Source organism: Streptomyces shaanxiensis (assembly GCF_039537145.1).
GTDB lineage: Bacteria > Actinomycetota > Actinomycetes > Streptomycetales > Streptomycetaceae > Streptomyces > Streptomyces shaanxiensis.
Map to the genome: position 1 here is coordinate 137631 of NZ_BAAAZY010000019.1, position 115343 is coordinate 252973.

Annotated in this window: 111 protein-coding genes, 5 tRNA genes and 1 pseudogene (1 of these 117 only partly in view); 40 read left to right on the forward strand and 77 right to left on the reverse strand. The window is 70.4% G+C overall.

All coding sequences use genetic code 11. The features are described from left to right. Positions 1-119 precede the first annotated feature (119 nt). Complete coding sequence (locus tag ABD932_RS31105) at positions 120-365, reverse strand: DUF4190 domain-containing protein (RefSeq protein ID WP_345017744.1); 246 nt, start codon at positions 363-365, stop codon at positions 120-122. 205 nt (positions 366-570) lie between these two features. Here ABD932_RS31105 and ABD932_RS31110 point away from each other — a divergent pair, with 205 nt between their 5' ends. The 3 genes from ABD932_RS31110 to ABD932_RS31120 all read left to right on the forward strand — a co-directional run bounded on the left by ABD932_RS31110 (position 571) and on the right by ABD932_RS31120 (position 3060). Further along, positions 571-756, forward strand: coding sequence for a hypothetical protein (locus ABD932_RS31110; RefSeq protein WP_345017746.1), 186 nt, complete (start codon positions 571-573; stop codon positions 754-756). A 431-nt stretch (positions 757-1187) separates the two neighbouring features. Continuing rightward, a complete protein-coding gene (locus ABD932_RS31115; RefSeq protein ID WP_345018084.1) occupies positions 1188-2312 on the forward strand; it encodes an adenosine deaminase in 1125 nt (374 codons plus the stop codon). Positions 2313-2376: 64 nt separating this feature from the next. Next, entirely contained in the window at positions 2377-3060 is a 684-nt protein-coding gene (locus tag ABD932_RS31120; protein WP_345017748.1) for a glycerophosphodiester phosphodiesterase, read from the forward strand. Positions 3061-3072: 12 nt separating this feature from the next. Here the strand turns inward: ABD932_RS31120 and ABD932_RS31125 are convergent, their stop codons facing one another. After that, the gene (locus ABD932_RS31125) at positions 3073-3675 is read right to left on the reverse strand and encodes an NADPH-dependent F420 reductase (protein ID WP_345017750.1); all 603 of its coding nucleotides are present in this window, start codon (positions 3673-3675) and stop codon (positions 3073-3075) included. Positions 3676-3715: 40 nt separating this feature from the next. Between ABD932_RS31125 and ABD932_RS31130 the strand changes: the two genes are divergently transcribed. Continuing rightward, positions 3716-4075 carry a winged helix-turn-helix transcriptional regulator gene (locus tag ABD932_RS31130; protein ID WP_345017752.1) on the forward strand — a complete coding sequence of 120 codons (360 nt, stop codon included), beginning with the start codon at positions 3716-3718 and terminating at the stop codon, positions 4073-4075. On the opposite strand, the gene ABD932_RS31135 is transcribed toward ABD932_RS31130, so the two are convergent. Continuing rightward, the gene (locus tag ABD932_RS31135) at positions 4048-5730 is read right to left on the reverse strand and encodes a sigma-70 family RNA polymerase sigma factor (RefSeq protein WP_345017754.1); all 1683 of its coding nucleotides are present in this window, start codon (positions 5728-5730) and stop codon (positions 4048-4050) included. The genes ABD932_RS31130 and ABD932_RS31135 overlap by 28 nt on opposite strands. Before the next feature lie 402 nt (positions 5731-6132). Here ABD932_RS31135 and ABD932_RS31140 point away from each other — a divergent pair, with 402 nt between their 5' ends. Then, complete coding sequence (locus ABD932_RS31140) at positions 6133-7296, forward strand: serine hydrolase domain-containing protein (protein ID WP_345017756.1); 1164 nt, start codon at positions 6133-6135, stop codon at positions 7294-7296. Here the strand turns inward: ABD932_RS31140 and ABD932_RS31145 are convergent. Next, the gene (locus ABD932_RS31145; RefSeq protein WP_345017758.1) at positions 7286-7822 is read right to left on the reverse strand and encodes a hypothetical protein; all 537 of its coding nucleotides are present in this window, start codon (positions 7820-7822) and stop codon (positions 7286-7288) included. The genes ABD932_RS31140 and ABD932_RS31145 overlap by 11 nt on opposite strands. 139 nt (positions 7823-7961) lie before the next feature. Between ABD932_RS31145 and ABD932_RS31150 the strand changes: the two genes are divergently transcribed. Continuing rightward, complete coding sequence (locus tag ABD932_RS31150; protein ID WP_345017760.1) at positions 7962-9314, forward strand: diacylglycerol/lipid kinase family protein; 1353 nt, start codon at positions 7962-7964, stop codon at positions 9312-9314. Positions 9315-9402: 88 nt separating this feature from the next. Further along, positions 9403-9867, forward strand: coding sequence for a hypothetical protein (locus ABD932_RS31155; protein WP_345017762.1), 465 nt, complete (start codon positions 9403-9405; stop codon positions 9865-9867). 15 nt (positions 9868-9882) lie between these two features. On the opposite strand, the gene ABD932_RS44080 is transcribed toward ABD932_RS31155, so the two are convergent. Together ABD932_RS44080 and ABD932_RS31165 are read right to left on the reverse strand one after the other, a co-directional pair. Then, positions 9883-10152: a hypothetical protein gene (locus ABD932_RS44080; protein WP_425587539.1), complete on the reverse strand. Its 270-nt coding sequence runs from the start codon at positions 10150-10152 to the stop codon at positions 9883-9885. Positions 10153-10178: 26 nt separating this feature from the next. Beyond that, positions 10179-10952, reverse strand: coding sequence for a maleylpyruvate isomerase family mycothiol-dependent enzyme (locus ABD932_RS31165; protein WP_345017764.1), 774 nt, complete (start codon positions 10950-10952; stop codon positions 10179-10181). Between the two features lie 188 nt (positions 10953-11140). Between ABD932_RS31165 and ABD932_RS44085 the strand changes: the two are divergent. The 5 genes and pseudogenes from ABD932_RS44085 to ABD932_RS31190 form a co-directional block, all read left to right on the forward strand. Next, positions 11141-11529, forward strand: a pseudogene (locus tag ABD932_RS44085) (transposase); the annotation flags it as partial. Between the two features lie 134 nt (positions 11530-11663). Further along, positions 11664-12392: a WXG100-like domain-containing protein gene (locus ABD932_RS31175; protein ID WP_345017766.1), complete on the forward strand. Its 729-nt coding sequence runs from the start codon at positions 11664-11666 to the stop codon at positions 12390-12392. Then, positions 12389-13198: a hypothetical protein gene (locus tag ABD932_RS31180; protein ID WP_345017768.1), complete on the forward strand. Its 810-nt coding sequence runs from the start codon at positions 12389-12391 to the stop codon at positions 13196-13198. Before ABD932_RS31175 ends, ABD932_RS31180 begins: the two co-directional genes overlap by 4 nt. Next, positions 13191-13745, forward strand: coding sequence for a hypothetical protein (locus ABD932_RS31185; protein WP_345017770.1), 555 nt, complete (start codon positions 13191-13193; stop codon positions 13743-13745). The genes ABD932_RS31180 and ABD932_RS31185 overlap by 8 nt, the downstream gene beginning before the upstream one ends. Before the next feature lie 31 nt (positions 13746-13776). After that, on the forward strand, positions 13777-14307 hold the full coding sequence (locus ABD932_RS31190; RefSeq protein ID WP_345017772.1) for an SUKH-4 family immunity protein: 531 nt from the start codon (positions 13777-13779) through the stop codon (positions 14305-14307). A 62-nt stretch (positions 14308-14369) separates the two neighbouring features. On the opposite strand, the gene ABD932_RS31195 is transcribed toward ABD932_RS31190, so the two are convergent. After that, entirely contained in the window at positions 14370-15560 is a 1191-nt protein-coding gene (locus ABD932_RS31195; RefSeq protein ID WP_345017774.1) for a polyamine ABC transporter substrate-binding protein, read from the reverse strand. 220 nt (positions 15561-15780) lie between these two features. Continuing rightward, positions 15781-17220 carry a gamma-aminobutyraldehyde dehydrogenase gene (locus ABD932_RS31200; protein ID WP_345017776.1) on the reverse strand — a complete coding sequence of 480 codons (1440 nt, stop codon included), beginning with the start codon at positions 17218-17220 and terminating at the stop codon, positions 15781-15783. A 181-nt stretch (positions 17221-17401) separates the two neighbouring features. On the opposite strand from ABD932_RS31200, the gene ABD932_RS31205 reads away from it, so the two are divergent. The 7 genes from ABD932_RS31205 (at position 17402) to ABD932_RS31235 (ending at position 24214) form a co-directional block, all read left to right on the forward strand. Next, a complete protein-coding gene (locus ABD932_RS31205; protein WP_345017778.1) occupies positions 17402-17917 on the forward strand; it encodes an Lrp/AsnC family transcriptional regulator in 516 nt (171 codons plus the stop codon). 19 nt (positions 17918-17936) lie between these two features. Next, the gene (locus tag ABD932_RS31210; RefSeq protein WP_345017780.1) at positions 17937-19310 is read left to right on the forward strand and encodes an aspartate aminotransferase family protein; all 1374 of its coding nucleotides are present in this window, start codon (positions 17937-17939) and stop codon (positions 19308-19310) included. A 232-nt stretch (positions 19311-19542) separates the two neighbouring features. Continuing rightward, positions 19543-20283: an ABC transporter ATP-binding protein gene (locus ABD932_RS31215; RefSeq protein ID WP_345017782.1), complete on the forward strand. Its 741-nt coding sequence runs from the start codon at positions 19543-19545 to the stop codon at positions 20281-20283. Beyond that, positions 20265-21671, forward strand: coding sequence for a hypothetical protein (locus ABD932_RS31220; RefSeq protein WP_345017784.1), 1407 nt, complete (start codon positions 20265-20267; stop codon positions 21669-21671). Before ABD932_RS31215 ends, ABD932_RS31220 begins: the two co-directional genes overlap by 19 nt. Positions 21672-21789: 118 nt before the next feature. Further along, positions 21790-22209, forward strand: coding sequence for a VOC family protein (locus tag ABD932_RS31225; protein WP_345017786.1), 420 nt, complete (start codon positions 21790-21792; stop codon positions 22207-22209). Between the two features lie 37 nt (positions 22210-22246). Further along, positions 22247-23368 (forward strand): LOG family protein, encoded by a 1122-nt coding sequence (locus ABD932_RS31230; RefSeq protein WP_345017788.1) that lies wholly within the window; start codon positions 22247-22249, stop codon positions 23366-23368. A 180-nt stretch (positions 23369-23548) separates the two neighbouring features. Then, complete coding sequence (locus tag ABD932_RS31235; protein WP_425587544.1) at positions 23549-24214, forward strand: LAETG motif-containing sortase-dependent surface protein; 666 nt, start codon at positions 23549-23551, stop codon at positions 24212-24214. 67 nt (positions 24215-24281) lie between these two features. On the opposite strand, the gene ABD932_RS31240 is transcribed toward ABD932_RS31235, so the two are convergent. From ABD932_RS31240 to rpsB, 11 genes are all read right to left on the reverse strand, one after another. Further along, positions 24282-25079: a maleylpyruvate isomerase family mycothiol-dependent enzyme gene (locus ABD932_RS31240; RefSeq protein ID WP_345017792.1), complete on the reverse strand. Its 798-nt coding sequence runs from the start codon at positions 25077-25079 to the stop codon at positions 24282-24284. 25 nt (positions 25080-25104) lie between these two features. Beyond that, complete coding sequence (locus ABD932_RS31245) at positions 25105-26154, reverse strand: ABC transporter ATP-binding protein (RefSeq protein ID WP_345017794.1); 1050 nt, start codon at positions 26152-26154, stop codon at positions 25105-25107. Further along, positions 26155-27837 carry an ABC transporter permease gene (locus tag ABD932_RS31250; protein WP_345017796.1) on the reverse strand — a complete coding sequence of 561 codons (1683 nt, stop codon included), beginning with the start codon at positions 27835-27837 and terminating at the stop codon, positions 26155-26157. Beyond that, positions 27813-28919, reverse strand: a complete 1107-nt coding sequence (locus ABD932_RS31255; protein ID WP_345017797.1) for a thiamine ABC transporter substrate-binding protein — start codon at positions 28917-28919, stop codon at positions 27813-27815. Before ABD932_RS31255 ends, ABD932_RS31250 begins: the two co-directional genes overlap by 25 nt. Before the next feature lie 221 nt (positions 28920-29140). Next, positions 29141-30247 carry a dual-specificity RNA methyltransferase RlmN gene (gene rlmN / locus ABD932_RS31260; RefSeq protein WP_345017799.1) on the reverse strand — a complete coding sequence of 369 codons (1107 nt, stop codon included), beginning with the start codon at positions 30245-30247 and terminating at the stop codon, positions 29141-29143. A 60-nt stretch (positions 30248-30307) separates the two neighbouring features. After that, on the reverse strand, positions 30308-30757 hold the full coding sequence (locus ABD932_RS31265; RefSeq protein ID WP_345017801.1) for an SRPBCC family protein: 450 nt from the start codon (positions 30755-30757) through the stop codon (positions 30308-30310). Between the two features lie 133 nt (positions 30758-30890). Then, positions 30891-32078, reverse strand: coding sequence for a phosphatidate cytidylyltransferase (locus tag ABD932_RS31270; protein ID WP_345017803.1), 1188 nt, complete (start codon positions 32076-32078; stop codon positions 30891-30893). After that, positions 32078-32635: a ribosome recycling factor gene (gene frr / locus ABD932_RS31275; protein ID WP_126395378.1), complete on the reverse strand. Its 558-nt coding sequence runs from the start codon at positions 32633-32635 to the stop codon at positions 32078-32080. The genes ABD932_RS31270 and frr overlap by 1 nt, the downstream gene beginning before the upstream one ends. Before the next feature lie 170 nt (positions 32636-32805). Then, positions 32806-33564, reverse strand: a complete 759-nt coding sequence (gene pyrH, locus ABD932_RS31280) for a UMP kinase (RefSeq protein ID WP_345017806.1) — start codon at positions 33562-33564, stop codon at positions 32806-32808. A gap of 195 nt (positions 33565-33759) precedes the next feature. Then, complete coding sequence (gene tsf, locus ABD932_RS31285) at positions 33760-34596, reverse strand: translation elongation factor Ts (protein ID WP_126395376.1); 837 nt, start codon at positions 34594-34596, stop codon at positions 33760-33762. A gap of 178 nt (positions 34597-34774) precedes the next feature. Beyond that, complete coding sequence (gene rpsB, locus ABD932_RS31290) at positions 34775-35668, reverse strand: 30S ribosomal protein S2 (protein WP_126395375.1); 894 nt, start codon at positions 35666-35668, stop codon at positions 34775-34777. 305 nt (positions 35669-35973) lie between these two features. Between rpsB and ABD932_RS31295 the strand changes: the two genes are divergently transcribed. Further along, complete coding sequence (locus ABD932_RS31295; protein ID WP_345017810.1) at positions 35974-36558, forward strand: murein hydrolase activator EnvC family protein; 585 nt, start codon at positions 35974-35976, stop codon at positions 36556-36558. A 42-nt stretch (positions 36559-36600) separates the two neighbouring features. On the opposite strand, the gene ABD932_RS31300 is transcribed toward ABD932_RS31295, so the two are convergent. The 18 genes from ABD932_RS31300 to proS all read right to left on the reverse strand — a co-directional run bounded on the left by ABD932_RS31300 (position 36601) and on the right by proS (position 51508). Beyond that, on the reverse strand, positions 36601-37158 hold the full coding sequence (locus tag ABD932_RS31300) for a TetR/AcrR family transcriptional regulator (protein ID WP_345018087.1): 558 nt from the start codon (positions 37156-37158) through the stop codon (positions 36601-36603). 95 nt (positions 37159-37253) lie between these two features. Next, positions 37254-38096 carry an RNA polymerase sigma factor WhiG gene (gene whiG, locus ABD932_RS31305; RefSeq protein ID WP_003997555.1) on the reverse strand — a complete coding sequence of 281 codons (843 nt, stop codon included), beginning with the start codon at positions 38094-38096 and terminating at the stop codon, positions 37254-37256. Between the two features lie 293 nt (positions 38097-38389). Then, the gene (dprA, locus tag ABD932_RS31310; protein ID WP_345017813.1) at positions 38390-39550 is read right to left on the reverse strand and encodes a DNA-processing protein DprA; all 1161 of its coding nucleotides are present in this window, start codon (positions 39548-39550) and stop codon (positions 38390-38392) included. Continuing rightward, positions 39547-41172 carry a YifB family Mg chelatase-like AAA ATPase gene (locus ABD932_RS31315; protein ID WP_345017815.1) on the reverse strand — a complete coding sequence of 542 codons (1626 nt, stop codon included), beginning with the start codon at positions 41170-41172 and terminating at the stop codon, positions 39547-39549. Before ABD932_RS31315 ends, dprA begins: the two co-directional genes overlap by 4 nt. 1 nt (position 41173) lies before the next feature. Further along, the gene (locus tag ABD932_RS31320) at positions 41174-41557 is read right to left on the reverse strand and encodes a YraN family protein (protein WP_345017817.1); all 384 of its coding nucleotides are present in this window, start codon (positions 41555-41557) and stop codon (positions 41174-41176) included. A gap of 122 nt (positions 41558-41679) precedes the next feature. After that, positions 41680-41988, reverse strand: a complete 309-nt coding sequence (locus ABD932_RS31325; RefSeq protein ID WP_003965949.1) for a DUF2469 domain-containing protein — start codon at positions 41986-41988, stop codon at positions 41680-41682. Positions 41989-42044: 56 nt separating this feature from the next. Then, entirely contained in the window at positions 42045-42611 is a 567-nt protein-coding gene (locus tag ABD932_RS31330) for an NUDIX hydrolase (RefSeq protein ID WP_425587540.1), read from the reverse strand. Beyond that, positions 42601-43377 carry a signal peptidase I gene (gene lepB / locus ABD932_RS31335; RefSeq protein WP_345017821.1) on the reverse strand — a complete coding sequence of 259 codons (777 nt, stop codon included), beginning with the start codon at positions 43375-43377 and terminating at the stop codon, positions 42601-42603. The genes ABD932_RS31330 and lepB (ABD932_RS31335) overlap by 11 nt, the downstream gene beginning before the upstream one ends. Positions 43378-43510: 133 nt before the next feature. Further along, complete coding sequence (gene lepB, locus ABD932_RS31340; protein WP_345017823.1) at positions 43511-44482, reverse strand: signal peptidase I; 972 nt, start codon at positions 44480-44482, stop codon at positions 43511-43513. Beyond that, positions 44370-45461 (reverse strand): signal peptidase I, encoded by a 1092-nt coding sequence (lepB, locus tag ABD932_RS31345; RefSeq protein WP_345017825.1) that lies wholly within the window; start codon positions 45459-45461, stop codon positions 44370-44372. Before lepB (ABD932_RS31345) ends, lepB (ABD932_RS31340) begins: the two co-directional genes overlap by 113 nt. After that, positions 45454-46173: a signal peptidase I gene (gene lepB, locus ABD932_RS31350; RefSeq protein ID WP_345017827.1), complete on the reverse strand. Its 720-nt coding sequence runs from the start codon at positions 46171-46173 to the stop codon at positions 45454-45456. Before lepB (ABD932_RS31350) ends, lepB (ABD932_RS31345) begins: the two co-directional genes overlap by 8 nt. A 60-nt stretch (positions 46174-46233) precedes the next feature. Further along, on the reverse strand, positions 46234-46584 hold the full coding sequence (gene rplS / locus ABD932_RS31355; RefSeq protein ID WP_018531094.1) for a 50S ribosomal protein L19: 351 nt from the start codon (positions 46582-46584) through the stop codon (positions 46234-46236). Between the two features lie 134 nt (positions 46585-46718). Continuing rightward, positions 46719-47552: a tRNA (guanosine(37)-N1)-methyltransferase TrmD gene (gene trmD / locus ABD932_RS31360; RefSeq protein ID WP_345017829.1), complete on the reverse strand. Its 834-nt coding sequence runs from the start codon at positions 47550-47552 to the stop codon at positions 46719-46721. Beyond that, positions 47549-48094 carry a ribosome maturation factor RimM gene (gene rimM, locus ABD932_RS31365; RefSeq protein ID WP_345017831.1) on the reverse strand — a complete coding sequence of 182 codons (546 nt, stop codon included), beginning with the start codon at positions 48092-48094 and terminating at the stop codon, positions 47549-47551. Before rimM ends, trmD begins: the two co-directional genes overlap by 4 nt. 84 nt (positions 48095-48178) lie before the next feature. Then, entirely contained in the window at positions 48179-48418 is a 240-nt protein-coding gene (locus ABD932_RS31370) for an RNA-binding protein (protein ID WP_003973401.1), read from the reverse strand. Positions 48419-48420: 2 nt separating this feature from the next. After that, entirely contained in the window at positions 48421-48840 is a 420-nt protein-coding gene (gene rpsP / locus ABD932_RS31375; RefSeq protein WP_030048919.1) for a 30S ribosomal protein S16, read from the reverse strand. Between the two features lie 394 nt (positions 48841-49234). Then, positions 49235-49831, reverse strand: coding sequence for a hypothetical protein (locus tag ABD932_RS31380; protein ID WP_126395363.1), 597 nt, complete (start codon positions 49829-49831; stop codon positions 49235-49237). 261 nt (positions 49832-50092) lie between these two features. Further along, positions 50093-51508 carry a proline--tRNA ligase gene (proS, locus tag ABD932_RS31385; RefSeq protein ID WP_345017835.1) on the reverse strand — a complete coding sequence of 472 codons (1416 nt, stop codon included), beginning with the start codon at positions 51506-51508 and terminating at the stop codon, positions 50093-50095. A gap of 198 nt (positions 51509-51706) precedes the next feature. Here proS and ABD932_RS31390 point away from each other — a divergent pair, with 198 nt between their 5' ends. Then, on the forward strand, positions 51707-52573 hold the full coding sequence (locus ABD932_RS31390; RefSeq protein ID WP_345017836.1) for an SAM-dependent methyltransferase: 867 nt from the start codon (positions 51707-51709) through the stop codon (positions 52571-52573). A 9-nt stretch (positions 52574-52582) separates the two neighbouring features. Here the strand turns inward: ABD932_RS31390 and ftsH are convergent, their stop codons facing one another. The 6 genes from ftsH to nsdA all read right to left on the reverse strand — a co-directional run bounded on the left by ftsH (position 52583) and on the right by nsdA (position 62256). Then, positions 52583-54520, reverse strand: coding sequence for an ATP-dependent zinc metalloprotease FtsH (gene ftsH / locus ABD932_RS31395; RefSeq protein ID WP_345017837.1), 1938 nt, complete (start codon positions 54518-54520; stop codon positions 52583-52585). Positions 54521-54628: 108 nt separating this feature from the next. Further along, complete coding sequence (gene ffh, locus ABD932_RS31400) at positions 54629-56182, reverse strand: signal recognition particle protein (protein WP_250090336.1); 1554 nt, start codon at positions 56180-56182, stop codon at positions 54629-54631. Between the two features lie 84 nt (positions 56183-56266). Next, the gene (locus tag ABD932_RS31405; RefSeq protein ID WP_345017839.1) at positions 56267-58714 is read right to left on the reverse strand and encodes a [protein-PII] uridylyltransferase; all 2448 of its coding nucleotides are present in this window, start codon (positions 58712-58714) and stop codon (positions 56267-56269) included. 24 nt (positions 58715-58738) lie between these two features. Then, positions 58739-59077: a P-II family nitrogen regulator gene (locus tag ABD932_RS31410; protein WP_003997576.1), complete on the reverse strand. Its 339-nt coding sequence runs from the start codon at positions 59075-59077 to the stop codon at positions 58739-58741. Further along, positions 59074-60426: an ammonium transporter gene (locus tag ABD932_RS31415; RefSeq protein ID WP_345017841.1), complete on the reverse strand. Its 1353-nt coding sequence runs from the start codon at positions 60424-60426 to the stop codon at positions 59074-59076. The genes ABD932_RS31410 and ABD932_RS31415 overlap by 4 nt, the downstream gene beginning before the upstream one ends. Before the next feature lie 336 nt (positions 60427-60762). After that, entirely contained in the window at positions 60763-62256 is a 1494-nt protein-coding gene (gene nsdA, locus ABD932_RS31420) for a transcriptional repressor NsdA (protein WP_345017843.1), read from the reverse strand. 458 nt (positions 62257-62714) lie between these two features. On the opposite strand from nsdA, the gene ABD932_RS31425 reads away from it, so the two are divergent. After that, positions 62715-63371: a bifunctional DNA primase/polymerase gene (locus ABD932_RS31425; RefSeq protein WP_345017846.1), complete on the forward strand. Its 657-nt coding sequence runs from the start codon at positions 62715-62717 to the stop codon at positions 63369-63371. Positions 63372-63459: 88 nt separating this feature from the next. On the opposite strand, the gene ftsY is transcribed toward ABD932_RS31425, so the two are convergent. Further along, entirely contained in the window at positions 63460-64671 is a 1212-nt protein-coding gene (gene ftsY / locus ABD932_RS31430) for a signal recognition particle-docking protein FtsY (RefSeq protein ID WP_126395354.1), read from the reverse strand. 105 nt (positions 64672-64776) lie between these two features. Here ftsY and ABD932_RS31435 point away from each other — a divergent pair, with 105 nt between their 5' ends. Further along, a complete protein-coding gene (locus ABD932_RS31435) occupies positions 64777-65748 on the forward strand; it encodes an LLM class flavin-dependent oxidoreductase (RefSeq protein WP_345017849.1) in 972 nt (323 codons plus the stop codon). A 52-nt stretch (positions 65749-65800) separates the two neighbouring features. Further along, positions 65801-66178, forward strand: a complete 378-nt coding sequence (locus ABD932_RS31440) for a hypothetical protein (protein ID WP_345017851.1) — start codon at positions 65801-65803, stop codon at positions 66176-66178. 129 nt (positions 66179-66307) lie between these two features. On the opposite strand, the gene ABD932_RS31445 is transcribed toward ABD932_RS31440, so the two are convergent. From ABD932_RS31445 to ABD932_RS31460, 4 genes are all read right to left on the reverse strand, one after another. Further along, entirely contained in the window at positions 66308-67723 is a 1416-nt protein-coding gene (locus ABD932_RS31445; protein WP_345017853.1) for a sugar porter family MFS transporter, read from the reverse strand. Positions 67724-67943: 220 nt separating this feature from the next. Beyond that, positions 67944-71567, reverse strand: coding sequence for a chromosome segregation protein SMC (gene smc / locus ABD932_RS31450; RefSeq protein WP_345017855.1), 3624 nt, complete (start codon positions 71565-71567; stop codon positions 67944-67946). A gap of 262 nt (positions 71568-71829) precedes the next feature. Next, positions 71830-72033 (reverse strand): hypothetical protein, encoded by a 204-nt coding sequence (locus ABD932_RS31455; protein ID WP_007493378.1) that lies wholly within the window; start codon positions 72031-72033, stop codon positions 71830-71832. 383 nt (positions 72034-72416) lie between these two features. Further along, positions 72417-72698 carry an acylphosphatase gene (locus ABD932_RS31460; protein ID WP_126395349.1) on the reverse strand — a complete coding sequence of 94 codons (282 nt, stop codon included), beginning with the start codon at positions 72696-72698 and terminating at the stop codon, positions 72417-72419. 152 nt (positions 72699-72850) lie between these two features. On the opposite strand from ABD932_RS31460, the gene ABD932_RS31465 reads away from it, so the two are divergent. Further along, complete coding sequence (locus tag ABD932_RS31465) at positions 72851-73993, forward strand: CAP domain-containing protein (RefSeq protein WP_345017858.1); 1143 nt, start codon at positions 72851-72853, stop codon at positions 73991-73993. Positions 73994-74084: 91 nt separating this feature from the next. On the opposite strand, the gene ABD932_RS31470 is transcribed toward ABD932_RS31465, so the two are convergent. After that, positions 74085-74675, reverse strand: a complete 591-nt coding sequence (locus tag ABD932_RS31470; protein WP_345017860.1) for a flavodoxin family protein — start codon at positions 74673-74675, stop codon at positions 74085-74087. A gap of 107 nt (positions 74676-74782) precedes the next feature. Between ABD932_RS31470 and ABD932_RS31475 the strand changes: the two genes are divergently transcribed. Next, positions 74783-75184, forward strand: a complete 402-nt coding sequence (locus ABD932_RS31475; RefSeq protein WP_345017862.1) for a winged helix-turn-helix transcriptional regulator — start codon at positions 74783-74785, stop codon at positions 75182-75184. Here the strand turns inward: ABD932_RS31475 and mutM are convergent. The 8 genes from mutM to ABD932_RS31515 form a co-directional block, all read right to left on the reverse strand. Continuing rightward, positions 75157-76017: a bifunctional DNA-formamidopyrimidine glycosylase/DNA-(apurinic or apyrimidinic site) lyase gene (gene mutM, locus ABD932_RS31480; RefSeq protein WP_345017864.1), complete on the reverse strand. Its 861-nt coding sequence runs from the start codon at positions 76015-76017 to the stop codon at positions 75157-75159. The two genes, ABD932_RS31475 and mutM, sit on opposite strands and share 28 nt — an antisense overlap. Positions 76018-76099: 82 nt before the next feature. Beyond that, complete coding sequence (rnc, locus tag ABD932_RS31485; protein ID WP_345017866.1) at positions 76100-76900, reverse strand: ribonuclease III; 801 nt, start codon at positions 76898-76900, stop codon at positions 76100-76102. 19 nt (positions 76901-76919) lie between these two features. After that, entirely contained in the window at positions 76920-77093 is a 174-nt protein-coding gene (gene rpmF / locus ABD932_RS31490; protein ID WP_003951102.1) for a 50S ribosomal protein L32, read from the reverse strand. A 2-nt stretch (positions 77094-77095) separates the two neighbouring features. Beyond that, on the reverse strand, positions 77096-77737 hold the full coding sequence (locus ABD932_RS31495; RefSeq protein WP_345017868.1) for a YceD family protein: 642 nt from the start codon (positions 77735-77737) through the stop codon (positions 77096-77098). A 138-nt stretch (positions 77738-77875) separates the two neighbouring features. Then, a complete protein-coding gene (locus ABD932_RS31500) occupies positions 77876-78943 on the reverse strand; it encodes a F0F1 ATP synthase subunit B (RefSeq protein ID WP_345017870.1) in 1068 nt (355 codons plus the stop codon). A gap of 57 nt (positions 78944-79000) precedes the next feature. Then, positions 79001-79480, reverse strand: a complete 480-nt coding sequence (gene coaD, locus ABD932_RS31505; RefSeq protein WP_228472682.1) for a pantetheine-phosphate adenylyltransferase — start codon at positions 79478-79480, stop codon at positions 79001-79003. Between the two features lie 26 nt (positions 79481-79506). Continuing rightward, positions 79507-80094, reverse strand: a complete 588-nt coding sequence (gene rsmD, locus ABD932_RS31510; RefSeq protein WP_345017874.1) for a 16S rRNA (guanine(966)-N(2))-methyltransferase RsmD — start codon at positions 80092-80094, stop codon at positions 79507-79509. Between the two features lie 107 nt (positions 80095-80201). After that, positions 80202-83285 (reverse strand): helicase-related protein, encoded by a 3084-nt coding sequence (locus ABD932_RS31515; protein WP_345017876.1) that lies wholly within the window; start codon positions 83283-83285, stop codon positions 80202-80204. Between the two features lie 190 nt (positions 83286-83475). Between ABD932_RS31515 and ABD932_RS31520 the strand changes: the two genes are divergently transcribed. Together ABD932_RS31520 and ABD932_RS31525 are read left to right on the forward strand one after the other, a co-directional pair. Next, positions 83476-85314: an HSP90 family protein gene (locus tag ABD932_RS31520; protein ID WP_345017878.1), complete on the forward strand. Its 1839-nt coding sequence runs from the start codon at positions 83476-83478 to the stop codon at positions 85312-85314. A gap of 5 nt (positions 85315-85319) precedes the next feature. Continuing rightward, entirely contained in the window at positions 85320-88298 is a 2979-nt protein-coding gene (locus tag ABD932_RS31525) for a tetratricopeptide repeat protein (RefSeq protein WP_345018091.1), read from the forward strand. A 19-nt stretch (positions 88299-88317) separates the two neighbouring features. Here the strand turns inward: ABD932_RS31525 and ABD932_RS31530 are convergent, their stop codons facing one another. Then, complete coding sequence (locus ABD932_RS31530; protein ID WP_345017880.1) at positions 88318-90060, reverse strand: DAK2 domain-containing protein; 1743 nt, start codon at positions 90058-90060, stop codon at positions 88318-88320. A gap of 256 nt (positions 90061-90316) precedes the next feature. Here ABD932_RS31530 and rpmB point away from each other — a divergent pair, with 256 nt between their 5' ends. Continuing rightward, entirely contained in the window at positions 90317-90502 is a 186-nt protein-coding gene (gene rpmB, locus ABD932_RS31535; RefSeq protein ID WP_003993230.1) for a 50S ribosomal protein L28, read from the forward strand. Between the two features lie 129 nt (positions 90503-90631). On the opposite strand, the gene thiD is transcribed toward rpmB, so the two are convergent. Continuing rightward, positions 90632-91423, reverse strand: a complete 792-nt coding sequence (gene thiD, locus ABD932_RS31540) for a bifunctional hydroxymethylpyrimidine kinase/phosphomethylpyrimidine kinase (protein WP_345017883.1) — start codon at positions 91421-91423, stop codon at positions 90632-90634. Next, positions 91420-92388, reverse strand: a complete 969-nt coding sequence (locus ABD932_RS31545) for a thiamine-phosphate kinase (RefSeq protein ID WP_093910064.1) — start codon at positions 92386-92388, stop codon at positions 91420-91422. Before ABD932_RS31545 ends, thiD begins: the two co-directional genes overlap by 4 nt. Before the next feature lie 206 nt (positions 92389-92594). Here ABD932_RS31545 and ABD932_RS31550 point away from each other — a divergent pair, with 206 nt between their 5' ends. After that, a complete protein-coding gene (locus ABD932_RS31550) occupies positions 92595-92828 on the forward strand; it encodes an Lrp/AsnC family transcriptional regulator (protein ID WP_345017887.1) in 234 nt (77 codons plus the stop codon). Between the two features lie 20 nt (positions 92829-92848). After that, the gene (locus ABD932_RS31555) at positions 92849-93373 is read left to right on the forward strand and encodes a DUF3515 domain-containing protein (RefSeq protein ID WP_345017889.1); all 525 of its coding nucleotides are present in this window, start codon (positions 92849-92851) and stop codon (positions 93371-93373) included. 12 nt (positions 93374-93385) lie between these two features. Here the strand turns inward: ABD932_RS31555 and ABD932_RS31560 are convergent, their stop codons facing one another. The 3 genes from ABD932_RS31560 to ABD932_RS31570 form a co-directional block, all read right to left on the reverse strand. Beyond that, on the reverse strand, positions 93386-94543 hold the full coding sequence (locus ABD932_RS31560; RefSeq protein WP_345017891.1) for a D-alanine--D-alanine ligase family protein: 1158 nt from the start codon (positions 94541-94543) through the stop codon (positions 93386-93388). A gap of 183 nt (positions 94544-94726) precedes the next feature. Continuing rightward, positions 94727-95737: an NAD(P)H-dependent glycerol-3-phosphate dehydrogenase gene (locus tag ABD932_RS31565; protein ID WP_345017893.1), complete on the reverse strand. Its 1011-nt coding sequence runs from the start codon at positions 95735-95737 to the stop codon at positions 94727-94729. Next, the gene (locus ABD932_RS31570) at positions 95734-96522 is read right to left on the reverse strand and encodes a lysophospholipid acyltransferase family protein (protein ID WP_345017895.1); all 789 of its coding nucleotides are present in this window, start codon (positions 96520-96522) and stop codon (positions 95734-95736) included. The genes ABD932_RS31565 and ABD932_RS31570 overlap by 4 nt, the downstream gene beginning before the upstream one ends. Positions 96523-96691: 169 nt before the next feature. Between ABD932_RS31570 and cofC the strand changes: the two genes are divergently transcribed. Together cofC and ABD932_RS31580 are read left to right on the forward strand one after the other, a co-directional pair. Further along, a complete protein-coding gene (gene cofC / locus ABD932_RS31575) occupies positions 96692-97330 on the forward strand; it encodes a 2-phospho-L-lactate guanylyltransferase (protein ID WP_345017897.1) in 639 nt (212 codons plus the stop codon). A gap of 44 nt (positions 97331-97374) precedes the next feature. Then, the gene (locus tag ABD932_RS31580; protein WP_126395329.1) at positions 97375-97578 is read left to right on the forward strand and encodes a hypothetical protein; all 204 of its coding nucleotides are present in this window, start codon (positions 97375-97377) and stop codon (positions 97576-97578) included. 103 nt (positions 97579-97681) lie between these two features. Here the strand turns inward: ABD932_RS31580 and ABD932_RS31585 are convergent, their stop codons facing one another. From ABD932_RS31585 to leuC, 4 genes are all read right to left on the reverse strand, one after another. Further along, a complete protein-coding gene (locus tag ABD932_RS31585; protein WP_345017900.1) occupies positions 97682-98326 on the reverse strand; it encodes an HU family DNA-binding protein in 645 nt (214 codons plus the stop codon). 137 nt (positions 98327-98463) lie between these two features. Then, positions 98464-98694: an SCO5555 family protein gene (locus tag ABD932_RS31590; RefSeq protein WP_003997611.1), complete on the reverse strand. Its 231-nt coding sequence runs from the start codon at positions 98692-98694 to the stop codon at positions 98464-98466. Between the two features lie 265 nt (positions 98695-98959). Then, positions 98960-99553: a 3-isopropylmalate dehydratase small subunit gene (gene leuD, locus ABD932_RS31595; protein WP_345017902.1), complete on the reverse strand. Its 594-nt coding sequence runs from the start codon at positions 99551-99553 to the stop codon at positions 98960-98962. Between the two features lie 6 nt (positions 99554-99559). Beyond that, entirely contained in the window at positions 99560-100990 is a 1431-nt protein-coding gene (gene leuC, locus ABD932_RS31600) for a 3-isopropylmalate dehydratase large subunit (RefSeq protein ID WP_250090274.1), read from the reverse strand. 202 nt (positions 100991-101192) lie between these two features. Between leuC and ndgR the strand changes: the two genes are divergently transcribed. Continuing rightward, positions 101193-101909, forward strand: a complete 717-nt coding sequence (ndgR, locus tag ABD932_RS31605; protein WP_345017905.1) for an IclR family transcriptional regulator NdgR — start codon at positions 101193-101195, stop codon at positions 101907-101909. 72 nt (positions 101910-101981) lie between these two features. On the opposite strand, the gene ABD932_RS31610 is transcribed toward ndgR, so the two are convergent. Then, positions 101982-102506, reverse strand: coding sequence for a DUF4188 domain-containing protein (locus tag ABD932_RS31610; protein WP_345017907.1), 525 nt, complete (start codon positions 102504-102506; stop codon positions 101982-101984). Positions 102507-102593: 87 nt separating this feature from the next. On the opposite strand from ABD932_RS31610, the gene ABD932_RS31615 reads away from it, so the two are divergent. Continuing rightward, complete coding sequence (locus ABD932_RS31615) at positions 102594-103241, forward strand: MerR family transcriptional regulator (protein WP_345017909.1); 648 nt, start codon at positions 102594-102596, stop codon at positions 103239-103241. A gap of 52 nt (positions 103242-103293) precedes the next feature. Here the strand turns inward: ABD932_RS31615 and ABD932_RS31620 are convergent. The 9 genes from ABD932_RS31620 to ABD932_RS31660 form a co-directional block, all read right to left on the reverse strand. Further along, positions 103294-103366: transfer RNA gene (locus ABD932_RS31620), tRNA-Glu, on the reverse strand. A 28-nt stretch (positions 103367-103394) separates the two neighbouring features. Continuing rightward, a tRNA-Gln gene (locus ABD932_RS31625) sits at positions 103395-103466 on the reverse strand. 20 nt (positions 103467-103486) lie between these two features. After that, a tRNA-Glu gene (locus ABD932_RS31630) sits at positions 103487-103559 on the reverse strand. A gap of 87 nt (positions 103560-103646) precedes the next feature. Further along, positions 103647-103719 (reverse strand) — tRNA-Glu (locus tag ABD932_RS31635). A gap of 21 nt (positions 103720-103740) precedes the next feature. Beyond that, positions 103741-103812, reverse strand: a tRNA-Gln gene (locus ABD932_RS31640). 90 nt (positions 103813-103902) lie between these two features. Then, the gene (locus ABD932_RS31645; RefSeq protein WP_345017911.1) at positions 103903-104634 is read right to left on the reverse strand and encodes an HAD family hydrolase; all 732 of its coding nucleotides are present in this window, start codon (positions 104632-104634) and stop codon (positions 103903-103905) included. Positions 104635-104745: 111 nt separating this feature from the next. Then, entirely contained in the window at positions 104746-106230 is a 1485-nt protein-coding gene (gene gltX, locus ABD932_RS31650) for a glutamate--tRNA ligase (protein WP_345017913.1), read from the reverse strand. Next, entirely contained in the window at positions 106223-107008 is a 786-nt protein-coding gene (locus ABD932_RS31655) for a fumarylacetoacetate hydrolase family protein (RefSeq protein ID WP_345017915.1), read from the reverse strand. Before ABD932_RS31655 ends, gltX begins: the two co-directional genes overlap by 8 nt. A 159-nt stretch (positions 107009-107167) precedes the next feature. Next, positions 107168-107350: a hypothetical protein gene (locus ABD932_RS31660; RefSeq protein ID WP_345017917.1), complete on the reverse strand. Its 183-nt coding sequence runs from the start codon at positions 107348-107350 to the stop codon at positions 107168-107170. 606 nt (positions 107351-107956) lie between these two features. Between ABD932_RS31660 and ABD932_RS31665 the strand changes: the two genes are divergently transcribed. From ABD932_RS31665 to ABD932_RS31685, 5 genes are all read left to right on the forward strand, one after another. Beyond that, positions 107957-111730, forward strand: a complete 3774-nt coding sequence (locus tag ABD932_RS31665; protein ID WP_345017919.1) for a sensor histidine kinase — start codon at positions 107957-107959, stop codon at positions 111728-111730. Positions 111731-111739: 9 nt separating this feature from the next. Next, positions 111740-112153: a roadblock/LC7 domain-containing protein gene (locus ABD932_RS31670; protein ID WP_345018093.1), complete on the forward strand. Its 414-nt coding sequence runs from the start codon at positions 111740-111742 to the stop codon at positions 112151-112153. Positions 112154-112267: 114 nt separating this feature from the next. Beyond that, a complete protein-coding gene (locus ABD932_RS31675) occupies positions 112268-112666 on the forward strand; it encodes a DUF742 domain-containing protein (protein WP_003997626.1) in 399 nt (132 codons plus the stop codon). Beyond that, the gene (locus ABD932_RS31680; protein WP_030051303.1) at positions 112647-113222 is read left to right on the forward strand and encodes a GTP-binding protein; all 576 of its coding nucleotides are present in this window, start codon (positions 112647-112649) and stop codon (positions 113220-113222) included. Before ABD932_RS31675 ends, ABD932_RS31680 begins: the two co-directional genes overlap by 20 nt. Before the next feature lie 388 nt (positions 113223-113610). Further along, positions 113611-115343: the 5' portion of a nitrate- and nitrite sensing domain-containing protein gene (locus ABD932_RS31685; protein WP_345017923.1), read on the forward strand. Its footprint extends 1522 nt past the window's final position; the window shows 1733 of its 3255 coding nt (coding positions 1-1733); it begins with the start codon at positions 113611-113613; the stop codon falls past the right edge of the window.

Genomic DNA, 115343 nt, shown 5'->3' on the forward strand with positions numbered 1-115343 from the left:
TTTCAGCCCGTCCGGCGTTTGAGGACGAGGCCCTTCGGGCCGAAGCGGGGGTCTGGGGGCGGCAGCCCCCAGGGACGGGACGGGTAGGGGCGGCGGGGGCGAGAAGAACCCGGCGGCCACTACGCCGTAGCGATCACGAACGCCACCATCACCAGGCTGAGCACCAGCCCCGCCACACCACAGATGACCCCGGCCAGCGCCTGCCCCCGGTTCGTCGCCTCGCCCCGCCGCGCCTTGCCCATCCCGATCGCACCGAAGATCACCGCGAGCACACCCACCACGATCGCCACCGGCCACATGCAGAAGATCACGGCCGAGATGATCCCGAGCACCAGCCCCGCGGTACCCATCCCATTGCTCGGCATGGCATGCACACCGGGCCACCCGTAGTAGCCCCCCGCACCCGGCCCCGGCGGAAAACCATGACCACCGGGATAGCCGTACGGCACCTGCCCCGGCCCATCGGGCGCGATGGGCGGCGGGGGAACATGCCCGCCATGCGCGCCGTAGGGCCCATGCCCGGCCGGAGGCGCGAAGGGATTGACCGGTGCGCCGTGCGGCACGGAAGACATGGGGGACGTGGGAGGCAGGGGAGACGAGGCCCCCGGCGGCGCGAACGGGTTGGCTGCCGATCCGCCCGGCGCCATCGCGGGCCCCACCCCGGCCGAGGGGTTCTCCCACGGCGACCCCGGCGGCACGGCGTCCCGCGGCTCGGACGGCACCTCCATGGGCGGCCCCGACGCAGCCGTCCGCTGATCGTGCGAGGGCGGAGCAGGCCAGGTCGGCGGGACGTTCGAGGCGTGGGTGTGCCCGGGCCCCGCGGTCGCGGAGGAATCCGCCCGCGCGCCCTCGACGGGAGGTGCCCACGGATCCCGCTCGGGACGCGGCTGGGCCCCACCGGGCACCGCATCACTCGGACCCGCCACCCCCGGCTCGTCCGGAGACGTCGACGGCGCCCTCTCGTCGTCCTTCCCGAACGACACCTTCGGTCCTTCCGGCGAAGCCCCTGATCCCCCTGCGCTCATGTCCCCCCGCACCGCCGATCCCCCCGATACCTCCGGCGCCTGCGGCGTCTCCGCGTCCTCGGACATGCCCGGCCCCCTTTGTCGTACGTGCCGTCATGCTAAGGCCCCGTCTACGCCCCCGCGGTCCCGGCCTACGATGATCCCCGAGTCACCGATCAGCCGATCACCTGCGCCCGCCCGCCGCCCACCCACACCGGCCGCGGACGCCGTTCCCGGGGAGGAACCTTGACCGACCGTCTCGTCGACGCCCACGTCCCGCGCGACCTGCACGCCTTCATCGCCGGACTGCCCAAGGCCGAACTGCACGTCCACCACGTCGGCTCCGCCTCCCCCCGCATCGTCGCGGCACTCGCCGCCCGCCACCCCGACTCCAAGGTCCCCACCGACCCGGAGGCCCTGGCCGACTACTTCACGTTCACGGACTTCGCCCACTTCATCGAGGTGTACCTGTCCGTCGTGGACCTGATCCGCACCCCGGAGGACGTACGGCTGCTGACCTTCGAGGTCGCCCGTGACCTGGCCCGGCAGCAGGTGCGCTACGCCGAGCTGACCATCACGCCGTTCTCCTCCACCCGCCGCGGCATCGACGAGGGCGCGTTCATGGACGCCATCGAGGACGCCCGCAAGGCGGCCGAGGCCGAGTTCGGGACCGTGCTGCGCTGGTGCTTCGACATCCCCGGTGAGGCCGGCCTGGAGTCCGCCGAGGAGACCGCGCGGCTCGCCACCGACGACCGGGTGCGCCCGGAGGGCCTGGTGTCGTTCGGGCTCGGCGGGCCCGAGATCGGCGTACCGAGGCCGCAGTTCAAGCCGTACTTCGACCGGGCGATCGCCGCCGGACTGCACTCCGTGCCGCACGCCGGCGAGACCACGGGGCCGGAGACCGTCTGGGACGCCCTCACCCACCTGCGCGCCGAGCGCATCGGGCACGGCACCAGCTCGGCGCAGGACCCGAAGCTGCTCGCGCATCTCGCCGAGCACCGGATCCCGCTGGAGGTGTGCCCGACCTCCAACATCGCCACGCGCGCGGTGCGCACCATCGACGAGCACCCGATCAAGGAGTTCGCGAAGGCCGGGATCATCGTCACCATCAACTCGGACGACCCGCCGATGTTCGGCACCGACCTCAACAACGAGTACGCGGTCGCCGCCCGTCTGCTCGACCTCGACGAGCGCGGACTGGCCGACCTCGCCAAGAACGCCGTCGCCGTGTCCTTCCTCGACGAGCCCGGCAAGGCCCGGATCGCGGACGAGATCGACACGTACACCGCCGGCTGGCTCGCGCCCTGAGCCCGCCGCCGCTCCGCACCTCCCCTCCGCCGACCCCCTGTCCCCCCCCCGCCAGAATGTCCCCATGCAGAATGTGACCGCCGTCGCCCACCGCGGCGACCCCTACCGCGTCCGCGAGAACACGCTCGACTCGCTGCGCTCCGCGCTCCGGCTCGGCGCGGACGCGGTGGAGATCGACGTACGCCTCACCAAGGACGGCGTGCCGGTGCTGCTGCACGACGACACGCTGAAGCGGCTGTGGGAGCGGGACCGGCCGCTGCTCGCACTGTCGGCGGCCGAGGTGCGGGGGCTGACGGCGGGCGGGGTGCCCACGCTTCAGGAGGCGCTGGCGGCGTGCGACGGGAGCCGGGTGATGCTCGACTTGCCGGGCACGCCCGATGTGCGGGCGGCGCGCCGGATCGTGGACGTCGTGCGCGAGTGCGGAGCCCAGGACCGCGTGTACTACTGCGCGGACGCCCCCGCCATGCTCGCCGTCCGCGCCGCCGACCCGGCCGCCGAGATCGCCCTGACCTGGACGACACTGGCGCCGCCACGTCCCGCGCTGCTGGACGCGGTACGCCCCCGCTGGCTCAACTACCGCTTCGGCCTGGTCGACCACGCCCTCGCCGAACGCGTCCACCGCAACGGCTACCTGCTCTCCGTCTGGACCCCGGACACCCGCCGCTCCATGCGCCGCCTGCTGGACTTCGGCGTGGACTCGATCACGACGAACCGGATCGACGTTCTCCAGGGCCTGCTCACCTCCTAGCCACGAAACCGGCTAGTCACCGCCACCCGCGAACGCGAGCGGCGGCGCTATCGCCTGCGCGTCCGCCCCCTCCCCCACCCACAGCCCGATCAGCAGCGCCGCCGTCGCCTCCAGCAGCCCGGCCCGGTCCAGTCCCCCGGCGTTCAGCGGCTCGGAGCCGAGGTCGCGCACGAGTCGTCGTACGACGGACAGGGCCGCCTCGTCGTCCCCGCACAGCGGCACCGCGAGCGGGCGGCCGTCGAAGACCGGCGGGGTCAGCCGCCAGACGTCGACGTGGCAGAGGTTGAAGGCCTTGACCACGTGCGCGGCGGGCACGGCGGCGGCGATGCGCTCGGCCGCGGACGGACCGCCCGCCGTGAGCAGGCCGAAGCCCGGGCCCACCGGATTCGTGCAGTCGATCAACACCCTCCCGCGCAGCACCGGTTCGAGCCCGGAGACCACCCCGACGACGGCCGCGTACGGCACCGCCAGCAGCACCGCGTCCGTCCCGAACTCGGCGGCCTCGCGCAGCCCGCCCGCGGAGCGGCTCCCGGCCAGCACCTCGTGCCCGGCCCGCCGCCACTGCGTGCCGAGCGCGTCCGACATTCCCCCGGTTCCAAGGATTCCTATTCGCATGCGCAGCACAGTAGGAAGCCGCTCGGGCACCATTCGGTACGTGACCACCGACCAGCCCTTCCTCGCCGACTGCCGTGCCCGCCTCGCCTTCGACCTGCTCGCCAACACCTGGAACGCCGTGGTGCTGTGGGCGCTGCGGCACGGGCCCGTGCGGCACGGCGAACTCCGCGACCGCATCGGCGGGATCAGTCAGAAGGTGCTGACCGAGACCCTGCGCCGGCTGGAGTTCAACGGGCTCGTGACGCGGCGGGCGTACGGCGGTGCTCCGCCGCGCGTCGAGTACGAACTCACCGAACTGGGGCGGTCGTTGCTCGACCCCATCGAGGCCTTCGGGGTCTGGGCCTTCGAGCACGGCGACGAGGTGATGGCGGCTCAGGAGCGCTGCACGCGGGACTCCTGAGGCACGGTCGCCGCGTCCTCGGGTGTCGCGCGGGTGACGTACTGCGGAACGGGCGTGTCGTCCTTGCCGGTGTCGCGGACGAGGCCGTAGCGGGTCGCGCCGTCGGGTGGGCCGTAGTTGATGTCCTCGTTCACGGCGTTCCAGTTCGACGGGAACACGCTCAGGCCGTAGTCGGCGCCGCGTTCGTTCTGGACGAGGGTGACGGTGCCGTCGACGTAGAACCACTCGTTCTGCCACATCTGCTGGGTGCCGGGCGGCGGGACGGCGTAGCCGGTGGTCGAGTTGCCCATGCCGGTGGCGGAGGCGTCGGTGCCGCTGACGCGGTCGTCCATGCGGCGACCGCCGCCCGAGGCGACGTGGAAGAGCTTGCCCTTCAGACCGGTCCAGGCCGGCATGACGAGGCTGCCCGCCCGGTACTGCGGCGAGATCTGCCAGCGGACGAGGACATAGCCCCGGCCGGTGAGCGTGACGCTGTCGCCGCGGTGGTTCATCACGGCGTGGGCGCCGCCGGTGCTGGTGATGCCGGACTGGGGGCGGCGCGGCAGGGCGGCGGGCGCGGCGTTCGGGTCCGGGGCCCGGTCGACGGCGTCGACGACCGTGCCGTACAGCTCGACCTTGCGCGTCTGGGACGGCGACGGTGAGGGCGTCGCCGACGGTGACACGGGCGGTGTGGGCGAGGACGCGGGGCGGGCCGTGCTGGCCGCGGTGGGGGCGGACGCGCGCGGGGGCGGGGCGTCCAGGGGCTGGGTGACGACGTACGCGCCGCCCGCGACGATCGTCGCGCCGGCCGTCACCGCGACGGCGGGCTGGGTGATCGCTGCCATCACCTTCGCGGACCAGCCGACGGAGGTCGCCGTGGCCGTCGCCGCGACCGCGGTCTTGCCGCCGAAGGCCAGGGAGAGGGTGAAGCCGACGGGGATCGGGACCAGTGCGATGCCGACGAGGAGGCGTTCCGCCGGGACGACGGCCTCGCGGGTGTCGCCGCAGTAGCCGCAGCCCCTGATGTGCCGGGCCAGTCGCTTGCGCCAGACCGAGTCGGGGCGGCCGTTCCAGCGGGCGGTCAGGTCGCGCAGGTCGGGGCAGGCGCCGTCCAGGGCCCGGACGATGCCGCGCGCGGTCTCCAGCCGTTCCTTCACCCGCTGGACGCGGACCGCGGCGTGCTGCCGGCTGATCCCGGCCGCGGCGGCCAGTTCGCGCCGGGACAGCTCGCCCGCGACCTCCAGCCACCACAGCGACAGCAGCTGCCGGTCCTCGTCGTCCAGCCAGCGCACGGCCTCCGCGACCTCGCGCCGCTGCCCCTCCAACTGCAGCCGCAGCACGGTGAGTTCGGCGAAGTCGGTGGCCTCCTGCGCGGCCGACTCCTCGAGCTGGACGGGCTGCCTGCGCCGCGCCCGGTCCCGTATCTGCCGCATGGCGATGGCGACGAGCCAGGAGCGGAAGCTGTCCGGGTCGCGCAGCGAACCGAGGTTGTCGACGGCGCGCAGCATGGTCTCCTGGACGACGTCGTCGACGTCGGCATGGCCGTTCAGGGCGCGCCCGACCACGTTGTAGACGAGCGGGAGCCAGCCCTCGACCAGCTCGTCCAGCGCATGCCGGTCACCGGCCTGCGCCGCCGCGATGGTGGAGCGCCACTGCCTGCCGGCTGCCTCGTCCACGTACGTCCTCTCCCGGGTCACTTGCTGCCCGTACGCACCTTCTCAGCCTGACCTGCGCTGTTGGCTATGTCGGAGATCACATTCCGCTTCCGGGCCGGGCGGGGCATGGCGGGGGCTCCCGGGGTGTGGGGGTGGGGGGACGCGAGTGGAGACGCGGTGAAGGGGGCGGCGATAACACTTTTTCGGTCCGCGCGTCCGACGTGCGCCGCCGCTGCCGTCCGCCGTAGGCCGCCGCGGGGGTCTATGGCCGCCCGTAGGGGCGAACCCCTACAACCCCCTTGCCCCGTACGGCATTTGCTCCGGGCTCGCCCAGGGTTCGAGCCCCTCCTCACCGACGATCCGGCCGGGGCCGTACGCCCCGACGATGATCACGGACATCCCATTCGACCTCAGGAGCAGCAGATGCCCGTACGCCCGCTTCCCGCCCTCCTCACCTCCGCGCTCGTCCTGACCCTGACCGCACTGCCGCTGGCCGGGACGGCCTCCGCGCGGCCCGCGCCGTCATCGTCGTGCTCCGCGCAGGCGATCGAGGCGGCCACGCCGGACGGACCCGACGTGAAGGCCCTGTGCGCGGCGCTCGCCGGGCTGCCCGACAAGGACGCGACGGCGGCGCTGATCCGCGTCGGCGGCAAGGGGAGCTGGCACGGGGCGGCCGGGGTGCGCGACAGGAGAACGGGGGCCCCGGTGATCGAGAACGCCCGCTTCCGCGCCGGTTCGACGACGAAGATCGTGACCTCGGCGATCGTGCTGCAACTCGCCGCCGAGGGTCGGATCTCCCTCGACGGGACGGTGCAGCAGTACCTGCCCGGCCTGCTCACGAAGGACTTCGCGCCCATCACCGTACGACAGTTGCTGAACTTCACGAGCGGCCTGCGGCCGGGAGCGTCGCTCGGCGACACCACCGAGGAGATGTACCCGCACCGCTTCGAAACCCTGACCCCCGCCGAGGTCGTCGCCGCGTCCGTCGCCAAGGGGCCGGACCCCGAGTACGCACCGGGCGAGCGGCAGGACTACGGCAACATCCACTACACCGTGCTGGCCATGCTGATCGAGAAGGTCACCGATGACTCGTACGCCCACCAGGCGGCCGTACGGATCTTCCGGCCGCTCGGCATGCAGCACACGTCGTTCCCCGACGGCCCCGATCCCCGTGTCCACGGTCCGCACAACCGCGGCTACGAGTGGATTGACGGAAAGCTGGTGGACGTGACCGACTGGAACATGTCCGACCGGTGGGCGGCCGGCGACATGATCTCGACGACCGCGGACCTCGAACGGCTGTTGGTGGGTGTGTTCAAGGGGCGTGTCGTCCCCGAGCCGCAGCTGAAGGAGATGTTCGCGGTGCCGAAGGCGGTGGACGCCACGATGGCCGCGCCGTTCACACCGTTCGAGCTGAACGGCCGGACGGTCTGGGCGAAGACGGGATCCCGCCCCGGCTACCACACGGTCGTCGCGGCGACCCGTGACCTGTCCCGGACCGTCGTCTACTCCGTGAACTCGACGGACGCGAGAGGCGACGGCGAGGCCATCGCCCGGCGCTTCGCGTTCCCCGCGTTCAACCGCTGACGACGGCGGCAGCGGCCGGAGGTGCCGACCGCTCGGTCAGCGCCTCCAGTCGCTTGATCCTCTTCCGCACGACGTACAGCGGGATCACTCCGAAGACGCCGAACGACATGTCGATCACCGACCACCAGAAGGGGATGCCGCGGATCGGCCCGCAGACGAGGGCGAGCGGGATGATGCCGGCGCAGGCGATCATCCCGAACTCGACGACCCAGATGTTGCGGACCGGGTCGCGGTACGGGCCGTAGAAGGCGACGGCGATGACGAGGTGGGCGAAGGCCAGCCAGTCGGTGCCGTAGAGCAGGAAGGGGTAGTCGGCGTCGGCGGTGTCGAGCCCGCGCCGGACGCGCTCGATCCAGTCCATGAGGCCGGGGAGGTGCTCGGGCACGGACAGTGCGCGCAGCAGGTCCTCGGTCCAGCGCAGTTCATGGACGAGGGGGAAGGCCGTGGCGCCGCTGAGCACCAGGCAGACGACGAAGAAGGCCAACCAGACGCGGATGCCCTTGAGCAGGGCGGCTCTGTCGCTCATGGGGACAGCGTACGCTCGTATTGAACATGTTCAAAAGCGATTCCCGGGTACTGCCCGGCCCTGATCGCCGACGTGCGGCCCGCACGGGACCTTCCCGTAACGCGCCAGCTCTACGATGTCCGCGGCGAACGGAGGAGCCATGAGCTGGGACTTGAGCGAGCGGGCCTACCGAGGCCAGCGGTGGGCGGCGCGTACGGCGTTGGCCTCGGCCGGTCTCGCGGTGCTCGTGCCGCTCGCGTACGGCGGCGTCGGCGGCGTGCTGCTGCTGGTGGCCGGCGCCGCGGGCCTGGGCCTCGGCGCGGTCGCGGTGTGGTGGACGCTGACCCTGCGCGGCCCGGTGCGCTGGGCGGCGGCCGTCCTGGCCGTGTTGGTGCCGGCCGCGCTCGTGGCCCTGTTCGCGGCCACCCTCTTCTGGGCACTGCTGGCGTCCGTGGCGCTGTGGACGCTGGCCGTCTGGAGCGGCCGGTACGCGCTGCGGGGCACGGGCAGCACGCGGGTGCGGGTGATGCGGGAGCGCAAGGCGGCGCCGCCGCAGCGGCCGTACCTGATCATGAACCCCCGCTCGGGCGGCGGGAAGGTGGTCCGCTTCGAGCTGAAGGAGAAGGCCGAGCGGCTCGGCGCCCACGTCATCCTCCTCGACCCGGACCAGCACGAGGACGTCACCGCGCTGGCCCGCAAGGCCGTCGCCGAGGGCGCGGACCTGCTGGGCGTCGCGGGAGGCGACGGCACCCAGGCGCTGGTCGCGGCCGTCGCCGCCGCGTACGACATCCCGTTCCTGGTGATCAGCGCCGGTACCCGCAACCACTTCGCCATGGACCTCGGCCTCGACCGCAACGACCCCGCCGCCTGCCTCGACGCGCTCACCGACGGGGTGGAGGTCCGCGTCGACCTCGGGTTCGCGAGCGGCCGTCCCTTCGTCAACAACGCGTCCTTCGGGGCGTACGCGGCCATCGTGCAGAGCCCCTCCTACCGCGACGACAAGATCGGCACCACCCTGGAGCTGCTGCCCGACCTGCTCACCCGCCAGCAGGGCCCCCTGCTGACCGTCCGCGCGGCGGGCAGGACGCTCGACGCCCCGCACGCCGTGCTGGTCAGCAACAACCCCTACCGCACCGACGATCCCTTCGGGCTCGGCCGCCGCGACCGCCTCGACGCCGCCGTCCTCGGTGTCCTCGGCATCAGGGTGGACAGCGCGGCCGAGGCCGCCGCACTGATCCTCGATCCCGCACCGCGCGGCCTCACCATCCTCACCGCACCCGACGTGGTCATCGAGGCCGACCGCGCGGAGATCGAGGCAGGCATCGACGGCGAGGCCCTCGTCCTCCCGGCCCCCGTCCACTGCCGGATCACCCCCGGCGCCCTGCGCGTCCGCGTCCCCCGCAAACGCCCCGGCGTCCCGCCGCGCGCACCCCGCCTGGACTGGCGCCGGTTGCGCAAGCTGGCGGCGACGGTGGGGCGGACGGCGGTGCACCGACGGGGGCCGTTCCTCTGACGCCGGACGCGTTCCCCGACTCCCCTCCCTCGCACAGCTGTTGGATACTGGTGCGACTGGCGTAGGGAGAGGGACGGGGGAGGTTCGCATGCCGGAGGGGCGCGACGTGGGCCCGGAGGAACTGCTGTCCGTGGCGAAGGACGAGGACCGGGCTCGCAGCCTGCATCGCACGCTGCGCAGCCTCAGCACGGGGCCCGACCCGAAGCTGCGGGAGATGGCCGGCGCGGTCCTGCGCGGCGACATCACGGCGCAGGAGGCGTTCACCGATCGGGAGTACTCGGCCGCCCTGTTCTCCGGCGCCGCCGAGGTCCGTCGCGCCGGGGAGGCGCGTTCCGACCGCGAGGCCCGGGAGGCCGGCGAACGCTTCGCCGACTGGCAGCAGGAACGTAACGCCGAGGACGAGCGCGAGCACGCCGAACAGGACGCGTCAGGGCACTCCGGGGCGACACGCTCGGCATCCGACCACACCGGCGGGCCCTGGCGTCACTCCGGCCTGGGTGGCCAGGGCGGCCAGGCCGGTCCCCGCCCGGACAGCCCCTTCCGTCACCGCTAGGGGCTGTCCTGGCGATCACGAGCGGAGGTAGGCGCGGGTGCGACGGTTGCTGTAGTCCTTGTCGGCGCTGACGCTGTCGGGTGTCGTGCGAGGCCGGCCGGTGGCCGGGCGGGGCACCCGGATCCGTTCCATGACAGCCTCGAACTGGGTGCAGTCGGCCCGCTGACCGGGCGTCAGGACGAGCGAGAGCCCTTCGCCCTTGAACAGCAGGCCCGCAGCCTGCCCGCAGCCGCGCGATGTCCGCAACCCCGGGCCCAGTGGCGCCCGCAGGAGCGCGCACACCACCGACAGATGCGTGACAAGTGCCCGTTTTACGCGTTCGGGTCCCAGTCTGCGAGCTGCTCCATCGGCTCGGTGTCGCCGGTGGTCTCCAGGCCGTCGAGCGGGACGCGCTCGTAGAAGTAGAGGACCAGTTCGCTCGCTGCGCCTCGCATCACCATGTCGCCCGGCTCCGCGTCGGCGGCGAGGTCGTCGCAGCGGACGCCGTCGGCGTTGAGGGTCAGGCGCCAGGAGCGGCCCTCGGTCGTGTGCAGGTCGATGGTTGCCGGCTTGAACGGCCAGGGGACGGTCGTCGCCGCGACGGTCGTCAGGAACTCGTCGACGCCCTCGACCGCGACGTCCGTCGGCAGCGGCTGTGCGGCGCCCTGGGTGAGCTGGACGTCGTAGGTGTGGACGGCGATCTCCTGGATCTGGTGCCGGGCCACGGCTCCGCTGGTCTCCGGGGCCTGCGAGCGGCCCCACCAGGTCCAGCAGCCGCGGTCCGGGCCGGCCTCGCGCATCGCGTCGAGCATGAGCTCGGTCGACTCGGCGAGCCAGGCGTCCAGGGCTTCGCGGTCGCGGGGCGCGGTCGGGGCGCCCTTCGGGTCCGTCCTCGCCGGGGGCTCAGCGCCCGGACCCGCCGCGACGATGGCGGCCTGGCGGCGGCGGCCGTCACCGAGGTGCTGCACCAGTTCGCGCAGCGTCCAGTCCGGGCAGGTCGGGACCTGGACGTCAAGGTCGGGAGCGGACGCGATCGCAGCGCGGAACGCGGCCGAGCGGTCTTCGATCAGCCGCAGGACCTCGGGGAACTCCAATATGTTCTGCACGGCGGTTGTGTATCACGGCGCTCCGGCCGCCGGACAGCGAATTTGTCGGGCTGAACGCGTCGACGGCCGGGCGGAGCGCCGACGCCGAAGCCGTCCTGAAAATCCGCGCACTGCTCGCCAACGGCGACTTCGACCGCTACTGGACCTACCATCTGGGCCGTTGACAGGACTGGGGGCATAGCGGTGATCTGACGGATGCTCAGTGGGAGCGGCTTGCGCCGCTCCTCCCGGTGAGCAACGGGCGGTGTGGCCGGTGGCGGGATCACCGCCAGATGATGAACGGGGTGCTGTACCGGATCCGCACCGGTGTGCAGTGGCGTGACCTGCCGGAGCGCTACGGTCCCTCCGGGTGCCCCGCCTGGCCAGAAAGCCGACCAAGCGGCCGGCCGTCTGCGGCGCGGGAGCACCGGTGGCCGGACAGCCGGCTTCGACAAGGAGCGGTACGCCAAACGCAACGCTGTCGAGCGGGCGATCAACAAGCTGAAACAGTTCCGCGCGGTCGCGACCAGATACGACAAAACGCGCCTACGTCTACCTCGGCACCGTCACCGCGGCAGCACTCGTCATCCGGCTCCGCTCGCGATCGCCAGGACAGCCCCTATTCCCGTACCCCCGCATCCGAGCCGCCCATCTCCCTCCCCACTGGCGTGACTTGAGAGGCTCCGGACCGTCAGAAATACGCCAGCGTAGTAGAGTTCGAACTTCGCAGAGGTGACCGATTTTGGTTCCGCCGAGGCGGAGGGGGAAACACAGTTGGGAGTCGTACTGCCCGACGAGGCGGCTTGGGTGCTGGACCTCATCGGCATCGAATGGCCGAATGTCGACGAGGACGACTACCGCGACATGGCCGACGGCCTGCGCACCTTCGCCTCCCAGATGCGGGAGGGCAAGGACGCGACGGCGAGTGTCGTCCGCGAGTTCCTGGAAGGCAACGAGGGCATCGCGACCGCGGCCTTCCAGCAGCACTGGGGCAAGGTCAGCGACGTCCATCTGGAACGCCTGGCCGAGGCGGCCGGCCTCGGGGCGATAGCCCTGGACGGCGCGGCCGTCGCGGTGGCCGGCGCCAAGGTGGCGGCCATCGTCCAGCTCGGCATCCTCGCCGCGGAGATCATCGCCGCCCAGGCCGCCGCGCCGTTCACGCTCGGGCTCTCCGAACTCGGCGCGCTCGGCGCCACCCAGGCCACACGCGTCATCGTCCGGCGGCTGCTGAAGGAGGCGGAGCAGCTTCTCGTCGAGGAACTGATGACCGTGGTCACCGGCCCGGTCTTCTCCGCACTCGGCAACATGGCCGCCGACCTCGTCATCCAGGTCGGCGCCAACGCCGTGGGACTCCAGGACGGTTACAGCCCGGGCAAGACCCTGCGCGCGGGCGGCGAGGGCTTCTCCGAGGGCCTGGACGCCGCCGGCGGGACGTTCACCGGACGGGGAGGCGGCGCGTGAGCGACACCGTACGCAACGACAAGGACCTCACCGACCGGCTGGCCGACCGGGTCACCTCCCAGGCCGACGAGCAGGAGTCCGGCGCCCGTCCCCAACTGCGCCGCAGCCGTGCCGGGCTGGACCGGACGCGGGGCCGGGGCAGCATGGCGGCGGCCGTGGAGAGCGGGGCGGAACGGATCCTCAAGGCCATCGAGGACGCCGAGGACCAGCTGCACAAGCACCTCCAGGACGTGTCCAAGGGCGTGCGGGCGATGGGCGAGAACCACGCGCGCAACGACAAGAACATCGAGACGATGCTGAACAACATCGTCAACCGCTCCCGCAACCAGGACACGGTCCGTGACGGTGGCGGAATCGGCAAGGACCGGCCGGACACGACCAAGGATCCCCACACCGTCACCCTGGAGTGGAAGCCCGGCATGCCCAAGCAGGCCTTCGAGCGGAAGGCGCGGGCTCTGCAGCGGCTGGGCGAGGAGGGGAATCTCTTCAAGTTCAAGGGAAAGACCGAGGACTACCGCGACAAGGAGATCACCAAGCAGTACAAGGGCGCACTGGAAGCACTGATCCGCAGGAACCACAAGGACGATCCCGAGTTCGCCGAGGAGGCCGCGGAGGCCGCCCGTAAAATGCAGCCCGACCACGTCAACGAGCTCCAGACCGGTGGTCCGGACGCGTGGCGTAACCTGCGGATGCTCGACCGGACGACGAACTTCGACATCGGCACGCAGCAGATACGCCCGCAGATCAAGGATCTTCCGGACGGCAATCCGATCAACATCGACATCAAGTGGTGGCCAGATGACTAGCGCGAGCCCGGGATCAGCCCGTCTGATCGAGGCCGTCGACGCCCTGCGGACGGCGCTGGCGGAGAGCCCGGACGTGCTGGGCTTCACGCTCGGCGGGACGATTGACGCGGAGACGGCGGCCGACGCGGAGGCCGACGGGGTGCCGCGGGAGTTCCTGGACTTCTGCCGGGTGCTGGACGGCGTGAGCTGCGGGCCGAATGTGCAGCTCTTCGGCCTGGAGGAGGCCGAAGAGCACCAGTTCTACTGCGGGCCGGTGGTCGACTCCCCGCTGGAGCTGTCTCCGGCGAAGCTGTTCTGCATCGGGTTGATCGGCGACACACCGGTCTTCCTCGACCGCGCGGGCGGCGGTGTCCTCGGTATCCCGGACGAACATCGGGAGTGGGTCGACGCTGAGCGCTTCGAGCCGCTCGCGCCGAGTGTTGAGGCGTACTTCCTGGAGCGGCTGGTCACTCCCGCCGAGTACGCACGGCTTGAGGCGATCGACGACGAGCTGTGGGAGTACAACGACTGGCTGAAGCTGCTGCGGCGGGCCGGTCTCACCGGCTGAACGTACAAAGTACGAGGGAAGAAGAGGACGCATGGCCACCCATGACGAGATGACGGAGCTGTTCGGCGCGGACCGCGTGGTCACGCTGGACCGTGCCGTCGCCGAGGAGCGCGGACTGTCCGAGGCCGACGCCGAGGTGCTGTGCGACGTCGGCGTGCCCCTGTTCGTCGACGTCCTGTTCACCGTCGACACCGCCGCCGAGGGACCCGACCCCTTCACCGTGGTGCCGGTGGCCGCGGGCGGCGAGGAGACCCGGATCCTCGTGCTGGGCGGGCCCACCGACGACCCCGAGATGCGGTACTGCCTCGACATGGAGCGCGGCTACGTCATCCTCATGTCCTTCGGCGAGGAACCGCAGGCCGAGATCGTGAACCGCACCCTCGCCGACCTCGTCGAGTTCCTGTACCGCTTCGCGCTGCGCAGCAAGCACCTGGAGCACGCCGCACCGCAGGACCGCGGCCCGTACACGGACAAGCTCGTGGAGTACCTCCAGGCCCGCGACCGGTTCGCGTTCGCGCAGCCGGACAGCTGGTGGTCGATGGTCTTCGAGCAGGTCGGCTGAGAACCGGCGGCCTTCGAGCAGGTCGGCTGACGACCGCCGCCGACCGAGGCACCCGGTTTCGGCTACAACCCCGCGATCACGTTCCACCGCTTCGCGAACTCCACCCGCTCCCCGGACGTGATGTCCCGCGCGATCGCCAGGCGCCCGCGCATCGCCGCGTCCGGGAAGATCAGCGGGTCCTCGGCCAGGGCGGCGGTCTCCTCGTCCTTGGCGGAGGCGAGGACGTCCTGGGCGGCCGGGACCGGGCAGACGTAGTTGACCCAGGCGGCCAACTCCGCGGCGACCTCGGGCTCGTAGTAGTAGTCGATCAGCCGCTCGGCGTTGGCCTTGTGGCGGGCCAGGTTGGGGATCATCAGGGACTCCGACCAGAGCTCGGCGCCCTCCTCCGGGACGACGAAGCGGATGTCGGGGTCGTCCGCCTGGAGCTGGATGACGTCGCCCGAGTAGGCCTGGCAGGCCAGTACGTCGCCGCTCGACAGGTCCTTGATGTAGTCGTTGCCGGTGAAGCGGCGGATCTGGCCCCTGCGCACCTGCTTCTCGACCTGGTCGCAGACCGTGTAAAAGTCGTCCGCCGTCCACTTGGTGATGTCCACGCCGTTGCCCTGCATGAGCAGTGCGAAGGCCTCGTCCAGGCCGGAGAGCAGCGTGACCCGGCCCTTCAGGTCGCTCGCCCACAGCTCGGAGACGTGCCGTATCTCGCGGCCCAGCCTGCGGCGGTTGTACGCGATGCCGGTGATGCCGGACTGCCACGGCACGGTGAACTTCCGTCCGGGATCGAAGGCCGGTGACCGCAGCTGCGGGTCCAGGTGCTTCGTCACGTTCGGCTGCCGCGCCCGGTCCATCTCCTGCACCCAGCCCAGCCGTACGAACCGGGCGCACATCCAGTCGCTGATGACGATGAGATCGCGGCCGGTGCGCTGATGGTTCATCAGGGCGGGGCTGATCTTGCCGAAGAACTCGTCGTTGTCGTTGATCTCCTCGACGTACTCGACCGAGATGCCCGTCCGCTCCTCGAAGGCCTCCAGCGTCGGCCGCCGCGCCTCGTCCTCGTCGTCCGTGTCGATGTACAGCGGCCAGTTGGCCCAGATCAGCCGCTTGTCGGTGGCGGAGAGATCGGCTGCTGCCCGCTCTCCGGGAGGTACGTAGGCGGCGGGCACACCACAGCCGGCGAGCCCACCGAGCAGCGCACCCGCGCCGAGGGTGCGCAGGAGGTTCCGGCGGGACGGCGAGGAGCTCTTCGATGGGAGGGCCATTGCCGCAGCATGCAGGCGCTGCCCTCGGCGGGGCAATCGACGCCGTGTCGAGCGACAGAGCACAAGCCGGACACGTTGTCACTCAGCAACACCGCGGCCCCGGACGGTACTTGACCCGTCCGGGGCCGCAACGCCCTCAGGGGCGCGGGGCTGTGTCGATGTGCGGCTCCGCCGCGTGGGCGCGACCAGCCCCCACGCACCCGCAGCCGAAGTACGACCCCTACGCGTCCAGGGACGTCATGACGTGCTTGATCCGCGTGTAGTCGTCGAACCCGTACGCCGAAAGGTCCTTGCCGTACCCGGACTTCTTGAACCCGCCGTGCGGCATCTCCGCGACCAGCGGAATGTGCGTGTTGATCCACACGCACCCGAAGTCCAGCGCCTTGGACATCCGCATCGCCCGTCCGTGGTCCTTCGTCCACACCGACGACGCGAGCGCGTACTCGACACCGTTCGCCCACTCGACGGCCTGCGTCTCGTCGGAGAAGGACTGCACGGTGATGACCGGCCCGAAGACCTCCTTCTGGATGATCTCGTCGTCCTGCTTGACGCCGGAGACGACGGTCGGCGCGAAGAAGTAGCCCTTCTCGCCGACCCGCTTGCCCCCGGCCTCCACGCGCGCGTGCGCGGGCAGGCGCTCGATGAAGCCCTCGACCTGCTTGAGCTGGTTGGGGTTGTTGAGCGGGCCGAACAGCACGTCCTCGTCGTCCGGCTGGCCGGTCTTGGTGTCGGCGGCGGCCTTGGCGAGCGCGGCGACGAACTCGTCGTGGATGGCCTCGTGGACGAGGACGCGGCAGGCGGCCGTACAGTCCTGCCCGGCGTTGAAGAAGCCCGCGACGGAGATGTCCTCGACGGCCTTGGCGATGTCGGTGTCCTCGAAGACGACGACCGGCGCCTTGCCGCCCAGCTCCAGGTGGACCCGCTTGAGGTCCTTCGACGCGGACTCCGCGACCGACATGCCGGCCCGCACGGAGCCGGTGATGGAGGCCATGGCCGGGGTCGGGTGCTCGACCATGAGGCGGCCGGTGTCACGGTCGCCGGTGATGACGTTGAAGACGCCCTTGGGCAGGATCGAGCCGATGATGTCGGCGATCAGGACGGTCGACGCGGGCGTCGTGTCCGACGGCTTCAGGACGACCGTGTTGCCCGCCGCGAGGGCCGGCGCGAACTTCCACACGGCCATCATCATCGGGTAGTTCCAGGGCGCGACCTGCGCGCAGACGCCGATCGGCTCACGGCGGACGATCGAGGTCAGCCCCTCCATGTACTCACCGGCCGACCGGCCCTCCAGCATCCGCGCCGCGCCGGCGAAGAAGCGGATCTGGTCGACCATCGGCGGGATCTCCTCGGACCGCGTGAGCCCGATCGGCTTGCCCGTGTTCTCCACCTCGGCCGCGATGAGCTCCTCGGCCCGCTCCTCGAACGCGTCCGCGATCTTCAGCAGGGCCTTCTGGCGCTCGGCGGGGGTCGCGTCCCGCCAGGCGGGGAAGGCCCGGGCGGCGGCCTCCATCGCGGCGTCGACGTCCGCCTGTCCGGACAGCGGCGCGGTCGCGTACGCCTCGCCCGTCGCGGGGTTGACCACCTCGGTGGTCCGTCCGTCGGCGGCGTCCCGGAACTCACCGTCGATGTAGTTGCGCAGACGACGCAGCTCGGTGCTCACTGCCGGCCTCCTGTCAGGTCTTCACTGCTTGCGAGTGTGTCCACTCTCTGAGACACCCACCCTAATCGGCTGCCCCACGTTTTCAACACCCCCACTCCCCCCACTTCTGCGAAATCCGCAGGCTTCAGTCACGTAAACAACGAATTTCATCGCCGCGGCCTTGCGGAACTGTCGAGACGTCGTGCACAGTGACGTCGTGGCCAGTCGAAGCGCAGAGCACAGGGACTCACGCGAGCCCAGGAGCGGGGGTCCGCAACTGGACTCCGTCTCCCTCGCCATCATCGAACAACTTCAGGAGGACGGCCGCCGGCCGTACGCCGCCATCGGCAAGGCCGTGGGCCTGTCCGAGGCGGCCGTGCGCCAGCGCGTCCAGAAGCTGCTCGACCAGGGCGTCATGCAGATCGTGGCCGTCACGGACCCGCTCACCGTGGGCTTCCGCCGGCAGGCGATGGTCGGTGTGCACGTCGAGGGCGACGTGGAGTCCGTGGCCGACGCGCTGACCGCCATGTCCGAATGCGAGTACGTGGTGATGACCGCCGGGTCCTTCGACCTGATGGTGGAGATCGTCTGCGAGGACGACGACCACCTCCTGGACGTCATCAACAGACGCATCCGGGCCCTCCCCGGAGTGCGCTCGACCGAGAGCTTCGTCTACCTCAAGCTCAAGAAGCAGACCTACATGTGGGGAACCCGATAACCGTGAGGACCCGATAACCGTGAGCACCAACAGCCCTCAGGACCTCAGCAGGACTGCGTACGACCACTTGTGGATGCACTTCACGCGCATGTCCTCGTACGAGAACTCCCCCGTCCCGACCATCGTCCGGGGCGAGGGCACCTCCATCTACGACGACAAGGGCAAGCGTTACCTCGACGGTCTCGCCGGCCTGTTCGTGGTCCAGGCCGGGCACGGCCGCGTCGAGCTGGCCGAGACCGCCTTCAAGCAGGCGCAGGAGCTGGCGTTCTTCCCGATCTGGTCCTACGCCCACCCGAAGGCCGTCGAGCTCGCCGACCGCCTCGCGGACCACGCTCCGGGCGACCTCAACAAGGTCTTCTTCACCACCGGCGGCGGTGAGGCGGTGGAGACCGCCTGGAAGCTCGCCAAGCAGTACTTCAAGCTGGTCGGCAAGCCCACCAAGTACAAGGTGATCTCGCGTGCCGTCGCCTACCACGGCACCCCGCAGGGCGCCCTGTCCATCACGGGTCTGCCGGGCCTGAAGGCCCCCTTCGAGCCCCTCGTCCCGGGCGCTCACAAGGTCCCGAACACCAACATCTACCGCGCCCCGATCCACGGCGACGACCCGGAGGCCTTCGGCCGCTGGGCCGCCGACCAGATCGAGCAGCAGATCCTCTTCGAGGGCCCGGAGACGGTCGCCGCCGTCTTCCTGGAGCCGGTGCAGAACGCGGGCGGCTGCTTCCCGCCCCCGCCCGGCTACTTCCAGCGGGTCCGTGAGATCTGCGACCAGTACGACGTGCTGCTCGTGTCGGACGAGGTCATCTGCGCCTTCGGCCGCCTGGGCACGATGTTCGCCTGCGACAAGTTCGGCTACGTCCCGGACATGATCACCTGTGCCAAGGGCATGACCTCGGGCTACTCCCCGATCGGCGCGTGCATCGTCTCCGACCGCATCGCCGAGCCGTTCTACAAGGGCGACAACACCTTCCTGCACGGCTACACCTTCGGCGGCCACCCGGTCTCGGCCGCGGTGGGCATCGCCAACCTCGACCTGTTCGAGCGCGAGAAGCTCAACCAGCACGTCCTCGACAACGAGGCCGCGTTCCGCTCGACCCTGGAGAAGCTGTACGACCTCCCGATCGTCGGCGACGTCCGCGGCAACGGCTTCTTCTACGGCATCGAGCTGGTGAAGGACAAGGCGACCAAGGAGTCCTTCAACGCCGAGGAGACCGAGCGCGTCCTGTACGGCTTCCTCTCCAAGAAGCTCTTCGAGAACGGCCTGTACTGCCGTGCCGACGACCGTGGCGACCCGGTCGTCCAGCTCGCCCCGCCGCTGATCTCCAACCAGGAGACGTTCGACGAGATCGAGCAGATCCTGCGCGCGACGCTGTCGGAGGCGTGGACCAAGCTGTGACGCGCCCGGCCACCTGGCCGACCCCGCCGACGGCGGAAGTCGATCTTCCGTCTGGATGATCAACACCGGCCCCGGAGCCGCCCGTTCGAGTGAGAAACGGCGGCCCGGGGCCGTGTGTTGTCCGGGGTCCGGGTGACGGCTGCCTAGCGTTCCTGTGACCGATCGGCCGAGCCATCGTTCCCCCGCACGGGGGATCAGGTACGGGAAACGGATCAGAAGCGAGGTGTACGTCATGGTGGCCCCGCCGGACAACGACGTGCTCTGGGCGCGCGCCCTGCACTTCACTTACAACGACGGCTCACCCGCGCTCAGCGGCGTCTCGCTCGGTGTCCAGGAGGGTGAGGTCCTCGCCGTCATCGGTCCGCGCGGCAGCGGCAAGACGACCCTGCTGCAATGCCTGGCCGGCCTGCTCCCGGTACGGCGCGGCGAGGTCTGGTTCAACAGCGTGCCGGTGCACAAGATGGGCCCGATGGACCGCGAACGGCTCCGCCGCGACCGCTTCAGCTGGATCGACCCGGCCCCGTCCCTCGTCCCCGAACTGAACGTCTGGGAGAACGCCGCCCTCCCGCTGATGCTGCGCGGCACCAGCCGTCGGCGTGCCAAGACGGCCGCGCTGGAGTGGCTGGAGCGCCTGGACGTCGGCAAGGCGGCCCGCAAGCGCCCGCACCAGCTGGTCCAGTCCGAACGCCAGCGCGTCTGCATCGCCCGGGCACTGGCGCCCTCACCCACGGTCCTGTTCGCCGACGAACCGGGGGCGCCCCTGCACCGCAGCGACCGCACGCAGGTCCTGCGCACCCTGACGACGGCGGCCCGCTCACACGGCATCACGGTCGTCCTGAGCAGCTACGAGGCGGACGCGGCGCCCCTCGCCGACCGCAGGATCACCCTCCTGGACGGACGGCGTGTGAACACCGTGCAGCTGCCCCCGGTCGGCGAGGCGGAAGGCCGGGCCGCGTGCTCGCTCTCCGCCTGACGCCCGGCGCCCAACCCGCCGTACAGCTGCGCCGCCTGCTGGTGGCGGCGGCGTCCGCGGGTACGAGTTTCCTGCTCCTGAGCGCCCTGGGCTACGCCCTGTCCCACCCGGATTCCCCCGGCTCGTCGCTCCTTCGCCTGGCCTGGTGCCTGCCCCCGATGGCCGCGACGATCCACTTCGCGGTGGCGGTGGCCCGCACGGACCCCGGCACCAAGCCCCGCCCCGGCCTCTCGGCGATCGGTCTGGGCCCGGCCCGCCTGATGGCCGTCTCGGCGACGACCACGGCCCTGTCCTGCACGCTCGGCTCGATGGTGGCCCTGCTGTTCTTCCTCCACCTGCGAGGCGACCTGACGGGCATGCCCTTCGACGGCGCCGCCGCGGAGTTCCTGGCCGCCGACACCCCCCTCCCCCTCCCGGCCACCCTGACCCTCCTCACCCCGGTACCGGCGATCGCCTCCCTGGCGGTGGCCTTCGCACTCCGCCCGAAGGAACGGCACCCGCAGACCCGGCCCGCGGGACGGTCGTCCGTCCGCGTCGGGGCGTACGGCACGTCGGTGGCGCGGGGGACGTTCGGGGCGTACGGCAGGTTCGGGGCCCATTCGGGGCGGGGTGGGGCGGCCGCGCAGGTCGCGGAGGACGGCACCCCGCAAGCACAGCCGAGCGACCCGACCCAGACGCCGGCCCCCACCCCGGGCGACCCGACGACCGACTGGACGGAAGCGGTGGCCGACCCCACCGACGTCACTGGCCCGGCTCCCGTTCTCCCCCCGGCTCCCCGCAAACCCCCCGCCGGCCTCCCCTGGGGCATCGCGGTGATCGCCGCGGGCCTGACCGTGGAGGCCTACGCGGTCCACGCGGCGACCGGCACCACCCTCACCATGCCCGTCGCCCTCCCCACCGGCCCCGCCGGCACCCTGCTGGGCTGGCTCCTCACCGCCCTCGGCCTCACCCTGGCCGCCCCCGGCCTCACCCACCTCTGCGGCCGCCTCCTCCAGACCGCACGCCCCGGCGCCCTCCGCCTCCTGGCCGGCCGCGTCCTCATGGCGGAAGCCGTCCGTATCGGCCGCCCCCTCGGCATCGTCTGCGCCGCGACCTCCGGGGCGTACGCGATGGCCACCCTCTCCGACCCCGACGCCACGTCCGCCTTCGGGCCCCTCACCACCGTCGGCGTCACCCTGGTCACCAGCTGCACCGTGGCCACCCTCCTGACGGCCGCCCTGGAGGCCAAGCAGGCCCGCGCCGAGACCACGGCCGCCCTGCTCCGCCTCGGTGCCCCCACCTCGATGCTCCGCAGCGCGGCCGCCCTGCGCGCCGGCGTCCTGGTGGCCTTCTTCGGCCCCCTCACCCTGATCGTGGCCGAGCTGGCGGCACTGCCCCTGGCGCGCTGAGGCCATCGGGCACCCCGCCGAAAACTCGTGGGAAAAAATCTCCCGCCCGGCGATGAGTTCCGCCCGACCCCCCGGTCTACCCCACCGAACAGCAACCACCCCGATGGGAGAGACCCCGATGACCGCGCCCGCGTACCAGCAGATGATCTTCGTGAACCTGCCCGTGAACGACCTCGACGCCTCGAAGAAGTTCTTCACGGAGCTCGGTTACTCGATCAACCCGCAGTTCAGCGACGAGAACGCCGCCTCCGTCGTGATCAGCGACACCATCGTCGCGATGCTGCTCACCAGGCCGTTCTATGCGACCTTCACCGACAAGGAGATCGCGGACGCCACGAAGACCAGCGAGGTGCTGGTCTGTCTGAGCGCCGAGAGCCGCGACAAGGTCGACGAACTCGTCGAGAAGGCCGTAGCCGCCGGCGGTACCGCCTCGGCGAAGACCCAGGACATGGGCTTCATGTACGGCCGTGCCTTCGACGACCTCGACGGCCACACCTGGGAGGTCGTCTGGATGGACCCGTCGGCCATCGAGGGCTGACGCCCGCCGGACGAAGCACGGTGCCTAGCATGGGCGCGTGCAGACGATGCCCGCCCATGCGGCCCACCACAACGACCGTGAGATAGAGACGCTGGAGGAGTTCGACGCGACCGTCTCGGCGCGCGGCAGCCTGGCCGGATTCCGTGTCCAGGCCGTCGACCTGACGGACCGTACGCGCGAACTGCTCGGCACGGACACGGCGGGCGCCGTCTTCCTCGGCTGCCCGATGCGCGAGGAGGCGGCCGCGAAGATCCGCACGGACGGCGCCCTCGTCTTCCCGCCGGTCCCGGACCTGCCCTTCGACCCGTACCGCGGCCTGGTCTACTCCCCCGACGAACTCTTCGCGTCCCTGGCGGACGGCTACGAGGCCACGCCCGACGCCCGCGCCTACGCCTGGTTCCAGCGGACCAAGGCGGACGGCGACATCCACGCCTCCATGCTGCGCGCGGTCCACGACGACTCCGTCTCCGACGCCCTCGACGAACTCCTCTCCGGCGCCCGGGTGGTCGGCGTCATGGGCGGCCACGCGATGCGGCGCGGCACGGAGGCGTACGAGGGTGCCGCGCGGCTCGGCCGGGAGCTGGCCCGCGCCGGTTTCACGGTCGCCACGGGCGGCGGCCCGGGCGCGATGGAGGCCGCGAACCTCGGCGCGTACGCCGCCCCGCACGACGACGAGATGCTCGCTGACGCCCTCCAACTCCTCGCGAAGGCACCCGGGTTCACACCCTCGATCACCGACTGGGCGGCGACGGCCTTCGAGGTGCGCGGCCGCTGGCCGAAGGGCGGCACGTCCATCGGCATCCCGACCTGGTTCTACGGCCACGAGCCGCCGAACCCCTTCGCCTCCCACATCGCCAAGTACTTCGCCAACGCCACCCGCGAGGACGGCCTCCTGGCCCGCTCGAACGCGGGCGTGGTCTTCCTGCCGGGCGCCGCCGGGACCGTCCAGGAGATCTTCGACAACGCGACTCCGAACTACTACGAGTCGCGCGGTGAGCCCACTGCGATGGTCCTGGTCGACCGCACGCACTGGACCGAGAAACTGCCGACCTGGCCCCTGCTCCAGTCGCTCGCGCGGGACCGCTCGATGGAGTCCCGTATCGCCCTGGTTGACCGGATCGAGGAGGTACCGGAGGCGTTGAAACGTCTCGGCGATTAATAAGAGGGCAAAGCCAACGCCTGTGGGCTGCATACACGTTGACACTGCTTATGTCACGCTTATAAACCTGTGAGACTCCTGGGGACGGTGATGACACATCACCGACCTCTTCAACCCCCCTCCGTGGTGCAACTCGTAAGGACAAACGTGTCCATAAACCGCCGTACCGTCGCACGTTCCGTGCGCGCCCTGGGTGTCGCCTCCGCCTCGGCGGCGCTCGCGCTCGGCCTCGCGGGCAACGCGCTCGCGTGCGACATCAGTGAATTCTCCGCCGAAGCCAAGTGCGACGGCGACAAGGGCGTCATCACGGTCACCGACGTGGACCCCAGCGGGATCCCGGCGACCGTCAGCGTGTACCTGCAGAACAACGGCGCCGACCTGAAGAAGATCGGCGAGCAGGTGGTCAAGGGCTCGCGCGAGGGTGTCACCATCACCTTCGCCGAGAACTGGAAGCCGGACGCGGAGTACCGCGTCCACGTCAAGGCCGCCGGCTATGTCGACGAGGACATCAAGCCGAACCTGACGACGCCGTCCACGGCCTGCAAGAAGGAAGAGGAGGAGCCGCCGGCTCCGTCCGACACCCCGACCCCGTCGGACTCCGCCTCGACCCCGGCCGAGGAGACCGACACCCCGACCCCGACTCCTTCGGAGAGCGAGAGCACCGCTCCCGCGGGCACCGAGAGCAACGCTCCGGCCCCGGCGGACGCCGGTGACTCCAACCTCGCCGAGACCGGTGCGAACTCCAACACCGGCCTGATCGCCGGCATCGCGATCGGTCTGGTCGCGCTCGGCGGTGGCGCCGTCTTCTTCGGCATGCGCCGCCGTGGGGCGAGCAGCGACCGCTGACGCCGTCGTACGCCCGTAGGGCCCGTCCCCGCTTCCGGGGGCGGGCCTTCGCCTTCCTCGGCCGGCGTCAGCCGAAGGTGGCCCGCTCCAGCCAGAACTCCAGCAGCTCCCGCTCACCGAGGACCTCCAACTGCGGGCTGTCCAGCGGCAGTCGACGGTAGAAGGCGAGCAGGACGGCGGTGAGGGGGCCGCGCAGCGCGACGGTCGCCTTCTCGTGGCCCCGGCGCCAGGCGACGGCGTCCTCGGCGAGGTCGATGAACCACTCCGCGTTCACGTCGGGGGTGTTGTCGGTGGCGTGCAGATGGATGCTGCTCCCCGGCCGCCGCAGTTCCCGCGACGGATCGTCCGGCAGCGTCCGCTGGGCCCACTCGATGATCTGCAGCCACTCGTCGATCGCGTCGGCGGCGACATCCGGCGCGACCTCGTAGGGCAGCCCGGCGGCGAGTGTCGCGTCCGCGCGGTGGACGGTGATCTCGTGGGTCATACGGCGGGCCCAGAACCCGGCGTTGAGGATCCCGGCCCAGCCCCACACCTTGGCGTCCGGACCCGCCTCCCGCAGGGCGGCGACTATGTTCTCGCCGGTCTCCGCGAGCCAGGCGTCCAGGGCCGCGGGGTCGCCCTTCTCCTCGGGGCCCTCGACCCCCGGCACCTCCTCCTCCGGGATCTCCTCCTGCGCCCGCGTCCGCACCATCAGCTCCACCCAGCGCAGGGCGCCGCCCGTGTGCCGTACGAGCTGTTCCAGCGACCAGTCGGGGCAGGTGGGCACGGTGGCCGACAGGTCGGCGCCGGAGGTCACGACAGCCCTCAACAGGCCTATCTGGTGGGCGATCTCGTCGCAGTAACGGTCATGTGCGAGCAGCGTCATGCCCCGCACCCTATGCGCGGAACGATCAACCGAGCAGGACAATTTCCGCTGCGTCGAACTCCACGCCGACCGTGTCCCCGACCTCCGGCGCGTCGCGCAGCGCACACGCCGCCTCCAGGCGCGGCGCGTCCTCCGGCTGGAGGTGCACGGCGACATGCGTGCCCTTGAAGGTGCGCGCCGCGACCGTGCAGCGCAGCCCGGCGTCGGGGGCCACGAGCCGCACCCCGGCCGGCCGGACGAGCAGCGTCCGCGTCCCCTGCCCGGCGCCCTCACCCACCGGCAGCTTGCCCCAGGGCGTGTCGGCGGCCTCCCCGGCGACGGCGCCCTCGACCACGTTGTCGAACCCGAGGAAGCGCGCCACGAACTCGTCCACCGGGCGCTGCCACACCTCGAGCGGCGTACCGCTCTGGGCGATCCGCCCGTCCCGCATCACCACGACCCGGTCGGCGAGCGCGAAGGCCTCGCCCTGGTCGTGCGTCACGGCCAGCACGGTGGTGCCCAACCGCCCGAACAGCTCCCGCAGTTCGACGACCAGCCGCTCCCGCAGCGAACGGTCGAGCTGGCCCAGCGGCTCGTCCAGCATCAGCAGCCGGGGCCGGGGCGCGAGCGCACGGGCCAGCGCGACCCGCTGCTGCTCCCCGCCGGAGAGGGAGGCGACGGCACGCCCGGCCGCTCCCGGCAGTCCGACCAGGTCGAGCAACTCCCGTACCCGCTCGGCCTGTTCACCCTTGGAGGCGCCGTGCATCCGCGCCCCGAAGGCCACGTTGCCGCCGACGTCCCGCTGCGGGAACAGCTGATGGTCCTGGAACATCAGCCCGACGCCCCGCTTGTGCGCGGGCACCCCGGCCTGGTCCCGCCAGTCGAGCGACACCCGCCCGGCATCGAGGGGTTGCAGCCCCGCCACCGCCCGCAGCAGCGTCGACTTGCCGCTGCCGCTCGGCCCGAGCACACACACGATCTCGTGCTCGTCGACCTCGAGGTCGACGCCGTCGAGCACGGCGCGCCCGCCGAAGCGCACGGTCGCACCCTCGAGGCTCAGCAGACCCGGCACCATCCGGACGTCACCCGTCAGCATCTAGAACTCCCCCGTCCGATCCGTACGAAGCCGCTCCAGCACCAGCAGCGCCACCGCGCACACCACCATCAGTACCGTCGAAAGGGCCATCGCCTGGCCGTAGTTGAGCTCGCCCGCACGCCCCAGCAGCCGCGCGACAGCCACCGGCAGCGTCGGGTTGTCGGGCCGTGCGATGAACACGGTCGCCCCGAACTCCCCGAGCGACACCGCGAAGGCGAACCCGGCCGCGATCAGCAGCGCCCGCCGCACCATCGGCAGATCGACCTCACGCCAGACTCGCCAGGGCGAGGCCCCCAGCACCGAGGCCGCCTCGCGTAGCCGCTGGTCCACGGCCCGCAGCACGGGCAGCATGGTCCGTACGACGAAGGGCACCCCGACCAGCGCCTGGGCCAGCGGAACCAGGATCCAGGTGCTGCGCAGGTCGAGCGGCGGCTCGTCCAGGGCGATCAGGAACCCGAACCCAACCGTCACCGCGGACACCCCGAGCGGCAGCATCAGCAGCGCGTCGAAACCGCGGACGAACCGCCCCGCGTCCCGTCGGGTCAGCGCGGCCGCTGCCAGACCGCCGATCAGCATGGCGATGAGGGTGGCGACCACGGCGTACTGCAGCGAGTTGCCGATCGCCTCGATGGGCGCGACGAGGAAGACCCCGCCGTCGGCGCTGGTCAGCGCCCGGTAGTACGCGAAGTCGGGCGCGTCCAGCGACCGCTGCACCAGCACGGCGAGCGGCAGCAGCAGGAGTACGACGATGACGGCCAGGACACCGGCCAGCAGCGCCCACTGCCCCGCCCCGCGCGGCCGCCGCGCGGTCACGGACGCGTCCACCAGGCGCAGGGCGCTCTCCCGCCGCCGTACCGTCCAGGCGTGCACGGCGAGGATCCCGGCCACCGCCAGGAACTGGATGATCGTCAGGACGGCGGCCGTGGACAGGTCGAAGATCTCGGACGTCTGCCGGTAGATCTCCACTTCGAGGGTCGAGAAGGTGGGGCCGCCGAGGATCTGCACCACACCGAAGGAGGTGAAGGTGAACAGGAAGACCATGAGCGCGGCGGCGGCCACGGCGGGTGCGAGGGCGGGGAGGGTGACCTGACGCCAGGCTTTCAGCGGCGACGCACCCAGCATCCGCGCGGCCTCCTCCTGCCGCGGGTCGAGCTGGGCCCAGAGCCCGCCGACGGTCCGTACGACGACGGCGTAGTTGAAGAAGACGTGCGCGAGCAGGATGGCCCACACGGTGGTGTCGAGCCGTACGCCCCACAGCTCGTCGAGGAGTCCGCCACGGCCGACGAGCGCGAGGAACGCCGTACCGACGACGACCGTCGGCAGCACGAAGGGAACGGTCACCACGGCCCGCAGGACCTGCTTGCCGGGAAAGTCGAAGCGGGCGAAGACATAGGCGGCCGGCAGTGCGATCAGCAGGGTGAGCGCGGTGGACGCGAGCGCCTGCCAGGTGGTGAACCACAGGACGTGCCGGATGTCGGACTGCCCGAGCACCTCCGCGAGCCGCCCGAACTGCCACACCCCGTCGACCTTCAGACCGCGCGCGACGATCGCGGCGACGGGGTAGGCGAAGAACAGCGCGAAGAACGCGACGGGCACGGTGATGAGGCCGAGCCGCGTCGCGCCGCCCTTGAAGGCCTTCGTACGGCCCTTGCCCGGGGCTACTTCAGTACGAGCGAGGTCCACGACTTGACCCAGTCGTCACGGTTGTCGGCGATCTTCGCCGGGTCCATGGTCTCGGGGTTCTCGGCCTGGGGGCCGTACTTGGTGAACTCCTCGGGCACCTGGGCGTCCTCGCGCACCGGGTAGACGAACATGTTGAGCGGCATGTCGTCCTGGAACGTCCTGGTGAGCATGAAGTCGACCAGCGCCTTGCCGCCCTCGGTGTTCTTGGCGTTGCTGAGCAGGCCCGCGTACTCGACCTGGCGGAAGCAGGTGCCGGTGGCGACGCCGGTCGGCGCGGTCGTCGGCTTCGGGTCGCCGTAGATGACCTCGGCGGGCGGCGAGGAGGCGTACGACACGACGAGCGGCCGGTCGGCCTTGGCCTTCTTGCCGCCGGCCGAGCCGGAGAACTCCTCGTTGTAGGCCTGCTCCCAACCGTCGACGACCTTGACGCCGTTGGCCTTGAGCTTCTTCCAGTAGTCCGGCCAGCCGTCGTCGCCGTACTTGGCGGCGGTGCCGAGCAGGAAGCCGAGGCCGGGCGAGGAGGTGGAGGCGTTCTCCGTGACGAGGAGGTTCTTGTACTCCGGCTTGATCAGGTCGTCGAGGGAGGTCGGCGGGGTCAGCTTGTGCTCGCTGAAGTACGCCTTGTCGTAGTTGACGCAGATGTCGCCGGTGTCGATGGGAGTGACCCGGTGCTTGTCCTGGTCGACCCGGTACTGCTCCTCGATCGCGTCGGAGCCCTTCGCCTCGTACGACTGGAACAGCCCGTTGTCGAGCGCCCGCGACAGCAGGGTGTTGTCGACACCGAAGAAGACGTCGCCCTGCGGGTTGTCCTTGGTGAGGATCGCCTTGTTGACGGCCTGCCCGGCGTCGCCGTCCTCCAGGACCTTGACCTTGTAGCCGGACTGCTTCTCGAACGCGGCGAGGACGTTCTTCGAGACGGCGAACGAGTTGTGGCTGACGAGCGTCACGGTCCTGGACCCGCCGGAGCCGCCGGATCCCTCGTCGTCGGACGACGATCCGCACGCGGACAGCGTGACCAGCCCAAGGCCGACGGCCAGGGCCACATACTTTCTGGTGATGCTGGTGGTGCTGGTGATGCTCACTGAATTCCTCCTGGGATGGACCAGGAAGAGACGCGGCCCTGCCCAGGAGTCCTTCTTCGGCTCCCGGGCAGGGCGCAACAGCTTGAGTGATGACCGAACTTCCTACCCAGAATGACCTGGGCGAGGTTCAGAGGGTCTGCGGGCCTGATTGCCGCACTCTCAGCGCTGTGGCGCTCCCCTGTCGGAATATGAAGATGTACGTACGGGTGTACGCGCTCAGATTACCGCTCGGTGGCCGCCAGCTGACCGCAGGCCCCGTCGATCTCCTGACCACGGGTGTCCCGGATCGTCACCGGTACACCGTGGGCGGCGATGGCCTCGACGAACGCCTTCTCGTCCTCGGGCCGGGACGCGGTCCACTTCGACCCGGGAGTCGGGTTCAGCGGAATGAGATTGACGTGCACGGGCTTGCCCTTGAGCAGCCGCCCGAGCCGGTCACCGCGCCAGGCCTGGTCGTTGATGTCCCGGATGAGCGCGTACTCGATGGACAGTCGACGGCCCGACTTCTCGACGTACTCGAACCCGGAGTCGAGGACTTCCCGCACCTTCCACCGTGTGTTGACGGGCACCAGGGTGTCGCGCAGCTCGTCGTCGGGGGCGTGCAGCGAGATCGCGAGCCGGCATTTGAAGCCCTCGTCGGCGAACCGGTGGATGGCCGGGACGAGGCCGACGGTCGAGACGGTGATCCCGCGCTGGGACAGCCCGAGCCCGTCCGGCTCCGGATCGGTGAGCCGCCGAATGGCGCCCACGACCCGGTTGTAGTTGGCGAGCGGCTCACCCATCCCCATGAAGACGATGTTGGACAGCCGAGCGGGCCCACCGGGCACGTCCCCGTCCCGGAGCGCCCGCATCCCGTCCACGATCTGATGGACGATCTCGGCGGTCGACAGATTCCGGTCCAGCCCCGCCTGCCCGGTCGCACAGAACGGGCAGTTCATCCCGCATCCCGCCTGGGAGCTGATGCACATGGTCACCCGGTCCGGATACCGCATCAGCACCGACTCGACGAGCGTCCCGTCGAACAGCCGCCACAGCGTCTTGCGGGTGTCGCCCTGGTCGGTCGACAGATGCCGTACGACGGTCATGAGCTCGGGGAAGAGCTCCTCCCGCAGCTTGGCGCGCGACCCGGCGGGGATGTCGGTCCACTGCTCCGGGTCGTGCGCGTACCGCGCGAAGTAGTGCTGCGAGAGCTGCTTGGCACGAAACGGCTTCTCACCGATCGCGGCAACGGCGTCCTTGCGCTCACCGGGCGTGAGATCGGCAAGATGCCGCGGCGGCTTCTTGGCTCCGCGGGGGGCGACGAATGTGAGTTCTCCGGGCTTAGGCATGGCTGTACCAGTGTCGCAGATCCACTGGAGTGACCCGTTCGGCACCGGGGCGGAGGACGTTCAGTCGGTCGTGCGCTCCAGCCGGTCCTTCAGCAGCTGCTCGTCGCGCGGCAGTTCCTTGCGGACCTGTGGCCGGACGACGAGGGGCACCAGGACCTTGCCCAGGCCGTGCCCTTCGAAGTCGATCTCTATGGTCACGCGGGAGCGCCGTCCGTCGTCGAGCGGCTCGATCTCACCGTGGGTGCGGGGCCTGACAGGGCCGTCGACCCCGTGCAGATCCCAGCTGTGCGGTGGGTCGAGCTCGTCGAACTCCACGGTCATCGGGATCTCTCGGGTGCCGATACGTCGGGTGACCCGGACCTGGGAGCCGGTGTGGACGGGCCCCTCGTCGAGTTTCTCCGCGGATACGGCGCTCAGCTGCCATTCCGGCAGGTGGGACGGGTCGGTGATATACGCGTAGACCTCGTCCGGCGCGCAGTCGACGTCGATGACTTCTCGGATGGCGGTCATGGTGACCCCCTTTGAGGTGCCTTGAGGGCGTACACCGGAATCGTCCCACCAGACGGCGCGGGACACCATCGCGCGCAAAACCGGGGAGCCCCCGCTCTACGAAGCGGAGGCTCCCCGGATACTGCCCGATCCGTCAGCCCGACCCCACGAACAGCACCAGCAGCAGCCACACCACCGGCGCCGTGGGCAGCAGCGAGTCCAGCCGGTCCATGATCCCGCCGTGACCCGGCAGCAGCGTGCCCATGTCCTTGATGCCCAGGTCGCGCTTGATCATCGACTCGCCGAGGTCGCCCAGCGTGGCGCTGGCCGCGACCGCGAGGCCCAGCAGCAGACCCTGCCACCAGGTGCCGTCGTCGATCAGGAAGTGCATGCACAGCGCGCCGGCCACCATCGCGAAGCTCACCGCGCCGAGCAGGCCCTCGCGGGTCTTGCCGGGGCTGATGCGGGGAGCGAGCTTGTGCTTGCCGAAGCGCCAGCCGACGGCGTACGCGCCGGTGTCGCTGACGACCGTCAGGAGCAGGAACGTCAGGACGCGGAACGCCCCGTCCTCGGCGGTGAGCATCATCGCGACGAACGTCGCCAGGAACGGCACGTAGAACGCCGCGAAGACGCCCGCGGTGACGTCCTTGAGGTAGCCCTCCGGCGGTTCGGTCATGCGCCAGACCAGTACGGCCAGTGCGGTCAGCGCCATCGAGACCCAGGCACCCTCGGCACCGCGGACGTACCCGGCGACGACCATGGCCGCACCGCCGAGCGCGAGCGGGACGAGAGGCGCCTTGATGCCCTTGCGCTCCTCGAGCCGCGTGGTCAGCTCCCACAGACCCACGACGACGGCGACCGCGACCACGCCGACGAACACGGCCTTGACGACGAACAACGAGGCGACGATCACCACGCCGAGTCCGACACCGACCCCTATGGCCGAACCCAGGTCGCGCCCCGCGCTCTTCTTCTGCGGCTGGGGCGCCGGCTGCGAGGCGTCGGGCATGGGCTCCGGATTCTGCGGCGCCGCCTCGTAGGGCCGCGCCTGCGGCGTGTCGTACTGCCGCGCATGCGGCTGCTGTTCGCGGAACAAGGGGCCGCTCAGCCGAGCGGCCCCCCGGTCGTCATCCTGGTCGTCGCCGTATCGAGGTACAGCGGGTCCGTCGGGCACGATGGGCATGGGGCGAGTCTGGTGCGCCTCAGGCGCATCGTACGCGGGACCCGCCGGGGCAGCCCCCTGGACAGATCCACGCTCGGCGGCGGCCCCCCAGTACCCGGCTTGCCCAGCGTGCCCGGCATGCCCGGTTTGTGGCGGCGCCCCCCAGGAAGAGTCGTTCATCAGACCTCGAGCAGCTCCGCTTCCTTGTGCTTCAGGAGCTCGTCCACCTGGGCGACGTACTTGTGCGTGGTGTCGTCGAGCTCCTTCTCCGCACGGCGGCCCTCGTCCTCGCCGATCTCGCCGTCCTTGATCAGCTTGTCGATGGCGTCCTTGGCCTTGCGGCGGACGGAGCGGATGGACACTCGCGAGTCCTCGGCCTTGCCCTTGGCGACCTTGATGTAGTCGCGGCGGCGCTCCTCGGTGAGCTCCGGGAACACCACACGGATGATGTTGCCGTCGTTGCTCGGGTTGACGCCCAGGTCGGAGTCCCGGATCGCCTGCTCGATGTTGCGCAGGGCCGTCTTGTCGAACGGGGTCACTACCGCCATGCGCGGCTCCGGCACGGAGAACGAAGCCAGCTGGTTGATCGGCGTCGGCGCGCCGTAGTAGTCGGCCACGATCTTGTTGAACATCGCCGGGTGCGCACGGCCGGTGCGAATCGCAGCGAAGTCCTCCTTGGCGACCACGACGGCCTTCTCCATCTTCTCCTCGGCCTCGAGGAGGGTCTCTTCGATCACCACTTGCTCCTGCGTGTCTTGAGTTAAAGGCCCGGCTGCGGTTCCAGGGTGGGGGCGGCGGCCGGCTGCGTCGCGTCTTCTTCCTGCACGGTTCCCGACCGGCAGGACATTGTCCATCCCCCGGTCAGGGTCCGTCCCGTCCGTCCCCCGGACGGGGTCGTTCTGGGGCGTCAGCCCTGGCTGCCCTGCTCACCCACAAGCGTGCCGATCTTCTCACCATTGACGGCGCGCGCGATATTGCCCTCCGCCAGAAGCTCGAAGACGAGGATCGGGAGCTTGTTGTCGCGGCACAGGGTGATCGCGGTGGCGTCGGCGACCTTGAGGTCGCGGGTGATGACCTCGCCGTAGCCGAGGGAGTCGAACTTGACCGCGTCGGGGTTGGTCTTCGGGTCGGAGTCGTAGACCCCGTCCACGCCGTTCTTGCCCATGAGCAGCGCCTCGGCGTCGATCTCCAGGGCGCGCTGGGCGGCGGTGGTGTCGGTGGAGAAGTACGGCATGCCCATACCGGCGCCGAAGATGACCACGCGGCCCTTCTCCAGATGCCGTACGGCACGCAGCGGGATGTAGGGCTCGGCGACCTGGCCCATGGTGATGGCGGTCTGGACCCGGCTGTCGATGCCCTCCTTCTCCAGGAAGTCCTGGAGGGCGAGGCAGTTCATCACGGTGCCGAGCATGCCCATGTAGTCGGAGCGGGCCCGGTCCATGCCGCGCTGCTGGAGTTCGGCGCCGCGGAAGAAGTTGCCGCCGCCGATGACGACCGCGACCTGCGCGCCGTCGCGGACGACGGAGGCGATCTCACGGGCGATCTTGTGCACCACGTCCGGGTCGACGCCGAGGCCCCCGCCGCCGGAGAAGGCCTCTCCGGACAGCTTCAGCAGAAACCGGCCGCGTACTTTGCCGTCGTCGCTCTTCTGGGGCTTGGTGGTCATCGAGATCCCGCCTTTGTTACGTGGTGCACATACGAAGAAGGCCATTGCCGGTTGGGGTGTGTTTCGCATCCCATGCGCGGCAATGGCCTCCTCGTCAGATCTGCTGTCGTCCGTCACGCGCGCGTGCGCGGTGACGGCGTCCGCCAACGACTGCCCTCGACCTTATAGGGGCCGGGCGCCGATCGCGGCACGGACTCAGATGCCGACCTTGATACGCGAGAAGCGCTTCAGGGTGACACCGGCCTCGTCCAGGATCTTCTGGACGGACTTCTTGTTGTCGAGCGCGTACGGCTGGCCGAGCAGCGTGGCGTCCTTGAAGAAGCCGTTGAGGCGACCCTCGACGATCTTCGGCAGGGCGGCCTCGGGCTTGCCCTCGGCGCGGGTGGTCTCCTCGGCGACGCGACGCTCGGACTCGACGACCTCGGCCGGCACGTCCTCCTTGGAGAGGTACTTCGGCGCGAAGGCGGCGATGTGCTGGGCGACGCCCTTGGCGACCTCGGCGTTGGGCTTGTCCAGCTCGACGAGGACACCGATCTGCGGGGGCAGGTCGGGCATCGTGCGGTGCATGTACGCGGTCACGAAGCCGTCGGCGTACTGCGCGAAGCGGTCCAGGACGATCTTCTCGCCCAGGTTGGCGTTGGCCTCGTCCACGAACGCCTGGACGGTCTTGCCGGCCTCGATCTCGGAGGCGAGCAGGGCCTCGATGTCGGCCGGGGAGGTCTTCGCGACGTGCTCGGCGATCGCGTTGGCGACAGCCTGGAACTTCTCGCCCTTGGCGACGAAGTCCGTCTCGCACTTCAGCTCGACGATGACACCGGAGGAGTTGTCGTCGGCGATGAGGGAGACCACGGCGCCGTTCTCGGCGGAGCGGCCCTCGCGCTTGGCGACGCCCTTCTGGCCCTTGATGCGGAGCGCTTCGACAGCCTTCTCGACGTTGCCCTCGGCCTCGTCCAGCGCCTTCTTGCAGTCCATCATGCCGGCGCCGGTGAGCTCACGGAGCTTCTTGACGTCGGCGGCGGTGTAGTTCGCCATGAGTCTGTGAATCTTTCTCGAAGTCTGGAAGATCGAAGATCTACGGGGTCTACGGCCCCATGGAGTAGCCGGGGCCGCTGACCTTCCGTCGACCTACGGGTGAACGGCGGGAGCGGACCTCACCGCGCCGGAGGCGCTATTGGCTGCGGTACTGCTCCCGCCGTCAACACCGACGGTGTCAGGCCTGCTCGCCCTCGGCGGCCGGAGCCTCGGCAGCCGGAGCCTCAGCGGCAGCGGCCTCGGCAGCGGGGGCCTCAGCGGCCGGAGCCTCGGCAGCGGCCGGAGCCTCGTCGGCCTTCTTCTCGCCCTCGAGCAGGTCGCGCTCCCACTCGGCGAGCGGCTCGCCCGCGGCCTTCTCACCCTTGTCGCCGGTGGCGACGCCGGAACGGGCGATGAGGCCCTCGGCGACGGCGTCGGCGATCACACGGGTGAGCAGGGTGACGGAGCGGATCGCGTCGTCGTTGCCCGGGATCTTGTAGTCGACCTCGTCGGGGTCGCAGTTGGTGTCGAGGATGGCGACGACCGGGATGTTGAGCTTCCGGGCCTCGCCGACCGCGATGTGCTCCTTCTTGGTGTCCACGATCCAGACGGCGCTGGGCACCTTCTGCATCTCGCGGATACCACCGAGGGTCTTCTCCAGCTTGGCCTTCTCACGCGAGAGGACCAGGAGCTCCTTCTTGGTCAGACCCGAAGCGGCGACGTCCTCGAAGTCGATCTGCTCGAGCTCCTTGAGGCGCTGCAGACGCTTGTAGACGGTGGAGAAGTTGGTGAGCATGCCGCCCAGCCAGCGCTGGTTGACGTAGGGCATGCCGACGCGGGTGGCCTGCTCGGCGATGGCCTCCTGCGCCTGCTTCTTCGTGCCGACGAACATGACCGTGCCGCCGTGGGCGACGGTCTCCTTGACGAACTCGTAGGCGCGGTCGATGTACGACAGCGACTGGAGCAGGTCGATGATGTAGATGCCGTTGCGCTCCGTGAAGATGAAGCGCTTCATCTTCGGGTTCCAACGACGGGTCTGGTGACCGAAGTGGACGCCGCTCTCCAGCAGCTCCCGCATCGTGACGACGGCCATGGCCGTTCTCCTTGAATTTCTCGGTTGTGCCGCGGGGGCCGGTCGGCTCCCGCGCCTGACGCCCACATGCGCCGTGCCACTAAGGACCGAGGGGCGCTGACACGGACCGTTTCCGGTTGTCGTGTCGGGGCGTGCGAAGTCGACCCGGTGACCCGGATCGCCAAAAGAAGTGTACGGGACCCGGGAGGCGCCGGGTGACGCCGCTGTCCACAACTCGGGAGTTATCCACAGATCCCGGCCATGATCGGCGGGGGTGCGGGACGGTTACCGGCATGCGAGAGATGCGATGGGCGAGGACGACAGGCATGGCCAGGGCATGCGGGCGGTTGGTGTTGCTGCTGCTCCTGACGGCGACCGCCCTGCTGGCACCGGCCCCACGACTGACCCCGACGGCCACGAGCGGGCCCGCGGCGCCGGCCCCGGACCCCACCGTGCCGGCGATCGGCCGAGCCTGGCCCGTCGGGTTACGTCCCCCGGTCCTGCGTGGCTGGGAACCCCCTCCGACACCGTACGACCGGGGCCACCGGGGCGTGGACCTGTCGGCCCCTGCCGGGGCGCCGGTACGAGCGGTCGCAGCGGGCCGGGTGTCCTTCGCGGGCCGGGTCGCGGGCAGGGGCGTCGTGTCGGTGGAGTTGACGGGGACGGGGAATCCGCCGCTGCGGACGACGTACGAGCCGGTGCGGGCGGTGGTGAAGAAGGGGGACGAAGTGGAGGCCGGAGAAGCGGTGGGCACCGTGGAGGCGACCGGCTCGCACTGTACGGCTACGTGCGTGCACTGGGGCCTGCGCAGAGGCGAGACCTATCTGGACCCACTCTCACTCCTACCGCCACAGCTACTGGGCAGGGGGCCGTCGAGGCTGCTGCCGGTGCTGGGGGTGCCGCTGCCGTAACAGATCACGGGTGGGCGCTGGAGCGGCGCGGGTGGGCGGGGCTCAGCCCCGAACGCCCCTCAGCGCCATCGAAACAGCCGCCTCGGTGATCGCCGTCGGCTCCTCCGCCGCCCCCAACTCGATCCGCCGCACAGCCGCGTCCACGACACCCTGCAACAGCATCGCCGCGAGCCGAGGCTCCGCGTGCCCCATCTCACCCAGCGCCTCGACGATCATCGCGACGAGCCCGCCGTGCGCCGCCCGGATCTTCTCCCGCGCCCCGGCGTCCAGCTCGCTCGCGGAGATCGCCACCACGGCGCGGTGCCGTCGGTCCCCCACCAGCGCGAGCTGCTGCCGCACATACGCCTCGACCTTGCCCTCGGGCGTCGACTCCCGCTCCATCGCCGCGGACACGTCCGCGGCCCACACAGGAAAGTCGACCTCGCACAGCTCCTCGACCACGGCGGCCCGTGACCGGAAGTACTCGTAGACGGACGACCGCGCGAGCCCCGTCCGCTCGGCGAGGGCCGGGAAGGTCAGCGCCTCCGTACCGCCCTCGGACAACAGGGATCGAGCCGCGTCCAGCAGGGCGGCTCGCTGCATCGACCGGTGCTCGGCCACGGAGGCCGCTCGAATCCTTGGCACGTCAACCACTCTACGGACGCGCCACCGCCGACGGGAGTCTCTCCACGGATCCCCACACACGTCCCGCCAGGTCAACGGCCGAAGCCGGCCAGCTTCGCCCGCAACTGCAGCACCGACTTGGTGTGGATCTGGCTGACCCGGCTCTCGGTCACACCCAGGACGTTCCCGATCTCGGCGAGGGTGAGCCCCTCGTAGTAGTACAGCGTGACCACGGTCTTCTCCCGCTCGGGCAGCGTGTTGATCGCCCGCGCCAGAAACCTCCGCAGCTCCCGGTCCTCGGCCACCTCCACCGGATTGTCCGCGGCGGTGTCCTCCAGCGTGTCCATGACGCTCAGCCCGTCGCCGCCCTCGCCGCCGACGTGCAGCAACTCCTCCAGCGCCACCACGTTCGCCAGCGACAACTGACTGAAGACCGCGTGGAGTTCGTCCACCGCGATCCCCATCTCGACGGCGACCTCGGCCTCCGTCGGCGTCCGCCGCAGCCGCGCCTCGAGCGTCGCGTACGCCCGCTCCACGTTCCGCGCCTTCTGCCGCACCGATCGCGGGATCCAGTCCAGCGCCCGCAGCTCGTCGATCATCGCGCCCCGGATGCGCGTGATCGCGTACGTCTCGAACTTGATCTCCCGGTCGATGTCGAACTTCTCGATCGCGTCGATCAGCCCGAACACCCCCGACGACACGAAGTCCGCCTGCTCCACATTGGGCGGCAGACCGACACTCACCCGGCCTGCCACGTACTTGACGAGCGGTGAGTAGTGCAGGATCAGCTGTTCGCGCAACCGCTCGTCCCCCGTCGCCTTGTACGACCGCCACAGCTCGTCGAGTGTCGAGGGTGCGGGCGGCCGCACGCTGCCACCGTCACGGGCGGCTGGGGGGATCGCCGCCCGGTCGGACCCGGAGGTGTGCTGGGGCATTCGTTGCCTTGTGCCGTTCTGCCGTGAAGTGGGGGCGCCTGGGGGAGCTGCCGGTCTGATGTCGTTCTGTCGCTGTTGCGGGGTCGAGGTGCCGGTCTGCGCCGGAATCCTCGTGAGCGTAGCGTGACTGCGGTGTCGCGGTGCGCGAAGGGCGGAGCACAAGCCGTACGCAGATACGTTCCGCTGGACGCCCCGCCAGGGGACGGCGATAGCTCTACGTGATCACCCGAACACCCCAACTGGGGGAATTCACAAGGGCGTCCGTGTTCCCCCGTACGGCCGAACACGCTCGGTCAGCATGGACTTCGACCGGCCCGAACGGTCATCATCGCCTGGCGTGTCAACTTCCAGCCGTCGCCATGTCGTTCGACGTAACCAAGTGAGCGGAGTTCGTACAGTCTCGCGATCGCGTCGTCCTCGCTGGTCTGCGCGCCGCGCGCGACCTCGTCCGCCCGTGCCGTGCGGCGCCCGGGCAGCGCGGCCAGGACTCTGCGAGCCCGCGGCTCCAGCAGATCGCGCGGGAGGACGGGCCCGCGCCGCTCGGGCGCCAGTTCTCCCATGTCGCCCACGAGTTCGACGACCTCCGCGGCGTCGGTGACCAGCACGGCATCCCCGCGCAGGAGTTCGTGCACGCCCGCGGAGAGCCCGCTGGTGGCCGGGCCGGGCACCCCCATCGTGTGACGTCCCAACCGCTGGGCCGCCCGCGCGGTGACGAGTGAGCCGCTGCGATGGGCGGCCTCGACGACGACCGTGCCCCGGGTGAGTGCCGCGATCACCCTGTTCCGCACGATGAATCTGCTGGGCGTCGGGTGATCGCCGGGTGGCAGCTCCCCGATCACGAGTCCCTGGTCCGCGATCCTGTTGATCAACTGGGTGTGCCCGCGGGGATAGGGCCGGTCGACCCCGCAGGCGAGCACGGCGACGGTGGCGCCGCCGGCTCCCAGGGCGCCCCGGTGAGCGGCCCCGTCGACCCCGTAGGCGCCGCCGGACACGACCACCCATCCCCGCTCGGCCAGCCCGCCGGCGAGGGTGGCCGCCATGTGGGCCCCGTACTCGGTGCAGGCCCGAGCGCCGACGACGGCCACGGACCGCAACGCCCACATCCGCAGACTGGCCCGTCCCCGCACCCACAACCCGAGGGGCCGGGCGTCGCCCAGATCATCCAGTTGCTGCGGCCACTCGACGTCGCCCGGACACAGAAACCGCACGCCGGCATCCCGGGCCACGGCGAGATCCCGATCGGGCTCGGCCCGCAACGCCCGAGCCCGCAACCCGTCCCACCGCTTGTAACTCACCCCGGGTAAGACCTCCACCCCCTCCCGCAACCGCCGCACCACTTCCCCCACCCCGAACTCCCGCACCCACCGCCCGGCAACCTCGTCCCCCGGCTCGACGACCCGACCGAGAAAGACCCGGCCGAGCAGCTCGTCGTCCGGCTCCTCCCTCCCGTTCACGTCAGCGCCCCGATGGCCATGGGCACGCCTCGCGGAACGCCGGTGCGCAGTTGCAGCGCCAAGGCGACGTCCGTCGCGTCGGGCCGGTCGTGACCGACGAGGTCGGCGACGGTCCAGGCGACGCGCAGCACGCGGTCGAGTCCGCGGGCGGTCAGTACGCCGCGTTCAAGGTTCCGTTCGGCCTCGTCCATGGCGCCGGTCGCGGCGTACCACCGGCTGCGCAGCTCACGTCCGGGGATCTCGCTGTTGGTCCGCCACGGGGTGCCGGCGAGCCGGGGCGCCGCGCGCTCCCGGGCGGCCCGCACTCGATCGGCGACCGTCGCGGTGGACTCACCTCGGGCCCCGCGCGCCGTCAGCTGGGCGCGCGTCACACGGTCCACCTCGACCCGGAGGTCGACCCGGTCGAGCAGCGGCCCGGACAGCCGGGCCTGATAGCGGCGGATCGACGAGGGCGGGCACTCGCACAGGTCGTTGGTCTGGGAGAAGCGGCCGCAGGGGCAGGGGTTGGCCGCGAGCACCATCAGGAACTTCGCCGGAAATCGCACGACTCCCGCACTGCGCGCGATCACGACGTGGCCGGCTTCCAGGGGCTGCCGCAGGGCGTCGAGGGCATGGCTTTTGAACTCCGGTGTCTCGTCCAGGAAGAGGACGCCTCGGTGGGAGAGCGACACCGCACCGGGCCGCGCGATCCCGGCGCCTCCGCCGACGAGCGCCTGCATCGTCGCCGAGTGATGCGGGGCGCAGTAGGGGGCCACGTCGATCAGGGGCTTGCCCGGAGGCAGCAGCCCCGCCACCGAGTGGACCGCCGTGACCTCCAGCGACTCCTCCCTGCTGAGCCGGGGCAGGATGGCCGGCAGCCGCTCCGCGAGCATGGTCTTGCCGGCGCCGGGCGGTCCCTCCAGGAACAGGTGGTGCCCGCCCGCCGCGGCGACCTCCACGGCGGTGCGTGCCGAGATCTGGCCGACCACATCGGCGAGGTCGTGCCCGTGGTCGGGCTGGGCGGCGCCCATGCTGTGCATGCCGGTGGCCGCGCCTGTCCCCGGCACCCGCAGACCCGCGAGCAGCGGATCCGGGCGGCCCTGTGCTTCGGGTTCCTCGTCGGGCACCGGTTCGTCCGCGAGAACGGCGATGAGCTGACGCAGACTGCGCACTCCCAGTACGGACACACCCGGCACCAGCGAAGCCTCGGCCGCGGCGCGCTCCGGGACGACCACCTGCTCGTAGCCCGCGTCGGCCGCGGCCAGCACGGCGGGCAGGATGCCCCGGACGGGACGTACACGTCCGTCCAGGCCGAGCTCTCCGATCATCACGATGTCGGCGAGGACCCGCGGATCGATCCGCTCGGAGGCGCCGAGGACGGCGCATGCGACGGCCAGGTCGAAGCCGCTGCCCGCCTTGGGCACCGATGCCGGGCTGAGCCCGACGGTGAGCTTCTTCTGCGGCCACTCGCCACCCGAGTTCACTACGGCCGCCCGCACCCGGTCCCGGCTCTCCGAAAGGCTCTTGTCCGGCAGTCCGACCAGAGTGAACGCCGCCACCCCCGGTTCCAGATCCGCCTGGACCTCGACCACAACCCCCTCGACGCCCACGAGGGCCACCGAGCACGTCCGAGCGAACCCCATGTCAGGCCACCCCCCGCGCGTGCTCGACCACCGGGGCGCCGCGCTGTGGCAGGAGGACACCCACCAGGTCGATGCGGACGCCTCCGGGTGGGGCCCCGCCATGGGCGTGGAGCCAGCTTTCCGCCAGGCCCCTGAGGCGTTCCGCCTTCTCAGGGGTCACCGCGGCCATGGGGTGCTCGAAGGCACCCGTCCTGCGGGTCTTGACCTCGCAGACGACCAGGACGTCGCCGTCCCGCGCCACGATGTCGATCTCGCCTGTCCTGCCGCAGCGCCAGTTGCGCTCCAGGACCGTCATGCCGGCCTCGACCAGCCGCCGTGCGGCCAGCGTCTCGCCGTACCTGCCCAGTGCGCTGCGTGCGTTTCCCGTGCTCGTGTTCGTGCTCATGTCGGCACCACCTCCGGCGCCAACATTGAGGGCAGCTCACCGAGCTATTGGATCTTGGTGGACAAGTTCGCGATTGTGGATAACTTCCTCACCTCTGCGGGTGAACGTCACCCGCAGGGCGGCTAACCGCCCGGAAGCTCCAGATCACTCTTGTTCAGCTCCTCGATGTTCACGTCCTTGAACGTGAGCACCCGGACCTGCTTCACGAACCGCGCCGGCCGGTACATGTCCCACACCCAGGCATCCGCCATGGACACCTCGAAGAACACCTCACCCTGAACCGAGTGCACCTGCATCTCATAGTCGTTGGTCAGGTAGAAGCGCCGCTCAGTCTCGATCACATACTTGAACAGACCGACGACATCGCGGTACTCCCGATAGAGCTTGAGCTCCATCTCGGTCTCGTACTTCTCGAGGTCCTCGGCGCTCATGGCATGTTCCCCTTCAGCCGTGCGATCCCACCATTGTGCGCCAGTCCCGTCAGCACCTAGACAATTTCGGGGTCAAGGGTCACGGGCCCGGCGGGGGGACCTTCGTCGAGCAGTGTGCGCAGCAGCTCGGCGAGTCTGGTCGGATACACCGTCTCATGTGCCCGGGCAAGTTCCTGACACGTCCACCAGCGCGCTCCGGCGACGCTGCGCCGCTCCAGTTCGGTGAGGGCCACGGCCCTGGTCGCCGTCTGCGTCGTACGGGCCAGGTAGTACCACTCGTCCTGGTCCCAGCGACGGCCCGCAAACGGGAAGGAGCACATCCGCCGCCACAGCACGGGACCGAGTTCCACCTCTGTTATGCCCGTCTCCTCGGCGAGTTCTCGCAGCGCGGCCTCCGCACGGCTCTCGTCGCCCTCGAGGCCCCCGCCCGGCGTGAACCACCAGTCGTCCGCCGGATCCTCCGGCTCGTGGCCGTGCAGCAGCAGAATGCGGTCCTGCGGGTCGAGCAGCACCACGCGCGCGACCTTGCGCAGCCCGCCGTCGTACGAGTCACCGTACGGGGGCTCCCCCGCCTCCGTCCCGCCGAACGGCTCGTTCCCCACGCCCACCGGCTCAGCGGGCACCCGCAGGCTCCGTCCGGGGCGTCGAGCGCTTGGCCAGCCTGTTGGCGATCGGCCCGTACGCCGCGCCGCCCATCACCAGCACACCGCCCAGGACGATCAGCGCGATGACAGTGCGCAGCGGCCCGGGCGACGACAGCGCGCCGAGTTCCTCGAAGCCGGCGGGGCGCTGCAGCATGCCGTCCATGGGCCATACGACGGCGTCCACCCGGGCCGACACGGCACTGCGCGCCACGGTGCCGCCGGCGGCGTCCGTGAGGTGGGCCGTGGAGTCCAGGGAGCCGCTGCGCTCGTCACCCAGCAGGAAGAGCCTGTCCTTCGGCACCGTCACCGTCGGGAAGTTCTTGATCTCTGCCGGGCCGGTCCCGGCCAGGTACGGTTCGTCGATCTGCTTGCCGTTGACGGTCAGCTTGCCGTCGGTGCAGCAGGCGACCGTGTCCCCGCCGACGGCGACCACACGCTTGACGACGGGCGCGTTGGACACCCAGGTCTTGTCGGTGAACACCACGACGTCACCACGGCGTACCTCACCGCCGTCGACCCGCTGGGCCAGCACCCGGTCGCCCGCGCCGATCGTCGGCATCATCGAACCGGTGGGCACGGTGTACGGGCGGTAGACCACCGCTCCCCAGGCGAACCCGCCCAGGAACAGCACCAGGCCCAGCGCCACGGCCAGCCCGGACAACCGCTGTCCGGTCCGGCTGCCCGCCGGGCCCCTGCTCGCGCCACTGTCACGCGGCGCCGTACGTATCGTGCTCTCGCCACCCATGGGTCCGCACCCTACCCGGCGGTACCGACACCGGGCAGCCCCTCCCGAGCGCCCGAGGTCACACGCTCGGCAAAGCTTTCCCAAGGGCGTCGGCCTTCAGCCCCTTCGGCCTCCAGCAAGGCGCCTCACCCGGTCAGCGGCTCTCCGCCGCCTTGATCCGCTGCCGGCGCCACAGCACCAGCGGCACCGCACCGGCCAGCGCGAGCCCCTGCGGCGCGACCGTCAGCGCGGCGGAGCGGGCGCTCAGGTTCTGCTCGAAGGCGTCCGGAACCGGCAGGTTGTCCCAGCGATTGACCGGCCAGGCGATCACGATGGCGCGGCCGACGACCTGGTCGACGGGGACCATGCCGTGGTTCTTGTCGGACTGGTTGTAGCGCGAGTCGCGGGAGTTCTGCCGGTGGTCGCCCATGACCCAGATGAAGCCCTCGGGGACCTTCACCTTGAACCGGCCACCCTGGTCGTCCTGGCTGCACGGCGTGTTGCCGGCGTAGACGTAGTCCGCCTCGTTCAGCGCCTTGCCGTTGACCTTCAGCGGGCCGGTGCCTTCGCACTCGACCGTGTCACCGCCGACGCCGATGACGCGCTTGATGAGGTCCTTCTCCTCCGCGGACGGCATCAGGCCGATCCAGCTCAGGAAGGTCTGCAGTGCGTTCGGGTCGGGAGTGGGCTCACCCGCCAGCCAGTTGGCGGGGTCGTGGAAGACGACCACCTCGCCGCGCTCGGGCTCGGAGCCGAACCAGGGCGTGAGCTTGTCGACCAGGACGCGGTCACCCTGCTGGAGGGTGTTCTGCATCGAGTCGGAGGGGATCGAGAACGCCTGCACCAGGAACGTCTTGATCAGCAGCGCGAGGACGAGCGCGATGCCGATCAGGATCGGCAGCTCCTTCCAGAAGGAGCGCTGCTTGTTCGGCTTGGAGGAAGCCCCGCCCGACTCCTGGCCGTCGGTCGGGGGCTGCCCGCCCGACCCTCCGCCGGAGCCGTCCGGTCCGAGGTCATTCCCTGAGGTCACGGCGCCGTCCGTGGCCGGGTCGGCCGCGTCCACGGGGCGTCCGCGGTGCTCCTCGCCGTCGTGCCCGGATCGTGCGCCAACCGCCACATCCCCCACGCCAACTCCTTACTGTGTGCCGCTGCCTGCCCCATACGCGGCGCAGGCCCACCACTCCCATAACGAGCGGGAGTTCCGCAGGGCTCGGGAGCTGGATCGTTCCGTTCGAATCGTCGGAAGCAACCCTATGCGACAGCTGGGCGGACGCGGTCGACCCGGTCGCCGAGTCGGACACGGATGCGTAGGTTTGTGGTTCGTCCAGGGATGTCCAGTGACCGAGCGGCCAGGCGATCCACATGGCCCGTCCCACGACCTCCTCCTCGGAGACCGTGCCGCCGTAGCCCTGGTCCTGGTGCGCGCGGGAGTCCGCGGAGTCGGCCCGGTGGTCACCCATCACCCACAGCCGGCCCTGCGGGACGGTGATGTCGAACTCCGCGTTGGAGGGGGCGTTGCCGGGATACAGATAGTCCTCGTTCAGGGGAACGCCGTTGACGGTGACCCGCCCTTGCGTGTCACAGCACTTGACGCGGTCGCCGCCGACGCCGACGACGCGCTTGATGAGGTCCTTCTCGTCGTCGGACGGCAGCAAGCCGATGAAGGTGAGCGCCTCCTTGACCTGCTTGACGACGACGGGATCCTCCTTCTTCACCGTCGTCTGCTCGTCGTTGAGCCAGCCACCGGGGTCCTTGAAGACGACGACGTCCCCGCGCTGCGGCTTGGAACCGAACCAGGGGGTGAGCTTGTCGACCAGGACACGGTCGCCGACCTGGATCGTCTGTTCCATGGAGCCGGACGGGATCACGAAGGCCTGGACGAGGAACGTCTTCAGGACGAGCGCTATGAGGACCGCGACGCCGACGAGGAGGGGTATCTCCTTCATCGCGGAGCGCCTGCGGCGTCGCTTCACCTTGCGCTGGAGCTGGCGCCGCTCCGCGCGCGTACGACCACCGGCGGGGCTGGCGGCGCGCCGGGCACCGGTGGGCAGCAGGTTGTCGGCAGGGCTGCTGGGCACGCCGCGGGGCTTGCCACGGTTACCCATGCGCGCCCTCCCCTGCCGCAGGCACGCGCGCGTAGGCGTCCGGACGGTGCAGGCGGGTCCAGTGCGCGGTCGGCCAGACGATCCAGTCGGCGCGGCCGATGACGTCGTCGACCGGGATCATGCCGCCGCCGGGCGAGCCCAGACGGTCGCGGGAGTCGCTGGATTCGCTGCGGTGGTCGCCGAGGACGAACAGGGTGCCGTCGGGCACGACGATGTCGAAGCGCACCGTGGACGGACTGTCACCGGGGTACAGAAACGTCGACTCGTCGACCGACCGGCCGTTCACCTGGATCCTCCCCTCCTTGTCACAGCAGACCACGTGGTCTCCCCCCACACCCACAACGCGTTTGATGTAGTCGGCATCCCCGAAATACCCAGTTCCGTCGAACACGACAACATCGCCGCGCCGCGGCTCGGCACCGAAACGGTACGCCAACTTATTTACGAGAACGCGGTCGCCGATCCTCAATCCGGATTCCATGGATCCGCTGGGAATCTGGAACGGCCGCAGGACGAACGTGTTGAGCAGCAGCAGGAACACCATGCAGACCAGCAGCGTCAGGCTGATCCGCCCGCCCGGGAGCCACTGCGCGACCCGCGACACCAACGCGAAGCGCGACCGTCCCTCCGGCCCCTCTGTGTCCGAGGTCTCCTCGGAGTCGGAAGGGCGGGAGGAGCGGTCGCGCTCCGTCGGCTGTGCTTCGGTGTCCATCGAGGCCAGATGTTATCCGGCCCCGCTTTGGACCCCGCGGGGGCGAGCCCCCTGAAGCGCTCAGTTCTCGCGCTTCTCCTTGATCTTCGCCGCCTTGCCGCGCAGCTCGCGCAGGTAGTACAGCTTGGCGCGGCGGACGTCACCCTTGGTGACGAGCTCGATCTTCTCCACGATCGGGGTGTGCACCGGGAAGGTGCGCTCGACGCCGACGGAGAAGGAGACCTTGCGGACCGTGAAGGTCTCGCGCACGCCGGCGCCCTGGCGACGGATCACAACGCCCTTGAACTGCTGCACACGGGAGCGGTTGCCCTCGATGACGCGGACGTGGACGTTGACGGTGTCGCCCGGGCGGAAGGCCGGAACGTCGCTGCGCAGCGACGCGGCGTCGACGGAGTCGAGCAGGTGAGACATTTCGTCTGCTTTCTTCGCCCATGCCACAGGTCATAGGCGGGAGCTAGGTGTTTCGTGAGGATGCTGTCCGTGTCGGGGCGGGCGTCGTGTCCCCCTGTGGCAGGGGCGCACGCCGGACGACGCACAACAGCGGCCTATTCTTCCACGCCCTCGGTCCTGCGCCAAAATCGGCCGAACCGCTCCCCCTCCGGGTCGGGCATCCAGCCCAGGATGGAGAGCATCTCGCGGTCCTTCTTGTCGAAGGCCTTGGGGTCGCAGCGCTCGATGAGGTCGGGCCGGTTGGCCGTCGTACGCCTGAGCGCCTCGTCGCGGCGCCAGCGGGCGATCTTGCCGTGGTGGCCGCTGAGCAGCACGTCCGGGATCCCGCGGCCGCGCCACTCGGGCGGCTTGGTGTAGACGGGGCCCTCCAGGAGGTTGGCCATGGCGCCGGGCGCGAAGGAGTCGTCCTGATGCGAGGCGGCGTTCCCCAGGACGCCGGGCAGCAGGCGGGCCACGGCCTCCGTGATGACCAGTACGGCCGCCTCGCCGCCGGCCAGGACGTAGTCGCCGATGGACACCTCGTGGACGGGCATCCGGGTGGCGTACTCGTCGACGACGCGGCGGTCGATGCCCTCGTAGCGGGCCGGCGTGAAGATCAGCCAGGGCCGCTCGGAGAGCTCCACGGCGAGTTCCTGGGTGAAGGGACGGCCACTGGGGGTCGGGACGATCAAGGTGGGTGCACTCGAGCCCGTCTCGTAGCCGTCGGCCAGGACGGAGTCCAGCGCGTCCGCCCACGGCTCGGTCTTCATGACCATGCCGGGGCCGCCGCCGTACGGCGTGTCGTCGACCGTGTTGTGGCGGTCGTACGCCCAGTCCCGCAGGTCGTGCACCCGCACGTTCAGCTGTCCACGCGCGCGTGCCTTGCCGACGAGGGAGACGTTCAGCGGCTCCAGGTACTCGGGGAAGATCGTGACGACGTCGAGTCTCATGCGCTGTCGTCCCTGGTGGAGGCGATCTCGGCCTGGTCGTCGATCAGACCCGGCGGCGGGGTGATGACCGCCCGCTGCTCCTCCAGGTCGATCTCGGCGACGATCTCCGCGACGAACGGGATCATGACCTCGCTGCCGTCCGGCCGCTCGACGATGAAGAGGTCCTGCGAGGGCAGGTGTGAGATCTCGGTGATCCGGCCGACCTCCACGCCATCAGCGGTGACCACGTCCAGGTCCATCAGCTGGTGGTCGTAGTACTCGTCCTCCTCCTCGGGCAGCTCGTCCGGGTCGACCTCGGCGATCAGGAGGATGTTGCGCAGGGCCTCGGCCGCGGTGCGGTCGGCGACGCCTTCGAAGCGCAGCAGGAGGCGGCCGCTGTGCACCCGGCCGGTCGCGATGGTGAGCGGGCCCGCCGATGCGGGGTCCGTGGACAGTACGGCGCCGGGCGCGAGCCTCAGTTCCGGCTCGTCGGTACGGACCTCGACGGTGACCTCGCCCTTGATGCCATGGGCGCGGCCGATCCGCGCGACTACGAGCTGCACTTTCGAAGTTCTCCTGTCATCACGACGTCGGGCCGGGGACGGCCCAGTGGCCCTCCCCGGCCCGAGCCGGTGCTGCGTTCGGCGTCAGCGGACGTGGTCCACGTCGACGAGGTCGACACGGACACCACGGCCGCCGATGGCGCCCACGACGGTGCGCAGAGCGCGTGCGGTGCGGCCGTTGCGGCCGATCACCTTGCCGAGGTCGTCGGGGTGGACCCGGACCTCCAGCACACGCCCGCGACGCAGGTTGCGGGATGCGACCTGCACATCGTCAGGGTTGTCGACGATGCCCTTCACGAGGTGCTCGAGAGCCTCCTCGAGCATGCTCAGGCCTCGGCCGACTCGGACTCGGCGGCAGCCTCGTCCTTCTTCTCCGCCTTCTTCTTCTGGGTGATCGCCTCACCCTTGCCCTCGTCGTCGCCACCGAGGGCCTCGAACGACGGGCGCGCCTTCTTCGGCTCGGCAACCAGCAGCGGAGCCGGGGCGGGCTCGCCCTTGAACTTCTGCCAGTCGCCGGTCTTCTTCAGAATGGCGAGGACGGGCTCGGTCGGCTGCGCGCCGACACCCAGCCAGTAGGCCACACGGTCGGCGTCCACCTCGATGACCGACGGGTTGTAGGTCGGGTGGTACTTGCCGATCTCCTCGATCGCACGGCCGTCACGGCGGGTGCGGGAGTCGGCGACGACGATGCGGTAGTGAGGCGAACGGATCTTGCCCAGACGCTTCAGCTTGATCTTGACTGCCACGGGAGTGGATTCTCCTGGATTTGACGTGGTTGGGCACGGCGAGATTGCCGCGTGGGGTTGCGGTACCCGAGTGCCCGATGGACGCGTCAGCCGGAGGAGAGAGGGGTCCTGTGCGGCTGTCGAGTACAGCTAGCCATTGTGCCACACCCTGGGGGTCACTTTTGGCCGAGGGGGCGGCGAGGGTACCTGGGCACGACTGAGGGGCACCCGGCGCCTCGGGTGCCGTCAGGGTGGGTCGCGCAGCCCTGCGCTGACGGGGTGCCGCCTGAGCGGGTGACAGCGGCACCCCCAGCGCCACGCGTATCGACGCGATTGCGTACCGCCGCGATATGCGTTCCCGCGCGCCATGCGTCCGACCGGCAGCCACGAGATGCCGGTGCTTGGCGAGGCGCTCCTACGCCGCTCCCACGACCTCCGGGATCCGGAACGGCTTGCCGCAGCCGCCGCACACGATGGGTGCCTGGGCCAGGACCGACGGAACGACCCGGACGTTACGGCCGCAGTCGCACACCGCCTTGACGCGGACACCTCCGCCGGAGGAGCCGTGGCGGGCGGCCGGACCCCGGAAGGTCCGGCTCGTGTCGGCGGAGGTCGCCGCCGTGTGGGCCTTGAGGGCACGCTGGAGGCGTTCGATGGTCGGGCGGTAGCGGCGCTTGGCCTCGGGGTTGAGCGTGACCAGGGAGAAGCCGCTGCTCGGGTGCGGTTCCTCGGGGTGGTCCAGGCCCATCTCCTCGGCGATGGCAAGGAATCTGCGGTTGTGGTAGCGGCCGGCCCGGGAGGTGTCGCGGACGCCGCGCGCGGCGGCGATGCCATGGACTGCCTCGTGAAGCAGTCGCTCGAAGGAGAGCTCGTGACCGCAGGCGGACGACGACTCCCCGATCAGGGACTCTGGCGCGGCGAGATCCGGCAGTTCGGGGTGGTACCGCTGAATGTCGGCCCACGCCTCTGCCAGCTCTGCGGCGAGAACAGGTGGTGTCTGTGTCGTGCTCACGTAATGACAACGAGCCGGAGTGCCGCTGTGTTCCGATTCCGGGCCATCCCAAATAATTTGCACGTACCCGTCAGTTGCGAATGATGCGCCACGACGAGGGCGGGTGCGCCGATCTGCGGAGAAGCCTCACAGCTCATACCAAGCCGGTGCGTAGTCTGACGTACGCCCCGGCGCGTACGCCCTGTCCACGCGCCGGTGCGGCTGTGGTCCGCGGATGCGCAAGAGACGTTTCGGCCGCTCTCGTTCCACACGGGCGTCATCTCAATAAGCGCGCGCGACGACGGCGACGTTACCCGGTGCGTCGTCGGCGTCCGGGACCGACCCGTCCTCGGCGACCAGACACCGTACGGTCACGGCGTGCTCGGCCAGCCTGGCCTCGCCTTCTTCGCCGAGCTCGGCCCACGGGATGCGCGCCCAGCCACCGGCGGCGGTCGCCTCGACGGCCTGCTCGATCGTCGAGACCTCGGACGTACGGGACTCGCGGCGCTCGCGGGACTGCCTCAGCAACAGCTCCTGATCCTCTTCGAGGACGGTGGGGAGCAGCGCCGCCAGAGCGTCCAGGGGCACCGGTTCCTTGCCGCCCGGAATCCGCCGGGCCAGCATCACCGTGCCGTTCTCCAGGTCACGGGGCCCGACCTCGATCCGTACGGGCACGCCCTTGAGCTCCCAGTCGACGGCGCGGCGGCCGAAGGGGGTGTCGGTGCGGTCGTCGACATGGACGCGGAGGCCGGCGGCCTTCAACCGGTCCCCGATGTCACGGACCTTGGCCAGAACCGTCTCGTCGCCCTTGATCGCGAGGACGACGACCTGGATCTGCGCGAGGCGCGGCGGCACCCGCAGTCCGTTGTCATCCCCGTGAGTCATCACGAGGGCGCCGATCATGCGGGTGGTCGAGCCCCAGGAGGTCTGCCAGACGAGTTCCTGCTTGCCTTCCTTCGACAGGTACCGCGTGTTGAAGGCCTTGGCGAAGTTCTGGCCCAGCTCATGGCTGGTGACCATCTGGAGGGCCTTGCCGTCGCCCATCATGCTTTCGAGCGTGAGGGTGTTGACGGCCCCCGCGAAGCGCTCCTTGACCGTCTTGCGGCCGGAGACGAAGTCCATCGCGAGGACGTTGCGGATGAAGTCGCCGTAGACCTCGCTCTGGATGTGGGCGGCGAAGTCGCGCGCTTCCTCGTACGTGGCGTGCGCGGTGTGGCCCTCCTGCCAGAGGAACTCGGTGGTGCGCAGGAAGAGGCGGGGCCTGAGCTCCCAACGGACCACGTTCGCCCACTGGTTGATCAGCAGGGGCAGGTCGCGGTAGCTCTGCACCCACTTCGAGAAGTAGTCGTTGATGATCATCTCGGAGGTGGGGCGGACGACCGCCGGCTCCTCCAGCTCCTTGCCGCCGCCGTGCGTGACGACCGCGAGCTCCGGCGCGAAGCCCTCGACGTGGTCGGCCTCTTTGGCGAAGTACGACTGCGGGATCAGCAGCGGGAAGTACGCGTTCTGGGTGCCCGTCTCCTTGATCCGGGCGTCCATCTCGGCCTGCATCCGCTCCCACAGCCCGTACCCGTACGGTCGGATGACCATGGTGCCGCGCACCGGACCGTTGTCGGCCAGCTCGGCCTTGTTGATCAGATCCTGGTACCAGCGGGGGAAGTCGTCCGCCCGTGGTGTGAGTACGGGTGCCTTGGCCATGGCGCGATGGTACGGGCCCGTGTTGCCGGAATGTGAATTCTGGCCACGGACACAGCGAACCCACAAGCCGGGCTCCGCGACCCCTGGACGAGGCGTCGAGCGCGGAGTTTCCTGGCATACGGGGGGAGCGTGAGCGCATGTCACGGGGGCTACTGAATCGGTCACATCGTCAACTCTCGGCGGATTGGGGCGCTTTACATGACACCTACGCTCGTGCGGCAGCACCTGCCTCACGCGGGCGCGGCACCCCGCGTGGACCTGTGTGCACGCGCGCGTGACTGGTCCGAGATCCAGGAGCGGATGCTGCTTCCGCTCTACGAGGCCGTCTACGAGCGAGTGGAAGTGGGCCCCGGCACCCGGCTGCTGGGCCTCGGCTGCGGCAGCGGGCTCGCCCTTCTGATCGCGGCATCCAGAGGCGCGGCCGTCACCGGTGTCGAGTCCTCCTCCCCCGAACGACTCGCCCTCGCACGGCAGCGGTTGCTGCCGGAGGCGTGGGACACGCGCGCGCGTGCCGACACGCGGCTGGTCGACGGCTCGCCCCGCGACGCCGCTGACACCGCCGACGCGGCGACGCCCCCGTACACCCTGGTGACCGCCTTCGAGCCCATCGGGTGCCTCGCGGGTGACTCCGAAGGGCTCGGTGAGACGCTCACCGCGGCCACGCCGCTGGCCGAGCGCGGGGCGCCCGTGGTGCTCGCCGGCTGGGGTCCGCCGGAGCGCTGCGCCACCTCGTCCGTGCTCCGGGTCGCCACGAAGTTGGCCGATCCCTTGCGCAGCACCGGCAGTTGGCGCCCCGCCCTGCGCGACGACCTGGAGGAGGTCGCCCAGCGCGCGGGCCTGCGTCCCGACGGTTCCGGGCGGGTGGCCTGCCCCTTCGGGTACGCGGACGTCGACAGTGCCGTACGGGGACTGCTGTCGACGGGGCTCTTCGACGCGGCGATCTCCGCGACCGACCAGGCCCAGGTGGACAAGGAGGTGACGGAGGCGCTGCATCCGCACCAGCGGCGGGACGGCACGGTGTGGATGCCGAACGTCTTCCGGTACCTGATCGCCCGCGTGCCCTGAGCGGGTCCGCTACGCGTCCGTGTCCTTGCTCAGCCGGGTGATTCCGGCGATCCGGTACGCGTCGGCCTCCTCCAGCGTCTCGTTCTCCAGCAGCGCCTCGGCCAGGGCGTTCAACTGCCCCCGATGGTCCCGGAGTTTGCGGATCGCCTCCTCGTAGCACTCCTCGACGATCCGGCGCATCTCGGCGTCGATCACGTCGAGGGTCTGCGGGGCGGCCGCCAGACCGTACGCCTGCTGGGCGTCGCTCGGCAGGGCGGACAGCCGGCCCACCCGCTCGCTCATGCCCCAGCGGGCGACCATCCCGCGCGCGATGTTGGTGACCTGTTCGAGGTCGTTCTCGGCACCCGTGGTGACGACGTCGTAGACCACCTGTTCGGCCGCCATGCCGCCCAGGGCGCCGATGATGCGGCCGCGCAGGTAGCCCTCCGAGTGCGCGTACCGCTCCACCTCGGGCGTCGACATCGTCACCCCGAGCGCCCGGCCGCGCGGCACGATGGTGATCTTGCGTACGGGGTCGGCGCCCGGCTGCAGCATGCCGAGGAGGGCGTGTCCGCTCTCGTGGTACGCGGTGCGCCGGCGGTCCTCCTCGGGCATCACGAGGGTGCGCTCGGCGCCCAGCTGCACCTTCTCCAGGGCCTCGGACAGGTCCGATGCGGTCACCTGTCCCTGGCCCCGCTTGACCGCGAGCAGGGCGGCCTCGTTGGCGAGATTGGCCAGATCCGCACCTGTCATGCCCGGGGTCGTGCGGGCCAGCTGGGTCAGGTCCACGTCCTCGGCGAGCGGGATCTCGCGGGTGTGGATCCGCAGGATCGCCTCGCGGCCGCCGCGGTCCGGCGGGGAGACGCTGACCACCCGGTCGAAGCGGCCGGGGCGGGTCAGCGCCGGGTCCAGGATGTCTGCGCGGTTGGTCGCCGCGATGACGATCACGCCCTCCGAGCCGGAGAAGCCGTCCATCTCGGTGAGGATCTGGTTCAGCGTCTGCTCGCGCTCGTCGTGGCCGCTCACCGAGGCGCCGCCGCCGCGCATCCGGCCGATGGTGTCGATCTCGTCGATGAAGATGATCGACGGCGCCACCTTGCGGGCCTCGGCGAACAGTTCCCGGACACGGGACGCGCCGACACCGACGATCATCTCGATGAACTCGGACGCGGAGGCGGAGAAGAACGGCACGCCCGCCTCGCCCGCCACCGCACGCGCCAGCAGGGTCTTGCCGGTGCCGGGAGAGCCCGCGAGCAGCACGCCGCGCGGCATCTTCGCGCCCATCCTGCGGTAGGCGTCGGGGTGCTCCAAGAAGTCGACGACGTCGTCCAGCTCGCCCTTGACCTCGTCGATGCCGGCCACGTCGGCGAACGTCGTGCGCTCCTTGCCGGGCTGGAGCTCGACCGGCTTGGGCGGTGCCTTGCGGCCGAGCATGCCGCCCGCGCCGCCCATGGCGCCGCCCATCCGCCGGGCAACGAAGATCCAGACCGCGAGCAGGAGCACGATCGGGATCAAGGAGAACAGCAGGTTGGACAGGACACCGCGCTCCCGCACGACGGGTTGGGCGGTCACGGTCACGTCATGGCGGTCCAGTTGCTGCCAGAGATCGTCGTCCGCGAAGGCCGGTCGCTGTGTCTTGAACCTGGTGTAGTCGCCGTCGCCCTCAGGGTTGTCCCGGGCGCTCTTGAGCTCGCCCTGGATCGCGTCGCCCTTGGAGTAGATCTTGTCGACATTGCCGGCGTCGACCTGTCTGCTGAACTCCGTGTAGGAGATCGTCGGCTCGTTGCCCCGGTCGAGGTACGTCAGCCCGACATAGGCGAGCAGGAACACGATCACCGCGGTGAGGAGCAGGCCCCACCAGCGGCCGCGCATCCGTCGGCCACGGGGCCGCCCGGGCGGCTCGTCCGGTGTGCCCTCGGTGCGCCACGGCTGGTCAGGGGCCTTGCGTGGTGGCGCGGCATTGCTCATATCTGGACGTTACGGCAGATGCCGGTGCCTGGCACGCGCTGAGGGCGCCCCTACGGAAGGAGCGCCCTCGGTGACGTACGCGACGAGACGGTCGTACGGAACGAACCGTCAGCCCATGAACTTCTTGAACTCGTCCGGCAGCTCGAAGTCCTGCCCGGCCTGCTGGCCCGGCAGCCCGAGGGCGCCTCCGGCCTGAGCAGCGGCGGCCCGGCGGGCGGCCTCCTCCTGCTCCTGCTGCTTGCGCTTCATCGGGTTGCCCGAGCGCTGCTTGCCCTTGGCCTTCTTCGGCTGCTTCTTCGTGCGGCCGGGGCCGCCGCCCATGCCCGGGATCCCCGGCATACCGGGCATCCCGCCGCCCTGGGCCATGCGGGACATCATCTTGCGGGCCTCGAAGAACCGCTCGACCAGGTTCTTGACCGCGCTGACCTCGACACCGGAACCCTTGGCGATACGGGCGCGGCGCGAGCCGTTGATGATCGTCGGCTCCTGGCGCTCGGCCGGGGTCATCGACTTGATGATCGCGGCCGTGCGGTCGACGTCGCGCTCGTCGAGGTTGTTGATCTGGTCCTTGATCTGGCCCATGCCCGGCAGCATGCCGAGCAGCTTGGAGATGGAGCCCATCTTCCTGACCTGCTCCATCTGGGCCAGGAAGTCGTCGAGGGTGAAGTCCTGGCCCTTCTTGGAGGCCAGCTTCTCGGCCATCTTCTGGGCTTCGGCCTGGTCGAAGGTCTTCTCCGCCTGCTCGATCAGGGTGAGCAGGTCACCCATGTCGAGGATGCGGGAGGCCATCCGGTCCGGGTGGAAGGCGTCGAAGTCGTCGAGCTTCTCGCCGTTCGACGCGAACATGATCGGCTTGCCGGTGACCTGGCGGATCGACAGGGCCGCACCACCGCGGGCGTCACCGTCGAGCTTGGAGAGCACCACGCCGTCGAAGCCGACGCCGTCGCGGAAGGCCTCGGCGGTGTTGACCGCGTCCTGACCGATCATCGCGTCGACGACGAACAGGATCTCGTCCGGCGAGACCGCGTCCCGGATGTCGGCGGCCTGCTGCATCATCTCCTGGTCGATGCCCAGGCGGCCGGCGGTGTCCACGATCACGATGTCGTGGACCTTGGCCTTGGCGTGCTCGATGGAGTCCTTGGCGACCTTGACCGGGTCACCGACGCCGTTGCCCGGCTCGGGCGCGTAGACCGCGACACCGGCGCGCTCGGCGACGACGCTCAGCTGGTTCACGGCGTTGGGACGCTGGAGGTCGGCGGCCACCAGCAGCGGCGAGTGGCCCTGCTCCTTCAGCCAGTGGCCGAGCTTGCCCGCGAGGGTGGTCTTACCGGCACCCTGCAGACCCGCCAGCATGATCACGGTCGGCGGCGTCTTGGCGAACCGCAGGCGCCGGGTCTCGCCGCCGAGAATCGTGACGAGCTCGTCGTTGACGATCTTCAGAACCTGCTGGGCCGGGTTCAGCGCCCGGGACACCTCGGCGCCGAGAGCGCGCTCCTTGACGTTCTTGATGAACGTCCGGACGACAGGCAGGGCCACATCCGCTTCGAGGAGTGCGATGCGGATCTCGCGCGCGGTGGCGTCGATGTCCGCCTCGGAGAGCCGTCCCTTGCCGCGCAGGTTCTTGAAAGTCGCTGAGAGGCGATCGGAGAGAGTATCGAACACGGCGCTCGCGGTCCTCGGGGTCGGTGGCAGCTGGGAATCGCCCTCCAGGGTATCCCGGCGGCGCAGGTTGCCGGGATCCCTGGTTCAGCCCCGCAACGTCTCCTCCAGCTTGCGGGCCACGGAAGCCGCCTCCTCACCGGGCAGCGGCGCGCCCCCGGGCCCTGTGACATAGAACGCGTCGACGGCGTTGGCGCCCAGCGTGCTGACATGCGCACTGCGCATCCGCACGCTCGCGTCCTCCAGCGCCCGGCCGATCCGGAACAGCAGCCCCGGCGCGTCCTGGGCCCGCACCTCGATCACCGTGGCCAGCCGGGAGGCGGCCGGGTGGACCGACACCCTGGGCGGGGGCGGCACGACGCCCCGGCGGCGCGGATAGGCCGCGTCCCGCTCGGCGAGACGGCCGGCGATGTCCAGGGAGCCGTCCAGGGCCCGTACGAGGTCGGCGCGCAGCCGGGTGGCCTGCGGCAGCGAGCCGTACTCGGCGGCGACCCGCCAGTTCAGCAGCAGGACGGAGCCGTCGACGCCGTCGGGCAGGTCCAGGGCGCGCAGCTCGGCGGTGCGGACGGTCAGGCGGTGCATCGCCAGGACTCCGGCCACCGCGGGCAGCACGCCCGGCTGGTCCGGTACGGCGATGAGGAGCTCCACGCCGAGCGGCTCCGGGTCGCCCGGGAGCTGCTCCTCGGTCGGCGGCTCGGTCTGGGCGCGCAGGGCCAGTACGGGGCTGCCGGTCGCGATCGCCTCGATGGCGAGGCGTTCCTGCTCGGCGGTGGGCGCGGCGGCCTCGGGCTCCTCCGGGTCGTCCCCGGCGAGCACGGCCGCGACCCGTTTCACCAGGTCGGCGACGAGCGAGCCCCGCCAGGACGACCACGCGGCCGGCCCGGTGGCCAGCGCGTCGGCCTCGGTCAGGGCGTGCAGCAGCTCCAGGGTGCCCTGCGAGCCGACCGCCTCGGCGACCGCGCGCACGGTGGCCGGGTCCTCCAGGTCACGCCGGGTGGCCGTCTCGACGAGCAGCAGGTGATGGCGTACGAGGGTGGAGAGCACCGTCACGTCGTCGCGGTCGAAGCCGATGCGCGCGGCCACGTCCTTGACGATGATCTCGCCGGCCACGGAGTGGTCACCGGGCCAGCCCTTGCCGATGTCGTGCAGCAGCGCGGCGACCAGGAGGAGGTCGGGGCGGTGGACACGGCGGGTGAACTCGGAGGCGCGGACGGCCGTCTCGATCAGGTGCCGGTCGACGGTCCAGACGTGCACGGCGTTGCGCTGCGGGCGACAGCGCACCCGCTCCCAGTCGGGCAGGAACCGGGTGATCAGCCCCTCGGCCTCCAGCGCCTCCCACACGTCGACCGTCGGGCGCCCGGAGCCCAGGAGGGTCACGAGCTGCTCACGGGCCTCGGCGGGCCAGGGCGTGGGCAAGGGGCGCACGGTGGCCGCCATGCGCCGTACGGCGTGCAGGGAGAGCGGGAGCCCTGCCTGCGCGGCAGCGGCCGCGGCGCGCAGCGGGAGCACGGGGTCACGTTCGGGGCGTGCGGCGCGGGCGAGCACCACCTCGCCGTCCTGCTCCACCACGCCCTCCGCCAGCGGCGAGCGCTCCACGGTCGGCTTCCCGCCGCCCAGCATGGCGCGCAACCGCGGCCGCACGGCGCGCGATCGCAGCACACGCCCCACTTCACGCCAGGTGACATCGCTCGCATACGAGATGACGCGCGCCGCCTCGTACACCTGCCGCAGCAGGGTGTCGGCGTCGAGCAGCCCGAGCTCGGCGGCGACCTGGTCCTGCTCCTGCAGCGACAGCCGGTCGGCCGCGCGCCCGGTGGTGAGGTGCAGGGCGTCACGTACGTCGAGCAGCCGGCGCCGGGCGTCGTCGAGGCCCTCGCGCGGGGCGTCGGCCAGCCAGGACGCGGCGACGGCGCGCAGGATGGTGGCGTCCCGCAGCCCGCCGCGCGCCTCCTTCAGATCGGGTTCCAGGAGGTACTGCAGCTCGCCCTGCCGCTCGGCACGCTCGGCGGACAGCTCCTGGAGTTCGGGCAGGCGCTTGGGCGCCTGGTTGCGCCAGTCGGCCAGGACCGCCGTCCGCAGCCCGGCCGTGAGTCCCAGGTCGCCCGCGATGTGCCGGGCGTCCAGCAGGCCGAGCTGGACCTTGAGGTCCTCGCCGGCGGTCTTGCGGGCCTCGGCAGGTGTGCGCACGGAGTGGTCGAGGGCGAGGCCGAGGTCCCAGACCGGGTACCAGATGCGGTCGGCCAGGGCGGCCACCGCCTTGCTGTCGGCGCCGTCGTGCAGCAGGAGCAGATCCAGGTCGCTGCGCGGGGACAGCTCGCCGCGGCCGTAGCCGCCGACGGCGACCAGGGAGACGCCGCGCAGCCCCTCGGCTCCGGCGGCGAACAGGCCGGTCAGCCAGTCGTCGGTCAGTTCCGCGAGGGCGGAACGGCGCGGCGGCCCGGACCGCGCCCCCTCGGTGAGGAGACGCAGCCGGGCCGCCGCGTAGCCGCTGGGTCCCGAGTCCTCTGCTTCGTTGTGCACGTCCGTACTCGACACCCAGCAGCTCCTGTTCTTCTTCTGTCAGAGCGCGTCGGGGCCGCGCTCGCCGGTCCGGACCCGTACGGCCGTCTCGACCGGCAGGGACCAGACCTTGCCGTCACCGATCTTGCCGGTTCGGGCGGCCTTGACGATGACGTCGATCAGCTGCTCGGCGTCGTCGTCCTCGGCCAGGACCTCGATGCGGATCTTCGGGACCAGGTCGACGGTGTACTCGGCACCGCGGTAGACCTCGGTGTGGCCCCGCTGACGACCGTAGCCGCTCGCTTCGGTGACCGTCAGGCCGTGGACCCCGAACGCCTGGAGGGCTTCCTTGATCTCGTCGAGCCGGTGGGGCTTGACGACTGCGGTGATGAGCTTCATGCGTCCACCTTCTTGCTCGCAGCTTCGGCGACCGGGGCCGCGGCGGCGGTCCGGGCGGCGCCGCCACCGGCGCCACTGAAGTCGTATGCGGTCTCGGCGTGCTCGGCCTGGTCGATGCCGGCCACCTCGTCGTCCTCGGAGACCCGCATACCGATGGTCTTGTCGAGGATGAAGGCGAGGATCGCGGAGACGATCAGGGAGTAGGCGAGGACCACGAAGACACCGGCGCACTGCTTCCAGAACTGGGTCAGGCCGCCGCCGTAGAAGAGGCCCTCGACCTCGGACTGGCCCTTGCCGCTGGCGAAGAAGCCGATCAGCAGGGAGCCGACGACACCGCCGACCAGGTGGACGCCGACGACGTCGAGCGAGTCGTCGTAGCCGAGCTTGTACTTCAGGCCCACGGCCATGGCGCACAGCAGACCGGCGATGGCACCGACGGCGATCGCGCCGATCGGGGAGACCGCACCACCGGCCGGGGTGATGGCGACCAGACCGGCGACGGCACCGGAGGCGGCGCCCAGCGTGGTGAACGCGCCGTGGCGGATCTTCTCGTAGATGAGCCAGGCCAGCATGGCGGAAGCGGTGGCGACCTGCGTGTTGACGAACATCAGCGAGCCGACGCCGTCATCGTTGCCGAGCCAGGAGCCGGCGTTGAACCCGAACCAGCCGAACCACAGGAGGCCCGCGCCGAGCATGACCAGCGGGAGGCTGTGCGGACGCATCGGGTCCTTCTTGAAGCCGACGCGCTTGCCGATCACGAGGATCACACCGAGCGCCGCGGCACCGGCGTTGATGTGGACCGCCGTACCACCGGCGAAGTCGATCACGCCCAGGTCGAAGGCCCAGCCGCCGTCGGCCCAGACCCAGTGGGCGACCGGGAAGTAGACGACCGTGGCCCACAGCGCGATGAACAGCGCCCAGGCCGAGAACTTCACGCGGTCCGCGAGAGCGCCGCTGATCAGGGCGGGCGTGATGATCGCGAACATCAGCTGGAAGACGAAGAAGACCAGCAGCGGGATGTTGTACGTCGTCTCGCCCAGGACCCACAGCTGGCCCTTGTCGACGCCGCTGAGGCCGACCCAGTCGGAGGTCCAGCCGATGAGGCCGCCGGAGTCCTTGCCGAAGGCGAGGGAGAAGCCGAACAGCACCCACAGGATGGTGACGATCCCCAGACTGATGAAGCTCATCATCAGCATGTTCAGGGTGCTCTTGACGCGGACCATGCCTCCGTAGAAGAAGGCCAGGCCCGGGGTCATGAGCATCACCAGGGCAGAACAGATGAGCATGAAACCTGTGTTGGCGGGCGACAGCTCTACCTTGTCTGCCGCCATCATGATGGCTGGAGCCATCGGCGTCTCCTCGTCATTGGTACGGCCCCGTGCGGGCGAAGCCTGAGCGGATTGAGGGGTGGGCCGGTTATGCGCCACGAGATTGGCGCAGCGCCGTTTCGATGGAAGCCCCTCGTTGTTTCGCCGCCGTGACGAAGGCGCCCTGCGTGTTACGCGTTGATGAACTCCGAGATGTCCGGCTGCACGATCGTTATCGTGGCGCAACCTTCGCTGAGGGAAGAAAGACCGGCCGCGGCCGGCCATCCGATGACCTGGCATGGGGGAGCCGAGTCGGGCAGTTCGGGAGGGCCGGCCGCGGCCGGGGTTCTGGGGTTTCCGGGTGTTCGCCCGGGTCGGTCAGACCGCCTCCGCGGTCTCCGGCAGCTCCACGGCGAGCTTGTCGGTGAGGTCCACGACCTCGGCGAGATCCCCGAAGTCACGGACGGCCGTGTCGACCGTCTTTCGAATACGAGTGTTGACGCGCTCGGAGCGCACCTTCTTCGCGATCTGCATGGCCTGCTCGGCATAGACCGCGCTCCGCTCGGGCTCCCGCCGCAGCAGATGGACCGTGGCCATGCCGATCAGGTTCAGCGCATACGACCGCTGGTGCTCGCCGTCCTTCGCGAACAGGTCCACGGCCTGCTGCATCACCGGTTCGGCCAGCGAGGCGTACGTCGGGCTGCGGCCGGCGACATAGGCGAGGTCGCGGTAGGAGTGGGAGTTCTCGCCGTACAGCTCGGCCTCGGAGAAGAAGCGGATCCAGTCGGGATCCGGCTCGTCCCAGTCCCCCGCCTCGGCGAAGGTGTCCTCGGCCATGCGGACGGCCCGCTTGCACTTTCCGGGCTGGCCCATGTTGGCGTAGGCGCGGGCCTCCATCGCATACAGCATCGACTGGGTGCGCGGGCTCGCACAGTCCCGGCTTCCGTACTGGGCGAGGTGGATCAGTTCCAGCGCGTCGTCGGGCCGGCCGAGGTGGATCATCTGGCGGCTCATGCTGGAGAGGACGTACGAGCCGAGCGGCCGGTCGCCCGCCTCCTTGGCGGCGTGCAGCGCGAGGACGAAGTACTTCTGCGCGGTGGGCTGCAGCCCGACGTCGTACGACATCCACCCGGCCAGCTCCGCCAGCTCGGCGGCGACCTTGAACAGCTTGCGGGTGGTGGCCTCGGGCTGGGGCTCCTGGAGCAGGTCGGTCACCTCGTGCAACTGGCCCACGACCGCCTTGCGGCGCAGGCCGCCGCCGCACTGCGCGTCCCACTGCCGGAACATCACGGTGGTGGACTCCAACAGGTCCAGCTCGGGCTTGGACAGCCGGCCACGCGCGCGTGAGGACGGGATCGGCGCGGGCTCCTGGTACGGGGCGGGCGGCGCGGGGACCAGCCAGCGCTGCATCGGCTCGATGAGGGACGGGCCGGCGGACAGGGCCAGCGAGGTCCCGAGGAAGCCGCGCCGCGCCAGCATCAGGTCACTGCGCGAGAACTCGCTGAGCAGGGCCACCGTCTGCGGGCCCGTCCAGGGCAGGTCGACACCGGACACGGAGGGTGACTGACGGGCGGCGCGCAGGCCGAGGTCCTCGACGGAGACGACGCAGCCGAACCGCTCGGAGAACAGCTCGGACAGGATCCGCGGGATCGGCTCCCGCGGGTTCTCGCCGTCCAGCCAGCGGCGTACCCGCGAGGTGTCCGTGGAGATGTGGTTGGCGCCCAACTGGCGGGCGCGGCGGTTCACTTGGCGGGCCAGTTCACCCTTCGACCAGCCGCTGCGCACGAACCAGGACGCGAGCAGCTCGTTGGGGCGCTTGTCAGCGTGCGATGCGCCACCAGCACTCGTACCGCTTCCGCTGTTGCCGCTCACTGGAACGCCCCCATCCCTTGGACCACTTGTCACCGAGTGCGCCAAGCCCTATCAGAATGCCGGTAAATACGGTCGCCCGTCCGGCAGTTCTCACCCTTCGAACGGAAAGCCGACTTGCCCCCGGCATACCCACGAGTGCATGTGCCCCGAGGCTCCGTGCACTCACGGTAATCCTACGATCACGCCCTCAGCCATGGCGATCCCGGAATCGCCACCATTCGCCACCCCTTCGAATGAACTAACGGTGGCCTCCACGCGATTCACTTGACATAGGACGGCCGGGAGTGGGCGGAGCGAAGCACTCAGGGGCGCGCGTCGCCGAGTCCGCGACCCGGGACACTTCCGAGCGCCACGTGGATCGAGCGGCGCCACGGGGTACCGGCCGCCACAGGAACACACAGGGTCACGCCTTGCATCCGCGCCGTAACCACCGGCGCGCTGGACCCGTTGGAGGGGGCATGGGCTTCACGATCGGCGGCATCCGGGAGATCCGATCCGGCTCGCGTCGACGCGGCCGCTCCTCGGAGTGCACGGCCGTCGCCGAGTTCACCGGGCTGTGGGGCTGGGACGTGGTGCCCGGCGCGCGGGCCGCGGCGGGCGCTTGTTCGTGCGGCCGCTCCGACTGTGACGCGCCCGGCGCACACCCCCTCGACTTCGCTCCCGAGGTTCCGGCCGGGGCCACGCTCGACGACGTGAGCAAGGCGTGGGCGGAGGTTCCGGGCGCCGCGGTGATGCTGCCGGCCGGGCGCGCGTTCGACGTGATCGAGGTGGCCGAGCCCGCCGGGCGCCGCGCGCTGACCCGGCTCGAGCGTATGGGCCTCCCCCTCGGCCCGGTCACCGCCACCCCCGAGGGCCGCGCCCACTTCTTCGTCGCCCCCGGCGCCGCGGCCGAGCTCGCCGAGCTCCTCTACCGCATGGGCTGGGACGACCCGACCCACCTCGACCTGCGCGGCCTCGGGCCCGGTACGCACATCACGGCCCCGCCGTCCGACCGCGGCGGGCTGGGTCCGGTGCGGTGGCTGCGGCCGCCCGCGCTCGACACCGCGACCAAGCCCCCCGCGGCGCGGTTGCTGCTGGGCACCTTGGCCTACGTGGCCCACAGGTCGCGCGCATAGACGTACACAGCGAAGCGCCCGTCCCCCAACTGCACCTTGGGAGGCGGGCGCTTCTTCGAGCAGATACGAATGTCGTAGGTGCCGGTCTTCACTCCCCGATAAGGGCGTCAACGAACGCCTCCGGCTCGAACGGCGCCAGATCGTCGGCCCCCTCGCCCAGCCCGATCAGCTTCACCGGTACACCCAGCTCGCGCTGCACGGCGACGACGATGCCGCCCTTGGCCGTGCCGTCCAGCTTGGTGAGCACGATGCCGGTGATGTCGACGACCTCGGCGAAGACACGGGCCTGGACCAGGCCGTTCTGCCCCGTCGTGGCGTCCAGCACGAGCAGCACCTCGTCCAGCGGAGCGTGCTTCTCGACGACCCGTTTGACCTTGCCGAGCTCGTCCATGAGCCCGGTCTTGGTGTGCAGGCGCCCGGCGGTGTCGATGAGCACCACGTCGGAGCCCATCTCCTTGCCCTCCTTCACCGCGTCGAAGGCGACGGAGGCGGGGTCGCCGCCCTCCGGACCGCGCACGGTGTAGGCGCCGACGCGCTCGCCCCAGGTCTGCAGCTGGTCGGCGGCGGCGGCACGGAAGGTGTCGGCGGCGCCCAGGACCACGCTGCGGCCGTCGGCCACGAGGACGCGGGCGAGCTTGCCGGTGGTGGTGGTCTTGCCGGTGCCGTTCACGCCGACGACCATCACGATGCCGGGCTTGCTGGCCTCCGGCTCGGTCTTGACCGTGCGGTCGAAGTCGGTGCCGACCAGCTTGAGCAGCTCCTCGCGCAGCAGGCCGCGCAGCTCCTCGGGGGTGCGGGTGCCGAGGACCTTCACGCGCTCACGCAGGCCGTCGACCAGTTCCTGGGTGGGCAGCACGCCGACGTCGGCGGTGAGCAGCGTGTCCTCGATCTCCTCCCAGGTGTCCTCGTCGAGGTGCTCGCGCGACAGGAGCGTGAGCAGCCCCTTGCCGAGGGCGTTCTGCGAGCGGGAGAGCCGGGCGCGCAGACGGATCAGGCGTCCAGCAGTGGGCTCCGGGATCTCGATCTCGGTCGGCGGGAGCTCTTCGACGACCGGCGGTTCCTCGACGGCGGTCGGTGCCCCGCCGCCGGGAAGGTCCACCTCCTCTATGGTCCGGCGCGGTTCGTCGCGCGGTGTCTCGGCCTCGTCGCCGACGTGCGGCTCGGCCGGAGGGGCGGTGATGTCGGGGGCGGCGGGCGGCGGCGGGGGCAGCTGCTTCTTGCGGCGGGTGCCGACGATGAGCCCGCCGAGCGCGCCGAGCACGACCACGGCGATGACTACAGCAAGGATGACGATGTCCATAACGCGTCCAGTATCGGCCATGGAGTCCCGCGACACCCCTATGGATGTCTGACACACCGTCAGCTAACGTCCGCCTTCACACCCGCCCGGTGAAGGGGGACCCCCATGCCCGTCACGGTCGTACGCTTCAACCTCGTCGAGCCCGACGCGACCCCCGCCTCCCTCGCGGCCCGCTACCAGGCGGCCGTACGGATGGCCGCGTACGCCGACGAGCACGGCATCACCACCGTGCAGACCGAGGAACACCACGGCGCCGAGAACAACTGGATGCCGTCACCGTTCGCCTTCGCGGCCGCGGTCTTCGGCGCGACGCGCCGCATCGCGGTCACCGTCTCGGCGATCATCGGCCCGCTGCACGACCCCCTGCGGCTCGCCGAGGAGATCGCCGTACTGGATCTGCTGAGCGGCGGCAGGCTGGTGACGGTCGCTGGGATCGGGTACCGGCCCGAGGAATACGCCCTGTTCGACGTGGACTGGAAGCAGCGGGGGCGGATCCAGGACGAGCTGCTGGAGACCCTGCTGAAGGCGTGGACCGGCGAGGAGTTCGAGTACCGCGGCCGTACGGTACGGATCACCCCGCGCCCCTTCACCGACCCGCACCCCCTGCTCCTGGTCGGCGGCTCCTCGAAGGCCGCCGCCCGCCGGGCCGCCCGGCTGGGCCTGCCGTTCTTCCCCAGCGCGCACCTGCCGGAGCTGGAGGCGTACTACAAGGAGCGGCTGGTCGAGTACGGCACCGACGGCTGGACCATGATGCCGGCCGCCGAGACACCGCTGCTGCACGTGGCCGAGGACCCCGACCGGACGTGGGCCGAGTACGGCGGGCACTTCCTGCACGAGGCGCGGACGTACGCCTCCTGGCAGTCCGGGGACATCCGCTCGGCGGTGAAGTCGGGGGCCACGACGGTGGAGGAACTGCGGGCGGAGGGGGTGTACCGGATCGTGACGCCCGAGGAGTGTGTGGCGCTGGGGTTCGACAACTACGTGCTGCACCCCTTGTCGGGCGGGATGCCGGTGGAGGAGGGGTGGCGGAGCCTGCGGTTGTTCGCGGAGGAGGTGCTTCCAGCGTTGGGCGGCTGACCTGCACGGATATTCGATGGCCCGGCCGGGCGGCGACTGATCCACTGGGAGCATGAGTCTGCTGGTGGAAGTGTTCGTCCGGGAATCGGACGGGCAGAGACGGATACTCGACGTGCCGGACGACGTCTATCAATCCGGCGGCTTCGAGTCTTGGCGTACGACCGTATGGGGATCGGAGTTCGTGCGCTCGCTGGGTGCGCGCTTCCTCCCCGTACTGGCCGAGCGGGACCTGGAAGTGGAGGCCGGACAGGTGCCGGAGTTCCTGCGCGAGGTCGCGGTGCTGCGGGCCCACCTCGACGCGATCGCTCACGGCACCGAGCATCCGCGGACGGTCGAGGAACACCGGGACGGGATCGAGGTGCGTTTGCGGATCATCGAGGAGAGCGCCCGCAAGGCCGCGGAGATCGGCGGCGGCGTCCTCATCTGGTGACGCACAGGGGGACGGTGACGTACGAAACCGCCGCCCCGGCTCGGGCAGTGGCCGAGCCGGGGCGGCGGCAGGGTTACGGGGAGAGGGGCAGCGGGGACTTGGCCCTTCTCCCCGAGTTTCGGGGGCCGGTCAGCCCATCTCCTCCAGCTTCTTGCCCTTGGTCTCGGGCACGAACTTGAGGATGAACGGGATGGAGAGGAAGGCGAACACCGCGTACATCACGTACGTCAGCGACAGGTTCCAGTCCGACAGGTCCGGGAAGGTGATCGTGATCACCCAGTTGGCGATCCACTGGGCCGAGGCGGCCACGCCCAGGGCGGCGGCGCGGATCTTGTTCGGGAAGACCTCGCCGAGCATGACCCAGACGACCACACCCCAGGACAGGGCGAAGAAGAGGACGAAGGCGTTGGCGGCGATGAGAGCCACGTAGCCCTGCGCGGTCGGCAGCGGGTCGTTGCCGTTCTGGAAGGAGAAGGCCCAGGCGGCCGCCGCGAGCGAGAGGCCCATGCCGACGGAGCCGATGAGGGCGAGCGGCTTGCGGCCGATGCGGTCCACGAAGATCATCGCGATCACGGTGCCGATGATGTTGATGATCGAGGTCTCGAACGAGTAGAAGAACGAGCTCGACGGGTCGACGCCCACGGACTGCCACAGCAGGTTCGAGTAGTAGAAGATGACGTTGATGCCGACCAGCTGCTGGAACACGGAGAGGCCGATACCGATCCACACGATCGGCAGCAGGCCGAACCGGCCGCCCAGCAGGTCCTTGAACGTCGACTTGTGGTCGCTGCGCATGGCCTGGTCGATCTCGGTGACCCGGGCGTCCAGGTCCACGCCGCCCTCGACGTCGGCGAGCACCTTCTTCGCGTCATCGACGCGGCCGACGCTGATCAGGTAGCGCGGGGACTCGGGGATCGCGAAGGACAGCAGACCGTAGATCACCGCGGGTACGAGCATCACGCCGAGCATCCACTGCCAGGCCTCCAGGCCCGCGACCGTCCCGCGCTCCTCGCCGTCGGCCATGTTGAGGATGGCCCAGTTGACGAGCTGGGAGACGGCGATGCCGATGACGATGGCGGCCTGCTGGAAGGAGGCGAGCCGGCCTCGGTAGGCGGGCGGGGCGACCTCGGCGATGTAGGCGGGGCCGATGACCGAGGCCATACCGATGGCGATACCGCCGAGGACACGCCAGGCGGCGAGGTCCCACGCGGCGAACGGCAGTCCGGAACCGACGGCGCTCACGGCGAACAGCACCGCCGCGATCTGCATGACGCGGATACGGCCGATGCGGTCGGCTATGCGGCCGGCGATGGCGGCACCGAGGGCACTGCCGAGCAGGGCGCTGGCGGCGACGGTACCGGTGACGCCGGAGCTGAGGTCGAACCGGGCCTGGATGCCGCCGTTGGCTCCGTTGATGACGGAGCTGTCGTAGCCGAACAGAAAGCCGCCCATGGCGGCCGCCGCGGTGATGAAGACGACGTGCCCGAGATGTTCGGGGTGCGCCGCCTTGGCTCCTGACGTGGGTGCCTGCGCTGTGCTGGTCACGTGTACTCCTCGGGCCACCGGCAACGCTGCCGGGTGGGGGTCAGCCGCTCCAAGTAGTGATACCTGAAGGTAAAAACAACGTTGCTGAGACTATGCCTTCAAGTTTCGAAGTCAATAGTCAGGGAGCTGTGACTTTCTAGACGTGACGAGGTGAGTTGTGTTCACTTCTTGAAGTGAAGGTGAAGGTGGTTGGAGGGAACCGAAACGGCCCCGAGGAGCGTCAGCGAAGCCGCTGGCTGATGACCTTCGACACGCCGTCGCCCTGCATGGAGACGCCGTACAGCGCGTCGGCGACCTCCATCGTGCGCTTCTGATGCGTGATCACGATCAGCTGCGAGGCTTCCTGGAGCTCCTGCATGATGCGGATCAGCCGCTGCAGGTTGGTGTCGTCGAGGGCGGCCTCGACCTCGTCCATGACGTAGAACGGGCTCGGCCGGGCCTTGAAGATCGACACCAGCATGGCGACGGCGGTGAGTGAGCGCTCACCACCCGAGAGCAGCGACAGCCGCTTGACCTTCTTGCCCGGCGGACGCGCCTCGACATCGACACCCGTGGTGAGCATGTTGTCGGGATCGGTCAGGATCAGCCGTCCCTCACCACCGGGGAACAGCCGGCTGAAGACGCCCTCGAACTCCCGGGCCGTGTCCCGGTAGGCCTCGGTGAAGACCTGCTCGACGCGCTCGTCGACCTCCTTGACGACCTGGAGCAGATCGGCGCGGGTCTTCTTCAGGTCCTCGAGCTGCTCGCTGAGGAACTTGTGCCGTTCCTCCAGCGCGGCGAACTCCTCCAGCGCGAGCGGATTGACCTTGCCGAGCTGCTGGTAGGCGCGCTCGGCGGCCTTGAGCCGCTTCTCCTGCTCGGCCCGGAGGAAGGGCTTGGGCTGGTTGCGGGGGTGCTCGGGGTCCTCGGGAAGCTGCTCGCCCTCCGCGGCCAGGGAGGGCGGTACGAGCTGGTGGGGGCCGTACTCGGAGACGAGCCCGGCGGGCTCCACGCCCAGCTCCTCCAGCGCCTTGGTCTCCAGCTGCTCGATCCGCATCCGCTTCTCGGCGCCGAGTACCTCGCCACGGTGGACGGAGTCGGTCAGCTTGTCGAGTTCGGCCTTGAGATCGCGGCCCTGGTTACGGGCGACGGTGAGTTCCTGTTCGCGCCGGGCCTTGGCGGCCTCGGCGGCGGTGCGCTCCTCGTCGGCGCGGGCGAGGGAGACCTCGACGTGCGCGAGGAGTTGGCGCGTGCCGGAGGCGACGGCTTCCGCGACGGCCGCCTCGTGCCGCAGCCGCGCCCGCCGCTGCTCGGCACGCGCGCGTGCCTCACGTTCGGCACGGGCGGCCCGGTCGAGGGACTCGGCGCGTCCGGCGAGGCCCTTGACCCGCTCCTCGTGCGTACGGGCCTGAAGCCGGGCCTCCATCTCCGTCTGCCGGGCGTTGGCGCCGTCGGCGGCGAGACGGTCCCGTACCGACGTGTCGGGCTCCTCCTCGACCGGCATCTCCTCGGCCACGGCGAGCCGTTCGGCCAGCTCCTCGACCTCCTGGAGGGCCTTGTCGAGGGAGTCCTGGGCCCGCGCGGCGGCGGCGACGGAACGCTCCGCCTCGCCCGCCGCGCCTCTTGCCTGGCCTGCGAGCCGGCCCAGCTGCTGGGCCACGGCCGACTTCTCCCGGTCGGCGGCACGCCTGCGCTCCCCCAGCTCCTCCACGAACGCGGCGCATGCCTTGCGGCGCTCGACCGCCGTGTGCTGCGCCTCGCCGAGTTCCTCGCACCGGACGGCCAGCTCTTCCAGCTCGGCGGCGGCCTCGTCCACGGAGGCCTGCACTTCGAGGAGGCTCGGCGCCCCGGCGGAGCCGCCGTGGGCGAAGTGGGCGCCGAGGAGGTCGCCTTCTGCGGTTACGGCGGTGAGGTCGGGGTGGGCGTAGACGAGTTCCTCGGCGTCCTCAAGGGTGGGGACGACCACGATGCCGTGGAGGAGGCGGCGGATCGCGGGCATGAGGTCGGCGGGGGCACGGACGAGATCAGCTGCGAAACGCTCCGCGGGTTGTGCCGCGATGGAAAGTGCCGCGTCATGTCGTCGGGCGTCTGCGGGTTCATCGTTGCTGGGCGCGCAGTTCCCCGCGCCCCTGGGGGGCGCCTCCGGCGCACCCGCCAGCAGCAGCGATGCCCTGCCGCCGTCCTGCTTACGCAGCAGCCTGATTGCATCGGCCGCCGCCGAAGCCGACGTCACCGCCAGCGCGTCTGCCGCCGCCCCGAAAGCCGCCGCCAGCGGTACCTCGTAGCCCGGTGTCACCGTCAGCAGTTCCGCCGCCGGTCCCAGCAAGCCGGTGAGGCGGTCCTTCGCGCCGAGCAGTATCCCCGTGCCGTCCTTGCGCCGCAGCCCCAGCGCCAGGGCCTCGTGCCGCGCCTGGGTCGCGGCTCGCTTGCGCTCGACCGCCGTGGCCGCCTCGCGGGCAGCGGACAGAGCGGCCTCCGCCTCGGTGAGCTGCCGTTTCGCCGCCTCGTGCTGCTCGCCCAATTCCGCGTCGCCGGCGTCCAGGCCGTCGACCTCGGCCTTCAGCGTCTCGTACTCCTCCTGCGCGGCGAAGGCACGCTCCTGGGCCTCGTCCCGCGCGGCGGCCAGGCGGTCGATCTCGGACTGGGCGGCGGCGGCACGCGAGCGCGCCGCGTTGACCTGCCCGTTCAGCCGGGCCAGCCCTTCGCGGCGGTCGGCGATGGCCCGGGCGACGTCCTTCAGGCGCCGCTCTTCGTGGGCGAGCTCGCGTTCCAGTTCGGCACGGTGGGCGACCGTGTCCTCAAGGGCCCGCTCGGCCGCCTCCAGGGCCGCTTCGAGCTCGGCCTCCTGTTCGCGGATCCGGGCGGCCTCGCGCTCCATGTCCTCGGGGTCGCGGCCCCGGCGCTCCTCCGGCGGCGCGGAGGTGGCGCTCTTCACGCGCGCGTCGGCCAGCGAGATCGTGCCGCGCACCCGCTCGGCGAGCTGGGACAGCTCGTACCAGGTCTGCTGGGCCCGCTGCAGCCGCGGCGTGAGCTGCCGTACCTCGTCCTCCAGGAGCGCCTCGCGCTGCAGGGCCTTCTTCAGCTCCTGCTCGGCGGACTCCTTGCGCTCCTTCAGCGCGGCCTCGTCGGCGACCTCGGCCTGGAGCGCCTCCCGGAGTCGTACGAGATCGTCGGCGAGGAGGCGGAGCCGGGCGTCGCGCAGGTCCGCCTGGATGACCGCGGCCCTGCGCGCCACCGCCGCCTGGCGGCCGAGCGGCTTCAACTGCCTGCGCAACTCGTCCGTCAGGTCCTGCACGCGCGCGAGGTTCGCCTGCATCGCGTCCAGCTTCCGCAGCGCCTTCTCCTTGCGCTTGCGGTGCTTGAGGACGCCCGCGGCCTCCTCGATGAAGGCGCGGCGGCCCATGGGGTCGGCGTGCAGGACGGAGTCGAGCTGGCCCTGGCCGACGATGACGTGCATCTCGCGGCCGATGCCGGAGTCGGAGAGGAGTTCCTGGATGTCGAGGAGTCGGCAGGTGTCTCCGTTGATCTGGTACTCGCTGCCGCCGTTGCGGAACATGATCCGCGTGATGGTGACCTCGGAGTACTCGATGGGCAGCGCCCCGTCGGAGTTGTCGATGGTCAGCGACACCTCGGCGCGGCCCAGCGGCGGGCGGCCAGTGGTGCCGGCGAAGATGACGTCCTCCATCTTGCCGCCGCGCAGCGACTTGGCACCCTGCTCGCCCATGACCCAGCTGAGCGCGTCCACGACATTGGACTTGCCCGAGCCGTTCGGTCCGACGACACACGTGATCCCCGGCTCGAACCGGAGCGTGGTCGCCGAGGCGAACGACTTGAACCCGCGGAGGGTCAGGGCCTTGAGGTGCACGCCGCTGGACTCTACCTTCCGGGGATGTCTCGCTCCATGAACCCACGGTTTCACCGATGAACGTGCAGGGCACACCAGACGTTAAAGAGGGTGAAAGGATGCGCGGGGCATTAAGCCGGGGCAAGAAAGAAGGGACGCCGAAGCGTCCCTTGCAAACTTCTTACGGCTGACTGGCCAGCCGTTCGACAACTTAGCGGTTGAACTTAGCGGTTGATACGGGCCGCCCAACCACTGCTGGTGCTGTTGTGGAGCGATGCAGTGATCAGGTGAGCGCAGGCTCCGCCTGGTGTGCGTCGATGCTCTCCATGATCCTGTCGTGAGAAGCGGCAGCCTGCAGGGCGTCGTTCTCCGCCTGGATCCGTCCGAGCTCGGATTCCAGGTCCTGGACACGCTGCTGGAGCCGTCGCATCTCGGCGAGGAGTCGAGGGTCGGAGCCGCCGACGTAACCGAGAAGCGCCTTTGCCATGATGGATGGTCCTCCACACTGAGTGACCGACCGAAGCGGTGTGGGTCGTGAGGGATTCGCACCCGCGGTTGCTTGGCAGGCCTGGAGTTGTACTGCCGTTCAGCCATGCCAAACAGCTAAGGTGCGCGGGGCTTTCAGCGTCTCACCAAAAAGTTTGACGGTCAACACGATCACGCCCCGTATCGGTGGGAAACCCGGGGGCACACGGCCGGAAAGCGGCGGTGCGACGACTCCTGCGGGCCCCTCGGGGCGTGGCGATCATCCTTACGTGCGGAGCCTGCCACTGCAAGGGGGTTATTGGCAACCACCTGCTCATTTCTGCTCGGGGCAGTTGCCAGTGGCAGATCTTTCCGCTTGTGCCAGGCCCGCTTTACGGAACCGGCTCAGCGGATGGCGAAGCCGTCGTAACCCCCGCGAGGTGTGTCCCAGATCTCGGTGACACCGTCCACCCGCCCGGGCGTGTCGTCGCCCTGAAGCCAGTCCAGAAGTCCCTCACAGCCCGTCCGCGAGCCCTCCGCGACCACTTGGACCCGTCCGTCGTCCAAATTGAGAGCAAAACCACTCAGGTCGCCGATCTCGAGGGCCTTGGCCCGCGTGAACCAGCGAAAACCCACACCTTGGACCCGTCCACGCACCCAGGCGACCAGCCGTACATCCTCGCTCATGACTGCAACCTAACGGGCCAATGTCTCTCCGGGCACTTCCTCCCCGGGCGCCATGCGGTACCGTCCCCACCCAATGAATCCCATATGAAACTCACACGATCGAGTGAGTTCTGTGAGGACGTTGAGACCGCACGGACGAGGAAGGCCAGAACATGGGACGCCACCGACGCTCCGCCGCCGGCCGCGCCGCCAGGGGCCGCGCCACGGGGGTCACACATACGGACGGCTCCTATACGGAGGGCCACGACCCCCTGGACTCGTACGCGAACGACCGCCCCACCATGGGCATCGCGCCCTATCTGAACCCGGAGGCGTACGCCGAGGCCTACGCGAAGAGCGACGCCTACCTCTTCGCCTCGGACGACGACTACGACCGGATCACCGCCACCACGACCTTCCCGAGCGATGACACGACGGCCACCGCGGCCTTCCGGAGTGACGGCTTCACGCCCGACGCCGGCTCCCGGCGGCCCGGTGGCTCGCACCGGCGCCGCAAGAAGAAGGCCGCCGCGCCGGTGAAGACCGGCCTGCTCGGCGTCTCCGCGGCGGTCGCTCTCGGCACGGTCGCGGTCGCCACGGGCGTGGTGCCCGGCATCCAGAACTACCAGCTCGGCGGAGGCAGCGGCGCGGACCGCGTGCAGGCCGCGGACACCCCGACCAACTCCCCCAGCGAGCAGGGCGGCACCTCCGGCAGCGCCGAGAGCCACGAGGACAACGGCGCGACGAGCCGCGACGTCCAGCGGCCCGCCTCACCGGCCCCGTCGACGTCGTCGGCCGCGCCGACGAAGACCCCGTCGAAGAAGCCGTCGGCGACGCCCAGCGAGAAGCCGAAGGAAACTCCGTCCCGTACGGCCACCAAGGCTCCGGAGAAGAAGCCGGAGAAGGAGAAGGCCAACGACCCCGTGGCGGTGTCCGCGGAGTCCGCCGCCGCGGCCGAGGTGCTGAGCCTGGTCAACGAGGAGCGTGCGAAGGTGGGCTGCAGCGCGGTCTCCGCCAACAGCGCGCTGGCGGATCTGGCCCAGGACTTCAGCGAGGCCATGGCCGACCGGGGCTTCTTCGACCACACCGACCCCGACGGTGCGTCCCCGTGGGACCGGGCCGCGAAGGCAGGCATAACCGACCTCGGCGGCGAGAACATAGCCCGCGGCCAGTCCGACGCCGCCGCCGTGATGGAGGCCTGGATGAACAGCCCGGGCCACAAGGCCAACATCCTGAACTGCGACTTCAAGACACTGGGGGTCGGCGTGCACTTCGGCTCCGGCGGACCTTGGTGGACGCAGGACTTCGGGTACTAGAAGCACGTACCGCAAGCGCGTACGGCGAGGGGCTCCCTTCCGGTGACCGGCATCCGGTGACCGCGGGGAGCCCCTCGCGCGTTCAGTGGACCTACGCGGCGACCGCGGCGCGCCCGTGCGCGAACACCTTCGCCGTCTCGGCCACCCGGCGCCCGAGGTGCTCGGCCGTGGCGACGTCGGCCTTGTGGACGGCCTCCGGGCCCTGGTCGGCGTTGGTCTGGGCGGCGGCGCCGGCGAAGACGCCCAGGCGGTTGAGGTCGTTCTCGGAGCCGGCGCTGCTGTTCCAGCCGGGGAGCAGACCGAGGTTGATCCAGTGCATGCCGAGCTGGGCCGCCAGGATCTGGAAGAACTGCAGGGTGTGCAGCTTGTCGCCGCTCTTGGAGGCGGAGTTGGTGAAGCCGGCGGCCAGCTTGTCCGTCCAGGCCCGCTCGGCCCAGCGCTTCGAGGTGGCCTCCGCGAAGACGTGGAAGGCGCCGGACGCGGTGCCCATGTAGGTGGGCGAACCGAACACGATGGCGTCCGAGCCGTCGAGGATCGCCCACTGCTCCTCGGTGATCTCGTCCACCTTGATCAGATGCACCTCGGCACCGGCCTCGACGGCACCGGTACGGACGGCCTCGGCGATGACGGCGGTGTGGCCGTAACCGGAGTGGTAGGCGATGGAGACAACAGGGGTGGTCACGTACGTACTCCTGAAATAGGCAGCTCACTGGCGATGACCGAAGGAAAGCACTAACTTCTAGTTAGTGCAACCTGCGGGTTAGCGCTGCGTTCGAGTACGCTTCAGATATGGACACCACGCAGGAGCGCACGGAGGCGCAGGACCTCCCGTACGACGTGTTCGCCAAGGCCTGTCCCTCGCGCGGCACGCTGGAGCACGTCACGGGCCGCTGGGGCGGGCTCACGCTCGGCGCCCTGTACGAGGGCTCGCTGCGCTTCAACGAGCTGCGCCGTCGCGTCGACGGCGTCAGCGAGAAGATGCTGTCCCAGACGCTGCACGCCCTGGAGCGCGACGGCCTGGTGCACCGCGAGGCCCAGCCGACCAATCCGCCGCGGGTCGACTACGAGCTGACGGCACTGGGGCGCGGGATCGCCGAGCGGCTGCTGGGCCTCATCCACTTCGTGGAAGGCCAGATGGACGACGTGCTCGAAGCACGCCGGCATTACGACGAGACGCGCGGCGCCCGCTGACACTTCGGACAGAAGTAGCTGGACCGGTTCATCCAGGCCCGTCGGCGCATCGGCGTACCGCACCGCTTGCACGGCAGTCCCTCACGGCCGTACGCGTCCAGCGACCGGTCGAAGTAGCCCGACTCGCCGTTGACGTTGACGTACAGGCTGTCGAAGCTGGTGCCGCCCACGGCGAGGGCGGCGTTCATCACGTCCCTTACGTGGCCCAGGAGTTCGAGGCTGCGCGGGCGGGTGAAGGTGCCGGTCGGTCGGTCGTAGTGGAGGCGGGTGCGCCAAAGGGCCTCGTCCGCGTAGATGTTGCCGACGCCGCTGATCAACGACTGGTCGAGCAGGGCCCGTTTGATGGTCGTGCGCTTGCGGCGCAGGGCTTGGTGGAAGGCCTCGTCGTCGAAGAGCGGGTCGAGCGGGTCGCGGGCGATGTGCGCGATGACGTCGGGCAGGCCGTCGGGGGTGTTGTCGTGCAACGACAGGCCGCCGAAGGTGCGTTGGTCGACGAAGCGCAGCTCGGTGCCGAGGGCGTCCGCGAAGCGCACGCGGATCCTGAGGTGCTTCTCGTCGGGCGCGGTGTGCGGCTGGACCAGCAGCTGGCCGCTCATGCCGAGGTGGGCCAGGATCGACTGGTCGGTGTCCTCCAGGGGCAGCCACAGGTACTTGCCGCGGCGGCTCGGCGTGCCGATGCGCAGGCCCTTGAGGCGGTGCGCGAAGTCGTCCGGACCCGCGAGGTGCCGACGTACGGCACGCGGGTGCAGCACCTCGGCGTCGGCGACCGTGCGGTGGGCGACCCACCGCTCCAGGCCGCGCCGGACCACCTCGACCTCGGGCAACTCGGGCATGGGATCCCCCGTACACACCTTGCGGGTATGGGCCGAGCGCCCGCCCCATGGCCGGGACGGGCGCTCGGATCGCGCTGTTCGGTCAGGCGGAGGCCGACGACGCGTCGGCGTCGGCGTCGGGCTCGGCGGCATCCACTGCCGCCTTCGCCTTCTTGGCGCGCTCGTCCGCCGCGGCCCGGATGGACCGCCACGCGGATTCCGCGGCCTGCTGCTCCGCCTCCTTCTTGCTGCGGCCGGTGCCGGTGCCGTACGAGACGCCTCCGACGCGGGCGGCAGCAGTGAAGGTCTTCTCGTGGTCGGGGCCGGTCTCCGTGACCAGGTACTCGGGCACACCGAGCCCCTCGGTCGCGGTGAGCTCCTGGAGACTGGTCTTCCAGTCCAGGCCGGCTCCGAGGTTCGAGGACTTCTCGATCAAGGGGTCGAACAGGCGGTGCACCAGCTCCGCCGCCGAGTCCAGTCCCTGGTCGAGATAGACCGCGCCGATCACCGCTTCCAGGGTGTCGGCGAGGATGGACGCCTTGTCCCGGCCGCCCGTGCCCTCTTCACCACGGCCGAGCCGGATGAAGGAGCCGAGTTCGAGGCCACGACCGACCTCCGCCAGCGCACGCGAGTTGACCACCGCGGCCCGCAGCTTGGCCAGCTGGCCTTCGGGCAGGTCGGGGTGGGTGCGGTACAGCGTGTCCGTGACCACGAGGCCGAGGACGGAGTCCCCGAGGAACTCCAGGCGCTCGTTGGTCGGCAGACCGCCGTTCTCGTACGCGTAGGAACGGTGGGTCAGCGCACGCACCAGAAGGGCGGACTCGAGCTTGTACCCGAGCCGCCCTTCCAACAGCGTGTGGGACGAGGCCTGGTTGTCCGCTGCGTTCTTCTTAGGCGTGGACACAGTGCCTCTCACCAGCCGCTCAGACCTCGAGGACCTGGCGCTTGTTGTAGGTGCCGCAAGACGGGCACGCGATGTGCTGCTGCTTGGGCTCGTGGCAGCGCTCGCACGCAACCAGGGTGGGGACCGCAGCCTTCCACTGCGACCGGCGGTGGCGCGTGTTGCTGCGCGACATCTTCCGCTTCGGAACAGCCACGGCTACTTCTCCTGCTTCTCGTCGACGCCCGGTTCGGCGCCGCTCATCTCGTCCTTCTCGCCGTCTTCGAGTGAACCGGCGAGTCCCTGCAGTGCCGCCCAACGGATGTCGACGGCGTCATGGTGGTGGTCCGGGTCGTCCGCGAGGCGCGCGCCGCACTCGGCGCACAGTCCCGGGCAGTCTTCCTGGCACACCGGCTGCATCGGCAGTGCGAGCACCACCGCATCGCGCAGCACGGGTTCGAGGTCGAACAGGCCGTCCTCGAGAAAGAGCCTGTCCTCGTCGTCCTCGGCGTCGTCGCCGGGTTCCGCGTGGTGCACACGGCCCCGGTCGTCGGCGTCAGGGTACGAGAACATCTCCTGGAAGTCCGCTTCCACGTCGAGCTGAAGCGGCTCCAGACACCTTACGCACTCCCCCTCGGCCTGTGCACGGGCGGTGCCTGTGACAAGCACCCCTTCCATGACCGACTCGAGCCGGAGTTCGAGCTCCACCGGAGCGCCTTCCGGCACTCCGACGACTCCCTGGATACCGAAGTCCTTGGGAGCGTCGATCGCGCGGGTCAGGCGCTGCAGCGCACCAGGACGCCGTCCCAGCTCGTGTGTGTCGAACACGAGAGGGTTGCGGTGGTCGAGGCGGGCTGTCACGCCATTCCTGCTTTCGATCTGCTGAGCTCAGAGGGTCACTGCCCTTCGGTGCTCCCGGGCAGCGTTGATCGCGGACGTACGCGCGACCGAAGAGCCAGGATACTGGACCTTTCGCTCCCGGCCCAATCCGGTGGTGGCCTACTGACCGCGCCCCTGCTCGTAGGCCCGCAACTGCTCCGCGCTGATCATGCTGGTGTCGAAGAGGCTGGTCTCGTCGAGGGCGTAGCCCTGGTTGCCCTGCGCGGTCTGCTGCGGGGCCTGGTTCGGGTCGTAGGCGGCCTGCTGGGGGGCGTAGCCCTGGTAGGCGTAGGGGTCGGCCTGCTGGTAGCCGTACGGGGCCTGCTGGCCGCCGTAACCCTGCTGGTAGCCGCCGTACGGATCCGCGCCCTGCTGCTGGTAGCCGTACGCCGGCTGCGCGGTCTGCGGGTCGTACTGCGGCTGTGGCGGTACGGCCGGCTGCTCGGCCGGGGCTGCCGGGGTGTCCCGCTCCGCGAGGGCGGCGAGGTCGGCCAGGTAGTCGGCGTCGCTGGAGTGCTGGACGGTGGTGGCGTCGTCGGCGAGGGAGCCGAGGTCGTCGGTGGCGATACGGCCGTGCAACTTCTGGCGGCCCTTGCCGACGGCCTCCAGGGTCTTGGTGAGGACCGCCTCGAAGGCACCCAGCTTGGTGTCGACGTAGGCGTCCGCGTCGCGGCGCAGCGTCTCGGGGTCGTGGCTGCGCTCGGGGGCGTCCTCGTCCGCGTAGCCCTGCTCGTCCAGGCCGGGACCCGTACCGAGGAGCTTCTCGCGGCCCCGGCCGACCGAGCCGATGGTCTTGGTGAGGACGACCTCGAAGTTGGCGAGCTTGGAGTCGACGTAGTCGTCGGCCTCGGCGCGGATCTCCTCGGCCTCCTGGCGGGCCTCGGTGAGGATGCGTTCGGCCTCGGCCTGGGAGCGGCGGGCGACCTCGGTGTCGGAGATCAGGGAGCCGCGCTCGGCGTGTGCGCCCTGGATGATCCGCTCGGCCTCCTGGCGGGCCTGCTCGACCATCTGCTCACGGCCGCCGATCAGCTCCTGGGCCTGGGCGAGGGAGCCGGGCAGGGCCTCACGGACCTGTTCGAGCATCGCGAGCAGTTCGGCGCGGTTGACCACGCACGAGGCCGACATGGGCATCGACCGGGCGCCGGAGACCGAGGCGACGATCTCGTCGAGCTTCTTCTGCACGTCCACCTGTGCTCGCCACTCTCTACAGCTGTGTTGGAGACGGACGGGACGACTGTAGTCCCATCAGTCCTTGCGCAGGCGCTTGTTCAGGGCCTCGAGGACGACCGGCGGCACGAGGTGGGAGACGTCGCCGCCCCAGGTCGCCACTTCCTTGACCAAGGACGAGGACAGGAAGCTGTAGGTGGGGTTGGTCGGCACGAAGAGCGTCTCCACGCCCGACAGACCGTTGTTCATCTGGGCCATCTGCAGCTCGTAGTCGAAGTCGCTGACCGCGCGCAGGCCCTTGACGATGGCCGGGATGTCGCGCTGCTTGCAGAAGTCCACGAGGAGGCCGTGGAAGGCCTCGACCCGGACGTTCCCGTACTCGGCGGTGACCTCGCGGATCAGGTCGAGCCGCTCGTCCACCTCGAACAGGCCCTTCTTGGCCTTGTTGATCATGACGGCGACATAGACCTCGTCGTACAGCCTGGAGGCGCGGGAAATGATGTCGAGATGTCCGTTGGTGATCGGGTCGAACGACCCGGGACAGACGGCGCGGCGCACTTGTGATCCCTCGCTCTCCGGTCCGGTCATCGTGCGTCTTCGCACGTAGAGGCGGCGCGACCGTACCAAAACGTTCCCTCGCCGTAACGACGGGCCCGGAGCGCTTCGAAGCCGTCCGGCCACCCGAATTCACCGCCTCTGGTGCTGCGCTCCACGGTGACGAGCGCGTCCGGCGCGAGCCAGCCCCCTGAGCGGAGTGTGAGGAGAATCTCGCGAAGATCGTCGTCCGTGACGGCGTACGGGGGGTCGAGGAAGACGATGTCGTACGGGTCTGTCGGCGCCGGTGTCTGGATGATCTGTTCGGCTTTGCCCGACCTCACCTCGGCGCCGGGGAGGCCGAGATTCTTCACGTTCTCGCGGACGACGCGGGCGGCCCTTGCGTCGGCCTCGACGAGGAGGGTGTGGCTCGCGCCGCGGGAGAGTGCCTCCAGGCCTACTGCGCCTGAGCCTGCGTACAGGTCGAGGACGCGTTCGCCTTCCAGGGGGCCGCCGAGGAGGGACTGCCAGGTGGAGAAGAGACCTTCGCGTGCGCGGTCGGAGGTGGGCCGGGTGCCGGTGCCTGGCGGGACGGCGAGGCGACGTCCGCCGGCTGCTCCGGCGATCACGCGGGTCATCTGTGGTCCTTGGTCGTGGGCGGCTTTGAGTATCAGTGTGGCTGGTCGCGCCCGCGTGGCGGTAGCCGCATATGGATTACAGCCCCGCGCCCCTGGGTTGGCATCCCTCACCCCTTTTCCAGGTATTGCTCCCTCTCCTCGTCCAAGAGTGCGTCCAGGGCCGTGCGCAAGCCGGGAAGAGCCGTCAGCTCCGGGTCTGCCGCCACCACGCTCGCCGCCTCCTCCCTCGCCTCCGCGATGATCTCCTCGTCCTCGATGACCGCCAGCATCCGCAGGCTGGTGCGGGCGCCCGACTGGGCCTGGCCCAGGACGTCGCCCTCACGGCGCTGTTCCAGGTCGATGCGGGAGAGCTCGAAGCCGTCGAGGGTGGAGGCGACCGCGTTGAGGCGCTGGCGGGCCGCGCTGGCCTCCGGCATCTCGGTGACGAGGAGGCAGAGGCCCGCCGCCGAGCCACGGCCGACGCGGCCGCGCAGCTGGTGGAGCTGGGAGACGCCGAAGCGGTCGGCGTCCATGATCACCATCGCGGTGGCGTTCGGGACGTTCACGCCGACCTCGATGACCGTCGTGGCGACCAGGACGTCGGTCTCGCCGGCGGCGAAGCGTCGCATGACGGCGTCCTTGTCGTCGGGGTGCATACGGCCGTGCAGGACCTCGACCCTGAGGCCGCTCAGGGGCCCTTTGGAGAGCTGGTCGGCCACGTCGAGGACGGCTAGCGGCGGGCGCTTCTCGGCCTCGTCCTCGGGGGACTTCTTCGCCTTCTTCGGGTCGTCCTCCTCGTCGCCGATGCGGGGGCAGACGACGTACGCCTGATGGCCGTTGCCGACCTCCTCCCGCACGCGCTCCCAGGTGCGGGCCAGGAAGTGGGGCTTGTCGGCGGCCGGGACGACATGGCTGGCGATCGGTGAGCGGCCGGCGGGCAATTGGTCGAGGACGGAGGTCTCCAGATCGCCGAAGACGGTCATGGCGACGGTGCGCGGGATGGGTGTTGCCGTCATGACGAGCAGGTGGGGCGGCTGCTTGCCCTTGCCGCGCAGGGCGTCGCGCTGTTCGACGCCGAACCGGTGCTGCTCGTCCACCACGACCAGCCCGAGGTCGTGGAACTGCACCTTGTCCTCGATCAACGCGTGCGTGCCGATCACGATCCCGGCCTCCCCCGTGACCAGGTCGAGCAGGGCCTGGCGACGGGCGGCCGCGCCCATGGAGCCGGTCAGCAACACCACCTTCGTGGCCTGCTCGGCCCCGCCCAGCATCCCGCCCTCGGCCAGCTCGCCCATCATCTCGACGACGGAGCGGTGGTGCTGCTGGGCCAGCACTTCGGTGGGCGCGAGCATCGCGGCCTGGCCGCCGGCGTCGACGACGGCGAGCATGGCGCGCAGCGCCACCATCGTGTTGTGGGTGACCGTGAAGTTGTCGGTGATGTAGGCATGGCTCGGGTGGGCGACGCTGATGCACTGGACGGGCTTTCGCCCCACGTACTCGACCGCCCGGATTCCTCGCCGGAAGGTGTCGTTCTCGGGGCGGGGGCGTACGCGTTCTGCCTTTCGGTTGAGCCTGAAGGGGGCGTATTCGTCAGGCAGCGCCACCGAGACGGTGAAGGCGGCCTCCTTCGGCTGAACACGCGCCCGGCCGCCGAGCGAGCGCACCAGCCAGGCGACGTCGTCCGCGAGCCCGCGCGAGGCTGAGCGGAGCGAAATGCTCCAGCCGTCCGCGTCGATGGTGCCCTCGGTGTCCAGAAGCCCCTGCAGCAGGGCATGACGGTTCTTGATCGAGGTGTTCTTGAACTCGTCGGGAACGAACGCCACGGTTGGCGCCACAGCGTCACGGATGTCGTCGTCGATGGTGGACGGACGCAGGTCGTGTCGGGTTGAGCCGTCTGTGAGGAGCAGGCCGAACAGATACGGATCGAGAGGCAGTCCCGAGTCGCTGCCGAGATCGACCGGCGTGGCTGCCGGGAGGTACCACTTCGAGGACCCGTCGGCCTGGAACGTGTCCAGGCGGATCTCGCGAGTGGTCATGACCTCGGGAGCCTGTCCACGCTGCCATCCGCGACTCGTGCCGACGATCCACAGATGCTCGTCGTCGCACTCGACCGAGCTGCCGTCCGACAGGACCAGCCGCCAGACATCACGCTCTCCTTGCGGAAAGACACCGTCGACCAGGGCGATCTCGCCGTCCGGTACGACGACTTCGTCCCGCACCTTCAAGTCCCCCATACGGCGGAAACCGGCGGGTGTGAGCACGAGCGAGTCAAGCGGCTGGGCCTTGCCCGATCCGACCTCCCCCTGCAGCAGCCGGTGCATCGGATGCTCGGTGGCCAGGTCGTCGAAGATCTCCTTGGAGACCTTCTGCTGGCCCTCGGTGAGGGTGAAGGGGAGGCGGTCGTCGAAGGAGCTCAGGAGGCCGTCGGGGCTTGGCTTGCGGGCGACCGCCGGGAGTTGGGCGTCGGCGTGGCGGCGACGGGCCAGGGCCACCTGGAGGACGAAGGCCTCGTCCCACTTGAGGCGGGAGCGGGCGTCCTCGATGTCGGCCTTGGTGTGCGGGCGGTGGATCTTGAGGAGGGCCTCGGGGAGGGGGACCAGGCCACGGCCCTCGCGCAGGGAGTCCGGGAGGGGGTCGATCGTCTCCTGGGCGCTGGGCAGGACCGTCTGGATCGCCTTGCCGATCTTCCAGGACTCCAGCTTGGCGGTGGCGGGGTAGATGGGGATCAGGGCGCCGGCCCAGGTCTCCACGGATTCCGCAGCCTGGTCGTCGGCACCCCGCAGCAACTCGTATGCCGGATGGGCCAGTTGCAGACGGCGGTTGAAGACGGAGACCTTGCCGGAGAACATCGCGCGGGTGCCCGGCAGGAGCTCCTTGTGGGGCTTGTGAACGCCGTTGCCGAAGAAGACCAGTTGGAGCCGGCCACTGCCGTCGGTGATCGTGACTTCGAGGCGCTGGCCCTTGCCGCGCGGGGCCTTGGTGGAGGCGAACGTGTGCAGGCGGGCGTCGGCGACCTGGGCGACCACCGTGACGTGTTCGTCCATGGGGAGGTCGGCGAGGTGGGTGAGCTGGCCTCGCTCCTCGTATCTGCGCGGGTAGTGGTGCAGCAGGTCACCGACGGTGTGCAGGCCGAGATGCTCGGCCATCACCTTCGCGGTGGGAGGGCCGAGCACTTTCTTCAGTGGTTCTTCCAGTGCGGGCACGAGATCCATTCCACACCACGCCACTGACAATGCCGTAGAGGTCGCGTCGGCCGTGCAGGTAAACGTCCCGGAAACCCCTGGTCAGCCGGTTCGTTCCGGCCCTAGGATGGCGCGCTCCGGCCATCCTTTCGCGGTCACCGCCTCACCGGGACCGCCCGACCCCGCGCCGTCGCCAAATCCCCCCACCGGCGCTGCGACGATGGACTCCCAGACCTCACAGTCATCCCAGGCACCTCAGCCGTCCCAGCCACCTCATACGTTCCAGGTCGACCTGCGTGGTCTGGTGGACCTGCTCTCCCACCACCTCTACTCCAGTCCGAAGGTCTACCTGCGCGAGCTGCTGCAGAACGCGGTCGACGCCATCACCGCCAGACGCGCCGAGGAGCCGGGCGCGCCGGCCAAGGTGCGGCTGTACGCCGACGCGGGCGCCCTGCGGGTCGAGGACTCCGGGGTCGGGCTGACCGAGGCGGACGTGCACAACCTCCTCGCGACGATCGGCCGCAGCTCCAAGCGTGCCGAGGGGCTGCAGGAGGCCCGGTCCGACTTCCTGGGGCAGTTCGGCATCGGTCTGCTGGCCTGTTTCGTGGTCGCCGAGCGGATCCGGGTGGTCAGCCGCAGCGCCCGTACGCCGGACGCGCCCCCCGTGGAGTGGACGGCCACGGACGACGGTTCGTACACCGTGCGGACGCTGCCGGACGACGCCCGCACCGAACCGGGCACCACCGTGCACCTGGTGGCGCGGGCCGGTGCCGCCGAGTGGCTGGCCGAGGGCCGCGTCCTGGCGCTGGCGCGGGACTTCGGCTCGCTGCTGCCGTACGACGTCCGGGTCGGCGACGAGGCGGTCACCGACCTGCCGGCGCCCTGGGACCGGCCGTACCCCTCCCCCGCCAACCGCCGGGTGGCCCTGGCCCGGCACTGTCACGACCTGTTCGGCTTCACCCCGCTGGACTCCATCACGCTGGACGTGCCGCTCGCGGGGATCCGGGGCGTGGCGTACGTCCTTCCCTCGGCGGTCAGCCCCGCCCAGCGGGCCGGCCACCGCGTCCACCTCAAGGGCATGCTGCTGACCGAGCGGGCCGAACAGCTGCTGCCGGACTGGGCGTTCTTCGTGCGGTGCGTGCTCGACACGGACAGCCTGCGGCCGACGGCGTCGCGGGAGGCGCTGTACGAGGACGAGACGCTGGCGGCCGTACGGGAGGCGCTGGGCGAAAGGATTCGGTCCTGGCTGACCGGGCTGGCGGCCGGTGATCCGGAACGGCTGGCGGCCTTCCTGTCCGTGCACCACCTGGGCGTGAAGTCGCTCGCGCGGCACGACAAGGAGATGCTGCGCACGATGCTGCCGTGGCTGCCCTTCGAGACGACCGACGGGCGGCTGTCCCTGGAGGAGTTCGCCCAGCGCCACCCGGTGGTGCACTTCACGCGGACCGTCGAGGAGTACCGCCAGGTCGCGCCGATCGCGTCCGCGCAGGGCGTCGGGGTGATCAACGGCGGCTACACGTACGACAGCGAGCTGGTCGAGGCGCTGCCGTCGGTGCGGCCGGGGACGGTCGTCGCCGAGCTGGACGCGGACACCGTGACCGCCCACCTGGACGCGGTCGACCCGGCCGAGGAACTGGCCCTGTCGGGCTTCCTCGCGGCCGCGCGGGCCAAGCTCGACCCCCTGGGCTGTGACGTCGTCCTGCGCGCCTTCCATCCCCTGTCCGTGCCCGCGCTGCACCTCGACGACCGGGCGGCCCGGCACGAGCAGGCACGCGCGGAGGCGGAGGAGCAGGCCGACGACCTGTGGGCGGGCATCCTGGGCTCGCTGCGCGGCAGCGCGCCACGCGCGCGTCTGGTGTTGAACAACCTCAACCCGCTGATCCGGCGGATCAGTTCACTGGGCGATCCGGAGCTGATCGGCACGGCGACCGAGTCCCTCTACGGGCAGGCGCTCCTGATGGCACAGCGCCCGCTCAGGCCCGCTGACTCGGCGCTGCTGAACCGGGCCTTCATCGGTCTGCTGGAGTGGGCCACGAACGGCGAGGAGGGTCGCTCATGAGCGGAATGGACGGGGTCTCGGACTTCGACTCGCTGCGCCGGGCGATGGCGGAGAACTCCGAGGAGCCGGAGGGGCCGGCCCGCAACGCGCGCGCGGAGCAGTTGCTCGCCGAGGCCGAGAAGCTGAACATCCCGCTCGCCGTGATCGAGGCGCTCGGACACCAGCTGAAGGTCTACAACTACAGCTCCGAGAAGGACAAGATGTTCGTCCCCTTCGCGCGTCTGCTGCGCATGTGGGACGAGCGGCCCGAGGACTTCGACGTGTACGAGACGCACTCGCTGCACTGGGTCTTCAAGTGGATGTCGTCCGGCATGCTCGACCAGCCGCACATCCCGCTCGCCTCCGTCGAGAAGTGGCTCGGCGAGATGGAGCACCGCTACCGGCTCGCCGGGCACTCCGAACGGGCCGTGCGCAGCGCCGAGTTCAGCGTGGCCGCGCATGTCGGTGACGTCCCGCGCGCGGAGCGTGCGTACGGCGCCTGGCTGGCCGCCGACCGGGACAGCATGGCCGACTGCCACGCGTGCGAACTGCACGGGCAGGGGTGGTGGCAGGCGGAGCGGGGCCGGGACGCCGAGGCGCTCCGGCTGTGGGATCCGGTCCTGGAGGGCGAGTTCACCTGCGCCCACGAGCCGCACACCGTCCTCGCGTCCTCCCTGGCGCCGCTGCTGCGCCTGGGCCGCGTGGACGAGGCCCGCGCCAACCATCTGCGGGGTTTCCGGCTCGTACGGACCATGGAGAGCATGCGCGGGGCGTACGCGGACCACGTGGAGTTCTGTGCGCTGACCGGCAACGAGGCGCGTGGCCTGGAGCTGCTCGCGCAGCGGCCGGCGTACTTCACGGACGACGGGCATCCGCGCAGCAAGCTGGAGTTCATGACCGTGGTGGCCCTGCTCATGGACCGCCTGACCGAGCTCGGGCTGGGCGACCGGCAGGTCTCCGGTCCGGCGGACCGTGCCTGGACCGCCCGCGAACTCGCCGCCCACGCGCGCGAGGAGGCCCTCGGGCTGGCCGCCCGCTTCGACGAGCGCAACGGCACGGCGCACATCAGCGAGCGGGCACGCGCGCGTATGGACCAGCGACCGCTGGTGGAGCGGCTGCCGTTGGGGGTGCGTACGGCGGCCCGGCCGACGGCGGTGCCCCCTCCCGCGACGGCCGTCGCCGAGGTGCCGCAGGACGCCGAGCCCGATCTCCCCGCGCTGATCGCCGAGGCGCGGCGGCTGTCGGACACCCTCCAGCCGAACGCCATCGAGGCCTGGGCGGCCGTCTCCCGGGCCGCCGGGGACGCAGAGCTCGCCGCCGTCGACCGCGCGGAGATCACCGACCACCGGGCGATGGACCTGGGCCCCGAGGGCATCGACCTCTTCGAGGAGGCCGCCGAGCTGTACGCGGAGGCGGGCGACCCCGGGGAGGCACTGGCGGCACGCGCGCGCGGAGCGTACGTACGCGCTCTCACGGGCGAGGTGGCGGAGGCCCGCACGGTGATCGCCGCCCTGTACGACCAGGTGCTCGCGCTGTACGCCGAGGACGGCACGGGCGTACGGCAGACGGCGGCGGTCCTGATGAGCCGGGCGCGGATTCTGATGCGGCGGGTGCACGAGGCGGCGGCCACCGTGCCGGAGGACTCCGTGCCGCAGGCCTTCGCGGCCGACGCCGAGACGGCCGCCCGTGAGGTGCTCGCGCTCGTCGACGGGCAGGCCGGGGACGACGTACGGCTCGCCTCGCGCGCCGCGGAGGCGCAGGCGATGCTCGCGGAGCTGGCGGCGCTCACCGGGGACGTGGAGGGGGCCGCGGAGCTGTTCGCGCGGGCCTCGGCGGCGTTCGTCGGGGCGGGGCTGCCGTGGTTCGCGGTGGAGTACGAGGCGCGGCTGGCCGGGCTCGCGCACCACCTCGGCGACACGGCGGAGGCCGAGCGGGCGCTGCGGGCGGCCCTGGAGCACGGCGGGCCGCATCTGGAGGCCCCGGGGCGGGCCCAGCTGCACCTCCAGCTGGCCGAGGTGCTCGGCGGCCGGGGACTGTCCGAGGAGGCCGCCGAGCACGCCCTGGAGGCCGCGCACTGGGCCGACGAGGCGGGCGAGAGCCGCACGCTGGGCGCCTGGGCACGGCAGCAGCTCGGCGGGTTCCTGCTGCGGCAGGGTCGGTTCGCCGAGGCCGCCGAGGTGCTGGAGTCCGCGCTGCCCGACCTGAGCGCCGAGACGCACGGCGACGGGGCGGTCGTCCAGACGCAGTGGTGGCTCGGCGACTGCCTGAGCGAGCTCGGCGAACACCACGCCGCGGCCGAACGCCGGTTGCAGGCCGCCGAGATCGCCCGGCACTGGCCCGAGCAGCACGACCACGCCACGCTCGCCCACCTCGCCGCCGAATCGCTCGGCCACGCGGGGCTGCTCGCCGACGCGGACCAGGCCTACGCGCGCGCGGGCGTGCTGTGGCGCTCCCTCGGCAATGTCCACGGTCTCGTCCGCGCACTGCGGGCACGCGCGTGGCTGGCGTTGCGCGTGGAGGAGGCGGAGGCGCAGGACAGGAACGACGCGGCGGCCGCTTTGATGGCGAGCGCGGTCGAGGAGTGCGCGGCGGCGCTGGACGCCGTGGACGACGAGGAGGCGCGGCAGCGGCTCACCGCCGAACTCGGCCACACCCACCGCCAGTTCGGCGACCTCCTCGCCCGGTCCGCCGCGGAGGACGCCGAGGACGAGTCGATCCAGGCCTCGCTGGAGGAGGCTCTGTCCCGGATGACACGGGCGGTCGCGGTCTTCGCCTCCCTCGGCGACGACGCCCTGCACAGCCGCACGGGGGCCGAACTCGCCGCGGGCTGGCTGGAGGCCGACCTGAGCCGCCCGGAACGGGCGGCGGCACGCGCGCGTGCGGTGCTGGCGGCGTACGACCGTGCCGACGAGGGGGACGGGGCGGCACGGGAGCGGAGGGCGGAGGCTCAGCAGATGCTCCAGGTGGTGCAGGAGCAGGCCGACGCGGAGCAGGACAAGGCGTGACGCGCGGCCGGGGCTCGGCTCACTCCACGCCGATGAGCAGCAACGCCCCTTGCCGCCCGCCCCGGTACACCACCGTGTCGACGGCGAGATACGACTCACGCACGCGTGCCTCGAGGTAATCGGCGATCGCCTCCGGCGCCTCGTCGCCGAGGACGAGCGTGACGAGTTCGCCGCCGGCCGCGAGCATGCGGTCGAGCACGGTCTCGGCGGTGGCCGTGACGTCCGAGCCGATCACGGCCACGTCGCCGTCGATGAGGCCGAGGACGTCACCGGCCTGGCAGATGCCGGCCATGGTCCACGACTGGCGTTCGGCGACGGCGACCTCGGCGTAGCGGGTCGCGCCGGCCGCCGAGGTCATCGACACGACGTCCTCGTCGAAGCGGCGCTCCGCCTCGTGCACGGCCAGCGCCGCGATGCCCTGGACCGCCGAGCGGGTCGGGATCAACGCGACGCGGATGCCCTCCGCGCGGGCCTGCTCGGCCGCCGCCGCGGCGGTGTGGCGCAGCTCGGCGTCATTGGGCAGCAGCACGACCTCGCGCGCGTGGGCACGTCGTACGGCCTCCACGAGCTCCCCGCTCGCGGGCGGCTCCCCGGGGCGCGCGAGGACGGTCGTCGCTCCGGCTTCGCGGTACAGCCCGTCCAGGCCCTCACCGGGCACGACGGCGACCACGGCACGCTGGGCCCGCTCCCGGGGCGGCCGCCCGCCCCCGGTGGTGTGCACGTCACCGGCCCCGAAGTGGGTGATCCGGATCCGGTACGGCCGCCCGGCCTCGACGCCGGCCTCCACGGCGGCCCCGGCGTCGTCGACGTGCACATGGACGTTCCACAGCCCGTCGCCCCCGACCACGACGAGCGAGTCCCCGAGGGCGTCCAGCCGCTCCCGCAGCCGCGCCACGGCCGCGTCGTCGGCCTCCAGCAGGTAGATCACCTCGAAGGCGGGCCCGCCCTGCCCATGGCCGTCCTGCTCATGGCCGCCCTGCCCATGGCTCACGGCCCCGTCGGCGCAGTCACCCGGCTCACCGGGCGCCTGCGGCCCACTGAGGACATGGGCCGCGCCGACGCTTCCCGCCACCACCGCCCCCGCGGCAACCCCCCGAGGCGCCTCCCCCGTGAACGTCTCCACCAGCGCCGCCAGCACGGCCACCAGCCCCCGCCCGCCCGCGTCGACGACCCCGGCCCGCTCCAGCACGGCCAGCTGGCCCGGAGTCGCGGCGAGCGCCGCCCGCGCCCCCTCGTATGCGGCCCGTGCGACCGTCCCGCAGTCCCCCTCGGCCCCGGTGGCCGCGTCGGCCGCCGCGGCGGCGACCGTGAGGACCGTGCCCTCGACGGGGTGGGCCACGGCCTGACGGGCGGAGTCGGCGGCCTGCCGCAGCGCCAGGCGCAGCCCCGATCCGTCGGTGTGAGCGGACGCACCGTCGGCGGCGAGCACCTGCGCCATGCCGCGCAGCAGCTGCGCGAGGATCGTCCCGGAGTTCCCCCGGGCGCCTATCAGTGCGCCGTGGGCCATCGCGCGCACGGCGTCGGCCAGCGAGGGGGCGCCCGCGCGCGCGGCATCCAGCTCGTACCCGGCGAACACCGCCTCGACCGCGCCCACGGCCGACTCCACGGTCAGGTACAGGTTCGTCCCGGTGTCCCCGTCGGCCACCGGATAGACGTTGATCGCGTCGATCTCCTCACGCGCGCGCCCGAGCGACTCCAACGCGAGGCCGCACCAGGTGCGCACCGCGAGAGCATCGAAGAATGTCTGCGGCACCTGCGCCACCTGCGCCTCCTTGAGCTGCTGGACGTGGCACGCAGCGTAGACCCAGGGCCGGGGTGCACCGGAAGAGGGCCGGGAGCGGCCCCCTGAGCAGCCATGGTAGTTTCGTACTGCTGGCGCAGTCGTTGTATGCTGCTCCGGTTGCCCGATGCAGATCGGGCCGTTCCCCTGGCAACGCCACTCAGATCTCTGATCCTAGATCTCGATCCCGGCAAGCCGGGATTATCCGTAAGTGCATCTGAAGTCTTTGGAGTGACCCGTGGCTGCCAACTGCGACGTCTGCGGCAAGGGGCCGGGCTTCGGCAACAACATCTCGCACTCGCACCGCCGTACGTCCCGTCGCTGGAACCCGAACATCCAGCGCGTCCGTACCGTGGTCGGCGGGACGCCGAAGCGCGTGAACGCTTGCACGTCTTGCATCAAGGCCGGCAAGGTCTCGCGCTGACGCTCAGCTGAGCGCGCGGCCACTGCCGGTTCGCTGCAAAAAGCCGGTCCACCTCGGGTGGACCGGCTTTTTGCTGTATCCGAGCGGCTACCCCAGCGGGCACGCCCCCGGCCACGAGCCCTCGCGCGGCTACGAACCCCCGCGGAACCGCCACCCATGATCGACCGGCCCGATCCCCTCGCCGAGCGCGAACCCGGCCTCGATCGCCCCGGTGACGTACTCCTTGGCCGCCGCCACGGCCTCCGGCACGGACAGCCCCTTCGCCAGCCCCGAGGCGATCGCGGAGGCGAGCGTGCACCCCGTCCCGTGCGTGTGCCGGTTGTCGTACCGAGGCGCCCGCAGCCAGTGCTCCTCCGACCCGTCCGTCAGCAGATCCACGGCGTCCCCGGGCAGATGACCGCCCTTGATCAGCACCCACCGCGGCCCGTACGCCAGAACAGCCGCCGCGGCCCCCCTCAGCTGTTCCTCCGACTCGACGTGCACACCCGTGATCTGCGCCACCTCGTCGAGGTTCGGCGTCGCCACGGTCGCGACCGGCAGCAGCTTCGTACGCACCGAGTCGAGCGCGGAGGCGGCCAGCAGCGAGTCCCCGTGCTTCGAGACGCCCACCGGGTCCACCACGGCCGGCGCGTCCGTCCCGCCGATCAACTCGGCCACCGTCTCGACGAGTTCGGCCGACGCGAGCATGCCCGTCTTGATCGCCTGTACGCCGATGTCGTCGACGACGCTGCGGTACTGCGCCCGCACCGCCTCCACCGGAAGCTCCCAAGCCCCCTGCACGCCGAGCGAGTTCTGGGCCGTGACCGCGGTGATCACGCTCATGCCGTGCACGCCGAGCGCGAGCATCGTCTTCAGGTCGGCCTGGATGCCCGCGCCGCCGCCGGAGTCGGAGCCCGCCACCGTAAGGACGTTGGGAATCACGACTCGATGTCCCCGCCGAAGTGGTCCCAGCCGCCCTTCTTGGTCCACGGCGCCCCGTCCACCGTCACCTGGGGCAGCGCCGAGGGGTTGAGGACCTCGCCGATGACCTTCCAGCGGGCCGGCAGCTTCACGTCCGGCGGGAAGGTCGCCACGATCGCGTGGTCCTCTCCCCCGGTCAGCACCCACTGCATGGGATCGACGCCGACGGCCTGCCCGATGTCGTTCATCTGGGTCGGGATGTCGATCGCGCCCGAGCGGATGTCGATACGGACCTTGCTCGCCTCGGCGATGTGCCCGAGGTCGGCGATCAGCCCGTCGCTCACGTCGCACATCGCGGTCGCGCCGAGCCCGGCGGCCGCCGGACCCGCGTGATACGGCGGTTCGGGACGCCGGTGCGCCTCCACGAAGGCGCGCGGTGAGCGGAACCCCCGGGCGAGCACGGCGTATCCGGCGGCGGACCAGCCCAGCCAGCCGGTCACCGCGACGAGGTCGCCGGGCTGTGCGCCGGCCCGCGTCACGGGCTCCTGGTTGCGCAGATCGCCGAGCGCGGTGATCGACACCATGATCGTGTCGCCCCGTACGACGTCCCCGCCGACCACCGAGGCACCCGCGACCTGGCACTCGTCGCGCAGTCCGTCCATCAGCTCGCTCGGCCAGGTCACCGGGAGTTCGGCCGGCACGACCAGGCCGAGCAGCAGCGCGGTCGGTACGGCGCCCATGGCGGCGATGTCCGCGAGGTTCTGCGCGGCGGCCTTGCGGCCGACGTCGTAGGCCGTGGACCAGTCGCGGCGGAAGTGCCGTCCCTCCAGCAGGATGTCGGTGCTGGCCACCACCCTGCGGTCGGGCGCGGCCACCACCGCGGCGTCGTCGCCGGGGCCGACCCGGACCGCCGGGGTGGTGGTGAGACGGGAGGTGAGCTCCCTGATGAGCCCGAACTCACCGAGCTCACCAACAGTGCCCTTCATTGCCCTTACGCCCCTTCTGTCCCTATCCGTACCCGGTCGCGCGTCACTGCCGTCCTCGCTACGGTCGAGGTGTACGTCAACTACTGTCGTGCCTGCACCCCGGCGCGCAAGCCCCGGCTCCCGCAGGTCTCCCCGCGGCGAGCGGCGACGCGATACCGTGGCGTTCCTTTTCCCCACATGATCCTCGTGGCCGCCCTGGAGGTTCCGTGGTACAGGCGTACATCCTGATCCAGACGGAGGTCGGCAAGGCGTCGACCGTCGCCGAGACGATCAGCAAGATCCCTGGAGTCCTCCAGGCCGAGGACGTGACGGGACCCTATGACGTCATCGTGCGTGCACAGGCTGACACAGTCGACGACCTGGGTCGCATGGTGGTCGCCAGAGTCCAGCAAGTGGACGGCATCACCCGCACCCTGACCTGCCCGGTCGTCCATCTGTAGCCCCCGTCTAACCTTGGCCGGTGAACTCTTTCCGTCACCGGCGCATTTCTGTCCTCGGGCTGCCCGCGCTCGTCCTGCTGATCACCGCCGCGGGCTGCTCATCACCAGACGACAGCGGGTCGGCGGCGGTTCCCAGCCCCGGCGCGAAGGCGACGCAGCTGTGCCAGAACCTCGACAAGGAGCTGCCGGCCAAGGTGGACGGTGAGAGCCGTGAGGACCCCTCGCCCGCGTCCGCGCTGACCGCGGGATGGGGGGACCCGGCGATCATACTGCGGTGCGGTGTCGAACGGCCGCCGAAGATGATCGACCCCAAGGTCGCCGAGGGGCGGGACGAGGACGCGGTGGCCGGCGGCGTCGAAGGCGTCGAGTGGCTGATGGAGAAGCAGGACGACGGGGCGTACCGATTCACGAGCGCGCGCCGCCGCGCGTACGTCGAGGTCACCGTGCCGGAGGGCCTGGACAGTTCGGGTGCCCTGATCGACCTGGCCCCGGCCATCAAGAAGGCGATCCCCGAAGGGATCGCCGACCTGACCGTGGGCAACTGACCGGCAGAGCCGTCAGCGGAGCCCGGTGGACCGCCGCAACGCCGCCTGGACCAGCAGGTCCACCAGGTCCGGGTAGCTGATCCCGCTCGCCTGCCACATCTGCGGGTACATCGAGATCGGCGTGAAGCCGGGCATCGTGTTGATCTCGTTGATCACGAACTCCCCGTCCTCGGTGAGGAAGAAGTCCGCCCGGACCAGGCCCTCGCACGAGGCCGCCTCGAAGGCGTCCACGGCCAGGCGCTGCACCTCGGCCGTCTCCTCGGGCGTCAGGGGCGCCGGCACGATGCCGGGCGTCGAGTCGATGTACTTGGCCTCGAAGTCGTAGTACGCGTGGGCGTCCGGCGGCGGGATCTCGGCCGGTACGGAGGCGCGCGGGCCGTCCTCGAACTCCAGCACCCCGCACTCGATCTCCCGGCCGCGCAGCGCCGCCTCGACGAGGATCTTCGGGTCGTGCCGCTGGGCCTCGGCGATCGCCTCGTCCAGGCCGGACAGGTCCTCGACCTTGGTGATACCGATCGACGAGCCCGCGCGCGCGGGCTTCACGAAGAGCGGCCAGCCGTGGTCGCCGGCGAGGTCGATGATCTTCTTGCGGGCGGCGGACCGGTCCTGCTCCCACTCACGCGGCCGGATCACCACGTACGGGCCCACCTTGAGCCCGAACGAGGTGAACACCCGCTTCATGTACTCCTTGTCCTGGCCGACGGCCGAGGCGAGCACGCCCGAACCCACGTACGGCACCCCGGAGAGCTCCAGCAGGCCCTGGAGGGTGCCGTCCTCGCCGTACGGGCCGTGCAGCACCGGGAAGACCACGTCGATCTCGCCCAGCGCCTTGGGGACCGATCCGGGCTCGGTGTAGACGACTTCGCGGCTCGCGGGGTCGACGGGGAGCACCACGCCGCCCTCGCTCGACTCGGCCAGCTGCTCGACGTTGGGCGTACGGCGCTCGGTGATCGCCATGCGTTCCGGTTCGTCGGCGGTGAGCACCCAGCGGCCGCTCTGTGTGATGCCGATCGGCAGGACGTCGTACTTCGTCCGGTCGATAGCGCCCAGTACGGCGCCGGCGGTGACCATGGAGATCCCGTGCTCGGAGCTGCGACCGCCGAACACGACGGCCACGCGCGGCTTGCGGGGCGGCTGGTCAGGGCTCTGGGGGAGGTTCTCGGTGCTCATATCGCGTTGAGCGTACCCGCCCGTAGGGGCCGAGTCAGCGTCCGGCCCGCGAGTGAGCCGGAGGGCGCGCCGGTGTCGAGGGGGCGAACGCGCGGAAGCCCGCAGGGCTGAGCACGATCGCGCCCTCGACACCGGCTGAAGGCGCCCAGAGGCGAACGAGCCAAAAAGAGGGGTGGCGTTCGCTCAGCGTCGTTCCGGCTTCGCGCTGCGCGACATCAGCTCCTTCAGGGCCACCACCGGCGGCTTGCCCTCGTGCACGATGCCGACGACCGTCTCGGTGATCGGCATGTCGACGCCGTGCCTGCGGGCCAGATCCAGCACGGACTCACAGGACTTGACGCCCTCGGCGGTCTGCTTGGTGACCGCGATGGTCTCCTGGAGGGTCATGCCCTTGCCGAGGTTGGTGCCGAAGGTGTGGTTGCGGGACAGCGGCGAGGAGCAGGTCGCCACCAGGTCGCCGAGGCCCGCGAGTCCGGAGAACGTCAGCGGGTCGGCGCCGAGCGCCACGCCGAGCCGGGTCGTCTCGGCGAGCCCGCGCGTGATCAGCGAGCCCTTGGCATTGTCGCCGAGGCCCATGCCGTCCGCGATTCCGACGGCGAGGCCGATGACGTTCTTCACGGCTCCGCCCAGTTCGCAACCCACCACGTCCGTATTGGTGTACGGCCGGAAGTACGGCGTGTGTGAGGCGGCCTGCAGACGCTGGGCCACGGCCTCGTCGGTGCAGGCGACGACCGCGGCGGCGGGCATCCGCGCGGCGATCTCACGGGCGAGGTTGGGGCCGGTGACCACGGCGATGCGATCGTGGCCGACCTTGGCGACGTCCTCGATGACCTCGCTCATCCGCATGGTGGTGCCGAGTTCGACGCCCTTCATCAGGGACACCAGGACCGTGCCCGGCGCGAGCATCGGGGTCCACTCGGCGAGGTTGGCGCGCAGGGTCTGGGAGGGGACGGACAGCACCGTGAAGTCGGCGCCGGCCATGGCCTCGGCCGGGTCCGTGGTCGCCCGCATGCCTTCCGGGAGCTCGACGCCGGGGAAGTAGTCGGGGTTCGTGCGGGTGGAGTTGATGGCGTCGGCGACCTCGCCGCGACGGGCCCACAGGGTGACCTCGCACCCCGCGTCGGCGAGGACGATGCCGAAAGCGGTGCCCCACGAACCGGCGCTCAGAACCGCCGCCTTGACGGGCTTGCTCACGTGCCCTGCCCCTCTTCCTGCCCGGCCTTCGGCGCTTGCGTCCGCTGGGTCTGCGCGGCCGTCCTGCGCCGCTGCTCGATGCGCTCCTGGCGCGGGTCGTACGGCCTCTCGGGCGCCTTCTCGCCGCGGATCTCCTCCAGCTGGCGGGTGATGGCGGCCATGATGACCTCGGTGGCGTCCTTCAGCAGCTCCGGGGTCATCTCCTTGTCGTAGAAGGGCGCGAGGTCCACGGGCGGGCCCGCGAGCACCCGGTGGGTCTTGCGCGGAAGGACGTTGGCCTTCTTGGAATACGGCGGCAGCAGTTCGTTGGCGCCCCACTGCGCGACCGGGATCACCGGGCACTTGGTCTGCAGGGCGACACGGGCGGCGCCGGTCTTGCCGGTCATGGGCCACTGGTCCGGGTCCCGGGTGATGGTGCCCTCCGGATAGAACGCGACGCACTCGCCACGCTCCACGGCGTCGATCGCGGCCCGGAAGGCGCTCAGCGCGTCGGTGGTCTCGCGGTAGACGGGGATCTGGCCGGTGCCGCGCATGAAGGCGCCGACGAATCCCTTCTTGAAAAGAGCGCTCTTCGCCAGGAATCGCGGAAGGCGCCCGGTGTTGTACTGAAAGTGCGCGTACGCGAAGGGATCAATGTGCGAATTGTGGTTCACCGCGGTGATAAATCCGCCGTCGGCCGGAATGTTCTCCATTCCACGCCAGTCCCGCTTGATCAGAACCACCAGCGGCGGTTTGGCGATCACCGCTGCGAAGCGGTACCAGAAGCCGATTCTGCGGCGGGGCACGCGTGCACCTTCCTCTAGGGATCAAGGACGTCGGGCCGGGGGGCCGCACAAGTGTCGCCCCAGGCCGCCGGTCTGTCGAGAACACCGTACGCCTCGGCGTCACCACCGCCAGATGGCCTTGGTGACGGCTGAGTGACAATGGCCGCGACTAGAGAGGGACGGAACGCTGGTGCAGTGGACCTTGGTCGTACCCCTGAAGCCCTTGGCGCGGGCGAAGAGCAGGCTCGCGGACACCGCGGCGGACGGGCTGCGCCCCGGACTGGCCCTCGCCTTCGCCCAGGACACCGTGGCGGCGGCGCTGGCCTGCCCCGCGGTGAAGGATGTGGCAGTCGTCACGGACGACGTGCTGGCGGGCCGCGAGCTGGGCGCACTTGGCGCCCACATCGTCCCCGACGAGCCGGGCGGCGGCCTGAACGCGGCGCTGGCGCACGCGGCGGCGGTCGTACGCTCGTCCCGCCCCGAAACCCCTGTCGCGGCCCTGAACGCCGATCTCCCCGCCCTGCGCCCGCTGGAATTGGCCCGGGTCCTGGACTGTGCAGCGGAATTCCCGCGCGCTTTCCTCCCGGACGCCGCGGCAATCGGCACGACTCTGCTGGCCGCGGCCCCGGGATATGAATTACTGCCCGCATTCGGCGAGGATTCCCGGTCCCGCCACCGCACCTCGGGTGCGAGGGAACTCGACCTCGACGACGTGGACTCCGTACGCCAGGACGTGGACACCGGCGCCGACCTGAGAGCCGCGCTGGCCCTGGGCGTGGGCCCACGCACGGCGGCGGCAGCGGCACGGCTGTTGATCGAGGAACCGTAGCGGCCACGCCCCCGCGCCCCACAACCCGTCGTAGGGTGACAGCCATGCAGGCCACCGCATACACCTACGACGCCGAAACCCGCTCCGGCAGCGTGCTGCTGGACGACGGCACCCCCGTCCCCTTCGACGCCCCGGCGTTCGACGCGGGCGGGCTGAGGCTGTTGCGCCCCGGTCAGCGGGTGCGCATCGAGACGGAAGGCCAGGGCGACGCCCTGCGGATCACGTTGGTGACCTTGCAGACGCTCTGAACCCCTGGACCTCTGGACCTCTGGACCGTCGCAGAACCCCGGACACGCCGCGGGCCGGACTCCACACGGAGTCCGGCCCGGCGCGTGAGTGCCCTTCGCGGTCCTACCTGCTGCGCGTGGTCCTCTTGGCAGTGGACTTGCGCGCCGTCGACTTCTTGGCCGGGGCCTTCTTGGCGGTCGCCTTCTTCGCCGGGGCCTTCTTGGCCGTCGCCTTCTTGGCGGTGGTCTTCTTCGCCGCGGTGGTCTTCTTGGCGGCGGCCGTGGTCTTCTTCGCCGTCGTCTTCTTCGCCGTGGTCTTCTTGGCGGCGGCCGTGGTCTTCTTCGCCGTCGTCTTCTTCGCCGTGGTCTTCTTCGCCGCGGCCGCCTTGGTGGTCTTCTTCGCGGCGGCCTTCTTGACCGTCGCCGCGGCACCACCGGTCAGGCTGCCCTTGGGCGCCTTCTTGACGGCGACCTCGCCGCCCCGCGGGAGCTTCTTCGAGCCGCTCACCAGGTCCTTGAAGCCCTGACCCGCGCGGAAGCGGGGAACGGAGGTCTTCTTGACCCGAACCCGCTCGCCGGTCTGAGGGTTACGGGCGTAACGAGCCGGACGGTCGACCTTCTCGAACGAACCGAAGCCGGTGACGGAGACCCGCTCACCAGCGACGACCGCGCGGACGATCGCGTCCAGTACGTGGTCGACAGCCTCGGCGGCCTGCTGGCGGCCGCCCATCTTGTCGGCAATCGCTTCTACGAGCTGCGCCTTGTTCACGTCTTCCCCTTCGGAGACATCGCCAGAACGAAAGTGTTCAAGCTTTTTCGCACGTTAGGCAGATATATACCGCAAATCAAACACGAAACGGGCTAATCACCCTTGTGCCGCAACAGACTCGACGGTCTCGAAGGTGTTCAGCGTTCCTCTTCGGGGAATCGCCCCGCGTCGAGGTCCGCGATGAACCGCTCCAGACGCCTTGTCGCTTCGGCTACGTCGTGCTTGGCCGCGGCCGTAATGACCAGCAGCTTCCGGGTCAGCGCCATCCGTACGCCCTCCGGGACTTGCAGTGCGCGCACTCTTGCGTGCGCTTCCTTGAGTTGGTCCGCGACTGCCGCATAGAGCTCGAGTTGGCCGTCGTGTTCCATGCACAGATTGTGCCATCTGGGGCGAGTTGTCGCCTGCCAGGGGTGCAACTCCGGCCTCAAATGGCTTTCCGGGCACTTGCGGAAGCCACGGCTACAGCACTCGCGTACCCCGACAACACCCGTCGTAACATGGGCAGTTGAGGTCGGCGCCGAGCAGCACGGGGCCGTTCGGGTGCAGACATGGCAGTACCCCCGATCGGGGCCGATCGGGGGTACTGGGAGGGTGTTGCGGTGTCCGAAAGTCGCCTTGCGTGGCGGCCTCGGATCAGCCCTGGAGGGTGCGCGGCTTGAACGACGGCCGCTTCGCCTCGTAGGCGGCGATGTCGTCCTCGTTCTGCAGGGTGATCGAGATGTCGTCGAGGCCGTTCAGCAGCCGCCAGCGGGAGTTCTCGTCCAGCTCGAAGGCGGCGGTGATGCCCTCGGCGCGCACCTCACGAGCCTCCAGGTCGACCGTGATCTCGGCCTGCGGGTCGTTCTCGGTGAGCTCCCACAGCGCGTCCACGATCTTCTGCTCCAGAACCACCGTGAGCAGGCCGTTCTTGAGCGAGTTGCCGCGGAAGATGTCCGCGAAGCGCGAGGAGATCACGGCCTTGAAGCCGTAGTTCTGCAGCGCCCACACGGCGTGCTCACGGGAGGAACCGGTGCCGAAGTCGGGACCGGCGACCAGCACCGTGGCGCCTTCGCGCTCGGGCCGGTTGAGCACGAACTCGGAGTCCTTGCGCCAGGCCTCGAACAGCCCGTCCTCGAACCCGTCCCGGGTCACCTTCTTGAGCCAGTGAGCAGGGATGATCTGGTCGGTGTCGACGTTGGAGCGGCGCAGCGGAACGGCCCGGCCGGTGTGCGTGGTGAATGCTTCCATGACTTCTCAGACTCCAGCGGGCGTACGGGTCTCGGCGTCGGACAGGTCGGCCGGGGAGGCCAGGTGGCCCAGCACGGCGGTGGCCGCCGCGACCTGCGGCGACACCAGGTGCGTACGACCGCCCTTGCCCTGTCGGCCCTCGAAGTTGCGGTTGGAGGTGGACGCGGAGCGCTCACCCGGGGCCAGCTGGTCGGGGTTCATGCCCAGACACATCGAGCAGCCCGCGTGCCGCCATTCGGCGCCGGCGTCCTTGAAGACGACGTCCAGACCCTCGGAAACGGCCTGCAGGCCCACCCGCGCGGAGCCCGGGACGACCAGCATGCGTACGCCGTCGGCGACTTTGCGGCCCTTGACGAGCTCGGCGGCGGCGCGCAGGTCCTCGATGCGTCCGTTGGTGCAGGAGCCTACGAAGACGGTGTCCACCTTGATGGAGCGGAGCGGCTGACCGGCTTCCAACCCCATGTATTCCAGGGCCTTTTCGGCGGCGAGCCGCTCCGAAGCGTCTTCGTACGAAGCAGGGTCGGGGACGGACGCCGAAAGCGGCGCACCCTGGCCGGGGTTGGTGCCCCAGGTGACGAACGGCGACAGTTCGGCGGCCTCGATCACGACCTCGGCGTCGAACTCGGCGTCCTCGTCCGTCTTCAGCGTCTTCCAGTACGCGACGGCCGCGTCCCAGTCCTCGCCCTTGGGCGCGTGCGGACGGCCCTCGAGGTAGTCGAAGGTGGTCTGGTCGGGGGCGATCATGCCCGCGCGGGCGCCGGCCTCGATCGACATGTTGCAGATGGTCATCCGGGCCTCCATCGAGAGCTTCTCGATGGCGGAGCCGCGGTACTCCAGGACATAGCCCTGGCCGCCGCCCGTGCCGATCTTGGCGATGATCGCCAGGATCAGGTCCTTGGCGGTGACGCCGTCGGGCAGTTCGCCGTTGACCGTGATGGCCATGGTCTTCGGGCGGACCAGCGGCAGCGTCTGGGTGGCCAGCACGTGCTCGACCTGGGAGGTGCCGATGCCGAACGCCAGACCGCCGAAGGCGCCGTGCGTGGAGGTGTGCGAGTCACCGCAGACCACGGTCATACCGGGCTGGGTCAGACCCAGCTGCGGGCCGACGACGTGCACGACGCCCTGCTCGACGTCGCCCAGCGGGTGCAGCCGCACACCGAACTCGGCGGCGTTCTTGCGCAGTGTCTCCAGCTGGACGCGGGAGACCGGGTCCGCGATGGGCTTGTCGATGTCGAGGGTCGGGGTGTTGTGGTCCTCGGTGGCGATGGTCAGGTCGAGCCGGCGCACCTGGCGACCGCTCTTGCGGAGGCCGTCGAAGGCCTGCGGGCTGGTCACCTCGTGCAGCAGGTGCAGATCGATGAAGAGGAGGTCGGGCTCGCCCTCGGCGCGCCGGACGACATGGTCGTCCCAGACCTTCTCCGCGAGTGTCCTACCCATCGCTTTCCCTCCGGCCGGCATACGGTCCACCGGCCCAACTAGAGATCTTGAGAAGGCGGCCGGCGCCCGCGCCCCTGCTTCCGGGCGTCCGCCGACAAGCCCGCTCTGGTCCGCGGGCCGCTCTGCCTTCGTTCTTCCAGAGTGGCGTGTTCCACGGAAAATTGAACTTGCGTTTCACAGAGTGAGACGCGAGTATCGTTGCATGGACAACAGTAGCGGCGTCGGCGTTCTGGACAAGGCAGCCCTTGTCCTGAGCGCCCTGGAGTCCGGTCCGGCCACCCTCGCAGGGCTCGTCTCGGCCACCGGACTGGCACGACCCACGGCCCACCGGCTGGCCGTGGCCCTGGAACACCACCGCATGGTGGCGCGTGACATGCAGGGTCGTTTCATTCTCGGCCCTCGCCTGGCAGAACTGGCCGCGGCGGCCGGTGAGGATCGTCTCCTCGCCACGGCCGGCCCGGTCCTCACCCACCTCCGTGACGTCACCGGCGAGAGCGCGCAGCTCTACCGACGCCAGGGCGACATGCGCATCTGCGTCGCCGCGGCGGAACGCCTGTCCGGCCTTCGGGACACGGTCCCGGTCGGCTCGACGCTCACGATGAAGGCGGGCTCCTCGGCCCAGATCCTCATGGCCTGGGAGGAGCCGGAGCGCCTGCACCGGGGCCTGCAGGGCGCCCGCTTCACGGCCACGGCGCTCTCGGGCGTACGCCGCCGCGGCTGGGCCCAGTCGATCGGCGAGCGCGAGCCGGGCGTCGCGTCCGTCTCCGCGCCCGTACGCGGCCCGTCGAACCGCGTGGTGGCAGCCGTCTCGGTCTCCGGCCCCATCGAACGCCTGACGCGCCACCCGGGCCGTATGCACGCCCAGGCGGTCATCGACGCCGCCTCCCGCCTCTCCGAGGCCCTGCGCCGCACCGGCTGACCCCGGGAGACGTCAGCGGGGAGGACCTGCCCCAACGCCGCGGCAGGCCCTCCCCGTCCCCCGATCCCCCCGTCACCCGGCCGTTTCGGCCGCCTTCTCCTTTGCCGACCGGTGCGCGAACCGGTCCTTGGCGTAGCGCCCCCGCCGCTCCAGCGGCACCTGCCCGTGCGCCGCCGCGAGTCCGAACGCCGGCATGTCCGCGTAGATCGACTCGTACGACCCCTCCGGCACGACGTAGGCCTCGTGCCACAGCCCGACGTGCTGCCGGATCCTGCCCGCCTTCTCCTTGCGGTTGAAGGTCGCCCACGCCCGCCGGTGGAGCAGACCCGACGCGTGTGCGTACGCGTACAGCTTCTCCTTCGACTCCCAGTACTGGACGACGTAGTACGTCCGCGGCGAGGCCGTCAGCAGGACATGGCCGAGCAGACCGCGCTCGGGCGCCTTCCCCAGCTCGCGCAGCATCCGCGGCATGGCCACCGCCACCGGCAACCAGTGATGCACGGCCCAGAAGTGGTTGATGCGCATCCCGATCAGCAGGACGACCACATCGCCCTCGGCGTCCGCGGTGGTGCGACCCGGCACCGGCTTGGCGAACATCGAGCCCCCGTTTCCCCTGTCGGATAGCGTCACTATCCTTGCGAGTGCTGCTTGGATAGTGGCACTCCCCAAGGAAGGGCGCAAGAGATGCGGCTGGCCGAACTGAGCGAGCGCAGCGGGGTGTCCACCGCGACGATCAAGTACTACCTGCGCGAAGGGCTGTTGGCGCCGGGCCGCCAGATCAACACGACGACGGCCGAGTACGACGAGGAGCATCTGCGCCGGCTGCGACTGATCCGCGCGATGATCCAGGTCGGCCGGGTGCCGGTGGCGACGGTCAAGGAAGTGCTGGGACATGTCGACGACGACTCCCTGCCTCGCGCGATCCGCCTGGGCGCCGCGATGTGGGCGTTGCCGCAGGTGCCGGAGCCGGACCAGGACGACGAGTACGTCCAGGCCGCCCACCAGGAGGTCACCGCACTCCTGGACCAGCTCGGCTGGGAGAACGCCAAGCAGCTCACGACCATCTCCCCCGCATACCGCTCGCTGGTGGTGGCGGTGGCCGCGTTCCGCCGGCTCGGCTACGGCTTCGGGGCCGAACTCCTCGCGCCGTACGCCGAGTTGATGCACCGGACAGCCGTCCTCGACCTGGACAACATGGAGACGTACCCGTCGCAGGCGGAGCGGATCGAGTTCGCGATCCTGGGGGCGATCCTCAACGAGCCGATCCTTCAGGCGCTGCACCGGCTGGCCCAGGAGGAGGAGTCGACGCGGCGGTACGGCTTCGACGAGTAGCTGTCGCCGAGCACGACGAAGGCCCCCCGCCGAAGCGAAGGGCCTTCTGTTGTACCCCCGACCGGATTCGAACCGGCGCTACCGCCTTGAGAGGGCGGCGTGCTAGGCCGCTACACAACGGGGGCGTGGATCTAACGTTTCCGCAGATCCGAGCTGGTCTACCTGGACTCGAACCAAGACTAACTGAACCAGAATCAGTCGTGCTGCCAATTACACCATAGACCAATGTGGTTTAGACCAGTTCGTACCCCCGACCGGATTCGAACCGGCGCTACCGCCTTGAGAGGGCGGCGTGCTAGGCCGCTACACAACGGGGGCCCTAGCGATCCCCACCCGGCGATAGCCGGATGTTGTCCACGCGTGGTCGGCGGGAGCTACCCGAACCGTCCTCGCGGGAAGGATCTGTACCCCCGACCGGATTCGAACCGGCGCTACTGCCTTGAGAGGGCAGCGTGCTAGGCCGCTACACAACGGGGGCTTTGCAGATGAGCTCTGCGAGCTGGCCTACCTGGACTCGAACCAAGACTAACTGAACCAGAATCAGTCGTGCTGCCAATTACACCATAGGCCACTGGAACGCAAGCCCCTGAGGGGTTCTTGTTCTAGCTTGCTCCGTCGGTTCCGGCCTTTCGGCCCGCTCCCCGGCGGCGCAGGAAGAACATTACCTGAAGGTGGACGGGGCTCCAAAACGGGTATCCGAGCCAAGGATCGCGGGGAGTTCGGAGAGCGAGGCGATCCGGTGCGGGCCGGCGGGTGCGTCATCGCTGGTGCGGGCGCCGTCGCGGTCGATCCAGACGGACAGCAACCCGGCGTCGGCAGCGCCCCGTCCGTCGATCTCCGGGTGATCGCCGACGTAGGCGACCTGGTGCGGGGCGAGGTCGAGGGCCTCGCAGGCGGCGTGGAAGGCACCGGCCTCCGGCTTGGAGACGCCCAGCTCGGCCGCGCACAGGATGGCCTCGAAGCGGCCGTGCACACCGAGCACGCGCAGCTTGCGGTCCTGGACGTGGATGCTGGAGTTGGAGAGCACCGCGTGCCGGTGGCTGGCCGCGAGGGCGTCCAGGACGGGCAGGACGTCCGGGAAGAGGGCCCAGGCGATCTCGTAGTGCCCGATGTAGCGCTCGAACCAGGCGTCGGCCTCGGCGTCGGTCAGCTCCTGGCCGAGGAACACCCGCACACGGTCGCGGCGCTGGCCCTGGAAGGTGGCCTCCCCCGCCGAGAACCGCGCCCACTGGGCGTCGGTGATCTTCCGCCAGCGCACGATGGCCTGCTCGACGCTGTCGTACCCGTCGAGCAGGCCCTCGGCCAGCAGGTGTGCGCGCATGCCCACGCGGTCCGCCGTGGTGTAGTCGAAAAGGGTGTCGTCCACGTCCCACACCACGGCCCGGATGCTCATGATCCGACGGTAACCCGGGGTACGGCGGTGCGTCTGCCGGTCGGGGTCTGCGCAACGCCGAAGGGGCGGCACCCGGTTGTCCGGGTGCCGCCCCTCACCTGTGCGTCGGTGTCACGCCGCCAGCTTCGCCAGCGCCGCGTCGATCCGGGCCAGGGTCGTCTCCTTGCCCAGGACCTCCAGGGACTCGAAGAGCGGCAGGCCGACCGTGCGGCCGGTGACGGCGACGCGGACCGGGGCCTGGGCCTTGCCGAGCTTGAGGCCGTGGGCCTCGCCGGCGGCCAGGACGGCCTCCTTCAGGGACTCCGGGGAGGTCCAGTCGGCGGCCTCGAGCTTCTCGCGGGCGGTGCGCAGGAGGGCGTCGCTGCCCTCCTTCATCGCCTTCGCCCAGGACGGCTCGTCGAAGACGGGCTCGGCGAGGAAGAGGAAGTCGACGTTGTCCGTGATCTCCGACAGGACCTTCAGACGGGTCTGGGCGTGCGGGGCGATCGCCTGCCACTTCACCTCGTCGAAGGCCTCGGGGGCCCAGGGGGCGAACGGGGCCTGGAGCCACGGGCGGCAGCGCTCGGTGAAGTCCTTCACATCCAGCAGGCGGATGTGGTCGCCGTTGATCGACTCGCACTTCTTCAGGTCGAAGCGGGCCGGGTTGGGCTGCACGTCGGCGATGTCGAAGGCCGCGACCATCTCGTCCGTCGTGAAGATGTCCTGGTCGGCGGAGAGCGACCAGCCGAGGAGGGAGAGGTAGTTGAGCAGACCCTCCGGCAGGAAGCCGCGCTCGCGGTAGAGGTTCAGCGACGACTGCGGGTCGCGCTTCGACAGCTTCTTGTTGCCCTCGCCCATGACGTACGGCAGGTGGCCGAAGGACGGGATCCGCTTGGCGATGCCCAGCTCCATCAGCGCCTTGTACAGGGCGATCTGACGGGGCGTCGAGGAGAGCAGGTCCTCGCCGCGCAGGACGTGGGTGATCTCCATCAGGGCGTCGTCGACGGGGTTGACGAGGGTGTACAACGGGGCGCCGTTCGCGCGGACGATGCCGTAGTCGGGCACGTTCTCCGGCGTGAACGTCAGCTCGCCGCGGACCAGGTCGGTGAAGGTGATCGTCTCGTCGGGCATGCGGAAGCGGACGATCGGCTCGCGGCCCTGGGCCGTGTACTCCGTGACCTGCGCCTCGGTCAGCTCGCGGCAGTGGCCGTCGTAACCGGACGGCTTGCCGGCGGCGCGGGCGGCCTCGCGGCGGGTGTCCAGCTCCTCCTGGGAGCAGTAGCAGCGGTAGGCGTGGCCGCCGTCCAGCAGCTTCTGCGCGACCTCCTTGTAGAGGTCCATCCGCTGCGACTGGCGGTACGGCGCGTGCGGGCCGCCGATCTCGGGGCCCTCGTCCCAGTCGAAGCCGAGCCAGCGCATGGAGTCGAGAAGCTGGTTGTACGACTCCTCCGAGTCGCGGGCCGCGTCGGTGTCCTCGATACGGAAGACCAGGGTGCCCTGGTGGTGCTTGGCGAACGCCCAGTTGAACAGGGCGGTGCGGACCAGGCCCACGTGGGGGTTACCGGTGGGCGAGGGACAGAAACGGACGCGAACGGGGGAGCCGGGTGCGCTAGCCACGCTTGACAACCTTGTTGGTGAGAGTGCCGATGCCTTCGATGGTGACGGCGACCTCGTCGCCGACGTTGAGGGCCCCGACGCCTGCCGGGGTGCCCGTGAGGATCACGTCGCCGGGGAGCAGCGTCATGGCCTCGGAGATGTTGACGATCAGGTCCTCGATGGAGTGGATCATCTCGCTGGTACGGCCGAGCTGGCGCTGTTCGCCGTTGACCGTGAGCTGGATCGTCAGGTCGGACGCGGTCTCGACGTCCAGGTCCGTCTCCACCCAGGGGCCCAGCGGGCAGGAGGTGTCGAAGCCCTTGGCCCGGGCCCACTGCTTCTCGCGCTTCTGGACGTCACGGGCGGTGATGTCGTTGGCGCAGGTGAAGCCGAAGATCACGTCCTTGACGCGCTCGCGCGGGACCTCGCGGCACATACGGCCGATGACGACGGCCAGTTCGGCCTCGTGGTGGAGGTCCTCGGTGAAGGACGGGTACTGGATCTCGTCGCCGGGGCCGATCACCGCGGTGGACGGCTTGAAGAAGGCGAACGGGGCGTCGGGCACCTCGTTGCCGAGTTCCCGCGCGTGCTCGGCGTAGTTGCGGCCGAAGGCCACGACCTTGTTGGGGAGCACCGGCGGCAGCAGCCTGACCTTGCTCAGCGGCACCTTCGTACCGGAGAGCTCGAAGTCCGCGAACGGGATGCCCTTGATGATGTCGAGGACGAGCTCGTCCGGCCTGTCGCCCTCGACCGCGCCGAAGGCGACGTTCCCGTCGATGGAGAATCTGGCGATGCGCACGGGATGCTGCGCCCCTCACTTGAGCCGGCTGGAGTCTGACGCTCCAGGCTAACGCGGGGAGGGGTGGGCGCCTCGCGCATTACCGCGGGCGCCCTGACCGTCGTACCGAACCGCCCAAAGTTCGTATGTGATTGAACGATCGGCGGCGCGCCGCGCGTACTACTGGGCGGCGGTGACGGGGATCTTGTCGAGGATGGTGCGCTTGGGGTTCGCGGTCTGGGCGGGGAGGTCGACGGAGTGCTCCGGCTGCTGCGGGGTCTGCAGTTCGTCGGCGTCCTCGAGGTGCGCCAGCGTCGTGCGCCGCGGGTTGGCTATCGTGCGGAACATCGTCGTCGTCTTCACGGTTGTACCGAGTCCTGTCGTGACGGAGCGCCGGGGCGTGGCTGGGGACGGCCTGCGGCCTGGCGCGGGTTGGCAGAAGCTTCCCTCTTGTAAAGCGTCAGGCTAAACATCCGATTCCCCGGGGAAGTCACCGGGCCCCCCTGATCTGTATGTGAGTTTGCTCACGAGAGCACGTACAAACCGGTCAATTCGGGCTCGCACTCCACCCTGACGAAACGGACATTCGCCCCCTGAAGCCATCATTCCGCTCCTGATCATGGCGACTGGGACACCTCCCGCGCGTAAGAGGATCGCGGGCATTGGTCCGTTTTGGGTGGGATAAGTTTCTACGGCAGGTAATCTCGCCCTCACGTGGCGTCACGTATGTCACGGCTCGACCTACGGGCCTTGTTGGAGATCCTGCACTGTGCTGGAATTCCACGGACCGCCGCAGGATCGAGCCGGCGCACAAGGGGCGCACCGACGCGCCGAGTGGCGGCGAGAAGGGGGAGCCAGCGCCGGTCACTCACGACCATCAGGGAGCTTGTTCAGGATGCTCCCCCATACGCCGACACCGTGTCCGTCCGCTCACGCGGAGGGGCGCCTGGTCCAGAGGTTGCGACGCTAGTGCAGGGACGTTTCAAGAGGGATGGCAGCGCTTCGGCGGAGCCGGAGCACGGCGGGACCGACCGAGGTCCCTCGCCCCAGCACGCCCAGAACCCGGGCCCGGCACCGTCGGTCGACGGCGGTGACCGCTCCGGGCGTCCGGCCGTGTCGGCGTCCTCGGGGGCGGCGACTCCCCCCGCGCCACCGACGAAGAAGCCGCCGAAGGGCACCCCGGGCCCCGGCGCGCGAATAGCCCTGCGCAACTGGCGCATCTCCACCCGTCTGGTGGCGCTGCTGACCCTCCCCGTGGTCGCCGCCACCTCGCTGGGCGCGCTGCGTATCAGCGACAACATGGACGACATTCAGCAGCTCGAGAACATGAAGCTGCTGACGGACATGACCAAGCGGGCCACCGAGCTGGCCGCGGCGCTCCAGGAGGAGCGCGACCAGTCCGCCGGTCCGCTCGCGCACGGCGGCAAGGCGACCGACTACACGGTCAAGGGCTACCGCGACAAGACGGACCGCGCCACGGACAGCTTCATCGAGGCGTCCGAGGAGATCGACAACAACGCCACGGACGGCAACCTCAGGGGCGTTCGCGACAACCTGGTCCAGCTCGTCGGGGACCTGAACGACATCGCGAAGATCCGCAACACCGCCTACGAGGCCAAGAAGAACTCCACACAGACGGTGGAGGCCTATCACCGTCTGATCACCAACCTGCTGGGCCTCTCCCAGGACATGGCCGAGGCGACCAGTAACCCGGAGATGATCCAGAGCACGCGTGCCCTGGCGGCCTTCTCCACCGCCAAGGAGTACGCGTCCATCCAGCGCGCGGTCCTCGCCGCGGCACTGCCCGCGAACAACGACTCCTTCGGCGACCTGTCCGAGAACGACCGGCTGTACGCCGAGTCGGCGCTGACCAGCCAGCGGTCCGAGCTGAAGAGCTTCCGGAGCATCTACGGCACCCAGGCCGCCGCCGGCCTGCTGCGCTCCATCGAGGACAACAACGCGACGATCGAGGCCAGCGACACCTACGCCAGCCGGGCCCTGTCCTCCGCGAACGGTCTGCAGTCGCTGGACAAGCGGTCGTACCGGGACTGGGTGGACGACAGCACCACCAAGATCCAGCAGATGCGCGCCATCGAGACGACGCTGCTGGAGGACATGGAGCAGAAGGCCCGCGAGCTGCGCAACGAGTCGGAGCGCGAGGCGATCATCTCCGGTGCGCTGATCCTGCTCGTGCTCGGTGTCTCGCTGGTCGGCGCCTTCGTCGTCGCCCGGTCCATGATCCGCTCGCTGCGCCGCCTGGAGGAGACCGCCACCAAGGTCGCCCAGGACCGTCTGCCCGAGCTGGTCAAGCAGCTGTCGGAGTCGGACCCGCAGGACGTCGACACCTCCGTCGAGTCGGTCGGTGTGCACTCCCGGGACGAGATCGGCCAGGTGGCCGCGGCCTTCGACGACGTGCACCGCGAGGCGGTCCGCCTCGCCGCCGAGCAGGCCCTGCTGCGGGGCAACGTCAACGCGATGTTCACCAACCTCTCGCGCCGCTCCCAGGGCCTCATCCAGCGTCAGCTCTCGCTCATCTCCGAACTGGAGTCCCGCGAGGCCGACCCGGACCAGCTGTCCTCGCTGTTCAAGCTCGACCACCTCGCGACGCGCATGCGCCGTAACGGTGAGAACCTCCTCGTCCTCGCGGGTGAGGAGCCCGGCCGACGCTGGACCCGCCCGGTCCCGCTGGTCGACGTGCTCCGTGCCGCCGCGTCCGAGGTGGAGCAGTACGAGCGCATCGAGCTGGCCTCCGTGCCGACCACCGAAGTGGCCGGCCGCGTGGTCAACGACCTCGTGCACCTGCTCGCCGAGCTCCTGGAGAACGCGACGTCGTTCTCCTCCCCGCAGACCAAGGTCAAGGTCACCGGTCACGCGCTGCCCGACGGCCGCGTCCTGATCGAGATCCACGACACCGGCATCGGCCTCTCCCCCGAAGACCTCGCCGCGATCAACGAGCGGCTCGCCTCGCCGCCCACCGTGGACGTCTCCGTCTCCCGCCGCATGGGCCTCTTCGTGGTCGGTCGTCTGTCGCAGCGGCACGGCATCCGCATCCAGCTGCGCCCGTCCGACTCCGGCGGTACGACCGCGCTGGTCATGCTCCCCGTCGACGTCGCCCAGGGCGGCAAGAAGCCCGCTCCGGGCAAGCCCGGTCAGGGCGGTCCCGGTGGCTCCGGTGGTCCGGCCGCGGCGCAGGCCGCCGCCGGTGCGGCTGCCGCCCGTCGCCAGGCCCAGGCCGGTGGCGGTGCCCTCGGCGCGGGTGCGCCGGGTGGCGGTGCCCTCGGTGCCGGCTCCGGTGCGTCCGGCGGCCTGCTCGGCGCCGGTCAGGGACCGCGGGCCGCGCTTCCCGGGCGTGACGGTGGCGGACTTCCCGGTGGACCGGGCGCCCCGCGCGGACCGCAGGGTCCGGGCGCGCCCTCGCAGGGCCGACCGCCGGCCGGTGCGGGCGCCGGGTTCGGTGGCCAGGCTCCGGGTGCTCCGCAGGGGCTCCAGGCCGCGGGTACCGGTCAGGACCCGTTCGGGCCGGGCCAGGGCGCCTTCGGGTCGGGGCAGGATGCCTTCGGTTCCGGTCAGGACCCCTTCGGCGGCTCCCGTGGCGGCTCCGCCGGCCGCGACCAGTCCCGGCCGCAGGGACCCGCGTCCCCGCCGTCCGCCTCCCCGTCCGCCGGTGCCGAGAAGGGCCGTCGTGGCCGTCGGCCGCAGCTGCCGCCGCGCGGTGGTGCGCGGGCCGAGCTGCCGGGCGGCAACCAGCAGCGCACGCCCAGCTGGAGCGACGAGAACGCCCAGCCGCCGGTGCCGCGCGCCTCGCTCGACACCCCGCGCGGGCACGACGAGGACCCCGCACAGACCTCCCGGATGCCGCGGATCGACGACCGTCAGGGCCCTGCCTCGGCGACGGAGATCCCGGCGCTCCCGCGCCTCGACGGCCGCCAGGGCCCGGGCTCGGCCCCGGAGTTCCCCCCCGCCGGTGGGAGCGGACAGCAGAACACGGGTCAGTTCGTCCGCCCCGACGTCTTCGGCGCCCCGGGCGGGCAGAACAACTCGTCGCAGACGGGTCAGTTCGCCGCACCGCAGGCCTACGACGGCAGCTCGACGGGCCAGCACGCCCTGCCCGGTCGCCAGAACCCCGAGTCCACCGGGCAGTTCGAGCGGCCCCAGGCCAACGGCACGTACGGCGGCAATTCCGGCTTCGGTGCCCCGCAGCCCCCGGCCCCGGCGCGCCCGCAGCAGCGGCCCGCCCGCCAGGAGCCCGAGGCACTGCCGCCCGCGACGGGCCCCGGCGACGGTCGTACCCCGCTGTACGACACGCTGGAGACCAACTGGTTCCACGGCAGCCAGCAGGGCCAGGGACGCCAGCCCGGCACCAACGGCTCTGTCCCGGCCGCGCCGGCCTCCGCTCCGCAGCAGCAGCCGCAGGCCCCTGCGGCTCCCTCCCAGCCCCCCGCGCCGACGACCGCGTGGCGCAGCTCGCCGAACGACGACCTCGTCCGGCAGGCAGAGCGCGTCCGGCAGCCGGCCGCGGGCGGTGTCACCACCTCCGGCCTGCCGCGCCGGGTACCCAGGGCGAACCTCGTCCCGGGTACGGCTCAGCAGCAACAGCACCAAAGCGGTCCGGCGGTCTCGCGTGCGCCTGATGACGTACGCGGCCGGCTGACCAATCTCCGTCGGGGTATCGCACAAGGTCGTCAGGCCGGCACCGGCCAGACGGGCAGCTTCCCGAGCCCCACTCACCAGCAGGAGCGTTAGTTGAGCCAGATGAGCCAAGCGGCACAGAACCTCAACTGGTTGATCACCAACTTCGTGGACAACACCCCAGGGGTGTCCCACACCGTCGTCGTGTCCGCCGACGGTCTCCTGTTGGCGATGTCAGAGGGCTTCCCGCGCGACCGTGCCGACCAGCTGGCGGCCGTCGCGTCGGGTCTGACCTCGCTGACCGCGGGGGCGTCCCGGATCTTCGACGGCGGCACCGTGGCACAGACCGTCGTCGAGATGGAGCGGGGATTCCTCTTCCTCATGTCCGTATCGGAAGGTTCGTCCATCGCCGTCCTGGCACACCCCGAATGCGACATCGGCCTCGTCGGCTACGAGATGGCGCTGCTGGTCGACCGCGCGGGCGCCGTACTCACGCCCGACCTGCGCGCCGAACTCCAAGGCAGTCTGCTCCACTGATCAGCCCCGGATCCACCCGTCTCACCAAATCACCGTCCGGCCGCCACAATCCCCGCACTGGCCCCCACCCAGACGGCTTGACTGACCGACTTGCTGTCCCCGCCCGGAGGATTCATGACCCCGCCCACCGCCTCTCATGATCCGTACGCGGAGCCGTACGAGGATGAGGGCGACCAGCCGCTGGTACGTCCGTACGCGATGACCGGCGGCCGGACCCGGCCGCGCTACCAGCTCGCCATCGAGGCGCTGATCAGCACCACGGCCGACCCGGCAGCGCTCATGGGGCTCCTTCCGGAGCACCAGCGCATCTGCCACCTGTGCCGTGAGGTGAAGTCGGTGGCCGAGGTCTCCGCACTGCTGTCCATGCCGCTGGGCGTGGCCAGGATCCTCGTCGCCGACCTCGCTGAGGCCGGCCTGGTCGCCATCCACCAGCCGGGCGGCGACGAGAACAACGGCGGCGCTCCGGATGTGACGCTGCTCGAAAGGGTGCTCAGTGGACTTCGCAAGCTCTGAACCAGGCCGGGCGACCACCTCCGCGAAGATCGTGGTGGCGGGTGGCTTCGGCGTGGGCAAGACCACGTTCGTGGGCGCGGTCTCGGAGATCAACCCGCTGCGCACCGAGGCCGTGATGACGTCCGCGAGCGCGGGCATCGACGACCTCACGCACACCGGGGACAAGACCACCACCACGGTGGCCATGGACTTCGGTCGTATCACCCTGGACCAGGACCTGATCCTGTACCTCTTCGGTACGCCGGGCCAGGACCGCTTCTGGTTCATGTGGGACGATCTGGTGCGCGGTGCCATCGGTGCCGTCGTCCTGGTCGACACCCGCCGTCTCGCCGACTGCTTCCCCGCGGTCGACTACTTCGAGAACAGCGGGCTTCCCTTCGTCATCGCCCTCAACGGCTTCGACGGGCACCAGCCCTACACGCCGGACGAGGTGCGCGAGGCGCTGCAGATCGGCCCGGACGCGCCGATCATCACGACGGACGCCCGGCACCGGGCCGATGCCAAGAGTGCGCTGATCACGCTGGTGGAGCACGCGCTGATGGCACGGCTGCGGTAGATCAAGTCGGCCGCGTCATACGGCAGTTGTCGTAGTTGTACCGGAGCCGGCTGTGGCCTTTGACACGGTCGGCTTCGTTGTTCATAACGTTTCGGCAGAGGAATCGGGTGGTACGGCCACTCGTCGCGGTCGAGCGGTCTCGCTACGCGACAAAAGCCCCGTCTTTTGGCGGGGCTCGCTCTTTATGACCGTTTTATCTGGGGCTTACATCACTTCGAATCCGCCGCTTCCACTGTTTGGAAGAGCGCAGGCCGACGTGCTGGAATGCCTGAACTGCCCAATAGTCAAAGACGTACTCAGCAGTACTGCGTACTCAATGGTGAACTGGGCTCTGAGACACTGCGGCACAACGTAAGGGTGCCGACCCCGCCGGAAGGTTGTTGGTCGAGTGAGGCGAAGCAAGAACAGTCCCGAGCCGTCGGCCCGGGGCAACTTCACCCCGCCGCCGCGCGGAGCGGCGCCTGTCCCTGTGCCCGGATCAGAACCAGCGGCCACGCCGGCACCCAGCGGTGGCCGTCTCTCCCCGCGCAACTGGCGCGTGCCGACCCGGCTGAACGCGATCCTGCTCATACCCGTGCTCGTCGGCCTCGTCATGGGCGGCTTCCAGGTGAAGAGCTCGATCGACACCTGGCAGGAGGCCGAGGACGCGGAGAACACCGCGCGTCTGGTGCGAGCCTCGCTGAACTACGCCGACGCCCTCTACAACGAACGTGACGTGACCGCCGCCCCGCTGCTGCAGGGCAAGGGCGAGGACGACAAGACGGTCACCGCGGCCCGTGACAACACGGACGACGCGGCGGACGAGTTCGACGAGGCCGCGCAGAACATGCCGCAGAAGGCAGGCCTGGAGCGCCGCCTGAGGCTGTTCCGCGACGTCGAGCCGGGCCTCGCGGAGCTGCGCGCGCAGGCCTACGGCAGCAAGCTGACCGGTGTGCAGACCGAAGAGGGCTACGTCGAGGTCGCACACCCCCTGACGGAGTTCGCCAACGAGCTCGGCCTGGGCACCGGCAACATCACCTCCTACGGCCGTACCGTCTACGCGATCGAGCTGACCAAGGCGGCGCTGTCGCTGCAGCGCTCCATCGGCATGCACCTGCTGGTCAAGCCCGGCCCGTCGGCGAGCAGCTTCGCCAGCCAGCGGGTCGCCCTGACCTCGTACGCCTACCTCGAGGGCATCGCCGTCGAGGAGTACATCGGCGGTGGCACCGAGGCCGACGCGCAGAAGCTCGAGGACGCCAAGAAGGAGATCCTCGCCGAGGGCGCGGCCATGGCCAAGGCGGCCAAGCAGAAGAACCCGGACTACGTACAGCCGCCGGCCAAGACCGAGGACATGGTCAAGGCCATCGCCTCCATGCAGTCCACGGACACCAGCGAGCGCACCAAGATCGCCCAGCTGGGCGTCACCGCCGAGAACTGGTGGGCGGTCAACACCCTCAAGTTCAACGCCTACCGCCAGATCGAGTCCGACCTGGCCGACACCGCGGTGAACGAGGCCGCCGGCATCGCCGACGACGCCAAGCGCGACGCGCTGATCACCGGTGCCGCCGTCGTGGTCGCCCTGCTCGCCGCGTTCATCCTGGCCGGCATGGTGGCCCGCCAGATGTCCCGCTCGATGCGCCAGCTGCGCAACGCCGCCTTCGGTATCGCCGAGCAGCGCCTGCCGATGCTGGTCGACCAGCTCTCGCGCACCGACCCCGGCCGCGTGGACACCCGCGTCGCACCCATCCCGATCAACACCCGGGACGAGATCGGCGAAGTCGCCCGCGCCTTCGACCAGGTCCACCGCGAGGCCGTCCGGCTCGCCGCCGAGCAGGCCCTGCTGCGGGGCAACATCAACGCGATCTTCACCAACCTGTCGCGCCGCAACCAGTCGCTGATCGAGGGCCAGCTGACCCTGATCACCGACCTGGAGAACAACGAGGCCGACCCGGACCAGCTGGAGAACCTCTTCCGCCTGGACCACCTCGCGACCCGTATGCGCCGCAACGGCGAGAACCTCCTGGTCCTCGCCGGCGAGGAGCCCGGCCGCCGCTGGGACCAGCCGGTCCCGCTGGTCGACGTGCTGCGCGCCGCCTCCTCCGAGGTGGAGCAGTACGAGCGCATCGAGCTCTCCGGCGTCCC

Coding starts and splice junctions, on each gene's coding strand:
- ABD932_RS31105 (WP_345017744.1), bottom strand. CDS start 365: ATGCCGAGCAATGGGATGGGTACCGCGGGGCTGGTGCTCGGGATCATC.
- ABD932_RS31110 (WP_345017746.1), top strand. CDS start 571: ATGGGGGACGTGGGAGGCAGGGGAGACGAGGCCCCCGGCGGCGCGAAC.
- ABD932_RS31120 (WP_345017748.1), top strand. CDS start 2,377: ATGCAGAATGTGACCGCCGTCGCCCACCGCGGCGACCCCTACCGCGTC.
- ABD932_RS31125 (WP_345017750.1), bottom strand. CDS start 3,675: ATGCGAATAGGAATCCTTGGAACCGGGGGAATGTCGGACGCGCTCGGC.
- ABD932_RS31140 (WP_345017756.1), top strand. CDS start 6,133: ATGCCCGTACGCCCGCTTCCCGCCCTCCTCACCTCCGCGCTCGTCCTG.
- ABD932_RS31145 (WP_345017758.1), bottom strand. CDS start 7,822: ATGAGCGACAGAGCCGCCCTGCTCAAGGGCATCCGCGTCTGGTTGGCC.
- ABD932_RS31150 (WP_345017760.1), top strand. CDS start 7,962: ATGAGCTGGGACTTGAGCGAGCGGGCCTACCGAGGCCAGCGGTGGGCG.
- ABD932_RS31155 (WP_345017762.1), top strand. CDS start 9,403: ATGCCGGAGGGGCGCGACGTGGGCCCGGAGGAACTGCTGTCCGTGGCG.
- ABD932_RS31185 (WP_345017770.1), top strand. CDS start 13,191: ATGACTAGCGCGAGCCCGGGATCAGCCCGTCTGATCGAGGCCGTCGAC.
- ABD932_RS31190 (WP_345017772.1), top strand. CDS start 13,777: ATGGCCACCCATGACGAGATGACGGAGCTGTTCGGCGCGGACCGCGTG.
- ABD932_RS31195 (WP_345017774.1), bottom strand. CDS start 15,560: ATGGCCCTCCCATCGAAGAGCTCCTCGCCGTCCCGCCGGAACCTCCTG.
- ABD932_RS31215 (WP_345017782.1), top strand. CDS start 19,543: ATGGTGGCCCCGCCGGACAACGACGTGCTCTGGGCGCGCGCCCTGCAC.
- ABD932_RS31225 (WP_345017786.1), top strand. CDS start 21,790: ATGACCGCGCCCGCGTACCAGCAGATGATCTTCGTGAACCTGCCCGTG.
- ABD932_RS31240 (WP_345017792.1), bottom strand. CDS start 25,079: ATGACGCTGCTCGCACATGACCGTTACTGCGACGAGATCGCCCACCAG.
- ABD932_RS31245 (WP_345017794.1), bottom strand. CDS start 26,154: ATGCTGACGGGTGACGTCCGGATGGTGCCGGGTCTGCTGAGCCTCGAG.
- rlmN (WP_345017799.1), bottom strand. CDS start 30,247: ATGCCTAAGCCCGGAGAACTCACATTCGTCGCCCCCCGCGGAGCCAAG.
- ABD932_RS31265 (WP_345017801.1), bottom strand. CDS start 30,757: ATGACCGCCATCCGAGAAGTCATCGACGTCGACTGCGCGCCGGACGAG.
- ABD932_RS31270 (WP_345017803.1), bottom strand. CDS start 32,078: ATGAACGACTCTTCCTGGGGGGCGCCGCCACAAACCGGGCATGCCGGG.
- pyrH (WP_345017806.1), bottom strand. CDS start 33,564: ATGACCACCAAGCCCCAGAAGAGCGACGACGGCAAAGTACGCGGCCGG.
- tsf (WP_126395376.1), bottom strand. CDS start 34,596: ATGGCGAACTACACCGCCGCCGACGTCAAGAAGCTCCGTGAGCTCACC.
- rpsB (WP_126395375.1), bottom strand. CDS start 35,668: ATGGCCGTCGTCACGATGCGGGAGCTGCTGGAGAGCGGCGTCCACTTC.
- ABD932_RS31295 (WP_345017810.1), top strand. CDS start 35,974: ATGGCCAGGGCATGCGGGCGGTTGGTGTTGCTGCTGCTCCTGACGGCG.
- whiG (WP_003997555.1), bottom strand. CDS start 38,096: ATGCCCCAGCACACCTCCGGGTCCGACCGGGCGGCGATCCCCCCAGCC.
- ABD932_RS31315 (WP_345017815.1), bottom strand. CDS start 41,172: ATGGGGTTCGCTCGGACGTGCTCGGTGGCCCTCGTGGGCGTCGAGGGG.
- ABD932_RS31320 (WP_345017817.1), bottom strand. CDS start 41,557: ATGAGCACGAACACGAGCACGGGAAACGCACGCAGCGCACTGGGCAGG.
- ABD932_RS31325 (WP_003965949.1), bottom strand. CDS start 41,988: ATGAGCGCCGAGGACCTCGAGAAGTACGAGACCGAGATGGAGCTCAAG.
- lepB (WP_345017821.1), bottom strand. CDS start 43,377: ATGGGTGGCGAGAGCACGATACGTACGGCGCCGCGTGACAGTGGCGCG.
- lepB (WP_345017825.1), bottom strand. CDS start 45,461: ATGGGTAACCGTGGCAAGCCCCGCGGCGTGCCCAGCAGCCCTGCCGAC.
- lepB (WP_345017827.1), bottom strand. CDS start 46,173: ATGGACACCGAAGCACAGCCGACGGAGCGCGACCGCTCCTCCCGCCCT.
- rplS (WP_018531094.1), bottom strand. CDS start 46,584: ATGTCTCACCTGCTCGACTCCGTCGACGCCGCGTCGCTGCGCAGCGAC.
- trmD (WP_345017829.1), bottom strand. CDS start 47,552: ATGAGACTCGACGTCGTCACGATCTTCCCCGAGTACCTGGAGCCGCTG.
- ABD932_RS31370 (WP_003973401.1), bottom strand. CDS start 48,418: ATGCTCGAGGAGGCTCTCGAGCACCTCGTGAAGGGCATCGTCGACAAC.
- proS (WP_345017835.1), bottom strand. CDS start 51,508: ATGGCCAAGGCACCCGTACTCACACCACGGGCGGACGACTTCCCCCGC.
- ABD932_RS31390 (WP_345017836.1), top strand. CDS start 51,707: ATGACACCTACGCTCGTGCGGCAGCACCTGCCTCACGCGGGCGCGGCA.
- ftsH (WP_345017837.1), bottom strand. CDS start 54,520: ATGAGCAATGCCGCGCCACCACGCAAGGCCCCTGACCAGCCGTGGCGC.
- ABD932_RS31410 (WP_003997576.1), bottom strand. CDS start 59,077: ATGAAGCTCATCACCGCAGTCGTCAAGCCCCACCGGCTCGACGAGATC.
- ABD932_RS31415 (WP_345017841.1), bottom strand. CDS start 60,426: ATGGCTCCAGCCATCATGATGGCGGCAGACAAGGTAGAGCTGTCGCCC.
- ABD932_RS31425 (WP_345017846.1), top strand. CDS start 62,715: ATGGGCTTCACGATCGGCGGCATCCGGGAGATCCGATCCGGCTCGCGT.
- ftsY (WP_126395354.1), bottom strand. CDS start 64,671: ATGGACATCGTCATCCTTGCTGTAGTCATCGCCGTGGTCGTGCTCGGC.
- ABD932_RS31435 (WP_345017849.1), top strand. CDS start 64,777: ATGCCCGTCACGGTCGTACGCTTCAACCTCGTCGAGCCCGACGCGACC.
- ABD932_RS31440 (WP_345017851.1), top strand. CDS start 65,801: ATGAGTCTGCTGGTGGAAGTGTTCGTCCGGGAATCGGACGGGCAGAGA.
- ABD932_RS31455 (WP_007493378.1), bottom strand. CDS start 72,033: ATGGCAAAGGCGCTTCTCGGTTACGTCGGCGGCTCCGACCCTCGACTC.
- ABD932_RS31460 (WP_126395349.1), bottom strand. CDS start 72,698: ATGAGCGAGGATGTACGGCTGGTCGCCTGGGTGCGTGGACGGGTCCAA.
- ABD932_RS31465 (WP_345017858.1), top strand. CDS start 72,851: ATGGGACGCCACCGACGCTCCGCCGCCGGCCGCGCCGCCAGGGGCCGC.
- ABD932_RS31475 (WP_345017862.1), top strand. CDS start 74,783: ATGGACACCACGCAGGAGCGCACGGAGGCGCAGGACCTCCCGTACGAC.
- mutM (WP_345017864.1), bottom strand. CDS start 76,017: ATGCCCGAGTTGCCCGAGGTCGAGGTGGTCCGGCGCGGCCTGGAGCGG.
- rsmD (WP_345017874.1), bottom strand. CDS start 80,094: ATGACCCGCGTGATCGCCGGAGCAGCCGGCGGACGTCGCCTCGCCGTC.
- ABD932_RS31515 (WP_345017876.1), bottom strand. CDS start 83,285: ATGGATCTCGTGCCCGCACTGGAAGAACCACTGAAGAAAGTGCTCGGC.
- ABD932_RS31520 (WP_345017878.1), top strand. CDS start 83,476: ATGGACTCCCAGACCTCACAGTCATCCCAGGCACCTCAGCCGTCCCAG.
- ABD932_RS31525 (WP_345018091.1), top strand. CDS start 85,320: ATGGACGGGGTCTCGGACTTCGACTCGCTGCGCCGGGCGATGGCGGAG.
- ABD932_RS31545 (WP_093910064.1), bottom strand. CDS start 92,388: ATGAAGGGCACTGTTGGTGAGCTCGGTGAGTTCGGGCTCATCAGGGAG.
- ABD932_RS31560 (WP_345017891.1), bottom strand. CDS start 94,543: ATGAGCACCGAGAACCTCCCCCAGAGCCCTGACCAGCCGCCCCGCAAG.
- ABD932_RS31580 (WP_126395329.1), top strand. CDS start 97,375: ATGCAGGCCACCGCATACACCTACGACGCCGAAACCCGCTCCGGCAGC.
- ABD932_RS31590 (WP_003997611.1), bottom strand. CDS start 98,694: ATGGAACACGACGGCCAACTCGAGCTCTATGCGGCAGTCGCGGACCAA.
- leuD (WP_345017902.1), bottom strand. CDS start 99,553: ATGGAAGCATTCACCACGCACACCGGCCGGGCCGTTCCGCTGCGCCGC.
- leuC (WP_250090274.1), bottom strand. CDS start 100,990: ATGGGTAGGACACTCGCGGAGAAGGTCTGGGACGACCATGTCGTCCGG.
- ndgR (WP_345017905.1), top strand. CDS start 101,193: ATGGACAACAGTAGCGGCGTCGGCGTTCTGGACAAGGCAGCCCTTGTC.
- ABD932_RS31610 (WP_345017907.1), bottom strand. CDS start 102,506: ATGTTCGCCAAGCCGGTGCCGGGTCGCACCACCGCGGACGCCGAGGGC.
- ABD932_RS31615 (WP_345017909.1), top strand. CDS start 102,594: ATGCGGCTGGCCGAACTGAGCGAGCGCAGCGGGGTGTCCACCGCGACG.
- ABD932_RS31645 (WP_345017911.1), bottom strand. CDS start 104,634: ATGAGCATCCGGGCCGTGGTGTGGGACGTGGACGACACCCTTTTCGAC.
- ABD932_RS31670 (WP_345018093.1), top strand. CDS start 111,740: ATGAGCCAAGCGGCACAGAACCTCAACTGGTTGATCACCAACTTCGTG.
- ABD932_RS31675 (WP_003997626.1), top strand. CDS start 112,268: ATGACCCCGCCCACCGCCTCTCATGATCCGTACGCGGAGCCGTACGAG.